The organism is Bifidobacterium italicum (assembly GCF_002286915.1).
In the GTDB taxonomy this organism is placed as follows: Bacteria; Actinomycetota; Actinomycetes; order Actinomycetales; family Bifidobacteriaceae; genus Bifidobacterium; species Bifidobacterium italicum.
In genome coordinates this window covers 1-82,858 of the sequence record NZ_MVOG01000009.1, presented here as the reverse complement: position 1 = coordinate 82,858, position 82,858 = coordinate 1, and the positions used below count along the sequence as shown (strand labels likewise).

Annotated in this window: 64 protein-coding genes, 1 tRNA gene, 2 rRNA genes and 2 pseudogenes; 43 read left to right on the top strand and 26 right to left on the bottom strand. The window is 64.2% G+C overall.

Features of this window, described 5'->3' with window-relative positions:
- From B1400_RS03650 to B1400_RS03640, 3 genes are all read left to right on the top strand, one after another.
- A 23S ribosomal RNA gene (locus B1400_RS03650) occupies window positions 1-567 on the top strand; the annotation flags it as partial.
- A gap of 192 nt (window positions 568-759) precedes the next feature.
- Window positions 760-876: ribosomal RNA gene (gene rrf, locus B1400_RS03645) — 5S ribosomal RNA — on the top strand.
- Window positions 877-1,008: 132 nt separating this feature from the next.
- Complete coding sequence (locus B1400_RS03640; RefSeq protein ID WP_095613092.1) at window positions 1,009-1,260, top strand: hypothetical protein; 252 nt, start codon at window positions 1,009-1,011, stop codon at window positions 1,258-1,260.
- A 59-nt stretch (window positions 1,261-1,319) separates the two neighbouring features.
- Here B1400_RS03640 and B1400_RS03635 read toward each other — a convergent pair whose 3' ends face one another.
- The gene (locus tag B1400_RS03635) at window positions 1,320-2,096 is read right to left on the bottom strand and encodes a nitroreductase family protein (RefSeq protein ID WP_095613091.1); all 777 of its coding nucleotides are present in this window, start codon (window positions 2,094-2,096) and stop codon (window positions 1,320-1,322) included.
- Window positions 2,097-2,184: 88 nt separating this feature from the next.
- Window positions 2,185-2,622: a DUF4235 domain-containing protein gene (locus B1400_RS03630; protein ID WP_095613090.1), complete on the bottom strand. Its 438-nt coding sequence runs from the start codon at window positions 2,620-2,622 to the stop codon at window positions 2,185-2,187.
- A 120-nt stretch (window positions 2,623-2,742) separates the two neighbouring features.
- Between B1400_RS03630 and B1400_RS03625 the strand changes: the two genes are divergently transcribed.
- A complete protein-coding gene (locus tag B1400_RS03625; RefSeq protein WP_095613104.1) occupies window positions 2,743-3,423 on the top strand; it encodes a histidine phosphatase family protein in 681 nt (226 codons plus the stop codon).
- Window positions 3,424-3,470: 47 nt separating this feature from the next.
- On the opposite strand, the gene B1400_RS03620 is transcribed toward B1400_RS03625, so the two are convergent.
- A complete protein-coding gene (locus tag B1400_RS03620) occupies window positions 3,471-5,237 on the bottom strand; it encodes a glycoside hydrolase family 13 protein (RefSeq protein WP_095613089.1) in 1,767 nt (588 codons plus the stop codon).
- A 467-nt stretch (window positions 5,238-5,704) separates the two neighbouring features.
- On the opposite strand from B1400_RS03620, the gene B1400_RS03615 reads away from it, so the two are divergent.
- Window positions 5,705-7,033, top strand: a complete 1,329-nt coding sequence (locus B1400_RS03615) for an ABC transporter substrate-binding protein (RefSeq protein ID WP_095613088.1) — start codon at window positions 5,705-5,707, stop codon at window positions 7,031-7,033.
- A gap of 452 nt (window positions 7,034-7,485) precedes the next feature.
- Here B1400_RS03615 and B1400_RS03610 read toward each other — a convergent pair whose 3' ends face one another.
- A complete protein-coding gene (locus tag B1400_RS03610; protein ID WP_095613087.1) occupies window positions 7,486-8,502 on the bottom strand; it encodes a LacI family DNA-binding transcriptional regulator in 1,017 nt (338 codons plus the stop codon).
- Between the two features lie 349 nt (window positions 8,503-8,851).
- On the opposite strand from B1400_RS03610, the gene B1400_RS03605 reads away from it, so the two are divergent.
- From B1400_RS03605 to B1400_RS03595, 3 genes are all read left to right on the top strand, one after another.
- Window positions 8,852-9,706 (top strand): carbohydrate ABC transporter permease, encoded by an 855-nt coding sequence (locus B1400_RS03605; RefSeq protein WP_095613086.1) that lies wholly within the window; start codon window positions 8,852-8,854, stop codon window positions 9,704-9,706.
- Entirely contained in the window at window positions 9,703-10,542 is an 840-nt protein-coding gene (locus tag B1400_RS03600) for a carbohydrate ABC transporter permease (RefSeq protein ID WP_095613085.1), read from the top strand. Before B1400_RS03605 ends, B1400_RS03600 begins: the two co-directional genes overlap by 4 nt.
- Window positions 10,543-10,835: 293 nt before the next feature.
- Window positions 10,836-11,489 (top strand): YesL family protein, encoded by a 654-nt coding sequence (locus B1400_RS03595; protein ID WP_095613084.1) that lies wholly within the window; start codon window positions 10,836-10,838, stop codon window positions 11,487-11,489.
- A gap of 99 nt (window positions 11,490-11,588) precedes the next feature.
- On the opposite strand, the gene malQ is transcribed toward B1400_RS03595, so the two are convergent.
- Together malQ and B1400_RS03585 are read right to left on the bottom strand one after the other, a co-directional pair.
- Window positions 11,589-13,781, bottom strand: coding sequence for a 4-alpha-glucanotransferase (malQ, locus tag B1400_RS03590; RefSeq protein WP_201260187.1), 2,193 nt, complete (start codon window positions 13,779-13,781; stop codon window positions 11,589-11,591).
- A gap of 703 nt (window positions 13,782-14,484) precedes the next feature.
- Window positions 14,485-16,092, bottom strand: coding sequence for an alpha-amylase family glycosyl hydrolase (locus B1400_RS03585; protein ID WP_095613083.1), 1,608 nt, complete (start codon window positions 16,090-16,092; stop codon window positions 14,485-14,487).
- A gap of 254 nt (window positions 16,093-16,346) precedes the next feature.
- Between B1400_RS03585 and B1400_RS03580 the strand changes: the two genes are divergently transcribed.
- From B1400_RS03580 to B1400_RS03510, 15 genes are all read left to right on the top strand, one after another.
- Window positions 16,347-17,618, top strand: coding sequence for an extracellular solute-binding protein (locus B1400_RS03580; protein WP_095613082.1), 1,272 nt, complete (start codon window positions 16,347-16,349; stop codon window positions 17,616-17,618).
- A 269-nt stretch (window positions 17,619-17,887) separates the two neighbouring features.
- On the top strand, window positions 17,888-19,294 hold the full coding sequence (locus tag B1400_RS03575; protein WP_201260186.1) for a carbohydrate ABC transporter permease: 1,407 nt from the start codon (window positions 17,888-17,890) through the stop codon (window positions 19,292-19,294).
- Window positions 19,291-20,187: a sugar ABC transporter permease gene (locus B1400_RS03570; RefSeq protein WP_095613081.1), complete on the top strand. Its 897-nt coding sequence runs from the start codon at window positions 19,291-19,293 to the stop codon at window positions 20,185-20,187. The genes B1400_RS03575 and B1400_RS03570 overlap by 4 nt, the downstream gene beginning before the upstream one ends.
- Before the next feature lie 2 nt (window positions 20,188-20,189).
- Window positions 20,190-22,238, top strand: a complete 2,049-nt coding sequence (gene pulA, locus B1400_RS03565; RefSeq protein WP_095613080.1) for a type I pullulanase — start codon at window positions 20,190-20,192, stop codon at window positions 22,236-22,238.
- Between the two features lie 21 nt (window positions 22,239-22,259).
- Window positions 22,260-23,084 (top strand): HAD family hydrolase, encoded by an 825-nt coding sequence (locus B1400_RS03560; protein WP_095613079.1) that lies wholly within the window; start codon window positions 22,260-22,262, stop codon window positions 23,082-23,084.
- Window positions 23,085-23,118: 34 nt separating this feature from the next.
- The gene (locus tag B1400_RS03555) at window positions 23,119-23,886 is read left to right on the top strand and encodes a TraX family protein (protein ID WP_095613078.1); all 768 of its coding nucleotides are present in this window, start codon (window positions 23,119-23,121) and stop codon (window positions 23,884-23,886) included.
- 85 nt (window positions 23,887-23,971) lie between these two features.
- Window positions 23,972-25,012 (top strand): LacI family DNA-binding transcriptional regulator, encoded by a 1,041-nt coding sequence (locus B1400_RS03550; RefSeq protein ID WP_095613077.1) that lies wholly within the window; start codon window positions 23,972-23,974, stop codon window positions 25,010-25,012.
- 854 nt (window positions 25,013-25,866) lie between these two features.
- Window positions 25,867-27,729 carry a molecular chaperone DnaK gene (dnaK, locus tag B1400_RS03545; RefSeq protein WP_095613076.1) on the top strand — a complete coding sequence of 621 codons (1,863 nt, stop codon included), beginning with the start codon at window positions 25,867-25,869 and terminating at the stop codon, window positions 27,727-27,729.
- Window positions 27,729-28,415 (top strand): nucleotide exchange factor GrpE, encoded by a 687-nt coding sequence (gene grpE / locus B1400_RS03540; protein WP_095613075.1) that lies wholly within the window; start codon window positions 27,729-27,731, stop codon window positions 28,413-28,415. Before dnaK ends, grpE begins: the two co-directional genes overlap by 1 nt.
- A gap of 171 nt (window positions 28,416-28,586) precedes the next feature.
- Window positions 28,587-29,618: a DnaJ C-terminal domain-containing protein gene (locus tag B1400_RS03535; RefSeq protein ID WP_095613074.1), complete on the top strand. Its 1,032-nt coding sequence runs from the start codon at window positions 28,587-28,589 to the stop codon at window positions 29,616-29,618.
- A gap of 5 nt (window positions 29,619-29,623) precedes the next feature.
- On the top strand, window positions 29,624-30,184 hold the full coding sequence (locus B1400_RS03530; protein WP_095613073.1) for a heat shock protein transcriptional repressor HspR: 561 nt from the start codon (window positions 29,624-29,626) through the stop codon (window positions 30,182-30,184).
- 166 nt (window positions 30,185-30,350) lie between these two features.
- Window positions 30,351-30,983, top strand: a complete 633-nt coding sequence (locus B1400_RS03525) for a TetR/AcrR family transcriptional regulator (RefSeq protein ID WP_235607304.1) — start codon at window positions 30,351-30,353, stop codon at window positions 30,981-30,983.
- 402 nt (window positions 30,984-31,385) lie between these two features.
- A complete protein-coding gene (locus B1400_RS03520; RefSeq protein WP_095613100.1) occupies window positions 31,386-32,030 on the top strand; it encodes an MFS transporter in 645 nt (214 codons plus the stop codon).
- Window positions 32,031-32,102: 72 nt separating this feature from the next.
- On the top strand, window positions 32,103-34,430 hold the full coding sequence (locus B1400_RS03515) for a glycoside hydrolase family 3 N-terminal domain-containing protein (RefSeq protein WP_095613072.1): 2,328 nt from the start codon (window positions 32,103-32,105) through the stop codon (window positions 34,428-34,430).
- A gap of 93 nt (window positions 34,431-34,523) precedes the next feature.
- On the top strand, window positions 34,524-35,258 hold the full coding sequence (locus B1400_RS03510) for an HAD family hydrolase (RefSeq protein WP_106408293.1): 735 nt from the start codon (window positions 34,524-34,526) through the stop codon (window positions 35,256-35,258).
- A 16-nt stretch (window positions 35,259-35,274) separates the two neighbouring features.
- Here the strand turns inward: B1400_RS03510 and B1400_RS03505 are convergent, their stop codons facing one another.
- The 7 genes from B1400_RS03505 to B1400_RS09620 form a co-directional block, all read right to left on the bottom strand.
- Window positions 35,275-36,072 carry a GntR family transcriptional regulator gene (locus B1400_RS03505; RefSeq protein ID WP_095613071.1) on the bottom strand — a complete coding sequence of 266 codons (798 nt, stop codon included), beginning with the start codon at window positions 36,070-36,072 and terminating at the stop codon, window positions 35,275-35,277.
- A 79-nt stretch (window positions 36,073-36,151) separates the two neighbouring features.
- Window positions 36,152-36,493 carry a P-II family nitrogen regulator gene (locus B1400_RS03500; protein WP_095613070.1) on the bottom strand — a complete coding sequence of 114 codons (342 nt, stop codon included), beginning with the start codon at window positions 36,491-36,493 and terminating at the stop codon, window positions 36,152-36,154.
- Window positions 36,494-36,591: 98 nt separating this feature from the next.
- Complete coding sequence (locus B1400_RS03495) at window positions 36,592-38,058, bottom strand: APC family permease (RefSeq protein ID WP_095613069.1); 1,467 nt, start codon at window positions 38,056-38,058, stop codon at window positions 36,592-36,594.
- A 114-nt stretch (window positions 38,059-38,172) separates the two neighbouring features.
- Entirely contained in the window at window positions 38,173-39,168 is a 996-nt protein-coding gene (locus B1400_RS03490; protein ID WP_095613068.1) for a phosphotransferase enzyme family protein, read from the bottom strand.
- 67 nt (window positions 39,169-39,235) lie between these two features.
- Entirely contained in the window at window positions 39,236-40,027 is a 792-nt protein-coding gene (gene ucpA / locus B1400_RS03485) for an SDR family oxidoreductase UcpA (protein ID WP_095613067.1), read from the bottom strand.
- A gap of 47 nt (window positions 40,028-40,074) precedes the next feature.
- Window positions 40,075-41,409 (bottom strand): aspartate aminotransferase family protein, encoded by a 1,335-nt coding sequence (locus B1400_RS03480; protein WP_095613066.1) that lies wholly within the window; start codon window positions 41,407-41,409, stop codon window positions 40,075-40,077.
- A 302-nt stretch (window positions 41,410-41,711) separates the two neighbouring features.
- Window positions 41,712-41,882, bottom strand: a complete 171-nt coding sequence (locus B1400_RS09620; protein ID WP_157909629.1) for a hypothetical protein — start codon at window positions 41,880-41,882, stop codon at window positions 41,712-41,714.
- 71 nt (window positions 41,883-41,953) lie between these two features.
- On the opposite strand from B1400_RS09620, the gene B1400_RS03475 reads away from it, so the two are divergent.
- Window positions 41,954-42,460, top strand: coding sequence for an FMN-binding protein (locus B1400_RS03475; RefSeq protein ID WP_095613065.1), 507 nt, complete (start codon window positions 41,954-41,956; stop codon window positions 42,458-42,460).
- Between the two features lie 296 nt (window positions 42,461-42,756).
- Window positions 42,757-43,011, top strand: a complete 255-nt coding sequence (locus B1400_RS03470) for a GlsB/YeaQ/YmgE family stress response membrane protein (RefSeq protein WP_095613064.1) — start codon at window positions 42,757-42,759, stop codon at window positions 43,009-43,011.
- A gap of 118 nt (window positions 43,012-43,129) precedes the next feature.
- Here the strand turns inward: B1400_RS03470 and nagA are convergent, their stop codons facing one another.
- From nagA to B1400_RS03445, 5 genes are all read right to left on the bottom strand, one after another.
- Window positions 43,130-44,419, bottom strand: a complete 1,290-nt coding sequence (gene nagA, locus B1400_RS03465) for an N-acetylglucosamine-6-phosphate deacetylase (protein ID WP_095613098.1) — start codon at window positions 44,417-44,419, stop codon at window positions 43,130-43,132.
- A gap of 49 nt (window positions 44,420-44,468) precedes the next feature.
- Window positions 44,469-45,257 (bottom strand): glucosamine-6-phosphate deaminase, encoded by a 789-nt coding sequence (gene nagB / locus B1400_RS03460; RefSeq protein WP_095613063.1) that lies wholly within the window; start codon window positions 45,255-45,257, stop codon window positions 44,469-44,471.
- Between the two features lie 168 nt (window positions 45,258-45,425).
- A complete protein-coding gene (locus tag B1400_RS03455; RefSeq protein ID WP_095613062.1) occupies window positions 45,426-46,406 on the bottom strand; it encodes an ROK family protein in 981 nt (326 codons plus the stop codon).
- A gap of 41 nt (window positions 46,407-46,447) precedes the next feature.
- The gene (locus tag B1400_RS03450) at window positions 46,448-47,533 is read right to left on the bottom strand and encodes an ROK family protein (RefSeq protein ID WP_095613097.1); all 1,086 of its coding nucleotides are present in this window, start codon (window positions 47,531-47,533) and stop codon (window positions 46,448-46,450) included.
- 308 nt (window positions 47,534-47,841) lie between these two features.
- The gene (locus tag B1400_RS03445; protein ID WP_095613061.1) at window positions 47,842-49,323 is read right to left on the bottom strand and encodes a right-handed parallel beta-helix repeat-containing protein; all 1,482 of its coding nucleotides are present in this window, start codon (window positions 49,321-49,323) and stop codon (window positions 47,842-47,844) included.
- A 12-nt stretch (window positions 49,324-49,335) separates the two neighbouring features.
- Here B1400_RS03445 and B1400_RS09615 point away from each other — a divergent pair, with 12 nt between their 5' ends.
- The 8 genes from B1400_RS09615 to B1400_RS10090 all read left to right on the top strand — a co-directional run bounded on the left by B1400_RS09615 (window position 49,336) and on the right by B1400_RS10090 (window position 60,942).
- Window positions 49,336-49,509 carry a hypothetical protein gene (locus B1400_RS09615; protein WP_157909628.1) on the top strand — a complete coding sequence of 58 codons (174 nt, stop codon included), beginning with the start codon at window positions 49,336-49,338 and terminating at the stop codon, window positions 49,507-49,509.
- Between the two features lie 131 nt (window positions 49,510-49,640).
- Complete coding sequence (locus B1400_RS03440) at window positions 49,641-50,966, top strand: ABC transporter substrate-binding protein (protein WP_201260188.1); 1,326 nt, start codon at window positions 49,641-49,643, stop codon at window positions 50,964-50,966.
- Between the two features lie 308 nt (window positions 50,967-51,274).
- The gene (locus B1400_RS03435) at window positions 51,275-52,144 is read left to right on the top strand and encodes a carbohydrate ABC transporter permease (RefSeq protein ID WP_235607303.1); all 870 of its coding nucleotides are present in this window, start codon (window positions 51,275-51,277) and stop codon (window positions 52,142-52,144) included.
- Between the two features lie 32 nt (window positions 52,145-52,176).
- Window positions 52,177-53,094, top strand: a complete 918-nt coding sequence (locus tag B1400_RS03430) for a carbohydrate ABC transporter permease (protein ID WP_407641063.1) — start codon at window positions 52,177-52,179, stop codon at window positions 53,092-53,094.
- A gap of 123 nt (window positions 53,095-53,217) precedes the next feature.
- Window positions 53,218-55,377, top strand: coding sequence for a 1,3-beta-galactosyl-N-acetylhexosamine phosphorylase (gene gnpA, locus B1400_RS03425; RefSeq protein ID WP_095613057.1), 2,160 nt, complete (start codon window positions 53,218-53,220; stop codon window positions 55,375-55,377).
- Between the two features lie 31 nt (window positions 55,378-55,408).
- A complete protein-coding gene (locus B1400_RS03420; RefSeq protein ID WP_095613056.1) occupies window positions 55,409-56,527 on the top strand; it encodes a phosphotransferase enzyme family protein in 1,119 nt (372 codons plus the stop codon).
- Window positions 56,520-58,037 carry a galactose-1-phosphate uridylyltransferase gene (locus tag B1400_RS03415; RefSeq protein WP_095613096.1) on the top strand — a complete coding sequence of 506 codons (1,518 nt, stop codon included), beginning with the start codon at window positions 56,520-56,522 and terminating at the stop codon, window positions 58,035-58,037. The genes B1400_RS03420 and B1400_RS03415 overlap by 8 nt, the downstream gene beginning before the upstream one ends.
- The gene (locus tag B1400_RS10090; RefSeq protein ID WP_095613055.1) at window positions 57,988-60,942 is read left to right on the top strand and encodes a GDSL-type esterase/lipase family protein; all 2,955 of its coding nucleotides are present in this window, start codon (window positions 57,988-57,990) and stop codon (window positions 60,940-60,942) included. The genes B1400_RS03415 and B1400_RS10090 overlap by 50 nt, the downstream gene beginning before the upstream one ends.
- Window positions 60,943-61,029: 87 nt before the next feature.
- On the opposite strand, the pseudogene B1400_RS03405 reads toward B1400_RS10090, so the two are convergent.
- The 3 genes and pseudogenes from B1400_RS03405 to B1400_RS03395 form a co-directional block, all read right to left on the bottom strand.
- Window positions 61,030-61,491 (bottom strand): annotated as a pseudogene (locus B1400_RS03405) (flavodoxin); the annotation flags it as partial.
- A gap of 269 nt (window positions 61,492-61,760) precedes the next feature.
- Window positions 61,761-62,858: an alpha/beta hydrolase family protein gene (locus tag B1400_RS03400; protein ID WP_095613054.1), complete on the bottom strand. Its 1,098-nt coding sequence runs from the start codon at window positions 62,856-62,858 to the stop codon at window positions 61,761-61,763.
- 267 nt (window positions 62,859-63,125) lie between these two features.
- Window positions 63,126-63,198: transfer RNA gene (locus B1400_RS03395), tRNA-Ala, on the bottom strand.
- A gap of 248 nt (window positions 63,199-63,446) precedes the next feature.
- On the opposite strand from B1400_RS03395, the gene B1400_RS03390 reads away from it, so the two are divergent.
- The gene (locus tag B1400_RS03390; RefSeq protein ID WP_095613053.1) at window positions 63,447-63,860 is read left to right on the top strand and encodes a hypothetical protein; all 414 of its coding nucleotides are present in this window, start codon (window positions 63,447-63,449) and stop codon (window positions 63,858-63,860) included.
- Window positions 63,861-63,942: 82 nt separating this feature from the next.
- On the opposite strand, the gene B1400_RS03385 is transcribed toward B1400_RS03390, so the two are convergent.
- Window positions 63,943-64,680: a DedA family protein gene (locus tag B1400_RS03385; protein ID WP_095613052.1), complete on the bottom strand. Its 738-nt coding sequence runs from the start codon at window positions 64,678-64,680 to the stop codon at window positions 63,943-63,945.
- A 365-nt stretch (window positions 64,681-65,045) separates the two neighbouring features.
- Complete coding sequence (locus tag B1400_RS03380) at window positions 65,046-65,699, bottom strand: YesL family protein (RefSeq protein ID WP_162288166.1); 654 nt, start codon at window positions 65,697-65,699, stop codon at window positions 65,046-65,048.
- A gap of 466 nt (window positions 65,700-66,165) precedes the next feature.
- Here B1400_RS03380 and B1400_RS03375 point away from each other — a divergent pair, with 466 nt between their 5' ends.
- From B1400_RS03375 to B1400_RS03340, 9 genes and pseudogenes are all read left to right on the top strand, one after another.
- Window positions 66,166-67,230, top strand: a complete 1,065-nt coding sequence (locus B1400_RS03375; RefSeq protein WP_235607302.1) for an ABC transporter permease — start codon at window positions 66,166-66,168, stop codon at window positions 67,228-67,230.
- A 42-nt stretch (window positions 67,231-67,272) separates the two neighbouring features.
- Complete coding sequence (locus tag B1400_RS03370; protein ID WP_235607301.1) at window positions 67,273-68,229, top strand: carbohydrate ABC transporter permease; 957 nt, start codon at window positions 67,273-67,275, stop codon at window positions 68,227-68,229.
- A 117-nt stretch (window positions 68,230-68,346) separates the two neighbouring features.
- Window positions 68,347-70,113, top strand: coding sequence for an extracellular solute-binding protein (locus tag B1400_RS03365; RefSeq protein ID WP_095613049.1), 1,767 nt, complete (start codon window positions 68,347-68,349; stop codon window positions 70,111-70,113).
- A gap of 254 nt (window positions 70,114-70,367) precedes the next feature.
- Window positions 70,368-71,108: pseudogene (locus B1400_RS10045) on the top strand (alpha-L-fucosidase); the annotation flags it as partial.
- A 109-nt stretch (window positions 71,109-71,217) separates the two neighbouring features.
- Window positions 71,218-71,931 carry an alpha-L-fucosidase gene (locus B1400_RS10040; RefSeq protein ID WP_268802257.1) on the top strand — a complete coding sequence of 238 codons (714 nt, stop codon included), beginning with the start codon at window positions 71,218-71,220 and terminating at the stop codon, window positions 71,929-71,931.
- A gap of 49 nt (window positions 71,932-71,980) precedes the next feature.
- On the top strand, window positions 71,981-74,110 hold the full coding sequence (locus B1400_RS03355) for a glycoside hydrolase family 3 C-terminal domain-containing protein (protein WP_095613048.1): 2,130 nt from the start codon (window positions 71,981-71,983) through the stop codon (window positions 74,108-74,110).
- A gap of 84 nt (window positions 74,111-74,194) precedes the next feature.
- The gene (yicI, locus tag B1400_RS03350) at window positions 74,195-76,225 is read left to right on the top strand and encodes an alpha-xylosidase (protein WP_095613047.1); all 2,031 of its coding nucleotides are present in this window, start codon (window positions 74,195-74,197) and stop codon (window positions 76,223-76,225) included.
- A gap of 66 nt (window positions 76,226-76,291) precedes the next feature.
- Window positions 76,292-78,325, top strand: a complete 2,034-nt coding sequence (locus B1400_RS03345; protein WP_235607300.1) for a beta-galactosidase — start codon at window positions 76,292-76,294, stop codon at window positions 78,323-78,325.
- Between the two features lie 87 nt (window positions 78,326-78,412).
- Window positions 78,413-79,351: an ROK family protein gene (locus B1400_RS03340; protein WP_095613046.1), complete on the top strand. Its 939-nt coding sequence runs from the start codon at window positions 78,413-78,415 to the stop codon at window positions 79,349-79,351.
- A gap of 13 nt (window positions 79,352-79,364) precedes the next feature.
- On the opposite strand, the gene B1400_RS03335 is transcribed toward B1400_RS03340, so the two are convergent.
- The 3 genes from B1400_RS03335 to B1400_RS03325 form a co-directional block, all read right to left on the bottom strand.
- Window positions 79,365-80,171 carry a TetR/AcrR family transcriptional regulator gene (locus B1400_RS03335; protein WP_235607299.1) on the bottom strand — a complete coding sequence of 269 codons (807 nt, stop codon included), beginning with the start codon at window positions 80,169-80,171 and terminating at the stop codon, window positions 79,365-79,367.
- 163 nt (window positions 80,172-80,334) lie between these two features.
- Window positions 80,335-81,156, bottom strand: a complete 822-nt coding sequence (locus B1400_RS03330) for an alpha/beta hydrolase (protein WP_095613045.1) — start codon at window positions 81,154-81,156, stop codon at window positions 80,335-80,337.
- A 118-nt stretch (window positions 81,157-81,274) separates the two neighbouring features.
- The gene (locus B1400_RS03325; RefSeq protein WP_095613044.1) at window positions 81,275-82,834 is read right to left on the bottom strand and encodes a dolichyl-phosphate-mannose--protein mannosyltransferase; all 1,560 of its coding nucleotides are present in this window, start codon (window positions 82,832-82,834) and stop codon (window positions 81,275-81,277) included.
- Window positions 82,835-82,858 lie beyond the last annotated feature (24 nt).

Genomic DNA, 82,858 nt, shown 5'->3' with positions numbered 1-82,858 from the left:
GGGCTTGACTGCGAGATCGACGGATCGAGCAGGGACGAAAGTCGGAGATAGTGATCCGGTGCCGGCGTACGGACGCGGCATCGCTCAACGGATAAAAGGTACCCCGGGGATAACAGGCTGATCATTCCCAAGAGTCCATATCGACGGGATGGTTTGGCACCTCGATGTCGGCTCGTCGCATCCTGGGGCTGGAGCAGGTCCCAAGGGTTCGGCTGTTCGCCGATTAAAGCGGCACGCGAGCTGGGTTCAGAACGTCGTGAGACAGTTTGGTCTCTATCCTCTGCGCTCGTTGGAATCCTGAGGAGGCCTGCCCATAGTACGAGAGGACCTGGGTGGACGAACCTCTGGTATGCCGGTTGTCGCGCCAGCGGCACGGCCGGTTGGCTACGTTCGGGAGGGATAACCGCTGAAAGCATCTAAGCGGGAAGCCCGCTCCAAGATAAGGATTCCTGACCACCCTCCGGGGTGGTGACAGACCCCACATGAGACCATGTGGTCGATAGACCGGACGTGGAAGCCCCGCAAGGGGTGGAGCCGACCGGCACTAACGGTCGAAAACGACCCCCCGCCACGACGCCCCGCGCACCACACGCGACCGGGACACGCGACTGGAGGATCCACACGAACCAAGCATCAACACGCAAACAACGAACCATCGTTCCCGCAGCACGAACACCTGCGCCCGCGTCCACCATCCGGTCCCCAAACCAACCACCAACCCCCACACGGGGGTGAACATGAATAACAGAACAACAGTCTTGCGGCGGTCACAGCCCAGGGGAGACGCCCGGTCCCATTCCGAACCCGGAAGCTAAGACCTGGCACGGCGATGGTACTGCACCCGACAGGGTGTGGGAGAGTAGCACGCCGCCGCACCCACACTTCACCCAGGAGAGCCCACCCAACAGTGGGCTCTCCTCATTTTTTCCTCCCCACCGGCATACACCCCCAATCAGCGGACCCTCATAACACCACACCGGTCGGGGAGACACATCTATGATGTGCAGTATGCATTACTTCACGCCGAAACGTTGCGAGACGACGAGCAAGATCATGTACCATGATCAGCAGATCGCGTGGCAGGCCGCCGAACAGAGCCGCATCGAGCGCGGCGTGGAGTTATGGGTGTACCGGTGCCAGTACTGCGGGCAGTGGCATCTGACGCATCGCGATCCGGCGTTGAATCAAGACGTGGGCCATTTCAAACGTTCACAGAAGCGATATTCACGAAAGAAAGGGTACAAGCCGCGCTATAGGTGATGCGGCTCGTACCCTTGGTCCATCGTCGTGCATGCAGGGGGCTGCGCGACGATGATCGATCAGCGATCCAGTTCGAAGCCCTGCTTTGCCGCGTGCTCAAGTCCACGGCCGAGCACTTCGCCGGCGACGGCCTTCTTCGCGATTTGCGCATCATAGGTCGGCAGCGGCGTATTCGGGTCGCGCAGATCGTAGTACTGATGCACCTCCTCGTTGAACTCCGCGATATTGCGCATGATGAAGGCGGGGTCGTCATTGTACCGGTCGTCGAAGAACTGCAATGCGCCGCTCATGCGCGGCTTGACCGCCGGCTCCTGCGCGGGCTTGCCGATCGCCAGACCCAGCACCGGATAGGTGTACTTCGGCAGATGGAACAGTTCGATGAGCCGCGGAACGTCGTTGAGGATCGAACCGAGGATCACGCAGCCGAGGCCAAGCGCCTCCGCAGCCGTCTCCATCGCGTGCAGCGCGAGCACGGCGTCGTTCTGCGCCTGAGAGAACCGGTAGCTGGTCTTGAGCGTGAACGCGTCGGAATCGACGGCGTCGCCCTGTTCGCGGGCGATGACCATGTTGCGGTACTCGTCGAGGACGAACACATAGAGCGCGGGCGCCTGCGCGATGTACGGTTGCTTTCCGATCGCGGCGAGATCGTCCTTGAGTCGCTGGTCGACGACGCGGATCGCCGACCAATCGTTGAGATACTGGCTGGATGCCGCATGTTGCGCGGCGGATTCGATCGTCGCCGTCATTTCGGGCGTCAGCGGTTCAGGACGGAACGCGCGGATCGAACGACGGTTGAGCAGGACATCGATGGTGTCATTATGCAAGAGTTCAGTCATAGCCGTCATTGTGGCACATCGCCTTGCATACGTCCACATCGGTCGGCCTGACAGCGCAATGGACGGCGCCGGCCGATGATCGGACTGGTCAGTCGCGTTTCGCCTGCATACGGTCGATGATCTTCTGCACGCCCTTCGTGGAAACACTGGTCAGCAATGTGCCGAAGGCCGCCGACGCTGCCGCGAACAGCATACTCATGACGAGCCCCTGCTGCCTGTCCTGCTCGTCGTCGTCAGGGCTCGGATGGACCTTCGCGACGACCAGATTCCATACGGAGCTGAACACCTTGCCGCCGACGAGACCGACAACGGCCGGGAAGGCCATGCGGAACACCTTGTCGCCGAGCGTATCCGGATCACTCGTGCGCGCCTTGCGCATGGCCGTGACTTTGTCGTCCACCCGGTTCAGCGCCGCGACCGTCTTGTCCGTCGTCGCGTCGAGAGAGGAGCGTTCGCCGGCGATGGCGCTCGTCGCGGCGGTGAGCTTGGCGTCCACGGACGCCGATTCGTACTGATGCTTGTCCATACTGCACCAGTGTATGCCATCATTGATCCATGGCGGCCGCCCCGCGCCGCCCGTCGTCGCACACGGACGCCGCGCCTTCTTCAGGCGGCACGGTACAGTGGGCGTATGCAGAATTCAACGATGAATGATCACGCGAAGCGGTACGGCACGCTCGTGCTGCTTCGCCATGGGCAGACACGATGGAGCGAATCCGGGCAATACACCGGCCGCACCGACATCCCCCTCACCGACGTCGGCATGCAGCAGGCGCGCGAGGCCGGCGCTCGCCTGCGCACGCTGTTCCCGGACGGTTTCGCCGATGGCGACGTCTACTGCTCCGATCTGCAGCGTGCGATGACGACGGCGCATGAGGCGGGATTCGCGGCGCCGATCCTCACCGCCGACCTCGAGGAGTGGGATTACGGGCGCGCCGAGGGGCGCACGCGTGCGGAGCTCCTCGCCGCGCTCGGTGAGGAATGGGACGTCTGGGCGCAGGGGCCGACGGCGCTCGCCGAGCATCTCGCCGGCGAACGCGTCGAGGTTTTCCCGGATGGACAACGGATCACGATCATCAATGGTCCGGGTGAACGCCTCGACGACGCGGCGCAACGCGCGCGGCGCGTCATCGATCAGGTGCTGCCGGCGCTCGAAGCCGGCCGCGACGTGCTCTGCGTCGCGCACGCGCACATCCTGCGCATCCTGACGACGCAATGGCTCGGCATGGAGCCGCGCTTCGGCCGCCATCTCAAACTCGACACCGCGCACATCTGCGCGCTGTCCGTCTACAAAGGCGATCACGTGATCTGGAAGTGGAACGTCTGAGCGGACGGGCGGCGCGCAAGCGCACGGCATCGTGACGGCGGCGCGAATCAGATGCGCATCCACACGGCGGCGTCGGCAGGCAGCGCATAGCCGTCGAAGGCCGTCGAACGCAGCACGATGTCGCCATGCGGCAGGTCGACCGGAGAGGGGCCGAAGTTGACGATGCAGGCGAAGCGGTCGCCGTCGCCGTCGGAGACCGGGCGCGCATAGGCGATCACATCGGCGTCGCCCGGATCGAGGATGTCATCGTCGAGCCACTCGAGCGACAGATCTCCGGTCGGCGTCAGATGGTCCTGACGCCAATGCAGCGCACGACGGTAGAGATTGAGCATCGATCCGTCATCGGCGTCCTCGGCGTCCGCCGCATAATCGGCGTACCACAGCGGCTGCGGCAGATGGGGATCGGCGGGGGCGGAGCCGTCGGCCGGCGCCGACGAGAAGCCGAAAGAGGCGCCGGTACCGAACTCGGGGTCCCAGTCGGCGGGGCGCGGACGGTCCCCTGCGATCCACGGCAGCGGCACGCGGCAGCCGTCGCGGCCCTTCTGCGCGTCGCCGTGGTCGGTGTTGAACGCGACCGGGTCCTCGAGACGGTCCCACGGGATCGTCGCGACTTCCGGCAGTCCCAGCTCCTCGCCCTCATACACGTAGACGGAACCGGGCAGTCCCAGCTCCATCAGGATCGCCGCGCGCGCCCTGCGGGCGCCGAGCGCGCGGTCCTCGGGATAAGTGGAGCCGGAACGCAGCAGCCAATCGTTCGCGAGGATGTGGTAGCTGTTCGTGCGCACCTGCGGCAGGCCGTAGCGGCTCGCGTGACGGCAGACATCATGGTTGCTCATGACCCATGTCGTCGTCGACTTCGCCTCGTCGGCGCTCGCGAGCCCTTCGACGATCGCCGTGCGGAACTCGTCGGCGAACCAGTCGGCCTTCGCGAACTCGAAATTGAAGACCTGCCCGAGTTCGTCCTTCGACGCGTACAGATGCTGATGCTCCGGCACGACCCAGGCCTCGCCGACGGCGAAGCGCGGCGGGTCGTATTCGTTGAAGACGGCGTTCCACTCACGGTAGATGTCGTGCACCTCGGGGCGATCCCACAACGGGTGGCTGCCATCAGACGACTGGTCGGCGCCGACCGTCCAGCGCTCAAGCTCCTTGAGCGGACGTGAATCGAGGTCCTTCGCCAGACCGTGCGCCACGTCGACGCGGAAGCCGTCGACGCCGCGGTCGGACCAGAAACGCAGCGTGCGCTTGAAGTCGTCGTGCACGTCCCGGTTCTTCCAGTTGAGGTCCGGCTGCTCCTTCGTGAACAGGTGGAGGTACCACTCGCCGCCGCCGACGGGCTCCCATGCGGGGCCGCCGAACAGCGACTGCCAGTTGTTCGGCGGCAGTTCGCCGTGCTCGCCTTCGCCGCGGCGGAAGATGTACCGGTCGCGCTCGGCCGAGCCTGGCGCGGCGGCGAGGGCGGCCTGGAACCACGGATGCCGATTCGACGTGTGGTTCGGGACGATGTCGACGATCACCTTGAGTCCGGCCGTGTGGGCGGCCTCGAGCATCGCGTCGAAATCGTCGAGCGTACCGAGGCGCGGATCGACGTCGCGGTAGTCGATGACGTCATAACCGCCGTCGGCGAGCTCGGAAGGGTAGAACGGGGACAGCCAGACGGCGTCCACGCCGAGTTCCTTGAGATAGCCCATCTGCGCGGTGATGCCGGCGATATCGCCGAGACCGTCGCCGTTCGCGTCGCGGAAGCTGCGGGGATAGACCTGATAGACGACGGCCTGCTTCCACCAGTCGTCGTGCGTGTTGTTGAGGGTCATGACGTTCCTTTCCCGACGGCATGCGAGTTGTATGCATGCCTCGCCATGGATGTTCGCGCGGCGTGCGCGACGAAGTTGTCCGGGCACACGTTGCCGCGCGTAATTATATTCCCCGGTAAAGAAATGCGCGCTTGGCATGACGGCGCCCGGCGTCGGCGGCCATGTGCGGTCCGCGCCGCGCCTCCGGGCCGTACACGGGGTTATCTGCGGCGCAAGTCGGGTGGGCGTGTCGTTAGCAAACGCTTTCATCAATGGTGAAACGTCGTGAAACAGTGGAAAAGCGGTATTTTTGCGGCGTGAGCGTTGACGAAATCGACGGGAACGCCGCCATTCGGCGTGCCTACGTTTGCACTTTTTGCATTTATGGTGCACAATGGTCGATGAAAGAAGTTGTCGAGGAAAGAGACTTCTTAACGTGCACCGTGAGGGTGCAGCGCCCAACAGGGCGTACAGAGAAAGGTTCGAAGATGAATCGTACGATGAAGACAACCGTGGGTCTGCTCGCTGCGGCCGCTATGGTCGTGCCGCTCGCCGCATGCGGCGGCGGAAGCTCCAGCTCGTCCGGCGACGGCAAGGGCAGCGTCTACTTCCTGAACTTCAAGCCGGAAGCCGCGGACCAGTGGACCGCGCTCGCCGCGAAGTATGAGAAGGAGAAGGGCGTCAAGGTCAAGGTCCAGACGGCCGCCTCCGGCACCTACGAGCAGCAGCTCAAGTCCGAACTCGCCAAGAGCGAGGCTCCGACGATCTTCCAGGTCAACGGCCCGGTCGGCTACCAGAGCTGGAAGGGCTACACCGCGGACCTCAAGGACACCGCGATCTACAAGGACATGAACGACCAGAGCCTCGCGCTCACCGACGGCGACAAGATCGTCGGCGTGCCGTACGTCATCGAGTCCTACGGCATCATCTACAACAAGGACATCGTCGCGAAGTACACCAAGCTCGACGGCGCCGTCATCAAATCCGCCGATGAGATCAAGGACTTCGACACGCTGAAGAAGGTCGCCGACGACATGCAGAAGCGTAAGAAGGACCTCGGCATCGAGGGCGCCTTCACGTCGGCCGGCTTCGATTCCAGCTCCGACTGGCGTTTCAAGACGCATCTGGCGAACATCCCGCTGTACTACCAGTTCAAGAAGGACGACATCACCGCTCCGCCGGCGTCCATCAAGGACATGTACATGGACAACTTCAAGAACATCTTCGACCTGTACATCACCGATTCCACGACCGAGAAGACCCAGCTGAGCTCGAAGACCGGCGATGACGCGAACTCCGAGTTCGCGCTCGGCAAGGCCGCCTTCTACCAGAACGGCACCTGGGCGTGGAGCGATCTGCAGAAGGCCGGCATGAAGGATTCCTCCGTCGGCATGCTCCCGATCTACATCGGCGTCGACGACAAGACCGAGGGCCTCGCGACCGGCTCCGAGAACTACTGGTGCATCAACTCGAAGGCTTCCGAGGCTGACCAGAAGGCCTCGCAGGAGTTCCTCGAGTGGGTCATCACCTCCGAAGACGGCAAGAAGGCGATGAGCGAGGACATGGGCTTCACCACGCCGTTCTCGACCTTCAATGACGTCAAGACCTCGAACCCGCTGATCGCCGATGCGAACGCCAGCATCCAGAACAAGGACCTGACGCAGGTCGCTTGGGACTTCTCGATGATGCCGTCCGAGGAGTACAAGAACGTCCTCGGCCAGGCGATGCTCGCCTACGCGCAGGGCACCGGCGACTGGAACGCCGTCGTGGACGCCTTCGTCAACAACTGGGCGACCGAGTACCAGGCGACGCACTGAGTCGATGGGACGGCTGCGGTTCCGCGGCCGTCCCGATCCATCGGCGGTCATCGTCATCCGATGATCGCCGACGGCCGATAACCGAACAACGTATAACCGAACAACGTCGCATGGCCGCACCTCTCTGACCTGTGGACGCCCGCATGGGCGGCGGCTTCCGCATGGCGGCCGCGCGACGCCCCCCGACCACGGTCGACGATAACTGAACATCGATAACTGAACACTGTTTTTCTTTTCTTCCTCTGGATCCTTCTGCGCAAACGTGGGATGCCGCATCGTGCGGCGTCCCACGTTTGCGTTTTCGGGCATCGCCGTCCGGCGACGCTGCGGGGCGTGCGGGGCGTGCGGGGCGTGCGGGGCGGCACCATCGGTGCAAGGGCTGCGGGTGCAACGCAAAAGGCCACGATGAACATCATCGTGGCCTTTTGCGTGGTCGCGGGACGGCCCCGTCGTCAGGGGCGCGGCGCCGCCGGACCGGTCGACGAGCGGATGACGAGCCGCGCCGGTTCGGTGACATACAACTGCTCGGGCGTCTCGCCGTCGATGAGCGCAAGCGTCATCTCGGCGGCCTTGCGCGCCATGAGCACCGGGTCCTGCGAGATCGTCGTCAGGCCGATGTCGCTGGCATAGGTGCTGTTGTCATAGCCGATGACGGAGATTTGCCCGGGCACTGAGAAGCCGCCGCGCATCAGCTGGAAGATGAGCGGGATCGCGATGCCGTCCTCCTGGCAGGCGACGGCCGTCGGCATGCGTTCGAGGCTGAGCAGCTGCGTGACGACCTCGGCGATGCGGTTCTCCGATTCCTCGGCGACGATGACATGCGGCGAGACGCCGGCGTGGCTGCAGCATTCGATGAATGAGTCGAAACGTTGCTGCACGCTGAAGTGCAGCGAGACGTCGCGGTTGGAACGCACATAGGCGATGTCGCGGTGGCCGAGGGCGATGAGATGCCGTGCGGCGAGGATCGACCCCTGCTCGTCGTCGATGTTCACCGACGCCGAGAATCCTCGTTCCTGAGGCAGCACCGAGTTGATGCCGATGATCGGCACATGGATCGAGTTGAGCTGCGCGATCTCCTGGCTGTCGATGTCGAATGAGACGACGATGACGGCGTCCGCGTTGCGGCGCACCGGCAGCATCTCGAAGAACTCCTTGCGTTCCTCGATGCTCGAGATCTGGAAGATCGACAGGTCGTAGCCTTCGGCGTGCAGCACCTGATTGAGGCCCTCGATGACGGACGCGCTGAACCACAGCCGCAGATGGTCGCTCACGAGCAGCGCGATGCGCAAAGCGCGGCCGGTCTTCAGCGCGACCGCCGAGCGGGAGGTCGAGAAGTTGAGCTCCTCGGCGATGCGCAGCACCTTCTCGCGGGTGGCCTTCGAGACCAGCTCCGGACGCGTGAAGGAACGCGACACCGTGGAGATCGATACGTTGGCGGCGCGCGCGACGTCCTGGATACTCGTGCTCATCTCGGCTCCTTCGACATTGAAGAACGATTCGGTGGCGGTGACCGATGTGCAAACGTTTGTGCAAGATGGATTTCACAAACGTTTGCAGTATATCATGCTCCAGCAAGAACGGCGAACTTCCAGCGATTCATCGTCGGGGGTCGATTGACGGGCGTCGGAGGTGGCCGCGCTTGAGACACGCAAAAATGTAAACGTTTGACAGTGCTCTGCATCGCTGTTACAGTGGGCACTGTCATCCGCATGGCCGGAGGCGAGGACGTGCCGGCGCGCAGCCGGAGCGGCCGAAGGCAAGGGATAGAGCGCATACGCAGGAGTATGCACAGGAAAGAACGAGGAAAGTAGGCATACTATGATCAGTATGGCCGGTAAGGCGATACGCCGTTGGTGGGCGTTATTTGTGCTTCCGACATTCGCCGCATTCATCATCGGCTTCGTGGTGCCGTTCATCTATGGCATCTATCTGAGCTTCTGTGAGTTCACGACGGTCACCGACGCGCAGTTCGTCGGTTTCAAGAACTACGCGAAGGCGTTGCAGGACAAGACCTTCCTGCACGCGCTGCTGTTCTCCACATTGCTCACGATCGTCACGACGATCATCATCAACGTCGTCGCCTTCGCGATCGCGTACATGCTGACGAAGTCGATCCGGGGCTCCAACCTGTTCCGTTCGGTCTTCTTCATGCCGAACCTCATCGGCGGCATCATCCTTGGCTACATCTGGATGCTGCTGCTCAACGGCGTGCTCGCCCATTGGTCGAAATCGTTGACCTTCGACCAGAAATACGGCTTCTGGGGTCTCGTCATCCTCGTGTGCTGGCAGCAGATCGGCTACATGATGATCATCTACATCGCAGGCATGCAGTCGCTGCCGACCGACGTGCTCGAGGCGGCTTCGGTGGACGGCGCGAACGGCCGCCAGACGATGTTCAAGATCATCATCCCGCTGATGATGCCGTCGATCACCGTCTGCTCGTTCCTGACCGTCACGAACGGCTTCAAGCTCTTCGACCAGAACCTCGCGCTGACGAACGGCGCTCCGAGCCGCATGTCCGAGGGTCTGGCGCTCAACATCACGAACACGTTCTACGGACGTGTCGGCTTCGAGGGCGTCGGCCAGGCCAAGGCCGTGCTCTTCTTCATCCTGGTGGCGATCGTCTCGCTGCTGCAGAACAAGCTCACCACGTCCAAGGAGGTCGAGGCATGAACGGCGAAAAGGCTAAGCACAGTGGTCTGTGGACCCTGTTCTTCTCGATGATCTCGATTGCCTGGGTCTTCCCGATCTTCCTGGTCATCATCAACTCCTTCAAGCAGAAGGCGTACATCAGCGACAACGCTTTCTCCTTCCCGGCGGGCGACACCTTCGCCGGATGGGACAACTATGTGCGTGGAATCGAGCAGACGAACTTCTTCGCGAGCTTCGGCTGGACCGTCATCGTGACCGTCGGCTCCGTGCTGCTGATCCTGCTGTGCACGTCGATGTGCGCATGGTGGATCGTGCGCGTCAACAACTGGGCCGCCAAGGCGCTGTACATCCTGTTCCTGTTCAACATGATCGTGCCGTTCCAGATGCTGATGTTCACGCTCTCGTGGCTCGCCGACCGCCTCGGCCTGAACACGCCGTGGGGCCTGTGCATCATCTACCTCGGCTTCGGCGCCGGCCTCGCCGTGTTCATCTTCACCGGCGTCGTCAAGGGCATCCCGCAGTCGCTCGAGGAATCCGCGATGATCGACGGCGCGTCCGTCCCGCGCATCTTCTTCCAGGTCGTCGTGCCGATCATGAAGCCGTCGATCATCTCTGTGGCGATCCTTGAGGCGATGTGGGTCTGGAACGACTACCTGCTGCCGTATCTGACGCTCGACCTGAACAAATACAAGACGATCTCCGTGTCGATCCAGTACCTCAAGGGCGGCTACGGTTCCGTGGACATGGGCGCGATGATGGCATGCCTCGTGCTCGCGATCATCCCGATCATCCTCTTCTACATCCTGTGCCAGAAGTACATCGTCAAGGGTGTCATGGCCGGTGCCGTCAAGGGCTGACGTTGAGTCAGCCCTTGGAAAACAGCGCGGTGCGCTGTTTTCAGGTGCCGGTCCGAGCGGCTGTGCCGCGAGGGCGGGTTTGGGTCCGGCCGTAGGCCGGTCAGTATTTGCAAGGCCGGAGGCGGTGCCGTCAAGGGCCGATCTTCCCCACCATCAATCAACACGAAGGCCGGGTGCCGCGGCTTCCCCTCCGGGGGCGCCGCGGCACCCGGCCTTCGTGTTATGGGGCGGACGATGAAATCAGCTGTCCGCACTAAGCTCGGACGGAGCATGCGAGACAGGCAGGAGCGTACATGAACTGGCTTTCCCCGGATTCGAAATTCATGCAGGCGTGGAACAACTTCACCGATGCGATCATCATCAATCTGCTGATGCTCGTCACGAGCATCCCGATCGTGACGATCGGCGCCGCGTTGTCCGCCGGCCAGACGGCGTCGCGCAAGATGCTCATCGGCCAGGGTCACGTCACGCGGAACTACTTCGCCGCGTTCAAGGAGAACTTCGCCCGTGCGACGATCCTGTGGGCCGTCTATCTGCTGTTCGGCGCCGCACTCGCCTACAGCTGGATCGTGCTGCAGATCACGCCGCTGCTCATCCCGAAGATCGCATTGACGATCCTGTGGATCATCGGCTTCGAATGGGTGTTCGCGCTGCAGGCGCGCTTCGAGAACCCGCCGGCGCGCACGATCGTGAACGCCTACGTCTTCGGCGTCACCTACTTCCCGGCGACGCTCGCGCTCGCCGTGATCGACGCCGTCTACTGCGGCCTCTTCGTCTATCTGTGGTTCAAGCTGCCGCAGATGCTGTTCCTGCTCGCCGTGCTCGGCTACGGCTCGCTGCTGTCGCTGCATGTGCCGATCCAGGAGTATGTGCTGCGCAGATACACGGGGCAATCGTTCTCGACGCATGTCCAGGAGGACACTTGGAGCGTCAAGAAGCATCAGTGAACGGCCGCCGGCACGCCATGCGCGGCTTATAAACCATGAAGGGCCTCCCGTCGTCGGGAGGCCCTTCATGGCTGAACCGTTAGAGAGAGGTCGAAAAAACTAACGGTTCATGATCTGGGACAGCGACATCACGCGCGGCGAGTCGAAGACCTCGTTCGTCGGAACGACATGGCCCCGGGCGTCGGCGAGCGGAATGCGCCAATTGGGATATTCGGTCGAAGTGCCGGGCTGGTTCTGCGTGCGCATCTCGCCGACGCCGTCGACGAGCGCGGCCTGCATCAGCAACGCGGGGGAGTCCTTGAGCATCGCATGCATCGCCTCGACGATCTGCTGCAGATGGCCCGGGACGTCGTCGGCCGCCGCCTGTGGCAGCCAGCCGCCGGTCACGAGCAGCTTGAGCATCTCATGCTGCTCGGCCTCGGCCGACCTCATGAACGCCTCGACCGGTTCGCTGAGCAGATGCAGCCGTTCGCGCAGCTTGACGTGCTCATACGTCAGATATCCGGCCGTCGGCGGCAGGTCGTGCGTCGTGACCGAGGCGAGCGAATACTCGCGGTAGGTGTCCGGCATCGCATACGGATCGCCGGCGTTCGGCGAATCGTCGACGCGCGCGAACCATTCGACCGTCGTGCCGAGGACGCCGTGTTCGGCGAGGATGCGCGATGCATAGGCCGGAACGGTGCCGAGATCCTCGCCGATGACCATGCCGTCGACCCGCGACGCCTCGATCGTGAGGATCGCGAGCATCGCCTCGTAGTTGTAGCGCACATAGGCGCCGCCGCGAGGCCCCTTGCCCTGCGGGATCCACCACAGGCGGAACATGCCGAGGACGTGGTCGATGCGGATCGCGCCGGCGTGCGCGAACATCGTGTGCACCATGTCGCGGTAGACGCCGTAACCGTCCGATTCCATGAAGTTCGGGTCGAAGGGCGGCTGGCCCCAGTCTTGGCCCTGCTGGTTGTAGAAGTCCGGCGGGCAGCCGACGGTCACGGTGCCGACGGCGAAGCGCTCCGGGCTCCACCACACGTCCGAGCCGTAGGTGTGCACGCCTACGGCCATGTCCTGCATCAGGCCAAGCGCCATGCCGGCGTCCTTCGCCGAACGCTGCGCCGCCTCGACCTGCTCCGCGGCGATCCACTGCAGCCAGCACGCGAAGTCGTAGAGGTCGCCGTAGTCGTTCTCGAGCTGCGCGATCTGCGGGCTGTGGCGGTCGTACTTCGTGAACCAGTCGTTGTCGGCGCTCCATGGCGCGCCCCACACCTGGAACGCGACTGACCACAGCGCGAAGGCGCGCAGGTCCTCGCCGGCCTGCCGGCGGAACTCGTCGAAGTCCGCCTGACGTTCGGTCGAGCGCTCCTGCCGGAAGACGATGTGCAGTGCCTCGCGCTTTGCGTCCCACGCCGCATTGATGTCCATCGGGTTCGGATCGGTGTTCGCCGCCGCGACGCGCGCGTGCAGCGCCTCGACCTTGTCGAAGTCGTCGCCCTCAAGGTGGCGGTATTCGGGGATGTCCTGAGGGCGGATGTAGGTGACGTTGAGGAATCGGCGGGACTCGGGCAGGTACGGCGACGGCTCGAGCGGCGTGACCGGCGCCGTCGCGTGGATCGGATTGATGAGCATGAAGTCGGCATGCGACTTCGTCGCCGCGTCCGTCGCGAGCTCCTTCAGGTCTCCGTAATCGCCGACGCCCCACGACTCGGCCGAACGCACCGAGTACATCTGCGCCATCCAGCCCCAGCGGTGGCGATCCTGCACGGCCTGCGGCACCGGGATACGCGCCGGCGCGCAGATCACATGGGCCGTCGCGCGGCGATCGCCGTCCTCGACGGTGAGCGTGTGGTAGCCGATCGGCAACGCATCGGTCAGTGTCAGCGCATAGACGGTCACGTCGCCGTCCGGCGCCGCCTCGGCGTCCTTGCGCTCGACGGTGAAGAAGTCGCCGTCGGCGCGCGCGCCCTCCTCGAGCATCAAGGTGACGGTCGGCGCGCCGTGCAGCGTATGCAGCTCGACCGCCTTGTCCGTACCGATGAACTTGACGACGGTCGGCGGCGCGAGGCGCGTGGCCTCCTCGTTCAGACGCAGCCTGAGCGCCTCGTCGACGCGTTCGTCGTTCGACGCGTCGACGCCGAGCGCCTTGAGCACGGTGACGAGGACGTCGTCGTCGATTTCGACATAGGTGCCGAGCTGGTCGATATACGATGTGGAAATGCCCCACATGTTCGCCAATCGGATGAGGGGGCGTGCGAGGCGCTCGGCGCTTTCCTCGCGCTGCTGCATGGTCTGTTCCGGCATCGTTGCTCCTTGTTTTCTCCGCGGGGCGACGAGGTCCTCCGCGTCATGCGCGGCGGCCTCATGCTCCCCAGTGCTTTCCTCGACTGCTGATGGTGGTCGCGGAACGTCATACTTCGTTGGTGACGAACCATCGCCTGTCACCGAGTATACCGCATGTTGAAAGCGTTTGCAAACACGGCGGTTTGGCTTTGTAGAGCCAAAATTTGATGATATGGACCTGAGGGCGCGGCGATTCTTCTTTGATATGTACGCCTACGTTTGCAGGGCGGTGTCGACGGAAGAGGGAGGCGCCCGCGCGGCGCCGGCGTCGGTTTGCGTCCCACTCCATCGCAAGGGGCGACGAACTGGGACGCAAACCGCTCCGATGCCGTCCCGGTTCGTCGAGGCGGTGGATGGATCGGGGCGGAGCGTCCCGATCCATCGACACCTCCGACGAAGCCACCCGGGAATCGGTCGGTTTGCGTCCCGCTCCGTCGAGGTGGTCGATGGGGCAGAACGGAGCGTTCCGGTTCGTCGACGGAGCCGATGGATCCTCCCGCCGACTGGTTGTTCCGCGTCCTGTTCCGTCGTGGCCGTCGATGAAGCCACCCGGAAGCCGGTCGGTTTGCGTCCCGTTTCGTCGATGGGGTCGACGAAACGAGACATGGGGGTGCGGAGGCGCGACCGTTCGGGGCGGCCAAGGGTGTCCGGGTCGTCCCGGTGGCTATTGCAGCACGGCGAAGGACTGCGCCGGCAGCGTCAGCGTCGTGTAGGCGAGCGTCGGGGAGCCGTAGGACAACGTCACGGTGCGCGCTTCGCTGCCTTCACCGGCCGGCAGCTCGATCGTCTCGGCCTCGCGGCCCGGGTTGACGGCGACGACGGCGCTGATGCCGTCCTTCGTGCGCTTGAAGACGAAGGAACGCCGTTCATCGGAGGCGAACAGCACGCTGAAATCGGCGTCGGCGTGGAAGGCCGGCGAGTCGGCGCGCAATGCGAGCGTGTCGTGGACAGCCGTCCACAGCGAATCGTCGGCGTCGATCTGGTCGGCGACTGTCGGCGCGTCCGCGGATTCGTCGATCGGCAGGTACAGCGCGTCGGCGCTCGCGCCGGAGAAGCCGTCGTTCGCCGAACGGTCCCACTGCATCGGCGTGCGGCTGCCGGTGCGCGTGTATCCGCCCTCCTTCGTAGGCAGGTCGCGGTAGCGCATGCCGATCTCGTCGCCGTAGTAGATGAACGGGGTGCCCGGCATCAGCAGCATCGTCGCATAGGCGAGGCGGATCTCCTGCGGCGACAGGCGGGGGGCTACGCGTGCCGTGTCATGGTTGCAGGTGATGAGGTCGAAGTATCCGCCGCGCTTGCGCGCCTGCGTCAGGCGCGGCTCGTATTCGTCGAGGAAGGCGCGGATGCCGACGCCGCTGTCCGCGTTGAAGTAGCTCTTGTCGCCGTCGTGCAGCAGCGGCGTGTCGGTGTTGCGCAGCAGCATGTTGTATCCGTTCGGCTTGCCGTCCCAGCGCCAGTCGAGGTAGAAGTCCATATCGAAGCCCGCGTCGATCGACTCGTCCGGACGTCCCCATTCGGAGACGAAGGCCGCATCCGGGAACTCCCCGCGGATCTGCCCGAACATATACCGCCAGGTCGCGATCGTGGCGGGCTTGCCGTCGTCGTCGCGCTTGACGAGGCTGTCGGCCATGTCGACGCGGAAGCCGTCGGCCCCGCGTGACAGCCAGAAGCGCATGACGTCGAGCATCGCCCCGCAGGTGTCGAGCGCCGCGTCGCCGAGCGCCGGCTGCTGCCACGGCTTCGTCGGGTGCGCGAAGCCGTAGTTGAGCGCGGGCTGGAATGCGAAGAAGTTCGTGATCGCGGCGCCGTCGCGCGGGTAGACGCCGCCGATGAACGGCAGGCCGTCGCCGCCGGTGATCCACGAGTCGGTCCAGATATAGCGGTCGGTGTAAAGGTTTTGCCGTTCTTCGCCGCTGGCGATAAACCACGGATGTTCGTCGCTTGTGTGCCCCGGGACGAGATCGAGCAGGACATGCATGCCGCGGACGTGCGCCGCGGCGAACAGGTCGACGAGGTCGTCGTTGGTTCCGTAGCGTTCCGCGACCTTCGTATAGTCGGTGACATCGTATCCAGCGTCGCGGAACGGGGATGTGAAGCAGGGGTTGATCCACAAGGCGTTGCAGCCCAATGACCAGATGTAGTCGAGGCGCTCGGTGATGCCCGGAATGTCGCCGATGCCGTCATTGTTGGAATCGTTGAAGCTCTGCGGATACACCTCGTAGAAGACGGCCTGTTGCAGCCATGAAACAGGTGCGTGCATGGGATTGGTCATATCGCTCCTTGCTGTGGGGTAACGCTCACGGCGTTTCCGTGAAAACGACACTCACGATGCGGACAGTTTTGACAACGTTTGCAGGTGTGGTATACAGTATAGACCACTGAAGCGTTACGCAGCGCTCCGCTGAATACCAACGGCGGAGGCGGCTACGGCGTCGAGTCCATGCGGAGCCGATCCGCGGGGCTCACGCATGCGTGATGTTGAGGAAAACAAATGCAATTGCATTGATTGATGGAAAGGAAAGGTCAATGATGATCAATTGGAAGAAGGCAATCGGTCTGACCGCGGCTGTTGCGATGCTCGTCCCGATGGCGGCTTGCGGCGGCAACGATTCGAACGCGAACGGCAACGCCAGCGCTTCGAACTCGAACGAGAAGCAGACCGCGACGCTCACCGTGTGGGCGCCGTCGGAGGACGCCGACTGGATGAAGGCCATGCAGGAGGACTTCGAGAAGGCCCACACCAACTATGACATCACCTGGAAGAACGCGACCGTCTCCGAAGGCGACGCCGCCAAGACCGTGCAGACGGATCCGTCCGCCGCGGCCGACGTCTACATGTTCGCGAACGACCAGCTCGGCACGCTCATCAAGCTCAACGCCATCGGCGAAGTGAGCGATACCGTCGCCCAGCAGGTCAAGGACCAGAACTCCGAGACGATGGTCGAGTCGGTCACCGGCGCCGACGGCAAGATCTACGGCGTGCCGTACACCTCGAACACGTACTTCATGTACTACAACAAGGACAAGTTCTCGGCCGATGACGTCAAGAACCTGAACACGATGCTCGAGAAGGGCAAGGTCTCCTACCCGCTGACGAACTCCTGGTACATCCCGGCGTTCTACCTCGGCGCCGGCATGCAGATGTTCGGCGACAAGGGCCAGGACGGCGCCGCGGGCATCGACTTCGGCTCCAACGCCGATGCCGTGACCAAGTACCTCGTCGACATGGTCGCCAACCCGAACTTCGTCCTCGATGACGGCACCAACGGCGTCTCGAACCTCGTCGACGGCGCGACCGACGCGATGTTCTCCGGCTCCTGGTCGGCCGCCGACGTCAAGAAGGGCCTCGGCGACAAGTACGGCGCCGTCGAGATGCCGTCCTTCACTGCCGATGGCAAGGACTACCAGATGAAGTCCTTCGCCGGCTCGAAGGCCATCGCCTTCAACCCGAACACGAAGGCCCCGCAGGTCGCCTCCGAATTCGCCGCCTTCCTCGGCTCCGCCGACGCCCAGAAGAAGCACTGGGAGATGCGCGAGATCGTTCCGTCCGACAAGTCGCTGACCGACCTCGAAGGCATGAAGGACGCCCCGTACGTCCAGGCCCAGATCGACACGATCGAGAAGACCTCCGTGCTGCAGCCGACGATCGCCGCGATGAACGGCTGGTGGACCCCGGCCGAGAACTTCGGCAAGGCCATCTACAACAAGGATGTGACTGCTGACAACTACAAGGAGCAGACGCAGACCTGGATGGACACCGAGAACAAGGAAGTCAAGGCTCAGGCGACTGAGGAGTGATTCCACGGGGCCGCGAGGCCCCGTCCCGCCGGCGCGCGCCGGCGGGTATCGGTAGATAATCGAAAACAGTGTGCGGAAGGCCTCGGACCCTGAGCTTTCCGCACACCTCATGTTCAGGGTCAACCAGGCGGCGTCGCCTGAGGGGCGCGCGGGGTCATTCTCGGACCATGCGCGCACCCGTTCCACGATCCATCGCGAGGTAGCACGGTCGTGGGCACGGTCGCACGCCCCACATATCAAACTTTTCAAAGAGAGGCGGTAGAGGGTTCATGAGTACGGTAACCCTTTCACAACGAGAACTGCGGCGCCGCCGGAAACTGGGCGCGGACTATGTGGCACCATCGCCATACACGCTGAAGAACGCCTTGGAGAAGGGCGACGTCTTCACCAAGCTGTCCATCCTGATTTTCGGCCTCGGCAACGTGGTGCGCAAGCAATACGTCAAGGGTCTCATCTATTTCGCCGGTGAGGTCCTGTTCATCGTCTACATGATCACGGCCGGCGGCACATGCTTCAAGAACCTGATCACGCTCGGCGGCAACAAGCCGACCAGTGGTTGGGTCAACGGCCAGTACGTGAACATCCCGGGCGACAACACGGTCCTGCGCCTGCTCTACGGCGTGGCCGCCGTCGTTTTCTGCGTCGTCTTCGTGCTGTGGTGGATCCTCGAGATCCGCTCCGCGTACAAGGCGCAGTGCCTGGCCGGCAAGAACGGCCGCGCCCCGTCCTTGATGGACGACATCCACACGCTCTTCGACGCCAAGGCGAACCAGCTGCTGCTGTTCCTGCCGATCGCGGGCATCCTGATCTTCACGGTCCTGCCGCTGATCTTCATGATCTCGATGGCGTTCACGAGCTACGACCATAACCATCTGACGCTGTTCAACTGGGTCGGCCTCGAGAACTTCAAGACGGTGTTCTCCAACTCCGGCAGCAGCGCGGTCTCCGGCAGCATGTTCCTGTCCGTCCTCGGCTGGACGCTGATCTGGGCGTTCTTCGCGACGTTCCTGAACTTCTTCTTCGGCCTGTTCCTCGCGATGATCATCAACCGCAAGACGACCTACGGCAAGAACGTGTGGCGTGCGATCTTCTCGATGTCGATCGCCGTCCCGCAGTTCGTCTCGCTGCTCGTCATGCACCAGATGCTGCAGCCGACCGGCGCCGTCAACCGCCTGCTGCAGACCTGGGGCTGGATCGACGGTCCGCTGCCGTTCTTCACCGACGCCACGTGGGCGCGTGTGACGGTCATCATCGTCAACCTGTGGATCGGCATTCCGTACACGATCATGCAGGTGACCGGTATCCTCCAGAACATTCCAGCCGACCTCTACGAGGCCGCGAAGATCGACGGCGCGAACTGGTGGCAGATCTTCACGAAGATCACGATGCCGTACATCATCTTCGTGCTCACTCCGTACCTGATCACGACGTTCACCGGCAACGTCAACAACTTCAACGTCATCTACCTGCTCACGCGCGGCGACCCGGCAGTCAACGGCGCATCCGCCGGCAAGACCGACCTGCTCATCACCTGGCTGTACAAGCTCACGGTGGATCGCAACGATTACAACCTCGGCGCGGTCATCGGCATCATGACGTTCATCGTCCTTGCCGCGGTCTCGCTGATCACCTACCGCAACAGCGGTTCCTATAAGAACGAGGAGGGCTTCCGGTGAGTAAGCATACTGAAGTCAAAGCACAGAGCCAAGGATTCCTGCACGATCAGAGGAAGCGCCGCATCGCGGCCGATGTGGGCACCTACATCCTCCTCGGCGTGCTCTCGGTCATCTGGCTGTTGCCGATCGTCTGGATCTTCCTCGAGAGCTTCAACAAGAACACCGCCCCGTACCAGAGCACGTTCTTCCCGACCGAGTATTCGTTCGACAGCTACATCGGCCTGTTCACCGACCGCAGGGTCCTGGACTTCCCGCGCATGTTCATGAACACGTTCATCATCTCGATCTTCACGTGCCTCATCTCCGTGTGGTTCGTGCTCTCGGTCGCATACTGCATGAGCCGCATGCGCTTCCGTGGCCGCCGCTCGTTCATGAACCTCGTGCTGATCCTCGGCATGTTCCCGTCCATCATGTCCGTCGTCGCGATCTACTTCATCCTCAAGGCGATGGGTCTGACGAGCGACGGCATGACGATCCTCGCGCTGATCCTCGTCTACTCGGCGGGCACCGGCGCCGGCTTCTACGTCATGAAGGGCTTCATGGACACGATCCCGACCTCGCTTGACGAGGCCGCGATGCTCGACGGCTGCACGCGCTGGCAGGTCTTCGTCAAGATCATCATCCCGATGTCGAAGCCGATGATCGTCTATCAGGCCATCGTGGGCTTCCTGATCCCGTGGCTCGACTTCGTCATGGCGAAGGTCATCGCCCGCACGCAGGAGAACTACACGGCCTCGCTGGGCTTGTGGCTCATGCTCGAGAAGGAGTACATCAACACCTGGTTCGGTCGCTTCGCGGCCGCCGCCGTGATCATCTCCGTCCCGATCGCGATCCTGTTCATCGTGATGCAGCGCTTCTATCAGGAATCCATGTCGGGTGCAGTGAAAGGCTGATCATGATCCAGGCATTCGAGCCCCTTTCCGAAGGGTTGGAGCCGGGTGTCGCAGAACCGTTCCCGCTTTGTCCGGAACGCACACTGGGTGCCGAGGTTTGCGAATCCGGCACCCAGTTCGCTCTCTGGGCACCATCGGCGCGTACTGTGACGCTGCGTTTGTTCACCTGCGGTTCCTCGGAGCAGTCCGATGACATGCTCATCGAGACCGTGACGATGGCGAAGCAGTCCGATGGCGCATGGACCGCGAACCTCCCGCGGAACCTCGACGGCGTCTACTACGACTATCTTCTCGAATTCGACGGCGGCGTCACCCACCGTTCAGCCGACCCCTGGGCGCGCGCGGCCGGAATCAACGGACGTCGCAGCATGGTCGTCGACCTTGCGCGCACCGATCCCGAAGGATGGGACGAGGACGAGCGTCCGCGCACGCCGACCTCGGAGACGATGGTCTGGGAGGCGCATGTCGGCAGCTTCAGCAACAACCCGCACAGCGGCGTCCCCAAGGAGCACCGGGGCAAGTACCTCGCGTTCACCGACATGGACACGACGCTCGACGGCGACGGTGAACACCCGACCTGCATGAACTACCTGCGCGACCTCGGCGTGACCGCCGTGCAGCTGCTGCCGTTCTACGACTACGGTTCCGTCGACGAGCGCGACCCGTCCCAGTTCAACTGGGGGTACGATCCGCTCAACTACAACGTGCCGGAAGGCTCGTTCTCGACGGACCCCTACGACGGCGCGAACCGCATCACCGAATGCAAGCGGATGATCCAGTCGCTGCACGCCAACGGCATCAAGGTCATCATGGACGTCGTCTACAACCACATGTACTCGGCCGACAACTGGTTCGAGCGCACGGTGCCGGGATACTACCTGCGCCGCAACGACGACGGCACGTTGGCGAACGGTTCCGGATGCGGCGACGACATGCAGACCGAACGTTCGATGTTCCGCAGGTTCATCGTCGAATCGGTCACGTACTGGGCCCGCGAATACCATCTCGACGGCTTCCGCTTCGACCTGATGGGCCTCATCGACGTGCAGACGATGAACGCGGTGCGCGCATCGCTCGACCGGCTGCCCGGAGGCGAATCGATCCTCATGTACGGCGAGCCGTGGGCGGCCGGTCCGACGAACACGCTGCCGGACACCGAACTCGCCGACAAGGAGGGGCTGCGCTACCTCAGCACGCGCATCGGCCACTTCTGCGACCGCACGCGCGACGCGATCAAAGGCCACGTCTTCTACATGGAACGCAAGGGCTATGTGAACGGCGACGCGCGGGCGAACAAGCCGCTCATCGAGCTCGGCGCGGACGCGTGGCGCGCGCCGGAGACGAACGAAGGCGAGGCCGGGCAGATCATCCAGTACGTGAGCGCCCATGACGACCTCACGCTGTGGGACAAGCTGACGATGAGCATGTTCGAAGGCGCCGAACGGCTCGAGGCGATCTTCGACGCCGAACCGTGCCCGCAGACGACGGCGGTGCTCGAGGCGAACAAACTCGCCGCAGGCATCATCTACACGGCCGCCGGCATCCCGTTCATGCTCGCCGGCGAGGAGTTCGGCAAGACGAAGCACGGCAACGACAATTCCTTCGACTCCGGCAAGGAGGTCAACGAGGTGGACTGGCGCCGCGCCTGGCACATGGGCGAGCTGCGCGACTACTACCGCCGGCTCATCGCGCTGCGTCGCGCGAACCCGGACTGGTTCGACGCCGAGCACATCGCCGTCGACGCGCCGGGCAACGCCGTCGCCTACCGGATGCACGACACGGCCGTGACGATCAACCCGGACGGGGACGACCACACGCTCGCCGCCGACAAGCTCACGCACGCCTACGCCGACGACGCCCATGACGATCTGCCCATGGTCGCCGGCGCCGACGGCGACGCGGCGCCGCCGCGCTGGGTCTGCGTGCTCGATTCGACGACGCAGGACGGCATGCCCGACCCACGTCGCACCGAGTCGGTCGACGGACATATGCCGATGCCGGCGCGCTCGCTGCGCGTGTGGAGGCTCGAGCCGGACGGCGTTACGCGCTGAACGGCGCTGGAAAGGAACTCGATGACAACGGCACTCAAGTATCAGGCGGTGTTCTTCGATCTGTACGGCACGCTCGTCGACATCCACACGGATGAGCAGGGCGAGGGACCGTGGACGGCGCTGCGGTGCGCACTGTACCGGGAAGGCGCCGACTTCGCGACGAACGAGCAGCTGCGTGCGCAGTTCACCCGCGAACGCGCGAAGGCGAACGCGATGCGCGACCAGCGCGAATGGTTCGAGCCGGATCTGCTGCCTGCATACCGCGGCCTGTTCGACGCATGCTGGATCGACGGCACGCCCGAACAGGCACGCGCCGCCGCGTGGACCTTCCGCCGTGCGAGCACGACGAAGCTGCGGCTGTTCCCCGGCGCGATCGAGCTGCTCGAACGGCTGCACGACGAAGGCCGCGCCGTCATCCTCGTCAGCAACGCGCAGGCGTGCTACACGAAGCCGGAACTCGCGCTGCTCGGACTCGACGAGATGTTCGACGACATCATCATCTCGAGCGACGAAGGCGTGCGCAAACCATCGTTCGAGATCTTCCGTCGCGCGCTCATTGACGCCGACGTCGAGCCGGAACGTGCGCTCATGGTCGGCAACGACGAGAACAGTGATATTTTCGGTGCTGTCGCCTGTGGCATCGACGCCGCCTACCTGCACACCGACGACAACACCGGCGGCGCCACGGCGCCCCGGGCCGCCGTCTCGCTCGAGGGGGCCGACTATGAAGGGCTGCTCGCCTTCATCCACGACGCCGATGCGACGTGGGACGCGTCGCATGCGCCGGAGGCGGCCGCGCGGGCGACCGACGGCGGCGCATGCGGCGGCAACGAGACGAAGGACTGAGCGGTCGCTCGGGTGACGGAACGGACGAAACAACATGGTGGACGAATACACACGGTACTTGGAGGAAAAAGGACGGCGCAAGCACCGGGGGCTGTCGAGATTCAAGCTCAAGGTCATCGGCGACGTGCTGCTGTTCCTTTCGGCGGCGAGCGTCACATTGATGCCGATGCTGCTCGGCGCGCCGACGGCGGAGAACATGGGTTCGCTCACCGTGTCGGTGCTCTGCGAGGCCGTCTCCTGGGTCGCGATCCCGATCTACGCATGGCTGCTGTACACCGGCTTCGACCATACGAGCAGCTGGCTGCGCTACGGCGTGCAGCTGTTGGTGCTCGCGCTCGTCAGCGAAGTACCCTACGACATGGTCACCTTCGGCAGCTTCTTCGACATGCGTTCACAGAACCCGGTGTTCGGCCTCGTCATCGCGCTGATCGTGCTCGTCCTGCTCGAGGTGCTGCAGGACTACGGCAAAGGGCTGCGCATCACGCTCAGCATCGTCGTCGTCCTCGTCGGGCTGCTGTGGGATTGGCTGTTCCGCATCGGACAGTCGCAGGCGATGCTCAACATCGGCATGGTCACGCTCGGCATGGCGCTCATCTTCTACTATCTGCACGCGCGCGAGAACACGATGATGCTCACGGCGGCGCTGCTCGGCGCCGTGTGCTTCATCACGCCGGGCATCGGCGTCGCCTTCCTCCACTACCGCAACGACGAGGTCGGCTATCGGCATCCATGGACGAAGTGGGCGTTCTATGCGGTCTATCCGTTCATGATGCTCGTGTGCGGACTCGTCGCCGTGCGCTGACGCGCATGAGGGCGGCCGCCGGCGACCACAATCAACAGAGAACAAGAACAACAAGGGAAGCACAGTTCAAGTAAAGGGGCACATCGTGCAGAAGCAAGGAATCCGCGAAGTCGCGCAGCTTGCGGGAGTGTCTATCTCCACAGTCTCACGTGCGTTCACCCGGCCGGAGCTCGTGTCCGAACGGACACGGGAGAAGGTCATGAGCGCCGCGGCGAAACTCGATTTCAACATCTCCCGTTCGGCGACGGCGCTCAAGTCGGGGCAGACCTTCCGCGTCGCGCTGCTGATGAACCAGGAGATCACCAGCTGGTTCAACGTCGAGGTCTTCGCCGGCGTCAACTCGGTGCTGCACAAGGAGGGATACGACATCTCCCTGTTCCAGCACATCGACGACGCGCGCACGCGCACGCAGTTCTTCCGCGACATGCCGGTGCTGCGCAACGTCGACGCCGTGTTCGTCGCGTCCTTCGCGATCGAGCCGGAGGAGGTCGAGCAGCTGCGGCGTACGCGTGTGCCGATCATCGGCATCAACACGCCGAACATCGAGGCCTTCGACGCGACGATCAGCATCGACGACGAAAAGGGCATGTACCGCGCGACGCAGCACATGATCAACCTCGGGCATAAGCGCATCGTCTACACATGCTCGGCGGCGGAGGAATCGCTCGAATCGTCGATCGACGCGCGCGGACGCGGTTTCATCCGCGCCTGCGAGGCCGCGCAGCAGACACGAGACATCGACTGGAAGGTGCTGTCGGTGCCGCGGGGGCACGATTTCGCCGACGCGGCGCTCGCGGCCGTATTGTCCGAGGAGACGTTCCCGGACGCGATCTGCTGCCAGATGGACATGATGGCGATCCCGCTCGTGCTCAAGCTGCAGCGCCACGGTTACCGCACGCCGCGCGACTATTCGATCATCGGATTCGACGACTCGTCCTACGCGGATACGATCGATCTGACGACGATGCGTCAGGATCCGTTCGCGATGGGCGCGGCGGCGGCGCGCAAATGCCTGCAGCTGCTCGCCGGCGAGGAACTGCAGGAACCGCATTCGAAGATCGAGCCGAAGCTGATCCTGCGCGGCACCGACGCCCGCCTCGACCCGGACGCGCCGCTCGAGCGCTGACGGCGCGAAGGCGGATGCGGGGAGGATATGCGAACGGCGATGGGGCCGGCGTACCTGTGGTCGGTATGCCTGTGGAATGGATGAGTGGGAATGAGCAACGGCGTGAGCCGGAGCGCGGGTAGCGGAGGACTGCATATCGCCCGATGGTGAGGACCAAGGGGCACAGGGAAGACGGGGCGGCCATGCCGACGGGGGCATGGCCGCCCCGTCGTATGTGCGGGGTCTGCGCGGGTCGGTTTGTCGATGTGCCCGACGGATTGGGTCGCTAATCGGGCTTGTTGCGGGTCGGTTCGTCGGGCTGGCCGATGGTTTGGGACGGAGCGTCCCGTTTCGTCGGCGAGTTCGACGGCTCGTCCCGCGAACTGGCCTGTTTTCGGGAGGGTTCGTCGACAGGCTCGATGGTTTGGGACGGAGCGTCCCGTTTCGTCGGCGAGCTCGACGGCTCGTCCCGCAATCGGGCCTTGTCGCGGGCGGGTTCGTCGTCAGAACCGATGGATCGGACCGCGGGTAGGGCCGTTTGCGTCCCGGTTCGTCGAAGGCGTTGACGGTCCGTTTCGTTGGTGAGCGGTGCTTGACCTTGCGGGTCGCCGCATATCACCCACCGCAACCTGAACGTTTACTGGGATATCGCTTCCCGCAGTCTGGAAATCGTTGCGCAACGGCGGTTTTGCAAGGCTCGGAAAACTTTTTCGGAAAAATCTTCCGCAGTGGGAATAACGGTTGACAGGAAATAGTTGAGTGATGTAGGCTCAAGTTTTGGATGGTTCAAGAAGGCGGGTCGCGCATGCGGTCGCCGCCGGACGGAACTCGAGCAAGAACGTAACAAGTAGCGAACCTAACAAAGGAGAACAAGTATGGGACGCGCAGTCGGCATTGATCTGGGTACCACCAATTCCTGCATCGCGACGCTGGAAGGTGGCGAGCCCACGGTGATCGTGAACGCCGAAGGTTCGCGTACGACCCCGTCGGTCGTCGCCTTCAGCAAGTCCGGCGAGATCCTCGTCGGCGAAGTCGCCAAGCGTCAGGCGGTCACCAACGTTGACCGCACGATCAGCTCGGTCAAGCGCCACATGGGCACCGATTGGACGGTGGACATCGATGGCAAGAAGTGGACGCCGCAGGAGATCTCGGCGCAGATCCTGATGAAGCTCAAGCGCGACGCCGAAGCGTATCTGGGCGAGCCGGTGACCGACGCGGTCATCACCTGCCCTGCGTACTTCAACGACGCGCAGCGCCAGGCGACGAAGGACGCCGGCACGATCGCCGGCCTCAACGTCCTGCGCATCATCAACGAGCCGACCGCGGCCGCGCTCGCGTACGGTCTGGAGAAGGGCAAGGAGGACGAACGCATCCTCGTCTTCGACCTCGGCGGCGGCACCTTCGACGTCTCGCTGCTGGAGATCGGCAAGGATGAGGACGGCTTCTCGACGATCCAGGTGCAGGCGACCTCGGGCGACAACCACCTCGGTGGCGACGACTGGGATCAGCGCATCATCGATTGGCTCGTCAAGGGCGTCAAGGACAAGTACGGCGTCGACCTGAGCAAGGACAAGATCGCGCTGCAGCGCCTCAAGGAAGCCGCCGAGCAGGCGAAGAAGGAACTGTCCTCGTCGATGTCCACGACGATCAACATGCAGTACCTCGCGATGACCCCCGACGGCACCCCGGTGCACCTCGACGAGACGCTCACCCGCGCCCACTTCGAGGAGATGACGAAGGACCTGCTCGACCGTTGCCGCACGCCGTTCAACAACGTGCTCGCCGACGCGGGCATCTCGGTGTCGCAGATCGACCACGTCGTGCTCGTCGGCGGTTCGACCCGTATGCCGGCCGTCAAGGAGCTCGTCAAGGAGCTCGACGGCGGCAAGGAGCCGAACCAGTCGGTCAACCCGGATGAGGTCGTCGCCATCGGCGCCGCCGTGCAGTCCGGCGTCATCAAGGGCGACCGCAAGGACGTCCTGCTCATCGACGTGACCCCGCTGTCGCTCGGCATCGAGACGAAGGGCGGCATCATGACGAAGCTCATCGAGCGCAACACCGCCATCCCGGCGAAGCGTTCCGAGATCTTCTCGACCGCCGAGGACAACCAGCCGTCCGTGCTCATCCAGGTCTATCAGGGCGAGCGTGAGTTCGCCCGCGACAACAAGCCGCTGGGCACCTTCGAGCTGACCGGCATCGCTCCGGCTCCGCGTGGCGTCCCGCAGATCGAGGTCACCTTCGACATCGACGCGAACGGCATCGTCCACGTCTCCGCGAAGGACAAGGGCACCGGCAAGGAACAGTCGATGACGATCACCGGCGGCTCCGCGCTGCCGAAGGACGAGATCGACCGCATGGTACGCGACGCCGAGGCCCATGAAGCCGACGACAAGAAGCGCAAGGAGGAGGCCGAGACCCGCAACCAGGCTGAAGCCTTCGCCTACCAGACCGAGAAGCTCGTCAACGACAACAAGGACAAGCTCTCCGACGACGTGGCCAAGGAGGTCACCGACGCGGTCAACGAACTCAAGGACGCGCTCAAGGGCGACGACATCGAGAAGATCAAGTCGGATCAGGAGAAGCTGATGACGGCCGCGCAGAAGATCGGTCAGGCGCTCTACGCGCAGCAGGGCGACGAAGGCGCCCCGGCCGGCGAGAGCGGTGCATCGAACTCCGGTGACGACGACGTCGTGGACGCCGAAGTCGTGGACGACGAAGACGACAAGGACAACAAGTAATGTCCGACTTCAACAAGGACGATTACCTCGACGACCTGCCCGACGCCGACGCGTTGGCGAACGGGCAGGCCGACCCCGGCTCCAGGCTCATGGACGACATCGAGCGTGACGCTGCCGCCGAGCAGCAGCCCGAGGCCGACATGAACGCCGGAGCCCAGGAGGACGCGCAGTCCGCGCCCTCCCCGGCCGAGGAGGCGGCTGAAGCGGCCCAACAGGAACCGCCGCAGGCCGACTCCGAGGACGGCAAGCTCACTCCGCTTGGCCAGGCCAAGAAGGAGGCGGCTGAGTACCTTGAAGCGCTGCAGCGTGAGCGCGCGGAGTTCATCAACTACCGCAACCGCACGCGCAAGGACATGGATCGGGCGCGTCAGCAGGGCATCATCGATGTGCTGACGGCCGAGCTGCCCGCGCTCGACGACATCGATCGCATCCGCGAACACGGCGAGATGGATGAATCGTTCAAGGCGGTCGCGGCGAAGATCGACAAGACCTTCGAGAAGTTCGGCGTGGAGAAGTTCGGCGTCAAAGGCGAGGACTTCGACCCGACGAAGCATGAGGCCGTGCTGCACAAGCCGGATCCGGACGCCGAGAAGGCGACCGTGGACACGGTTGTGGAGGCAGGCTACCGCATCGGCGATCGCGTGATTCGCGCGGCCCGCGTGGTCGTGGCGTCGCCGCAGAACTGACACGGACGACGCATGAGGAGGCCGTGGACCAAATCGGCGGTCCACGGCCTCCTGTGCGATGTGCCCTCAACGAAACGTATGACCATCAAATAAGTGCCGCCCGTCGCCGCGAGGCGTGGGAAGCCCCACGGCGACGGGCGGATTCAGCAGCACCTCGAAAGGAGGCACAACATGGCTGAGAACGAATGGCTGAACAAAGACTTCTACAAGACCCTCGGTGTCTCCAAAGACGCCACGGAAAGCGAAATCACGAAGGCGTACCGCAAGCTGGCGCGCAAATACCATCCGGACATCAACAAGACCAAGGAAGGCGAGGAGAAGTTCAAGGACATCTCCGAGGCCTACGATGTGCTCAAGGACAAGGAATCGCGTGAACGCTACGACGCGATCCGCCAGTTCGGCGCGGGCGGCGCACGCTTCGCCGGCGGCGCGGGCGGATTCGACGCGTCCAACCTCAACGACATCTTCTCGATGTTCGGCGGCGGCGCGGGCGCGGGCGGCAACGGCTCGCACATCCGCTTCTCGACGAACGGCGGCGGCGCGGGGTTCGACGACATCTTCTCGATGTTCGGCGGCGGCAACGCCGGCGGCTACGGCGGCCACGGCTACGAGGACTACGGCGACGGCGCATACGCCGGTTACCGCCCGACCCCGGCCCCGGAGGACGGCGCCGACCTCAACTCGAAGATCACGCTGACCTTCCGCCAGGCCGTCAAGGGCGCGACCGTCTCGCTGAGCGCGGGCGGCAAGAAGTTCAAGACGCGCATCCCGGCCGGTGTGAAGAACGGCCAGAAGATCAAGCTCGCCGGCAAGGGCAAGCCGGGCGTGCACGGCGGCAGGAACGGCGACATGTACCTGACCGTCACCGTGACGCCGGATCCGAAGTTCACGATGGACGGCGTGGATCTCGTCATGGATCTGCCGATCACCGTCGGGCAGGCCGTCGACGGTGGCAAGATCGACGTCAAGGACTTCTACGGCGATACGGTGACGTTCAAGGTCCACGCCGGCACGTCGAGCGGCGCAGAAGTGCGCGTCAAGGGCAAGGGCGTGAAGACGAAGCGCGAGACCGGCGACCTCGTCGGCCGCGTGCAGATCCACGTCCCCGAGCATCCGGGCATCGGCGAGAAGCACGCCGCGAAGGAGTTCGACAAGGCCTGCGGCGACTTCGCCGACAAGCTCGCCGAACAGCGGGAGGCCTGAGCGGCATGGCGCGGGCGTCCCAGCAGAAACGCCGGTTGTATGAGATGTGCGCGATGGCGATCGTCGCGCAGCGGGCGAATCTTGAGGGTGCGGCGCGTGTCGGATTCGACGTCGATCTGCCGATCTTCAGCGTCGGACGCGCCGCCGAACTCGCGGGCATCCACCCGCAGACGCTGCGTCAGTACGACCGCGCCGGCCTCATCGTGCCGCAACGCACCGAAGGCGGCGCCCGTCGCTACTCATTGCGCGACGTCGACCGTCTCGTGCAGGCGCAGTCGATGAGCCAGAGGGACGGCATCAACCTCACCGGCATCGCGCGGATCCTCGAACTCGAGGAGGAGAACCGGCAGCTGCGCCGGCAGCTCGCGCGGCTGAACGACGGCTCGGTGAGCGTCTTCACCGCCGACATGGACGGCGGCATCACCGAGGTGCGCCGCCCCTCGCGCGCGCGGCACTGGCGGCGGCAGCTGCATCCGCAGACGCGGCAGCTGTCGGCCGGCGCGAGCCATCGGCCGGCCCAGACCGAGTCGAAATCGGTCGTCCTGTGGCACACGATCTATCGGTGAGCCTTGGAGGACCGGCAAGCGTCCGGAACCCGAGTCTGGGTTCCGGACGCTTTTTGCGTCGTGGGACGTTATGCGTGTGCGTCCGGTGCTGCGTATGTGTGCGCGGTGCGTGACGCGGCAGGTGACGGGGAGGCGGCCGGGGTGGGGTTGCGGACCGGTGATACACTTGGCGGTCGTGTCGGCGAAACGTGTGCGCAAAACCCCTGAAGAGCGTATCGGGGAGATCGAGCGTGCCGCGATTAAACTGATCGCCGAGCGGGGGTACAACGGCATCTCGCTCAAGGACGTCGCCGATGAGGTGGGGATGAGCCAGCCCGGATTGCTGCACTATGTCGGCACCAAGGAGGGGCTGTTGTCGCTGCTCATCACCGATGTCTACGACAGCAGCGGCACCCCCGCGGATTTCATGGGTTCGGGGCTGCCTGGAAGCGATCCCGATGCGTTGTCGTTCCCCGCCTACCTGCGGTTCCTCGTCCGGCACAACGCCGCGCAGCCGCAGATGGTGCAGCTGTTCCTGATGCTGTACATCGAATCGGTGAACCCCTCGCATCCGCTGCATGAGTACTACCGCAACCGCCCGGAGAACATCTGGGAGCACTATTCGCGCTACCCATGGCGAATCCCGACCGAGGTCGGGCCGTGGGACCCCAACATGCGGCCGTATCTGCGCCGGGTCATCGAGGCGATGGACGGCGTGCAGATGCGGTGGCTGTGCGTGCCGCCGGTGGATCTGTACGATGAATGGCTGGCGTTCGAACGCATGATCTTCCCGTCGCCGTTGTGGGACGGGTATCGCTGATTTCCCCAAAGCCCTTGGTGGTCCCTCCGTCGCGCCGGGACTGACTTGCGTGCGCGTCGCGGCGGCCGCTGCATCCTAATCATAAATAACAATTGTTAGATATAGACAATCGCGCTATAAGACAACCGTGACACGCCGGCGTTCCGCAACTTGACTTTGACTGTGTTGCAAACGACAATCTTTATATCTAACAGATATTAGATATAAAGATTGTGCCGATGCGATGATGCACAGGTGTCGATGAGGACGAAAGGAGCGATCATGAGCGGTAGTGGTCGTGGGCAAGCGGAAGCGGTTGTCGGGGACGGGTCGGACGTCGCCGTGCGGACGTTTGCGAAAAGCGAACTTGACGAAGCCCTTGCGGGGGAGGGAGAGGCCTTGGGCGTCGCGGAAGACGGCGCGATGCCTACCGATCTGGGGCTGCGTCTGGCCATATATGACAGCAACCTCGAGGCGGCGCGTTCGAATCCCAAACTCTCCCCGGAGACGGGCAAGCCGATCTCGATGCTGACGAAGAGCCGGTATGCCGTAGGCTTCCTCGTCTTCGGCCTGCTGTGGATGAGCGGTCTGGGCATCGTCTCCGCGGTGCTGCTGCCCGAGCATCTCAAGTCGGTGCCCGGCATGGCGCCGGAGGCGCTCGTCGGCATCATCAATTCCTGCACGGCGGTGGCCTCCCTGGTGTCCAATCTCATGTTCGGCCTCAACTGCATGCTCGCGCCGATGGAGGCCATCATTTCCGACCGCATCCCGGCGGGCGTGCGCGGCACGATGTCCGCGTTCTACGGTGCGGGATCCACATGCGGCGCGCCGATCGTCATCGCCTCCGTGCTGTTCGCCATCGGCATCGCGATGCCCTGGCTCATGCCGTCGGCGACGGGCAAGGACCTGGGTATCCTCAACCTCGCCACGACGCTCGGGCAGATGCTCGGTCCGGTGCTCATGTCCGCCATCACGCTTTCTCTGGGGTACGCCTTCGCCTTCCCGATCGCGATCGCCTTCGCCCTGCTCGGATGCGTGTTCATCATGCTCATCCGCGGCGTCCGCTGACGCCGCTGTCCCGCCATGGAACATCCGGACGGCGCATGGCGCCGTCCGGCGCGACAACAAAGGAGTCAGACGATGACTGAAACCACCCACCCCTATCTCGACGCGACGTTGACGATCCCGGAGCGCGTCCAGGACCTGCTTTCGCGTATGACGCTTGAGGAGAAAGTCGGCCAGATGATGCAGCTGGATGCGCGGTCCGGCGACCTCGAACATCTGATCGTGGACCGCCATGTCGGCTCGATCCTGCATACATCCCCCGATGATCTGGTGCGCGCCGACGGCATCGTGCGCGGGAAGACGCGTCTGGGTATCCCGCTGCTCGTCGGCGACGACTGCATCCACGGCTACTCGTTCTGGCCCGGCGCGACGATCTTTCCCTCCCAGCTCGGCATGGCATGCAGCTGGGACGCCGAGAAGGTCGAGCGGGCCGCCCGGGTGACGGCCGAGGAGGTCTCCTGCACCGGTGTGCATTGGACCTTCTCGCCGGTGCTGTGCATCGGACGCGACACGCGCTGGGGCCGCATCGACGAGACCTTCGGCGAGGATCCGACGCTCATCGGCGAACTCGCATCGGCGATGGTGCAGGGGTACCAGAAGCACGCCCGGACGGGCGAGGCCTTCGACGGGGACGCCATCCTCGCCTGCGCCAAGCATTTCGCCGGCTATTCGTACACGCAGGGCGGCCGTGACGCCTCGGAGGCCGATCTGACGCGCCGAGCGCTCGCCAGCTGGTTCCTGCCTCCCTTCGAACGTGTGGCGAAGGAGGGCTGCGCCACCTTCATGCTCGGCTATGAGGCGATCGACGGAACGCCTGTCACCTTCAACGATTGGCTGCTGCAGACGAAACTGCGCGGCGACTGGGGCTATGGCGGCACGCTCGTGACCGATTGGGACAACGTCGGACGTGCGGTGTGGGAGCAGCGCATCAAGCCGGATTACCGTACCGCGGCCGCCGACGCCGTCAAGGCGGGCAACGATCTGATCATGACGACTCCGGGGTTCTATGAGGGCGCCATCGAGGCGGTCCGTGACGGTCTGCTCGACGAACGCGCGTTGGATGCTGCCGTCGGACGTCTGCTGACGCTGAAGTTCCAGCTCGGCTTGTTCGAGGACCCGCGCCTGCCCGATCCGGAACGCATCGAGGCCGTGGTGGGCAACGACGATCATATGGACGCGAACCTCGAATTGGCCCGCGAATCAATCGTCCTGCTGCGTAACAACGCGGCGCTGCCGCTGGCCGCCGAGAATGGCTCCCTGCGCACGATAGCCGTCGTGGGGCCGCTTGCGGACGACGCGCAGAACCAGCTCGGCGACTGGGCCGGCAATTCCGGACAGGTGCCGTGGATGCCGCAGGGGCAGCCGCGCGACATGATCATGACCGTGCTGGACGGCGTGCGCGAGCTCGCTCCTGAAGGCTGCGAGGTGATCTATGCGCGCGGCGCCGACGTCGTCGAACTCATCGACGATCCGGCGGGCGCGCTGTATCCGGATGGGCAGCCCCGGCCGAAGCTCGCCGTGTCCGCGGGCGTCGACGACGTCCTGCTCGACGAAGCCGTCGAACAGGCGCGGCGCGCGGATGCGGTCATCGCCGTCGTCGGCGACGTCGTGCAGCTCACCGGCGAGACCTGCTCGACGGCGACGCTTGAACTGCTCGGCGGCCAGAACCTGCTGCTCGAACGGCTGAGCGAGGTTGCACGTGAAACACATAAGCCGCTCATCGTCGTGCTCATGAGCTCGAAGCCGCAGGTGCTGCCGGCGTGCGTGATCGGGGAAAACGGCGTGATCGTCGACGAGTCCGCCGCCGACGGGCTCGGCGCCTTCATCTGGGCGCCGAACCCCGGCATGCAGGGAGGCCGCGCGCTAGCCGAGATCATCTTCGGTGTGACCGAGCCAAGCGGACGTCTGCCGATCACGTTCCCGCGCCATGCGGGGCAGCTGCCGGTCTTCTACAACCAGATCCGCGGGCAGCACGGCGATCGGTACGCCGATCTGACGCAGGACCCGGCGTTCGCGTTCGGCGAGGGGCTGGCGTATACGACCTTCGAATACGGCGAGCCCGCGATCGTGAACGGCTCCGAATTCAGGAAGGGCGATACCGTGCGCGTGGAGATCGACCTGACGAACGCGGGGTCCCGCCGTGGCACCGAGATCGTGCAGTTGTACGTCAGCGACGTCGTCACGTCCTTCACCTGGGCGGCCAAGGAGCTCAAGCAGTTCCAGCGTGTGACGCTCGAGGCGGGCGAGACGCGCCGCGTCGTGTTCGAGCTGCCGGTCGACATGTGCACGATCGTGGACGGCGACGCCAGGCGCATCGTCGAACCCGGGGAGTTCAAGGTGCTCGTCGGCCATTCGAGCCGTGATGCGGACCTGCGTTCCACGACTTTCACCGTCGTGGAGTGAACGCGCCGCGATGGCCGCCCCGGTGATGCCGGGGCGGCGGGTATGGTAGGAGGGACGATCGGCAACGGATGATGACGACGGAAAGAGGCGTGCATGGGCGTTCAGGAAAGCAGGGCCGCGAAGATCGGCGCGCTGCAGGGCGTGTTCTGGGACATGGACGGCACACTCATCGACTCCGAACCTCTGTGGCACGAAAGCGAGCTGCGGCTCGTGCGTGAATACGGCGGCCACTGGACGAAGCAGATGGCGATGGACGGCTCCGGGCGGCCGGTGCCGCAGATCGCGCGGGAGATGGCCGAACTCGGCTGTCCTCTGCCGCCCGAGGAGATCGGCCGTCGCATGATCCAATACGTGACCGACGAGGAGAAAAAGCAGCTGCCGTGGATCCCCGGTGTGCGCCGGCTGCTCGAACAGCTGCGCGACGCCGGCGTGCCGTCGATGCTCGTGACGACGTCGCCGCGGGAACTGGCCGAGAACCTCATCGCGCAGGCGCCGCCGGACACCTTCGCCGGCTACGTCTGCGGTGACGACGACGTGCCGAAGAAGCCCGATCCGGCGCCGTACGAGCTTGCCGCGCAACGGCTCGGCATCCCGGATGTGCTGCTGCCGTGCTGCGTCGCCTTCGAGGATTCGATGAGCGGCCGCACGTCGGCGGCCGCATCCGGCATGACGACCGTCGTCGTGACAGGGTATCTCGCCGGCGGATACGTGCCGGGGCCGGGATATACGACGACCGAGAACTACGACGACATCACGCCGCAGTCACTCAATCGCATGGTGCAGCGCATGTACGACCGCCTCGCGCCGCTCGCCGGGCTGCGCGGCTGAGCGGCGCCGCGCCGCGTCAGCGCAATGTGCGCGCCGTCGTGAGCCGCACATGCGCGGCCGGATAGATGTCGTCGGAGGCGACGACGGTGTTGCCGAGCGCGTCGGCCGCGCGCGAGCACACATAGAGCAGCGGAGTGCCGCTTGGCAGCCGCAGAGCACGCGCCGGCCGGCCGAAGCCGGGGATCATCTCGATCGTCTCCTCGACGGCGTGGATGACGGTGCCGTGGTTGAACTGCAGCAGCTGGTAGATCGACCGCGTCAGATCGAAATCGAGGAAATCCGGGTAGCCGCGCGGATCCAGATACGTCTGCTCATAGGAGATCGGCGCGCCATCGACCGAACGGACGCGTTCGACGCGGATGAGCGGCTGCGATGCGGGGACGTGGAACATCTGGCATATGCGCTCGTCGCAATGCTGCACATGCGCGTCGAGCACGGTCGTGACGCACGCCATGCCCTGCGAGGCGAGCATATGCGGCAGTCCCGAGGTGCTCGCCGACGTGCGGTCGATGATGCGCGCGGACTTCGCGTTGACGGTGACGCGCGAGGGGAGCGCGTGGCGGGCGATGTCGGTCGTGATGACGGTGCCGGCGCGGCCGCGCCGCGTGCTGATCTCGCCGCGTGCGCGCATGACGCCCAGCGCCGCGCGGACCGTTGAAAGCGACACCTGCAGCCGTTCGGCGAGTGCGCGCTCCGCCGGCAGATGGTCTCCGACGCCCAGTTCGTCGACGTTCGCGAGCAGATGGATGTCATGGATCGCGCGGCTGACGGCGGCGGTGGGTTCCGCCGTCGCCGTCGTGCGCTCGGTTGCCATGCCGTCCTCGTTTCCGTGCGGATATGCGTCGCTGTCGCGACTTACGATAACCGACTGATGTAACGGCGGCGGACGCGGCTCAGAGCGCGTCGTCGCCGCGTTCGTCGGTGCGGATGCGCACCGCCTGCTCGATGGCGCGCACGAAGATCTTGCCGTCGCCGAAGCTCGATGTGGAGAGCCGGTTGACGACCGCGTCGATGATGCCGTCGACCTCATCGTCCGGAACGACGGTGCGTACGCTGATCTTCGGCAGCAGCGCGACGCCCTGCCGGTCATCGCGCGTATACACCTGCTTGAGGCCGTGCTGGTGGCCGTATCCCATCGCCGACGTCATCGTGATGCCGCGGTTGCTGAACTGGTCGAGCACATGCTTGAGCGTCTCGAGTTTCTCGCCGTTGATGATGAATTCGATTTCCTTCATGGTTCCTCCGTGTTCATCGTGTTCGTCATGTGCGGATAGCGGAAGGCGGACGTCGCACGAGAGGGATGTGCGGCGCCCGGGCTTGGGAGGGGGCGGTGTCAGTATTCGATGACGCCGGCCGGCGTGCGCATCCAGACGGTCGAATCCTTGCCCTTGACGCGCCACTTGGCGAGCATCGTGCACCAGAGCACGAAGCCGACGCCCATGTATCCGGCGAAGCCGACCCACGTCTGCACGCCGATGCCGATGCAGCAGAACACGGCGACGGTCAGCGAGATGATCAGCGAGGCGATCTTCATCGCCATGCCGCCCGGCGCACGGTACGGGCGTTCCCATTCGGGATGGCGCACGTCGAGGAGGATCGCCGAGATGCTGCTCATCGCGTAGCAGATCGCGCAGGCGAATGCCATCAGATCGAAGAACGCGGTGATCGACTGCATCGCGAGGAAGCCGATGCTGATCGCGAGGATGAGCACGTTCGGGATGATCGGCTGGCCGTAGCGGTTGCACTTGGCGAAGGCCTTCGGAAGGAAGTTCTGGCGTCCCATCGCGAAGAGCATGCGTACCGCCGAATACCAGAAGCCGAGCACCGACGTGCCGATCGGGAAGACGACGCCGAAGACGCCGAGGGCGACGACGAACCAGCTCATCCAGCCGGCGCCCGGGAACATGAGCTTGAGCGTCTCGAACGTGACGAAGGGCGCGCTGTCGAAGGCGTAGGCGTTCCAGTCGATGCAGCCGGCCTCGGCGAGGTAGAAGATCGCGTAGATGATGCCGCAGGTGAGCACCGAGCCGAGGATCGCCTTCTTCTGGTCCTTGATCGGGAACGTGCCTTCCTCGACCATCGCCGGCACCGTCTCGAAGCCGAAATACGGCGTGATCAGGAACGCGCAGCCGATGATCCAGCCCAAGCCGATGCCGTAGTCGCCGGCGTTCGCGTTGGCGAAGAACGACGAGAAGTTGGACAGGCTCCAATGGCCGGAGAAGAAGAACAGGCCGGCGGTGATGAGAAGGCCGCCGATCGCGATGAACAGCATAGCCGTCTGCAGGCCGCCCGCGACGACGTTCTTGCACAGGCTCACAAGGCACCACAGACACAGGAGCACGGCGCCGACGATGACGGCATAGGATCCGTTCAATCCGTAATCGAGGAACTGGTAGTTGAGCCATTCGAGGATGCCGAGCACGCCCGCGGCGGGCACGGCGAGCCATGCGCACATGATGAGCCACGCGGACCAGAACCCCGCATGCTTGTTCATGCCGACCGTGTTGAACACGAGGCATGAGCCGGTGCTCGGCAGCATCGTCGACAGCTCCGCGTAGACGAAGCCGATCGGCAGCACCATCGCCGTCATCAGCAGGAAGCCGAGCCAGGTGCCGGGTCCGCAGTAGGACAGGAAGATGCCGTCCCAGTAACAGACGAACGTGAAGATCGCGCCGGTGGCCAGCGTGTAGACGAACAACAGGCGAAGGCTCTTCTTCAGCCCTCCGCCGGCCCGTTCGTCGACGCCGGTGGCTCCTGATTGTTTCGCCTCGATCGAGGTGGATTTCGTGGTGGCAGACATGGCCTGCTCCTCTCTGCTCTTATCTCATGGATGGTTCCTGGAGGTGGTCGATGGTGGATATGGATGGAAATGGATGGGCCGGTCGGAACGATCGGATGGGTGGACGGCGGCGCCTCAGCCGAAGAGCCGCAGATAGCGGTCGGCGAGCTCCGTGGTGCCGTCGATGTAGCCGTCGGCGAGCTCCTTGACCGGGTCGGAGTCGAGATGGGATCCGATCCAGGCCATGAGCTGCAGCCTGCGCATCATGATGAACGTGTCGATCTCCATGAAGTCGGTGTCGGTGAACGGCATGACGGTGCGGTAGCCGTCGAGCCACGCGTTGACGAGGTCGGGGACGATAGGCTTCGTCTCGATGAACGACAGCGCGCTCGCGAGATCGTGCAGATACCAGCCGAAGCCGCAGTCGTCGAAATCGATGGCCTTGATCTGCTCGCCCTCGACGAGCAGGTTGGCGACGCGCAGGTCCGCATGGATCAGGCCGTAGTTGTGCTCGCTGCGTCCGTAGCGTTCGAGTCGGCGCCGGATCACCTCGCAGCAGCGGGCGAACTGGTCGACGTCCGCCGCCGTCAGTCCCGGCATCGCACGCCAGTCGCCCCAGATCGCCTTGTCGCCGAGGATCGTCTCGTAGGTCCAGTGCCAGCGCGTCAGCTGGCGTGCGCCGTTCCAGATCCCGGTCTGCCGGTGCAGGTACGCGGTCGTCTCGCCGAGCGCGCGGAACTGGCGGACCGCCGTCGCCTCGTTGTTCTCGTCCGGGGCCTGCCCGGTCAGGAACTCGTACATGACGCAGCAGTAGTCGTCGCCGTCGCCGGCGCGAACGATCTGGATGTCCGAACCGTCGGCGGCGCGCAGCGGATTGGCCACGACAAGCGGCGTGTAGTCGTTGATCTGACGCAGCCATGCCATCTCGCTGCGGTACTCCTCGAGCGTGTGGTAGCCGGGACGCCCCACGCGCAGGATTCCTTCGGGCGCGCCGTGCGCGTCCTCGACGAGGTAGGTGGCGTTCTCCGATAGCTGCAGCAGACGCGCGTGCGCGTGCGCGCTCAACGGATAGGCGCGGATGGCCTGGTCGGCGACGTCATCGAAGATCGCGGTGTTCTCGAATACGGACATGGATCCTCCTTCCCGAGGGTGGTTGTGGTGGCGGCGGTGCATGCCGCGGTGCGGATCTCGCGGGTCGTCACTGTCCCATCGACGTGGTCTCGGGAAGCGTGGAGCCGCCGTCGATGACCACCTGCGTGCCGGTGATGTAGCTCGCCTCGTCGCTCGCGAGGAACGCGCACAGCTCGCCGCATTCCTGCGGTGTGCCGAGACGCCCGAGCGGCACGGCGCCCGCGATCGCGTCGATCGCGCGCCCGGGGTCGTCCGGATCGGACTGCGCGGCCATGCCCTCGACGAGCGGTGTGCGGATGTAGCCGGGGCATATGCAGTTGACGCGGATCCGCTGCTCGGCGAATTCGCGCGCGAGCGCCTTCGTCAGTCCCACGAGCGCGGCTTTCGTCATCGCGTAGGCCGCTTCGCCGGGGTCGGCGACGAGGTCGCCGGTGACGGACGACGTGATGACGACGGCGCCCCCGCCGGCGTCGATGATCGCCGGGATGGCGGCCTTGCACATGTTCCATACGCCGTTGATGTTGACGTCGATGTGCGCGTCGCGCCATGCGTCGTCGGCGTCGAGGAACGCGCCGAGCAGGCAGATGCCGGCGTTGCAGTCGAGGACGTCGACGCGGCCGTAGGCGTCGATTGCGGTCTGCACAAGGCGTGCGCAATCCTGCGGATCGGTCACGTCGCATCGCACGCCGGTCGCCTCGTATCCGGCCTTCCGCAGCGTGTCGGCGAGCGCGAGCACGTCGTCGCCGCGGGCGGCGAGGACGACCTTCGCGCCCTGTTGCGCGAAGACCTGCGCGATGCCCGATCCGATGCCTTTCGATGCGCCGGTGACGATGGCGGTTTTGCCGTCCAGTTTTCCCATGATGACCTCCCGTGTCTTGTGTCTCGTGTGATGTGCGTGTCGGCGTATCAGATGCCGATTGCGGCGAGCGAATCCTGCAATGCCGTCATGTAGCGGTCGACGTCGGCGGCGCTGAAGACGAGCGGCGTGCGGATCTTGAGGATGTTGCCATACGATCCGCAGTTCGACGTGAGCACATGGCGGCGGCGCATCTGCTCGATGAGTTCGAGCGTCTCGACGCTCAGCGGATCGCCGGTGGCGGGGTCGTCGAACTCGACGCCGATGTACAGGCCCGCGCCGCGTACGTCGGCGATCGCCGGATGGTCGACGGCGAGGCCTTCGAGCTGGGAGACGAACATCGAGCCGATGCGGTTCGCGTTGCCCATCAGGTCCTCGTCGTCCATCACCTCGAGCGTCGCCTTCGCCGCGGCCATCGCGACCGGGTTGCCTGCGAAGGTGTTGAAGTACGGGATCTTCGCGGTGAAGGCGTCGAGGATCTCGTGGCGCACCGCCGTGGCCGAACAGGCGATGCCGTTGGCCATCGGCTTGCCCATCGTCACGATGTCGGGGACGAAGCCGTGGCGGGCGAATCCCCAGAAGGCCTCGCCGGTGCGGCAGAAGCCTGGTTGCACCTCATCGGCGATATAGAGGCCGCCTTCCTCGTGCACCGCGTCGGCGACCTTCCTGAGCCAGCCGGCTTTGCCGGGGAAGATGCCGTCGGAGGAGAAGATCGAGTCGACGAGCAGGCCGGCGAACTTGATGCCGTCGGCACGCATCGCGACGATGCGCTCCTTGAGTTTCGCGACGATGTAGTCGCCGATCGCCTCGTCTCCATGGATGTGCGTGTCCGGCGTCGGCAGCAGGCCGCAGGACGGGGAGAGCTCCTGCCCCATGCCGATCGACGGGGAGAAGCCGGAGATGAGGTCGGTGTTGCCGTGGTACGCTTCGCGCGTCACGATGATGCCCTGGCCTCCGGTGTAGTTGCGGGCGATGCGGATCGCCAGGTCGTTGGCCTCGGAGCCGGTGCATTGGTAGGTGATGCGGTCGATTTGCGCAGGCAGCTTCGCGAGCAGCGCCTCCGAATAGTCGAGGATCGTCTCATGCAGATAGCGGGTATGGGTATTGAGCAGCGACGCCTGCCGGCTGACCGCCTCGACGACATGCGGATGGCAGTGGCCCACCGAGACGACGTTGTTGTAGGCGTCCAGATAATCGGTGCCATGTTCGTCGAAGACGTGGGAACCGACGCCGCGCACGATCTCGATCGGATCGCGGTAGAAGAGGCGGTAGCCGTTGCCGAGGGCCGTGCGGCGCTCGATCAGCGAGCGTTTATGGGCGTCGAGCGTATCCAGATTCGCGCCGTCGAATCGGTTCATGTCGAGAATCGTGGTTTTCGCGGCCATCGTGCCCTCCGTTCGGTTCGGAAACGTTGCCGGAAGGCCGCGGTCTCGGACGGTGCTTTGGTCCGTGGTGCGGCATCCGGCGGGTATGGAGGGCAAGCTAGGTTCGCTGTGTTACCTGCGCATGACGGTCTAATTTCCGGCACCGTTTTCAGACCAAAAAACGGACCAAACATGTCTCCGTCGCATCCATGGACGCCGCAGATGGCGGGAAACACGGATGGGGCCGAGTCGGACGCGGGCATGCATGGCGCGGTCCGGATTTGGGTTTATGCGACTGCGCCGTGGAGCGGATGCTCCCGCGCTCACACTGTACGGTCGGGCTTCGTGGTGTAGAGCTCGGCGGGGAAGTGCGCCGACGTCTTCAGATGTCCGGCCTCGTCGAGCACGAGGCAATCGAAGATAGGGAAGGACGCGGCGAGCCGATCGGGGTCGACGACGAACAGCGCGGTCGCCGATCCGACGAAAGCAGCCAAGACGGGCGGCGCCGAGGTCTGAACGCGTCCATGCGCCCGGCGTCCACAACCATCCAAGGAAAGGGAACGGCATGAAAACCTCGAAGCAACTGATGGCGTTGACGGCACTGTCGGCGCCCGGTCTGATGATGTTGTCCGGATGTGGCGAACCCAGCGCGCGGCCGATGGATGACGAGTTCGCAGGCGATTCCGGAGAGACGATGTCCGATTCCGTCGGCAAGTCGTGTTGCGACGACAAGGAGTCGGATGCGGATGACATCGCCGCGGATCCGGCCGCCGCGTACGCGGACGGCGATTACGCGGCGATCGGGCAGTGCGGCCCCGTCGGCGAGGACACGATAGACGTGTACGTCGGCGTGCGCGACGGCCTCGTACACGATGTGCGCGTCGTCGGACATCCGTTCACGTCCATCTCGCGCGGGCATCAGGAGGCCTTCGCCAAGGAGGTGCCGGGAGTCGTCACCGGCAAACCGATCAAGGATCTGAAGGCCGACAAGATCGCCGGCGCCAGTTGGACGAGCGACGCCTTCAACGCCGCTTTGGACGAGGTGGGGCGGCAGGCGCCGCAGCAGCACTGACACGTCCGTATCCGGCGCCGCTGCGATCGGTGGGAGGCAGGGCGCAATGAAGGTTCGTTGCATCCGGTTTTTGCCGCGGTTGATGGGAAATGCGAACGAAATGGGGCCTGTTGCATCCGTGTCCTTGCGGCCACCACGAACGCAACAATATGTGTAGCAGCCCGACCTGAGCGTTACGTGATTTTGCCGCGGTAGCGGAAAACCGCATGATTGCGGGCGAAGCGCGCCCCGGCCCCGTACTGTGGAAGATAGTTCAAGGTTTTCGGGACTTTGGCAAGATGTAAAGGAAGCACATTATGTATTGGATTTGGACGCTCATCGTAGGCGCGATCATCGGCGCGATCGCCGGCGCGATCACCAACCGCAGCGGATCGATGGGTTGGATCGCCAACATCATCGCCGGTCTTGTGGGTTCATCGCTCGGTCAGGCGATCTTCGGCAGCTGGGGGCCGCAGCTCGGCGGCATGGCGATCTTCCCCTCGCTTATTGGCGCGGTCATCGTGGTGCTGGTCACCTCGTTCATCGTGATGCGGGTCACCGCCAAGGACTGACGGTTCGCGCCTCGGCGCCGACCTCGCATAACGAAGGCCTTGCAGGCAGCGTGGCGGCTGCATGCAAGGCCTTCGCATTATGCCCGTTATGGAACCGGGTGCGGCCCGACCCGCGGGCCTACCGTTGCCGGCGTCCGGCGCACCAGACGTGCCGGACCGCCCAGTCGGCGGGGTCGAGCAGCAGCACGTCGGCCGCATAGCCACGGCATATCAGGCCGAGCGGCGCATCGGTGACGGCGTTCGGACGGTCGAAGCCGAAGACCTGCGCCGGGACGAGCGTCGCCGCCGCGACGGCGTCGGCCGGCGCCATGCCCAGCTCGAGCACCGCACGTTGCACGGCGCCCTCGAGCAGCAGCGTCGACCCGGCGATCGCGCCGTTCGAGACGAGACGGGCGTGGCCGCCGACGACCCGCACATCCAGTCCGCCGAGTTTGTAGGCGCCGTCCGGGCAATCGGTCGCCGCCATCGCGTCGGTGACGAAGACGGTGCGGCGCGGTGCGAAGCCGAGCGCCATGCGCAGCACCGGGTCCTGCACATGGAAGCCGTCGTTGATCAGTTCGATCGCGACGCGCGGATCCTCGACGGCCGCCGGGATCGGTCCTGGCTTGCGATGGTGCAGCGACGGCATCGCATTGAACAGATGCGTCATCAGTCGTGCGCCGGCGTCGAAGGCGCGCACGGCCGTCATGTAGTCGGCGTCGGTGTGTCCGACGGCCGCGACGACGCCGGCGTTCGCGAACATGCCGATCGCCCGCATCGCGTGCGGCAGCTCCGGCGCGCTCGTGATCTGCCGCAGGCAGCCGTCGGCGGCGTCGAGCAATGTCTCGACATGCTCCGGCGTCGGGTCGCACAGGCACGCGGGATCATGCGCGCCCTTGTGCAGCGGCGAGAGGAACGGACCCTCCAGATGCGCGCCGAGGATGTCAGGTCGCTCGCGCATCGCGTCGCGCACATTGCGCAGGTTCGCGGCCATGACGTCGAAGGGATTCGTGATGAGGCTGCAGACCTGCCGCGTCGTGCCGTGCATCATATGGCCGGCGCGCGCGATGCGGATGCCGTCGGCGCCGTCGTCGAAGGACATGCCCCATGCGCCGTGCGCATGGATGTCCACGTATCCCGGCGTCAGCAGCATGCCGTGCGCGTCGATGCGGGACGCACCCCCGACGTGATACCGTGCGGCGGCCGTCGTGAAATCCGACGTCGTCGTGCCTTCATCGACGATGACGCCGTCCGAGCAGATGACCCAGCTGTCGGGGACGATGCCGCGTGCGTCGATGCGCGTGGCGTTGACGATGCCGAAGGTTTCAGGCGGACGGGTGAAGGAACGTGCGATTTGTTCGGCGACCGCGGCGCGTTCGCGTGTTGCCGTCGGGATACTGGGAAGTGCTGATGCGCTGTCCTGATGCATGATCGTCATCTCCGTGTTCCGCATGGTCGGCTGGCAGGCGCGGGCGCCCTCAGATGCCCTGCCATGACGGCTTGTGCATGTACGCGTAACGGTAGTAGTCCTTGTTGCGCAGTCGCGCCGCCGCCTGCTCGTCGACGATGACGGTCGCGTGCGGGTGCAGCTGCAGCGCGCTCGCCGGGCAGAACGACGAGACGCCGCCCTCGACCGTCTCGGCGATCGCCTCGGCCTTGCCGTCGCCGAACGCGAGCAGCACGAGATGGCGCACCTTCATGATCGTGCCGATGCCCTGTGTGATGCAGTGCGTCGGCACCTGATCGACGTCGCCGTCGAAGAAGCGCGCGTTGTCGATGCGCGTCTGTTCGGTGAGCGTCTTGATGCGCGTGCCCGAGGCGAGCGACGATCCCGGCTCGTTGAAGCCGATATGACCGTCGGTGCCGATGCCGAGGATCTGCACGTCGATGCCGCCGGCCGCTTCGATGGCCGCGTCGTAGGCCGCGCCGGCATGCTCGATCGTCGCGAGATCGCCGTTCGGCACATGCACGAGCTCCGGGTCGAGGCCGAGCGGCTCGACGACGGTGCGCTCGATGACGCTGTGATACGACTCCGGATGCCTCGGGTCGAGGCCCGCGTACTCGTCGAGCGAAAAGCCACGCACCCGCGAGACGTCGAGGCCGCGTTCGTGGATTGTCTTCGCGAGTTCGCGGTAGGCGGCGAGCGGACTTGATCCGGTTGCAAGGCCGAGCACGCAGTCCGGCTTGCGTTCGATGAGGTCGGCCACGCACTTCGCGTAGATCGCGCCCGCCTGCTGCTGGGACTCCGTGATGATGATCTCCGTCATGATGACGCTCCTTTGTTTGATTGGTGCTGTTTATTGTGTTCGTTGGATGGATGGTCGTGTCAACGCCGAGGGCCGCAGAGCGATGGCAACGGATGTGTATGGCTGCGGCCATGATGCCGGGCGTCCGGGGGTATCATGACGGACGGCACAGCCGGAGGAGGGTGTGTGTTATGCGCCAGTCGGCAGAGATTGGGCGGTGAGGGCCGCCCCTATCGCACCCACCGGCAGTTCGGTCGGCGCAAGGCGCAGACGCGCCGGCAGATTGAGAGCGTGGATGAATCCGCTGTTCTGGCCCCGGCGGCGCAGCTCCGTCCGGATTGCATCGAGCAGTGGCGCGCCGGTTCGGGCCATGCCGCCGCCAATAATGATGACATCCGGGTCGACGGTCAGGGCAAGCACATCGATCGTGTCTGCAACCGCGGTGATGATCGTGTCGCGGGTCTCGATGGCCTGCCGGTGACGGGGGTGTGCGTTGTTGGCAGCCACGGCAAGGATATTCGGCATCGGAGGATCCGCATACGGCCATAGGCGTTTCGCCGCGCCTCCGCTGCCGGCGGTCTCGAGGCAGCCGCGCTGTCCGCAGGCGCAGAGCCAATGGTGGGGCTCGACCGGTATGTGGCCGATTTCGCCGACCGTGTTGCTTGAACCATGGTCAAGCCCACCGTTGCGGATGATGCCGGCTGCAAGACCCGTGCCGAGGTTGAGGAACGCGATGGTCTGTCTGTCCGCGGCGCCGGCCTCGACGAGACGTGCCGCGCCGACCGCGGCCGCGTTGACGTCGTTCTCAACGACCGTCGGCAGCTGGAAGTGTTCGCGCACGGCACTCGCAAGAGGCACGTAGTCGATAGACAGATTCGCGATATCGCGCACATCGCCGGTCGAGCCGTCCACGGTGCCCGGCGTGCCGATGCCTATCGCGCAAACATCGCCGGCATTGGAGGGAAGCTGCGCTATAAGTTCATCGATGATGACGATAGTGTCGGCGACGAGCGCGTCGGCTCCGCGGCGCGCCGGGCGGTTGGACTGTGCAAGGACGTGTACATCGCCGAATCCCGAGGGGTCCGGCACCGCGATCGCGATGCCCGCGATCTTCGTGCCTCCCACGTCGATGCCGATGAGCGACGGCGGGGTGTTCGGGGAACCTGTCATGACAACTCCTTTGTTGTGGATGAGGGGAGTGAGGCGCTTCCTCACTCGTCGTGTGCGGTATGCATACGGGTGGATAGTTGGCGGATATGTGGAACGAGGCGCCGCAATACGCTGATGGCTTGACCCCGCAGGGATGCGTTTGGTCCCACCTGGCAGCGATGCAGCAACGGGATCGTCATATACTGGGTGTTCAACGCGGCGCTCAATTCGCCGCCCATCGCATGAATGAAAGTCTCGCCAGCGATGTCCGCGGGGGCGTCGACCGTCACGTCGTGCAGGTTGAGCAGTCCGAGCGGCATCGCCATGACGCGGCCGAGCAGCTGTCCGGCGCCGGTGAGGATTTCGGTGCGGTGCGCGGGATCGCTGGCGATCTGAGCGTATAGATTGTTCGTCGAAAGATATGCCTCAAGGCAGCCGCGTTTGCCGCACGCGCAGCCTGGACCCTCCGGGTCGACGACGACATGGCCGATTTCGCCGGCCATACAGGTCGCCCCGTCCACGATCTCACCATTGATGCATAAGCTTGCACCTACGCCGGCGCCAATGCGGATGAGCATGGAATCGGCGCCGCCTTCACCAAAGAACCGTTCCGCGACAAGGGCCGCGTTCGTTGCGTTGCCGACGAGTACCGGCAGGTCAAGCATGTCGCGCAGCTCGTCATGCAGCGGCACGTCCTTCCATCCGAGCTGCACGGCATCGACGACGGTGCCCTCATGGTTGACGACTCCGGGGACGGCGACCCCCAATCCGAGGATCGGCTGCGAGGATACGGCCATCAGCTTCCGTGCAAGTTCGGCGATCAGTGCGATCGAGATGTTGGCGCAGTCCTCTATTGGTGTCTCCATGCGCTCAATGATGCGGCCGCCGAGATCGACGAGTGCGCCTTGGAGCAGATACTGCTGCGACAGGTCGATCGTGATGATGCGCCAGAAAGCGGTATCGATTGCAAGCATGACTGAACGCTTGCCGCGGCCGGTACGCGTGTCTTCGCCGACTTCGCGGATGATGTGATTGTCGAGCATCTCGCCGGTCACATCGGTGGCGGCCATGCGGGACAGCCCGAGTGTGCGTCCAAGTTCGCTGCGTGAGACGGTTGCGGCGGGGAACAGCAGGTTGAAGACGGCCATGATATTACGTGCCCGGATATCGGAAGGTACGGTTTTGGTGTTCATGTTCGTCGGAATACGTTCGAATGATGGGCCGATCATCGCTACTCCTTACCCTCAAATAGTGCGATACGATACATCAAGGTTCTACCAGCGCCAATGGGCGACGATACCTAGATTAACGATGCGTAGACATTATGTCAATCAAGTATACATAATTACGCTCTGGTGAAAACTGCCTCGTGGATTGGTCTTTGAACACGATGTCCTTTGATCTCTCTGCGATGAATGGAGTTATTGTCAGGGTGCCTTCGATGGGTTGTCGTCGCTTAGCGCCGTTTGGGCGCTTGGGGGTCGTCGCCCTGCTCCTCCTCGGGAATGGTGGAAAAGCCGATGTAGACGTTGCCGGCGTATTCGACTTGCGAGCCATGGGGGTGCCAGTCGGTGCATCGTGGCGCGGACCCGGTGTGGATGAAGGTGTTGCCCTCGATGATGGCGGCGCCGTCCGCGCGGTCGAGGCGCAGCGGATCGGCGCCGTCGGCGATGATGAAGACGTTGCCGGTGACCGCCGCGTCCGGGTTGCGCGGGATGTCGATCGCGCCCATCAGGTCGCGTTCGGAGACGTTGCAGTAGAACAGCGAGTTGACGGCCTTCTCGTTACAGAACATGATGCATCCGCCCGAATTGTTGCGTGAGTAGTTGTATCGGTACTCGGTGCCGTCGCCGAAGTCGGCGTCCCACGCCTGGCCGTCGCCGTTGCCGTGATCCGCATTGAGCGTGTCATACGCCTCGTTGTACTCGAAGAGGGCGTTCTTGCATCGCCATGGCCAGATCGCGGCGGCGACTCGATCGTTCGTCGTCGCTGTGTAGACGTCGTCACGGATGTCGACGGCTGCCTCACGCGAGACGTTGCGCTGTACGAGCGGACGGTCGCAGTACATGACGGTGATCGCGTCGCCGCCGGCGCGTTCCACGAGGTTGCCTTCGACGACGACATTCGTCGCGCCGTATCGGCGTATCGTCGCGTCGTCGATCGTGCCGTCGCCGTAGTCGAAGGTATTGTCCCAGTTGCCGTCGGTGTCGCGTCCGCCGTGGTCGATGAGATTGAGATAGGCGGTGTAGCCGACGGCGATGCCCCAGCGGCTCGTGTCGCGCACGACGTTGTCGGCGATGCGCAGGTCGTCGAAGCGTGCGATGTTCGTCTCGATCGTCGAGGCGTCCTCAGGGAAGTGCGCGATGATCTGTATGCCGCCGTTGGCCATGTGCTTGTCGTAGATGTTGCCGTTCACGTCGTGGATGTACAGCCGCTCCAGCCTGATACCGCGCGACGTGCCGCCGTTCTCGGCGATGACGGCGACGCCGGTGCGATCCATCACTTCGAGGTCGTTGAAGGCATGGTCGTCGGAGTCGTCGATGCGTCGGTTGGTGATCTCGAGGTCGCGCATGTGGACGTATGAGCAGTCGCGCAGCAGCACGGCCGTGGAGACTTCGCCGCGATTGCGGTGCGGCAGACCGCCGATCGGCGCGCGATAATCCTCGAACCATCGTCCGTTGCCGTCGCACGCGATGAGCGGCAACGACGCGTCTTCGGCTCCGTAGCAGCCGATCGTCACCGGAGCATCGGGGGCGCCGATGACGCCGTGCAGGTGCAGTGACTCGCCCGCGAAATGCGCGCCGCGTTCGAGCAACAGTGCGTCGCCGGGCTGGAAGGCTATCGTTCCGGCTTTTGAGAGCGTGCGCCAGGCGGTCGTGGGCGTCCGTCCGTCGCACATGTCGTCGCCGTGGGTGGAGGAGATGAAGTAGTGGGTCATAACGGGCCTTTCGTGGGATGGGAATCGCCGCCTGCCGTCATTGGCGAGCTGCGACTCGTAGAAAACGCTATTGCTTACTTTACACCATTTGAACAGTGGGTTGACAATATAGTTTTAGGCTTGAAAGCGCTGAAATATCAACGTTTTCAAGCCTATTATGCTCTTGGAGAACTAAAAAGTAAGTGAAGTTGACAAAAAAGACGATGCTCGGTATCGTGAAGGTCATCACCACTGGTGGAAGTGGCGGTGCAACTTCAGGAAACCAATCGGGTGGGTGAACCAAACGCCCATCCGCCTGATCACGAAGGAGTGCAGGGATTATGAAGCGGAATCGGTTGTTGATGGCGGGAGGCGCAGCGGTCGCTGCGCTATGCATGGCGCTTTCCGGTTGCGGTGGCGGAGCCTCAGGTGCAAAAACCGGGGACACCGAGCAGGCGGACCCGAATCAGAAGGTGACAATCACCTATCTTCACCGCCTGCCGAACAAGCCGGGCATGACACCGGTCGATGAGATTGTCGCGCGCTGGAACAAGGACCACCCGAACATTCAGGTCAAGGCCACGCAGTTTAACGGAAACGCGTCGGACATGATCACGAAGCTGGAGACCGATGTCAAGGCGGGCAACGCCCCGGATCTCGCGCAGCTTGGCTACTCCGAGCTGCCGGAGGCCTACATGAAGGGCATCATGGAGGATGTCACCTCCGAGGCCGAGCAATACAGCAAGGATTTCGCGCAGGGTCCGTTCGAGCAGATGCAGATCGGCGGCAAGACCTTCGGTCTGCCGCAGGACACCGGCCCGCTCGTCTACTACTACAACAAGACCGCTTTTGACGAGCTCGGCATCACGCTGCCGAAGACGCAGGATGAGCTCATCGCGGCGGCCAAGACGGCTGCCGCGAAGGGGAAGTACATCATGTCCTTCCAGGCCGATGAATCCGGCAACATGCTTACCGGTCTCGCCGGTGCGTCGAGCCCGTGGTATGAGGTCGAAGGCGATGCGTGGAAGGTGGACACGCAGACCGACGGATCCAAGGCCGTCGCAAACGTCTTCCAGCAGCTCATCGATGCAAAGGCCACCTCAACGAATCCGCGCTGGGACCCGTCATTCGATGCCTCGCTGCAGAAGGGCGAGCTCATCGGCACGATTGGTGCCGCATGGGAGGCGCCTCTGCTGATGGATTCGATGGCGGACAAAGGCAAGGGTGATTGGCGCATCGCGCAGATCGGTGACTGGTTCGACAACGCCGGCAAGACCGGCCCCGACGGCGGTTCCGGTGTTGCGGTCATGAAGGGTTGCAAGTACAAGGCGCAGGCGATGGAGTTCCTTGACTGGTTCAACACGCAGATTGACGACCTCACCTCGCAGGGTCTGATCGTCGCCGCTTCCACCGGCACTGCGAAGACCCCGGCCGCATGGTCCGAATTCTACGGTGGGCAAGACGTGATGAAGGAGTTCGCCGACGCGAACGCGAACATGAACAACTTCGCTTACATCCCGGGCTTCGCCTCGGTCGGGGCGTCCATGCAGGAAGCGGCTTCGAAGGCCGCCAGCGGCACCGGCAAGGTCTCCGCCGTCTTCGATGCGGCCCAGTCTGCATCCGTCTCGACACTGAAGGATTCCGGCCTCTCCGTGGTCGAATAATCGAGCGGTTTCTCGCCCTGTGACGGCTGCTGACGCCCGGGGCGAATCCATATAAGAGCCTTGGGTGGGTGCCTATGGCATCCCATAGGCACCCACCCAAGGCTCTTCGCTCTCCTCGGATATTTACTATGCAAAGGAGCATTGAGATGACTACCGCAACGACGACACCGGCCGATGTCAGAACGCTGCATGACGCCAATGAGTTGGAGTCGCGCGGATCTGAGTCGGGGGCGGTGCCCAAGGCCGGCAAACTCGGGCGCCGGCCACGCAGGTCGCCTGCAGCGCGCAGGGAGGAACGAACGGGCTGGATGTTCATGCTGCCATTCGTGCTCCTGTTCCTGCTCGTATTCGTCTTCCCGATCGTTTATGCGATCTACTCGAGTTTCTTCCAGCAGGTCGCCACCGGTGGAGCCTATGGAGGCGGCGAGGTCGTCAACAAGTTCGTTGGTTTTGAGAACTTCAAGTATGTGATCACTTCGGACAAGTTCTGGGGCGGCATGGGGCGTGTACTGATCTACACCGTGATCCAGGTGCCGCTGATGATCATCAGCGCGCTTGTGCTTGCGATGCTGATCGACTCGTTCATCATCAAGCATGTCGGTGGTTTCCGTCTCGGTTACTTCCTGCCGTATGCGATCCCGGGCGTCATCGCTTCGATCATCTGGGTCTACCTGTACAACGGACAGATCTCGCCTATCGTCAAAGGCCTTGCCGCCATCGGCATCCATGTGGACTTCTTCGCAAGCAACGTCGTGCTCGCTTCGATGGTCAACATCACGACGTGGACCTTCACCGGCTACAATATGCTGATCTTCCTCTCGGCGCTTCAGGCTATTCCACATGATCTGTACGAGGCGGCTCGCATCGACGGCGCCAACGGCTGGCAGATCGCGATGAAGGTCAAGCTGCCGAACGTGCGCGGCGCCGCGCTGCTCGCAATGTTGCTGTCGATCGTCGGCACGATCCAGCTGTTCAATGAGCCGCAGGTCATGCACACAGCCGATCCGGGCATCAACAACTACTACACGCCGATGATGATGGCGTTCAACAGCTCTCGTGGCTTCCTGACCCCGAAGGGCGCAGGCCCGTCCAATGCAATCGCGATCGTCATGGCGATCATCGCGGGTCTGCTCGCAATGGCGTATGCATTCATCGAAAGGAAGGTCAACGAATCATGACCGATACCATGAAACCCCGCTCGCGCAGCTCGATGCGCGCAGCGCGCAAGGCAGACCGCATTCGTGAGAAGACCGCCAATGACCTTCCCCGTTCGATGCGTCCGAACTTCGCGGTGAAGACGCTGACCGCGGTCATCCTCGTCTTCGCGTTGCTGTATTTCCTGTTCCCGATCTACTGGGCCATCCTCGCATCGACCAAGACGCCGTCTCAGATGACCAGCAGCAACGGCTTGTGGTTCGCGGTGCCGCTTGACGAGCTGCCTGATGCAATCGCCGACAACTACGGTATCCTGCTCGGCTGGACACGCGGCAACTTCTGGCGTTGGGTCGGCAACTCGCTGATCTACTCGTGCGTCTCCGGCGCCATCGGCACCGTCGTCGCAGTGATGGCCGGCTATGCGACCGCTAAATTCCGCTTCCGTGGCAAGGCCACGACGATCGGCATCATCATGGCCGCGATGCTGATGCCGGCTGCGCTGCTGACGATTCCGCAGTATGCGATCTTCAATTCGCTGCATCTCGACAACACGATGCTCGCCGTGATCATCCCGGGATGCGTCTCGCCGTTCGGTTTCTTCCTCGGACGCGTTTATGCGCAGAGCTCGGTACCCGACGAACTGCTTGAGGCCGCCCGCATCGATGGCGCAAGCGAGACACGCATCTTCTTCACGATTGTGCTGCGATTGCTCGCCCCGGCGATGGTGACGATCTTCCTGTTCATGTTCGTCGCTGCATGGAACAATTTCCTGTTGCCGTTGATGATGCTTTCCAGCGATAATCTCTATCCGGTCACGCTTGGCCTATACGGTATGGTCTCGCTCGCCACCTTCAATGATCGTGGTGCGCTGATGATGGGCTCGTTGCTTGGCGTTCTTCCGGTGATTCTGCTGTTCCTGACGCTGCAGCGCTTCTGGCGCGCGGGTCTCGCCGCCGGTTCCGTCAAGGGCTGACGGGGATAGCAGCTATTGCACGTACGTGGCCGCGTATGGGAAACCATGCAATGGAAATCAAGCGGCCACGTATTTCCTTTATTTTAATTCATCTTTTATGATTCGATAGTTCAAGGAGATAGCATGAATACGACTGGCCGTTTCACGATACCGAGCGAGGAACACTTCGCCGCGGAGACGAAGCGTCTCGCGGAACTGTGGGGAGCCGATGCGATTCGCAATTCCGATGGCACCCATCTTGACGCCGCCGTCCAGAAGCTTGGCAAGAAGATCTACAGCGCCTACTTCCCGACGCGCGCCCACAACGAATGGATCAGCCTGCATATGGACGAGACCCCGCAGGTCTATCTGCTCACACAGCGCGTCCTCGCCGAGGCGGACACGGTCGTCGTCGACCTGATGGAGCGCTTCTACGCCGAACAGCTGCAGCCGAACCGTGATGCCGATCCGCGCCGCTACTGGGAGGTCGTCGACCGCACGACCGGCGAGGTCGTCGATCCGGAACGCTGGGATTTCGACGCCGCTCATGACGCGGTGACGATCCGCGAAACGGAACCGATGCACGAATACACGGTCTCGTTCCTCGCATACATCATCTGGGATCCGGTCGAGATGTACAACCATCTGACGAACGACTGGGGCGACAAGGAACACGAAATCCCCTTCGACATCTACCATCCGGCGACGCGCGACTTCGTGTTCCGCACATTCGAGCAATGGCTCAAGGACAACCCGCGCGCCGACGTTGTGCGGTTCACGACCTTCTTCTACCAGTTCACGCTGATCTTCGACCAGAAGCATCGTGAGAAGATCGTCGACTGGTTCGGCTGCGCATGCACGGTCTCGCCGCGCGCGCTCGACGACTTCGAGGCGCTGCATGGCTACCGTCTGCGCCCCGAGGACTTCGTGGATGAAGGCTGCTACAACTCGACGTGGCGCATCCCGCGCAAGGCGCAGCGCGACTGGATCGCGTTCCTGTCGACCTTCGTTCGCGCGAACGTCAAGAAGCTCGTCGACGAGACGCACGCCGCCGGCAAGGAGGCGATGATGTTCCTCGGCGACCAGTGGATCGGCACCGAACCGTACATGGAGGGCTTCGACGAGCTCGGCCTCGATGCGGTCGTCGGCTCGGTCGGCGACGGCACGACGCTGCGCATGATCGCCGACATCCCAGGCGTGCGCTACACCGAAGGCCGCTTCCTGCCGTACTTCTTCCCCGACACCTTCCATGAGGGCAACGATCCGAGCATTGAAGGCCTCGACAACTGGCGCAAGGCGCGTCGTGCGATCCTTCGTTCGCCGATCTCGCGCATGGGCTACGGCGGCTACCTCTCGCTCGCCGCGAAGTTCCCGAAGTTCGTCGACACGGTGACGGCGATCGCCGATGAATTCCGCGACATCCACGAACGTACCGGCGGCAGGCCGGCCGAAGGCGAGCTCAACGTCGCGATCCTCAACTGCTGGGGCCGCATGCGCAGCTGGATGGCGTTCACCGTCGCGCATGCGCTGCCGAACCAGCAGACCTACTCGTACTACGGCATCCTCGAGGCGCTTTCCGGCATGCGCGTCAACGTGCGCTTCATCAGCTTCGACGACGTGCTCGAGCGGGGCATCCCCGACGACGTCGACGTCATCATCAACGCCGGCCCCGAGCACACCTCCTTCAGCGGCGGAGACGTGTGGCGCGACCCGCGCCTCGTCTCGACGATCCGCCGCTGGGTGCGCGATGGCGGCGCCTTCGTCGGTGTCGGCCAGCCGGCATCGACTGATTGGCAGGGCCGCTTCTTCCAGCTCGCCGATGTGCTCGGCGTCGACCAGGAACGCTTCCAGACGCTGTCGGTCGACAAATACTGGCCCGAGGTCGCGGACGCCAACTTCATCACCGAGGAGGCGGCCGACGTCGATTTCGGTGAGCCGATCCTCAACGTCTACCCGATTGATGAGGGCGTGACGCTGCTTGACGTCAAGGACGGCCGCGTACGCCTCGCCGCCAACGACTACGGCCGCGGACGTGGCGTCTACATCTCCGGATTGCCGTATTCGGCGGCGAACGCTCGGCTGCTCGAGCGCGCGTTGTTCTATGCGAGCCGCAACGAGGACCGTTACGCCGCATGGAGTTCGACGAACCCGGAATGCGAGGTCGCCCACTTCCCGGACCGGCACCTGTATTGCGTCGTCAACAATACCGATCAGATGCAGACGACGAAGGTGCAGCGCGCGGACGGCGCAATCGACGACTTCATGCTCGCGCCAAGCGCCATCGCCTGGAAGGGACTCGAGTAGTCGATATATCTCACGGACAAGGAGGCTGAAGATGGATAGGCACATGGAGCCGGCGGCGCTGGCACACATCGCGGACAGATTCGCCATCGACGGGACGACCGCGTCGGTCACGCCGTACGGTGACGGGCACATCAACGTCACGTATCTCGTGGTCACCGACAAGGCCCGTTACGTTCTGCAGCGGATGAACACCGATGTGTTCCCGGACACGGCGGCCCTGATGCGCAACATCGAGCTCGTCACCGGATTCCTGCACGCGCATGGTCAGGAGACGCTTGAGATCGTCCCGACGAAAGACGGCCGCAGCTGGCTCGCGGCCGATGGCGGCGCGTTCCGCGTCTACCGTTTCATCGAAGGCACGATGTCCTACAACCTCGTCGACGATCCGCGCATCTTCGAACGGGCAGGGGCGGCCTTTGGTGCTTTCCAGAGCCGCCTCGCCGGCTTCAACGCCGCGCAGCTCACCGAAACGATCGCGCATTTCCATGACACTCCGCACCGCTATGCCGACTTCCGTGCAGCCGTCGCAGCCGATCCACTCGGCAGGGCGAAGGACGTGCGCGACGAGATCGGATTCTTTGACGAACGCGCGCAGGGGTATGGGCGGATCGTCGACGCGCTTGCCAACGGGACGGTGCCGCTGCGTGTCACGCACAATGACACGAAGCTCAACAACATCCTGATGGACGCGGCCAGTGGTGAGCCGCGTGCGATCATCGATCTCGACACGGTGATGCCCGGTTCGATGCTCTTCGACTTCGGCGATTCGATTCGCTTCGGCGCGTCGACCGGTCTTGAGGACGAGCCGGACCTGGGCAAAGTGCATTTCAGCCTGCCGCTGTTCCGTGCCTATGCGCGTGGATTCCTAGGTGAGGTCCGCGACTCCGCGACGTCGTATGAACTCGAGCTGCTGCCCGAGGCGGCACGGCTGATGACGCTCGAATGCGGCATGCGGTTCCTTGGCGACTATCTGCTCGGCGACGTCTACTTCGCGACGAAGTACCCGGAGCACAACCTCGTGCGTGCGCGCACGCAGGTAAGGCTCGCATATGAGATGGAGGAGCGAATGCCGCAGATGCACGCGGTCATCGACGAGATCATGGACGACGGTGCCGTGAACGCCACCGGTGGGGAGCGCGGCGATGACTGAGGCGACGACCATGACGATCGCTGCCGAGACGCCGTCGATCCCCGGCGCCATCGACATGCTTGCCGACTATGCTCGCGTCCGGCTGCTGCTCGATCCGCGCGACGTGGACTGGATGCGTAACCGACTGCTGGAGATTTTTGACTCCGACGCGGCGCGCCGCGTGGAAGCGGCCGCGCTCGGTTTGGCTGAATCGGATATCGCGACGCCGGACGACGCTGCAACGTCAGCTGCCGCAGTCTTCCTCGACGACGACGTGATCATGGGCACGCTGTCCGCGGCGCCGTCGCGCATCCAGGACGTCTATGACGACGTGCGCGCCGGCGCCGGCAACATGGCGGCGATGCGGTGGCTGTACGACTACGGCGTCGCGAACGGCTACATCAAGCTCGCGCAGCTGCGGCGCAACGTGCGCTTCGACGGAGCCGGCCTCGTCGTGACGATCAATACGGCGAAACCGGAATTCAAGGACATGCGCAAGGCGGCTCGCGGCAACAGCGTCGAAGGCAGCTTCGCGCAATGCACGATCTGCCATGCGAACGAAGGGCTCGCGGCGCGCGGCAAACGCACATTGCGCACCGTCGAGGTCGAACTCGACGGCCGGCCGTGGTTCTGGCAGTTCTCGCCCTACGGCTACTTCCATCAGCACGGCATCTGCGTGAACCGCGAGCATACGCCGATGCACGTCGACAGGTCAACCTTCGCCAACTTACTTGACTTCGTCAACCAGTTCCCTGACTACTTCCTCGGCTGCAATGCCGCGTTGCCGCGCATCGGCGGATCGGTGCTCGCTCATGATCATTATCAGGGCGGCGGCGAGACGATGCCGATGCAGCGTGCGGCGACGTGGCGGCGCTACCGCTGCCCGGACGCCGACGACGCCATCCTCGAGATCATCGACTGGCCTGCGAGCGCGGTTCGCGTGCGATCCCATGACCGTGCGAGCATCGTGCGGGTGTGCGAACGCATCCGCGCGGCGTGGGCCGACTACGACGATAGTGGTTTCGACATCGCGTCGCATGACGCGTCGGGCGCCGCGCAGTCGTCTCTGTCGCCGATCGCGCGTCTTGTCAGCGATGCTGGGAACGCGCCCGAATACGAGATGAGCCTGATCCTACGCAACAACGCAGTGAGCGAGCGATATCCGCTAGGCGTCTTCCATGCGCATCCTGAGTACTTCTTCGTCAAGCAGGAGCCAATCGGTCTCATCGAGGCGATGGGACTGTTCGTGCTGCCGGGACGCCTCGTCGGGCAGCTCGGCGCACTCGAGGACGCATTGGCCGCCGGTGATGCGCTGCCCGATGACCTCGCTGAATTCCGTTTGCTGTGGGATGAGGCCCGCTCGGCGCTCGGAGACGCTGGCTCGTCTGCCGGCGGTCGCGCACCGGTGCGCGTGGCCGTGCGTGACGCGCTCGCTTCGATATGCCGAAACATTCTGGGTGACATCGCCGTGTTCCCCGACCATGAGGCGCTTGGGCGCTTCCTTGAAACCCTCGGATTCGAGGCGAGATAAGGCGGGCGACCTCATCGTCGACCGCGAAGCGATGCCATACCGCGGTATGGCGATTCAATACAATGTACGGAGAGATTGTACAATGCGTATTCCAAGATCTGCGGGTCCCTCCCGTGGCCGATCACGATTCGGACTGTGGCTGCTTATGCTTCTATGCATGATGGGACTGGGGAGCGGCACGCTTGTCGCCGCGACGGCGTCCACTGCATACGGTGAGAACGCCGCCCCGACGATGACCGGCGGCGTGGGTATGGAGGACGGCCTGTCCTACGGGACCGACGACGTACACGCGGCGAGCTTCGCCGGTACCGCATTCATGGTGCCTGCGGATCAGATGGGGAACTTCCGAGGACTCATGCAGTCCTCGGAAGGCATCCGGATCTCGATGCGCTTCAAGGCGGATGCCATGACCGCCAACTACGTCAGCCTGCTCGAGATCGCCGACAGTGCCGACGTCACCGCCGGCACGGGCAAGCTGACGCCGCCGCGCAGCGCTCTAGGACTTGTTCTCCAGCGCAACGGCACCGTGTGGCTGCAGACCGGCAGCTATGCCGGTGGTACGGACTGGTACAAGGAAATCCCCGGAGTCACAGTCACGGACGGACGATTCCATGATCTCGTCATGCAGCTTTCGGGCCAGGGCATGACGGTCTCCGTGGACAATGGCAAGCCGATAGCCTATGCACCGTCCGGAACGCGCGGAACGACCCAGTTCATGCAGGCATTCTTCGGTCGCGCCGTGGACGGCTACAAGGATTGGCGTGGGAACATCGATTCCATCGCAATCGGAGGCATGTCGGATGGCAGCGTGCTGGCGAATGCAGCATGGCCCGGTCTGCACGGTTCCATCGCTTCGGTCAGGATCCAGCGCCTCGATTCGGCTGATCCCATACGCAGCGGCGTGTTCCAGCAGGAGATGTTCGACAATTCGGTCGGCGACGCCACCTGGCTGTTCGGCGGCGGCCGTGAGACCGAGGGGCGGTTCGCGGACATCGGCACCGCACAGAACTACATCGGACGTTTCGAGGAGTATGAACGTTGGACGAAGGCGGCGAACAGCTTCGGCATGCAGCGCTTCGTCATCAATGCGGGCCGTTCGGGACAGGACGCCGCAGGCTTCGCCGCCGCGTTGCCATCGCTGATCGACAAAGTGCATCCAAAGGCCGTCGCCTATGCGGTGGGTGCCGAGGACTACGTCAAGGGACATGAAGGACTCGACGCATACAGCCGTTCGCTCGTGACGATGGCGCGCGCCGCGCTCGCGATGCGCGACGGACACGGCTGCTTCGCTCTGCAGCTGCCGCATGTGCTCGGCGCCGATCAGGACAAGGATGTCAAGGAATACGCGCAGGCGGCGCGTGACGCCATGAAGCAGCTTGATGCGCAGTCGTTGCAGCGCGTCGTCATCGTCGATCACACGGCGCTCACCCAGAACGACGCCGACTTCCTTGAGCATGGCATGTCCAACGGCGTGCTCAACGCCGAAGGCCATGAGATGATCGCGAAGCAGTTCACGAATGCCGTCATGGGTACGATCGACGGATACGCGCCCCGCGAAGGCGAGTGGACGATCGGCGCGCGCGCCAACACCTATCATGTGCAGGATGCGTATGCCGCGCAGGCGCAGCTGATCCGAGACAAGGTCGCCGACGCCGGCAGGCCGCTCGTCTGGCTGTTCATGGGTGATTCGATCACGCACGGCGCCATGCATCTGCACGGCTACGAATCCATCGCGCAATTGTTCGAACAGTACGTCAAGGAGGATCTGGGACGTCAGAACGACCTCGTCGTCAATACCGGTGTGTCCGGTGCGGCGGCGGACTCTGGTGCTGAGGCATGGCGTTCCACGGTGAGGAACATCCACGAGCGCATGGAGGTGTACCATCCGGACATCATCTCGATTCAGCTCGGCACGAACGACACCGATGCGACCCAGGACTCCTATGAGCGGCATCTCGAAGAGATCGTGAACGCCATACGCGCCACAAATCCTGACGCCGTCATCGTGATGCGCAGCCCCACGCCGGCCAAGAACGACCCGTACCGCTCGCGTCTGCGTACCGACTCTGGTTCGGTGGCCCGCATGAAGCGCGTCGCTGACCGCATGGACTGCATGTTCATCGATCAGTACACACAGTGGAATGAGGAACTCGAAACTGATCCGACCGGTTGGCGTGCCGACCGCGACTTCGGTGATGGGCAGCTGCATCCGAGCGCGCAGGGACATTTGCGCATGTTCCGCCAATTCGTCGGCGAGACGGGTCTCGACACCACGACGCCGATGGCCACGCTCGCGTACAACGTGCCAGTCGCCGAGATGACGACCCCCGCATATGCCGTGACGGATGCGGTGTCCAGCGCCGAGGCGTCATCCAAGTCGCCGATCTTCACCGACGCCGTCACGGGCAATCTCGCGGCCGTGGACCATATGCGCTATGCGCTTGGCGCCGATGCGCCGGCAAGTGCGGCAGTGGATGCGGCGACCGGCGTCGTCTCCTATACGCCGACCGCCGTTGACGCGGGCATGACGATCACCGTCCCGGTGACCGTGACCTATGTGGACGGTTCGACCGACGATACGACTGCGACCTTTGTGGTTCGCGCGCCAAAGGACCCCGATCAGGGCGACGGCGAACATGGCGGCACCGAACATCCGGACGGTTCGGGCGGCAAACAGAACGGTACTGATGGTAAGCAGCCAGCCGGCGCTGCCACCGGCATACCCAAACGTGATGCCGCCGCCTCTGTCACTGATCACGGCAAGCCGGCCGCCAAGTATGTCGCGGGCCGGACGACCGAGTCCCCGTTGGGTGCTACCGGTTCCAGCGTTGCCTTCGTGATGGTCTGCGCCATGCTGCTCGCCGGTGCGGCGGCAGGGCTGATGACCGTTCGCCACAGGGTCTGAGCCAAGGAAACATATAAGGCGATGATGCGCATCGGACTGCATGCGCATCATCGCCTTATACTTGTTCATGCGGTTCGCCACAAGCCCTCAGGACTGCTGACGGACCCAGGCCTCGACGTTCTGCGCGCTTTCCGACGAGCTGAAGCGCTGTCCATCCTTCCAGTCGCCGCCGTTGGCGAGCTTCGCCAGTTCGCTCGCGCTCGAGCCTAGCGGCGAACTTGCGGAGGTGTAGAACGGGATGACCGTCTTGCCGGAGAAGTCATTGGCACGCACGAAGGTGTTCACCGGCCATGCGGCGACGCCCCACCAGATCGGGTAGCCGATGTAGACGGTCGTGTAGCGGTCCCAGTCGGGCACTTCGGTCGTCTTGAGCTTGACGTCGCGCAGGCTTTCGTCGTCGTGCTCCCTGCTGACCCGGCTGTCGGCGTTGTTGTAGTTGAGGTCGTCGCTCGTGTACGCTTCGGCGGGTTCGATCGCGAACAACGTGCCGCCGGTGGTCGTCGCGATGTCCTCGGCGACACGCTTCGTGCTGCCGGTCGCCGAGAAATACGCGACGAGCGTCGTCTAAAATCGTCGTTCCGCTGTATTGGTTCTCCTCGCGATCCGGTGCCATACTGTGCTGCGAACGCACAAGCTAAATGGTTTGGCAAGGAAGTGCCATGAATCTGACAAAGCGCATCATGACAAGGCCTCCTCGGGCTTGCGGCGGTGGTGACGTTAGCGGCGTGCGGCTCGACCGGCTCGGCGTCGAACAGCCCGGACGAGGACGCTGAGCCGAACGACGTCGCCGACTGGGTGACAAGCCGGCGACGTCGTGATCACGCTGTATGACTGTCGTAGAAATCAACGAAATGCTTGAACAGATCGTCGTTCAATGAGTTGGACCATTGCTTCCGATCAAGGTTCGTATCGATGTATGCGGCCTTGTCCTTCGCGAAACGCTCCTTGTTCGCCGGGTCATTGGGGTCATAGTCGAGAGAGGCGCGCCACTGGTCGAACTCGCTGTTGAACGCATCGGCATAGGCGCCTTGGAAGTAGTCGTCATGCCCTTGATCCTCAAAGGAGACGAAGGTGAAACGAGGATCGTCCCTGTAGTGTTTGAGATAGGTTTCGTAACCGTATTCGGCAGGGACGATCTCATCGTCAAAGCTGTGTACGATCATGACGGCGGCGTTGCTCTTCGAGAAACCGTCCAACGCGGTGTTCGAGGCGTATTTGCCGAACCGATGCCACTCATGCAGCCTCACGAAGGGCATCATTGCATAGATGGCGTTTCCCGCCTGCTTCTTTCCTTCCGATGCGAATAAATCGGATGAGGCGTTGAAGCCTGAGCATGCGATCACTGCCTTCACTTCGGGATGGTAGGTAAGAACATTGCTCACGCTGTACGCACCCCAGCTATGCCCGAACAGGACCATCGGCAGATTCGGGAAATGACCGCTGTCGCGCACGAAAGAGATGGCGTAATCGAGATCCGCCACCCCTTGCGGCAGACCGCCGACGCCGTCACCCTCGCTTTCGTCGTTGCCGGTGGCGTCGTAGGCGAACACATGGTAGCCATGGTGGGCGAAGTAGTTCGCGAAGTCCATATACGAATTGTGGCCGCCTCCGCCAAAACCGTGCGCCATCACAATGATTCCATGCTGATCTTCTCCCGAGCTGTACAGGTATCCCGTCAGCTTCTGCCCTTTGTCAGAGCTGAACTGATAGCGGGTGCGCCGCAGGCCGTCGAAATCGTCGACAGATCGTTTGAGCGGCTCGTAACTCTCGAAGCGCTGATTGAAATTCTCGTCATACACCATCGCAGACGCCATCCAATCTCCGGCAATGAGCAGTACGGCGATGATGGACGCCACGATGGCAGCGATTTTCTTCTTGCTTGACTTCGCCTTCGTGTTCACCTGTGCCTGTTCCATCGGCGTTGTCTTTCGGATTCGTGATGCTGCAAAGCGCGCTGCTGCATCGGCCTATACTTGCGGAACCACAGTGTATATCAGCGAGGAACGGCATGGGGGATACTGCCCGTTTTCATCGATTTCGACTACCGGCTTTCGGTGCAGGACCTGCCCGATGCCGGCGAGCCGGGTCTGGAAGCATAGGGTGCGATTGAAACGTCGCATGTTGAAAGCGGCGTCTGAAAAACGAAAAGAGCCGCTGCGGTGGAATGAATGCAGCGGCTCTAGTGGAGCTGATGGTAATCGAAACCACGACCTCTTCGATGCGAACGAAGCGCTCTACCAACTGAGCTACAGCCCCGTGGATGTTGTCGTGCTCCGCATGACAACTCGCCTAACGATACCCGCGGCCGCGAACAAATGCAAATCGCGTGTGTCGCGCCGGCGCGTCGGCGACCGGCATATGGTGGACCGCATCTTCCGCGCAACGCGTCACCCGGTGGCGCGGTGCCGCGTAGGGAACCGGCTTCCCGAGCGCGCAGGACGGTGCCGGCGACCGCGACTATATGAGCGTCGTCACGCATGGCGACGGCGAGTTCGGCGTGATGTGTGACGGGACTCGCGAAGGACCGATCGCACGGGTTCAAGTCGGTCCGGCTGTTGCGCGGCGTCGGCGAGACCGTCTATGGACTGGATGCGCGATTCGCCGCGTTTGTGAAGAACGGCCAGAGCGTTGGCATCTGGAACGCGGACGTCGGCACCGCCTCCGAGCGGCGGTGCAAGGACATCCCGTTCTCTATGACGGGCGGTGGTCGCCGTGTCTTCGTTAACGACCGCGGCCGCGTCTCCTTCGAAGTGGACGCCGTCGACGCCGAGGACGTGCGGTGCTCGGCCCCGGACGAGACGATCGACTTCTGTGCGATCTACGGATCGACGCCGAAGCGGATCCTCGAGTGCTACACGCGGCTGACCGGCCGTCCCGGGCAAGTGTCGATGGCTGACCTGACCCCTCACGCCGCGTAGGGCGGCGGGAACATGGACGCGCCGGCGACGGACGGTGGACACCGTTCGTCGCCGGCGCGTTTTGCGTTATCAGCTGGCGGGATCAGTCGTTATCGGCGTCGTCGAGGGGTTCGACGAGCGGCGTCGTCTCGTCCTTGGCGAGTTCGGTCGCCGACGCGACCTTCTTCCTGCCGAACTTCGCCTTGAACAGGCCGACGAAGGTCGGGATCAGCGAGATGACGAGGATCGCGACGATGACGAGCTCGAAGTTCTCCTGGACGACCGGGATGCCGCCGAAGAAGTAGCCGAGCAACGTGAACAGCGACGACCAGACGAGGCCGCCGAGGATCGAGAACGGCGTGAAACGGCGCCACTGCATGCCGGTGATGCCGGAGATGAACGGCATGAACGTGCGGATGAACGGGAAGAAGCGCCCGAGGAAGACGGCGAGCGGGCCCCAACGGTCGATCATCGTCTCCGTCTTCGCGAGACGCTCCGGCGTCATCGCCTTGACCTTGCCGGATTCGATGATGCGGCGGCCGAAGAAATGGCCGATGAAGTAGTTGCACTGGTCGCCGAGGATCGGCGCGATCCAGACGACCGGCAGCAGCGCGGCGAGCGGCAGCGCGGATTCGCCGGTCGCCGCGTCCGGCGCGGCGAAGAACCCTGCGGCGAACAGCAGCGAGTCGCCGGGCAGGAACGGGAAGAAGACGACACCGGTCTCGATGAAGACGATCAGGAAGATGAAGCCGAGCGTGGGGGCGACGCCCATCGCGATCCAGCCGGCGATCGCGCCACGCGGATCCTTGAGCAGGTTGGCGATGAAATGAATGAATCCCATGGAAATCCTTGACGAGTGAGGACGCGGATGCGCCGTGACCATTCGTTACCTATTACCGACATATATCAATAGCACGGCAGCCATACGGGCGGAGCGGATACGTCTCGGCCGTCCCAGTCGGCGGGGCGGACGGGGAAGTCGGTCGCGAAGAGGGTCGGTTGTAAACGGAGTCGGACGGGTGTGCGATGGTCCGGTCGCGAAGTGGTCACGAAGGAGGTCGGGAGGGGGTACCTGGGTCCGGAAAGGAAAGCGGCCGCAGCGGAGGAAACGCTGCGGCCGGTTGTTGAGGAAAGGGGAAGGGTAAGTCTTGGGGGATTGTTCACCGGGTGTCCGTCTCGGCATATGGCGCGGTGCCTGACGGGGAATCACAGCCCGGAGTTGGCGTTCACGAAGGTGGGGCGCTCGACCTCGCCGTAGCCGCCGTACTTGCGGAAGCCCCACAGCAGGACGAGCGACTTCGCGTAGGCGACCCAGCTCATGCCGAAGATGAGCATGAGCACGCGGATGAACGGGATGAAATAGGCCAGCCCGAGCGCGACGACGTCGATGCCGACGAGTGCGAAGGAGCAGGCGAAGGCGCGCCACGGGAACATCGCGGCGAGCTTCCAGGTGCGGCCGATCGAGTTGTCGAAGCGCGCCTGCAGCGGGAAGAGGTATTCGGCGAGGAACAGCACGGCGACCGTGGCGGCGACGAGGACGATCAGCGGAACGTAGGCGGCGTCGGTGTCCCAGGCCACCCAGAACGCGAGGCCGAAGACGAGCGCGGCGACGAGCGCGAGCAGCAGCAGCCCGGAGATGAGCCCCTGTCTGAATTCGCGCTTGAAGCGCTTGAGGTATTCATGTACGAGCCTGATGTCGTCATGCTCGTCGTATTGGAACAGCGTGCTGTAGAGCGCCGCCTGCGCCGGTCCGATCGTGACGATCGGCAGCAGCGTGACGAGGAAGACGAGATTGAGCGCGGTGAATCTCGCGAGCGTTCCCATGAACTGCCAGAACGGCGCTTCCGTGTTGAACCTCATGGCTGCTTCCTTTTCCTTCCTGTGCCGCGTCGCCGCGGCCATGCTGCGACGCGGACCGTGCGATCGCGCCGTCCATCCGCCGTATCCGTATCGCGTCTGGTGACATATATGTATGTCTGCATGCCGATGCATGTCGTCTGGTCGAACGGCGTGGGGACGGCTGGTTGGCTATGTGTCCACATCGACTTTTGTTGATAAGTATATAAATAAGAAATGATGTTGTCTACTGCGACAGTGTCTGCGTGTCGCGGAAACGCTGTCGTTCCAGCGCAAAATGATTTCAGCCCACAGGGAAGCGTATGTGGCCTCCGTTGCTTCCGGAGGCGGGAAATCGCCGCGCGGCGGCACTTCGTTATCTGATTTGACAAACGAATCCGTTGTTTATAATCTATTCAACAAGAAGTGAGAAAGCCTCGCGAGGTTGCGGGACTTGGAATCGCTGACATCAGTTTCCAAAGGAGGAGAGATGCAGACGTCGTCTAGCACCGAAACCGATGAGACCATCGGCTTAACAGGTGGCGCCGCGGCCGTCGTCGGTAGGGAAGTCGAGGCCGCCGAGGGATCCAAACTGAGCCGTCGCGACCGTCGCGCCGCGAAGAAGGCGGCGAAGATGGCCGCCGAAGCCCATGTGGACAAGCGCCATGCGTTCAAGCTGTGGCTGTACGTGGCCCCGCTGCTGATTCTCGTGTTCCTGTTCAGCTACGTCCCGCTGTTCGGCTGGATCTACGCGTTCTACGACTACCAGCCGCCGATCCCGCTGTCCGAAAGCAAGTTCGTCGGCCTGCAGTGGTTCGAGATGATGGTGCAGAACCCGGCGCAGCTGCGCACGATCGGCCAGGTGCTGCTCAACACCTTCGCGATGTCGGGCCTCAACATCCTCACGTCGTTCCTGCCGGTCATCTTCGCGATCGCGCTCAACGAGATCCGCGCGAAATGGTTCAAGAACCTCATCCAGACGCTGACGACGCTGCCGAACTTCATCTCCTGGGTGCTCGTCTACTCGATCGCCTTCGCGATGTTCTCGTCGACCGGCATGGTCAACGACCTGCTGCAGAACCTGCATATCATCAGCGAACCGATCAAGTTCCTCGACTCGCCCGACCAGGTCTGGCTCAAGATGCTGCTGTGGAACCTGTGGAAGGGTCTCGGCTGGGGCTCGATCATGTACCTCGCGGGCATCGCCGGCATCGACCCCGAACTCTACGAGGCCGCGCAGGTGGACGGCGCGAACCGCTTCCAGCAGATCATCCACGTGACGATCCCGCAGCTGATGCCGACCTATTTCGTGCTGCTCATGCTGTCTATCTCGAACTTCCTCAACAACGGCATGGACCAGTACTACGTCTTCCAGAACGCCTTCAACCAGAAGTGGATCCAGGTGCTCGACCTCTACGTCTACAACGTCGGCATGGGCCAGAACAGCCTGTCGCTCGGCACCGCGATCTCGATGCTCAAGTCCCTCGTCTCGGTCGGCCTGCTGCTGCTCGTCAACTGGCTGTCCAAGCGCACGCGCGGCGTGGGCATCGTCTGATCCCCGGCAATCGACAAGGTTCAAGGTTTTTAAGGAGTTACCATGACAACCGCAACAGCACCTGCGACCGCCAAGAAGCCGAGGAGGGCCAAGGCGAGCGTCTCCCCGGCCATGCGCCGCACCAAGGGCGAGAAGATCTACAACGTCGTGAACATCATCATCCTCACGTTGTTCGCGCTGATCTGCACGTACCCGTTCTACTACCTGATCATCAACTCGCTGTCGAACAACCAGGCGGCCGCCGCGGGCGATGTCACCTGGAGGATCGAGGGCCTGCACTGGGACAACTACAAGACCGTGCTCGGCCTCGACGGCCTGGCGCAGTCCGCGTGGATCTCGGTGGCCCGCACCGTCATCGGCACCGTGCTCACCGTGCTCGCCTCCGCCTACCTCGGCTTCATGTTCACGCAGCAGAAGATGTGGAAGCGCTCGTTCTGGTACCGCTTCGTCGTCATCACGATGTACTTCAACGCCGGCCTGATCCCGATGTTCATCACGATGAAGAACTACGGCCTGACGAACAACTTCTGGGTCTACATCCTGCCGGCGATCGTGCAGCCGTTCAACATCATCCTCGTCAAGACCTACATCGAGTCGATCCCGTCGTCGCTGCAGGAGGCGGCCGAGGTGGACGGCGCCGGCACGATGACGGTGTTCTGGAAGATCGTGCTGCCGATGTGCACGCCGATCCTCGCGACGGTGGCGATCTTCTCCGCCGTCAACCAGTGGAACTCGTTCCAGGACACGCTGATCTACATGACCGATTCGAAGCTGTGGAGCCTGCAGTACCTGCTCTACACCTACATCAACCAAGCGAGCTCGATCGCGAACTCGGTCAAGGCGAACGCCGCGAACGCCGCGCTGCTGGCCACGGCGGCCACGCCGACGGCGATCCGCATGACCGTTTCCGTCATCGTCGTCCTGCCGATCATGTTCATCTACCCGTTCTTCCAGCGCTTCTTCGTCAAGGGCATGATGCTCGGCGCTGTCAAGGGCTGACCGTACGCGGGGAGCCGTGCGGCTCCCCGCCCCGATCCACGTTTCCGTACCAACCACCAACCAACCAGATGTGCTCAGCGATGAGCCGAAGTTAGAAGGATACAAGGAGGTTTCCTCATGGAAATCAGGAAGAAGATCGTCTCGGGAATCGCCGCGACGCTTTCGGCGGCGATGCTCGTCTCCGTCGCGGCCTGCGGCGGCAACGACTCCGCGAGCGACGGCCCCGACGACGGCAGCTTCATGAAGGTGGACGTGTTCTCGTCGACCGCGAACTACCAGGGCGTCCAGAAGGGCTGGTTCGCCAAGATCGTCAAGGACAAGTTCAACATGGAGCTCAACATCATCGCCCCGAACGTGGCCGGCGGCGGCGACACCTTGTTCGACACGCGTTCCACGGCGGGCAACCTCGGCGACCTCGTCATCGTCGGCATGCAGAACGGCCGTCTGCAGAAGCTCGTCAAGTCGAAGCTCATCACCGACATGACGCCGTACTACGGCAAGATGACGAACGTCAAGCGCTACCAGGCCGGCGTGGACTACGTGACGAAGCAGGCCGGCCAGGACGGCGTCTGGGGCGTGCCGGGCAACGTGTCCGACGAATCGCCGACGAAGTCCGCCGACGGCATCGAGCCGGCCGCCGCCCCGTACATCCGCTGGGACTACTACGCGAAGATCGGGTACCCCGAGATCAAGGATCTCGACGGTTTCGCGGACGTGCTCAAGCAGATGCAGGACAAGGCGCGCGAGGAGACCGGCGACGACGACATCTACGCCGTGTCGCTGTTCAAGGACTGGGACGGCGAGATGATGCAGAACGCGATGGCCGCCTCGCAGTGGTACGGCTACTTCGCGCAGAATTCGGTGCTCGTGCCGTCCGACGACAAGGATTCGCAGATCGTCCCGGCCTCCCAGGTCGGCAGCGCCTACGACAAGATGATCGAGTTCTTCAACAAGTGCGACCGCATGGGGCTCGTCGACCCGGAATCGACGACGCAGAACTGGGACAACCTGTCGACGAAGGTGACGAACGGCAAGGTGCTCATGTCGATCTGGTCGTGGCTCGGCAAGCCGCGCATGAACGGCAACGAGAACCAGGAGAAGGGCGTCGGCTTCATGCTCGCCCCGCTGCAGGACATGGACGTCTACACGCCGGGCTTCCAGCCGGAGGGCGACGGCAACACCTTCATCGCGATCGGCTCGAAGGCGAAGAACAAGGAACGCCTCGCGAAGTTCATCGACTGGCTCTACTCGCCCGAGGGCATCTACGCCTCGGCGGCCAACTCGGGCGGCGCCGCATGCCCGAAGGAGATGTGCTGGACGCTCAACGACAAGGGCGAGCCGCAGCTCAACGAGTTCGGCGAGAAGGCGATGTTCAACTCCGACGGTCTGCAGGTGCCGGCCGAATACGGCGGAGGCTCCTACAACGACGGCATCTCCACGCTCAACTTCAAGACGGTGAACGCGAACAGCACCGATCCGGACACGAAGTCCGCGTTCAACCCGCAGCTGTGGGCGACCCAGCTCGCGAAGCAGACGAAGCTGAGCGAGGACTGGTCGAAGCACATGGGCGGCGCGAAGACCGACATCGAATACCTCGAGAAGGCCGGCAAGCTCGCCGTCGCGCCGGGCGCGACCTACACGCCTCCGGAGGAGGACTCGCAGATCTCGACGCTGCGCTCGTCGGTCAAGACCGAAGTGATCAACGCGTCGTGGCAGGCCGTCGTCGCCAAGACCGAGGCCGAATGCCAGTCGACCTTCAAGAACATGGGCACGCAGCTCAACGACCTCGGCTACGCGCAGGTGCTCAAGGTCGACGAGGACAACGCGAAGGCGCTGATCAAGGCCCGTCAGGAGATCGTCAAGGAGTACGCGGACAAGGAGTGACACTCCGGGGCGCCGTCTCCTTGCGGCACAACTGAGCAACTGAAGGTCGCCGCCGTCGGCGGGCGTCGGCGGCCATCGGCGCGGGAACGTCGCATCCGTCGGGATGCGGCGCTCCCTGCGAATCACCGTTTGGTTCGATCATCGAACCAAATTGGATGTGACAGTCGCGGCCGACGGCGCACGTCCGGCGGCCGCTGGGCGCCCGCAGCGCCAGCAGACGGCGAAGAACAAAGAACAGGGAAGGGGAGAGTGCGATGATGGACGACACGACGAAGCCGAATGCCACAGGCCGGCCCGAAGGCGGGGCGAAACTCGACGCGGCCGCGACGCCCGACGCCTGCGCCGTCGACGCGACGATCGCCGCCGGCCCCTATGACGCGACATGGGCGTCGCTCGCCGCGCACCGCGATCCGTCATGGTTCGCCGACGCGAAGTTCGGCGTCTTCACGCATTGGGGGCCGTACACGGTGCCCGGATACCGCAACGAATGGTATTCGCGCAACATGTACATCGAAGGCTACCCGGAATTCGACCACCACCGCGCCGTTTACGGCGCGCAGCGCGACTTCGGCTACAAGGACTTCATCCCGATGTTCACGGCGCCGGCCTTCGACGCCGACGCATGGTGCGCGCTGTTCGCCCGCGCCGGCGCGCGCTACGTCATGCCGGTGAGCGAGCACCACGACGGATTTCAGATGTACCGCAGCCGGCTGTCGCGCTGGAACGCCGCCGAGATGGGCCCACGCCGCGACGTGCTCGGCGAACTGCGCGCCGCCGCGATCGCGCACGGTCTGCGGTTCACGACGTCGAACCACCGCGCCGAACACTGGTGGTTCATGGGGCACGGCCGCGCCTTCGACTCCGATGTGCGCGAGCCGATGGGACGCGGCGACTTCTACTGGCCGGCCATGACGCCCGAGCCGAACGAATTCGACATCGACTCCCGTCCCGCGCCGAGCAGGGAATTCCTCGACGACTGGTTCGCGCGCAACGTCGAGATCATCGACATGTATCTGCCGGAACTGCTCTACTTCGACTGGTGGGTGCAGCACCGCGCGTTCAAGCCGTATCTGCGCCGGCTCGCCGCCTTACTACTACGACCATATGGCCGCGCGTGGCCTCGACGCCGCGATCTGCTACAAATACGACGCGCTCGCATGGGGCGCCGGCATCGTCGACGTCGAACGCGGCGGATTCGCCGATGCGACGCCCTTCGTCTGGCAGACCGATACGGCGATCGCGCGCAACTCGTGGTGCCACACCGACTCGCTCGACTACAAGACGCTGCCCGAGCTGCTCGTGAGCCTGATCGACGCGGTGAGCAAGGACGGCAACCTGCTGCTCAACGTCGGCCCATGCGCCGACGGCTCGATCGACGACCGCGACCGCACGTTGCTCGAAGGCATCGGCGACTGGCTCGCGGCGAACGGCGACGGCATCTACGGCAGCCGTCCGTGGCGTATCAGCGGCGAAGGCCCGACGAAGCCGCAGACCGGCATGTTCGCCGACCAGGAGCCGACGCCGTGGACCGCCGACGACTGGCGCTTCACGACCCGTGACGGCGACCTCTACTGCTTCTGCCTGAACCCGGCCGGCGCCGACGAGCTCGTCTGCCGTACCTTCGCGGCCTTCGACGGCGAACACCGGCCGGCCTTCAACGGCGTCATCACCGGCGTCGAGCTGCTTGGCGAAGGCCCGGCGCATTTCGAACGGCGTGAAGACGGCCTGCATCTGCCGCTGCCGCCGCGATTGCGCCGTACCGGCCAAAACGGCGGTGAGCCCGCGCCTCCGATCGGCTTCCGATTGCATATCGGCTAGCCGCACCAAGACCCGCAGACCATGACGAAGTGAATGAAGGAGATCGGCAATGACGATGATCAGCGAGGCGAACAAGCGTAAGGCCCGCGAGCTGACGCAGCAGATGACGCTCGAGGAGAAGATCGGCATGATCCACGGCGCCGCGTTGTTCCACACGGCCGCCGTGCCCCGGCTCGGCATCCCCGAGATGGTGTTCGACGACGGCCCGATGGGCGTGCGCGCCGACACCTACGACGACAACTGGGCGCCCCGGCACAACACGCGCGACGAGGTGTGCTACCTGCCGTCCGGATCGGCCGTGGCGTCGACCTGGAACCCGGCGCTCGCGTTCGAGACCGGGCGCGTGCTCGGCGAGGAGGCGCGCGGGCGCGGCAAGGACGTGATCCTGGGGCCGTCGCTCAACATCAAGCGCTCGCCGCTGTGCGGACGCAACTTCGAGTACATGAGCGAGGACCCGGTGCTCACGGCGGTGCAGGGCGACGCCTACATCGAAGGCGTGCAGCTGTCCGACGTGGCCGCCTGCCCGAAGCACTACGCGGCCAACAGCCAGGAGACCGACCGCCTCGAGGTCGATGAGACGATCTCCGAACGCGCGCTGCGCGAGATCTACCTGCCCGCGTTCAGATCGGCGGTGCAGGACGCCGGCGCGTTGACGATCATGGGCGCCTACAACAAGGTCAACGGGCGGCAGTGCTGCGAATCCCCGATGCTGCTGGACGGGATCCTGCGCCGCGAATGGGGCTTCGACGGGCTCGTCGTGTCGGACTGGGGCGGCATCAAGGACACCGCCAAAAGCGCCGTCGTCGGCATCGACGTCGACATGAACGTCACCTACGATTTCGACGACTACCGCTTCGGGCGTCCGCTGCTCGAAGCCGTGAAGGCCGGCGAGATCGCCGAGTCGCTCGTCGATGAGAAGGTGGAGCATGTGCTCGCCGTCATGGACGCGCTCAAGATGCTCGACGACGCGCGCAAGGGCCGCAAGGCCGGCTCCTACGCGACGATCGGGCACACGGCCAAGACGCTCGACATCGCCCGCGAATCGATCGTGCTGCTGCGCAACGACCACGACGTGCTGCCGCTCGACCGCTCCGCCATCTCGCGCCTGCTGATCGTGGGCGCCAACGCCGACCGCATCCATTCGCTCGGCGGCGGCTCCGCCGTCATCAAGGCGATCCACGAGATCTCGCCGCTCAACGGCATCAACGGCTTCGTCGGCGGCAACATCGACATCACCTACGCCGAAGGCTACTACGCCCCGCAGGTCAACCAGAACGACACCTGGCAGGAGGACAGCCTCGAGAACGCCGCCGACAAGTCGGCCGACGAGGCTGAACGCGCCCGGCGGCTGCGCGACGAGGCCCTCGCGCTGGCCCGCGACTTCGCGGCGAGCGGCGACCCGATCATCTTCGTCGGCGGCCTCAACCACGACCACGACCTGGAGGCCTACGACCGCAAGGGCATGGGGCTTCCGTACGACCAGGACGCGCTGATCGACGGCCTGCTCGACATCGACCCGGACACCGTGCTCGTGTTCGTCGCCGGATCGCCGGTCGAGATGCCCTGGCAGCCCAAGGCCTCGACGATCGTGTGGAATTGGTACAACGGCATGGAAAGCGGCTTCGCGCTCGCCGAGACGCTGTTCGGCGCGGTCAACCCGAGCGGGCACCTGCCCGAGACGTTCCCGGTGCGCCTGGCCGACTGCCCGGCGAACTCGATCGGCACCTTCGGCCTCGAAGGCCACGTCGACTACGCCGAGGACATCTACGTCGGCTACCGCTACTACCAGACGAAGGACGTGCCGGTGCTCTTCCCGTTCGGGCACGGCCTGGGCTACACGACCTTCGACTACGGCGACCTGCAGGTGCGTGCGATCGACGACATGATCCGCCTCGACTTCCATCTGACGAACACCGGCGAGCGCGCCGGCAAGGCGGTGCCGCAGCTCTACGTCACGCTCGAAGGCACCGGCGAGGACCGTCCGGCGCTCGAACTGCGCGGCTTTACGAAGGTCGCGCTCGAGCCGGGCGAACGCCGTCAGGTGACGATCGAGCTGCCGCGAGACGAGGCGCTGCGCTACTGGAGCACCAAGGCGGGGGCGTTCGCGCTCGCGCCGGCGGCGCGGCTGCACGTCGGCGAATCGGTCGGCGACCTGCGCCTCGAAGGGCGTATCGGCTAGGCGGCGCCGGACGGCCGGCGGCCAATCCATCGGGCGACCACATCAACCACATCAACCAATCCACAGACAACCAAGGGAGAAATCATGAAGTTCCTCAACGGCGGATGGCTCATCAAAGACGGTTTCGACGTCAAGTACGCGGCCAACATCTACACGGCGGACATCGAGGCGGACAAACTCACGCTGTTCTGCCCGTTCGGCTCGCCCATCTACAACCCGGGCATGACGCTCGACGGCGGCATTCTGACGATCGAGGTGACGAGCCCGCGCGAGAACATCATCACGACGCGTCTGATCAATTTCCGCGAGGACCGTTCGCACAAGCCCACGTTCGCGCTGAACGAGACGTCGCCGCAGGTGAGCGTCGAGGAGAGCGACGAGGCATGGCTGTTCACCTCGGGCAAGCTCACACTGCGCATCGCCAAGGGTGAGACGATCGATTTCACCTACCTGTACGACGGCAAGCGGATTGCGCACTCCGGATGGCGCGCCAAGGCGCTCGTGACCGATCCGAGCGGCGTGCTGCACGTCTCCGAACAGCTCGATCTCGGCGTCGGGGAGAAGATCTACGGCCTCGGCGAACGCTTCACGAACTTCGTCAAGAACGGCCAGTCGGTCGAGATCTGGAACGAGGACGGCGGCACCGGCACCGAGCAGGCATACAAGAACGTGCCGTTCTACATGAGCAACAGGAACTACGGCCTGTTTGTAGACAACCCGGGCAAAGTCGAGTTCGAGATCGGCTCCGAGAAGGTCTCGCGCGTGCAGTTCAGCGTGCCCGGGCAGGAGATGAGCTACTCGGTGATCGGTGGCGCCGACATGAAGGAGATTCTCGCCAACTACACGGCGCTGACCGGCCGCGCGCCACTTGTGCCGGACTGGAGCTACGGCCTGTGGCTGAGCACGAGCTTCACGACCGATTACGATGAGCAGACTGTGCTCGACTTCGTCGACGGCATGGCCGAGCGCGACATCCCGCTGTCCGTCTTCCACTTCGACTGCCGCTGGATGAAGGAACTCGAATGGTGCAACTTCGCCTGGGACGAGTCGAAGTTCCCGGATCCGGAAGGCCTGCTCGCCAAGCTGCATGAGCGCGGCCTCAAGGTCTGCGTCTGGATCAACCCGTACATCGGCCAGAAGTCGCCGCTGTTCGCGGAGGGCGCGAAGAACGGCTACTTCATCAAGCGCAACGACGGCTCGGTGTGGCAGTGGGACAAGTGGCAGGCCGGCATGGCGATCGTCGACTTCACGAACCCGGACGCCGTCGCGTGGTATCAGGGCTATCTGAAGAAGCTCGTCGCGATGGGCGTCGACTGCTTCAAGACCGACTTCGGCGAGCGCATCCCGACCGAGGACGTGCGGTATTATGACGGCTCCGATCCCGAGCTCATGCACAACTACTACACGCTGCTGTACAGCAAGGCCGTCTACGACGTGCTCGTCGAGACGAAGGGCGCCGACGAGGCGATCCTGTTCGCCCGTTCGGCGACGGTGGGCGGCCAGTGCTACCCGGTGCATTGGGGCGGCGACTGCTCGTCGAACTATCCGTCGATGGCCGAATCGCTGCGCGCCGGCCTGTCCTTCGGCATGTCCGGCTTCGGCTACTGGAGCCACGACATCGCCGGCTTCGAGGACCAGGCGACGCCCGACCTGTACAAGCGCTGGACGCAGTTCGGCCTGCTCAGCTCGCATTCGCGCTACCACGGCTCGACCGCCTACAAGGTGCCGTGGCTGTATGGCGACGAGGCCGTCGACGTCTGCCGCGAGTTCGTCGAGCTCAAGGACTCGCTGCGCCCGTATCTGGAGAGGATGGCCGTGCAGACGCACGAGACCGGCGTGCCGATGATGCGCGCGATGGTGCTCGAGTTCCAGGACGACCCGACGTGCGAGGACATCGACACGCAGTACATGCTCGGCTCGGACATCCTCGTCGCTCCGATCTTCAACGAGGAGGGCGTCGCCCGCTTCTACGTGCCCGACGCCGGCGACGACGCCCCGTGGCGCAACCTGATCACCGGCACCGAATACGAGCCGGGACGCTGGTACGTCGAACGGTACGACTACCACGCGCTGCCGGTGCTCGTGCGCCCGGGAGCCGACCCTCGCAACATGTGATCAGACGATAGACCGACAAGATGATCCGGGCGGCCGACGGCGGCCGCCCTTATGCAAAGGAGCTGCATGATGACGGCCATGTTCGGCGATTTCCTGTTCGGCGGCGACTACAACCCCGAACAGTGGCCGCAGGAGAGCTGGGAGCACGACCTCGAACTGCTCGGGCGCGCGCACATCAACGAGGCGACGATCAACGTGTTCTCGTGGGCGCTGCTCGAACCAAGCGAGGGCGACTACGACTTCTCGATGCTCGACGCGATCGTCGCGTCGCTCGACCGGCACGGCGTGCGCATCGTCATGGCGACCGGCACGGCCGCCGTGCCGGCGTGGATGGCGCGCCGCTACCCGCATGTGATGCGCAAGGGCGTCGACGGCACGCAGCAGGTCTTCGGCGGCCGGCACAACTTCTGTCCGAGCTCGCCGAAGTACCGGGAACGCGCGCGGGCGCTCGCCTCGGCCGTCGCGCGCCGCTACGCGGGGCATCCGGGACTCGTCGCATGGCACGTCAACAACGAGTACGGCAACGGCGGCGGCTACTGCTACTGCGAAACCTGCGCGGCCGCCTTCCGCAACTGGCTGCGTGCGCGCTACGGCACCGTCGACGCGCTCAACCGCGCCTGGTGCATGAACTTCTGGAGCCACACGATCCATGATTTCGACGAGGTCGTGCCGCCGGTCACCTACGGCGACGGCATCGGCACCGACAAATGCGTGATCTCGGGGCTGCAGATCGACTACCGCCGCTTCCAGAACGAGCAGATGCTCGACTGCTTCCGCCTCGAGCGCGACGCGATCCGCGAGTCCGACGCCTCGACGCCGATCACGACGAACCTGATGGGCACGTTCAAGGACCTCGATTACTTCGCATGGGGCCGCGAGATGGACGTCGTCAGCTGGGACAACTATCCGGGCATGGACACGCAGCCGAGCTTCACGGCGATGTGCCACGACCTGATGCGCGGCGTCGGCGGCGGCAGGCCGTTCATGCTGATGGAGCAGACGCCGAACCAGCAGAACTGGTTCCCGTACTGCAAGGTCAAGCGTCCCGGCGAGGTCGGCAAGCTCAGCTGGCAGGCGGTCGCGCACGGCGCCGACACCGTGCAGTTCTTCCAGCTCAAGCAGTCGGTCGGCGGCTGCGAACGCTTCCACGGCGCCGTCATCGGCCACGACGACTCCGACCGTTCGCGCACGTACCGCGAGGTCGCGGCTCTCGGCGCCGACGTCGCCGCACGCGCGAAGCGCATCATGGGATCGCATGTCGACGCGAAGGTCGCCGTCGTCTTCGACTGGGAGAACTACTGGTCGCTCGAAGGCTGCGTCGGACCGACGCAGGGGCTGCGCTACCCGGACGAGGTGCACCGCTTCTACCGGGCGCTGTGGAAGCGCAACGTCGCCGTCGACGTCATCGAAAGCACGGCCGACCTCGAGACGTTGCGGCGATACGACCTCGTCGTCGCGCCGACATTGATCATGGTCAAGCCGGGCGTCGCCGACAACCTCGAACGCTACGTCGAAGGCGGCGGCGTCCTCGTGACCGGATACATGTCCGGCATCCACGACGAGCACGACCTCGTCGTCGAAGGCGGCTACCCGGGGCCACTGCGCGGCCTGTGCGGCGTCTGGGTCGAGGAGATCGACGCGGTCGCGCCCGGCGCGAACGTGCCGGTGCGGCTCGACGTCGGCGACGGCGCGGCGGTCGACTGCGCGGGCGAGATCGTCGCGAGCATCATCGAACCGGAGGGCGCGCGCACGCTCGCGACCTACGGCGGCGACGACTTCTACGCGGGCACGCCGGCCGTCACCGCGCACGACGTCGGCGACGGCCGCGCGATCTTCGTCGGCACCGCGCTCGACGAGGACGGCATCGACGCGCTCTTCGACGACGTATTGCACGCCGCCGGCGTCGCGACGATCGACGCGCCCAACGACGTCGAGGTCGCCAGCCGTGTCGGCGACGACGGCACCGTGTACACGATCGTGACGAACACCGGCGATGAAACGCGCGTATGGGAGCGTGAGGACGGCGGACGGATCGTGCTCGACCCCTTCGCCGTGCTGCTGTTCGAGGACGGCGTGCCCGTCGCCGCGCCGGCCCGATGAACGGCATCGGCCGGGACACGGACCACCCCGGCCGATATCGGCACGTCGTCGGTACAATTGGCGATGACGGACGAAAGGCAGCGATCGATGACGAAACGGAGTGGCGCACATCAGGTGCTCGCGTTCGAGATCAACACGAACTTCACGCGGTACGCACTGTTCACCGACGGACGGATGGGCATACCCGGCACCTTCGCGACGCCGAACACCGATCCCGACGAATTCTACGACGTGCTCGCGCAGGTCGTGCGCAAACTCGACGTGCGGCTCGACGGCATCGCGATCAGCATGCCCGGATTCATCAATCCGCGCACGCAGACGGCGGAGACGGCCGGCGCGCTGCGCATCCTGTACAAGCAGCGCATCGGCGCCGAACTGACGGCGCGGCTCGGCGTCGACATCCCCACATGGATGGAGAACGACGCGAACTGCGCGGCGATGGCCGAGAAGATGACCGGCAACGCGAGGAAATGCGACGACTTCGTGCTCTTCACGCTCGACATGGGCATGGGCGGCGCGCTGTTCCTCGACGGCAGGCTGCGCCGCGGCAAGGACTGGCGGGCCGGCGAACTCGGCGCGATGATCATCAACTACGACTCCTCCGGCGCGCTGCCGCTGCACGACTTCGTCTCGACGATGAAGCTCTCGCAATGGTACGCCGACGAATTCGGCGTCAACGCGGGCGACATCCTGCCGAGCACGTTGTTCCACAAGCTCGACGACCCGCGCGTGCGCGCGATCGTCGAACGGTGGCTGCGCTACGTGGCGGTCGGCGTCTTCAACACCGTCGTCGCCGTCGACCCGCAGATCGTGCTCATCGGCGGCAGCATCAGCCGCGAGCCGGCGCTTGTGCCGATGCTCGAGGACGCATTGGACTCGATCCGCGACTGGAAGCCGTTCAAGACGCGGATCAGACGCTGCCGCCACAGCGGCAACGCCGGTCTCATCGGCGCCTACTACATGTTCGTCGAGGAGGTCGTCGAAGGCGGCGGCGTCGGAGACACGCTCGCCGTCGGCGCGCGCTGAACGCGGCGGCCGCTCAGCCGAGCTCCTGCAGCGTGTACGGCAGCAGGCAGCGCGTGTCGCCGGCGTCAAGCTCCGACGGGTCGTAACAGCCCTCCCATGTCGTGCGCGGGAAGATGACGTCGCTGAAGCGCACCCATTCCTCGAGCAGGTCGATCGATTCGTCGGCGAGCCAGCGCTGCTGCAGGCCGTCCATCGCCGACTGCGCGAGCGTGAACAGGTCGAAGAAGCGCTCCTCGGTCATGCCGCGCGGCAGCAGCCAGTTCATAGAACCGACCATCTCCCACAGCCGCATATGGCGGCCGGTGAAGAAACGGTGGGCCGGATGGTCGGGGTTGAGCGCCTCGCCGCTGAGGACGCAGAACAGCTGGATCATCTCCGGACGCTGCATGTTGTACAGCACCGTGTTTAGGCAGTAGCGCGGATAGCAGTAGATGCGGTGGCCGTCGCCGTCGACCGCGGAAGCGCTCAGCGCGGCGAACTCGTTCGATTCGGTCGTGTCGTAGCCCTCCGCGAGCACCATGTGCAGCAGGTCCTCCTTGGAGTCGATGTAATGATAGAGCGCGGCCTCGCTGATGCCGATCTCGTCCGAGATGTCCTGCAGCGACATGCCCCAGTAGCCTTTGACGGCGATCGTCTTCGACGCGGCGCGCAGGATCTGCAGATGCCGCTCCTCCTGGCTCATGCGCTTGCGCTTGACGAAGCGCTTGCCGGAGGTCGTGTCGCGCACCGTGACCTCATGGGAGGCGAGCAGTGGTTTGCGCGGCTCGTTGGAGATGCCATGCTGGTCGAGGATCTGCTGCCATGCGGCGACTGTCATCATAGGTCCTTTGCTCGGCGTCGCGTCGACGACGATCGACGATGAAGACGGGGGATCGGGCGTGCGCGGGAGGGTGCGGCCCGACGCGCGCATGCGGTGCACGCCGTGCACATAGTGTAGCGCGCGTGGTGTAGCGGTGTGCGCCGTCGGTGCGCGTCGTGCGGGCTCAGCGCGCGAAGACGCGGTCGAGCCACCGGAAGGCGAGGGACGGCCAGACGTCGACGCCGGGTTCGATGCCGTCGGTGCCGCCCCATGCGGTCTCGGCCGTCGCGAGCGACAGGCCATGTCCGCCGGTCGGGAACAGATGCGCCTCGATCGGCACATCCGCGGCCTTGCAGGCGGCGATGAGCAGCAGCGTGTTCTCGACCGGCACGCAGTCGTCCGGCACCGTGTGCCAGACGAAGACCGGCGGCGTCTTCGCGTCGATATGCTCCTCGATCGAGACCTCGCGCATCATGTCGGGGTCGGCGTAGCGCTCGCCGAGCAGTGCGCGGAAGCTGCCGTCGTGGCGGTGTCCGCCGGCGCTGATGACCGGGTAGGACAGCATCAGCGCGGCCGGTCGCAGCATGTCCGGATCGTAGCCGTGGGCGCGCATCACGTCGTCGGAGGCGCTCGTCGCGAAGTCGGCGGCGAGATGGCCGCCGGCGGAGAAACCGATGACGGCGATGCGCGACGTGTCGACGTGCCATTCGTCGGCGTGCTTGTGCATCAGCCGCACCGCCTCGGCCACCTCGAGCACGGCGGTCGGGTAGACGGACGGCTTGCATGAGTAGTGCAGCACGAAGGCGTCGCAGCCGTGCGCGAGGAATCGGAACGCGATCGGCTCGCCCTCGCGGCCGGTCGTCATCTCGTAGCCGCCGCCGGGCAGCACGAGGACGGCCGGGCGGCGCCGATCGGGGTCGATGTCCGGATAGTTGTCGGGGATGTAGCCGGCGAAGCGCGCGTCGGTGCCGTCGATGCCGGCGATCGTGGTCTCGAAATACTGCATGGCACTCCTTTGTTCGGGTCGTCGGCGACGTCGACGTCGCCGCCGTGGGGGACGGACGGTCCGTCGACCATATTAGTTCATTCGTCGAAATATTCTGGTGGGGATATCCGGACGCCCGTCAGATCCACGAATCGAGCCACATATGGCTCAGCCAGAATTCATAGGGCACCGGCATCGCCGTCCAGATCGGGTAGAAGAAGATCGAGACGAGCGTCGTCACGACGAGCACGCAGCACAATGTCGCATGCCACGGCGCCGGCGTGCAGGTCTCGCGGATCCAATCGAGCACATAGCAGATCGCGAGGATGATCCACGGCAGCAGCACGATCGAATAGAACGTGAAGGTCGTGCGGTGCAGATACTGCGCCCACGGCAGCCAGCCGGCGAGGAAGCCGGCGAGCACGGCCCAGATGCGCCAGTCGCCGCGCCTCCAGATCGCGATGCCGATCGCAACGAGCGTGCACAGCGAGCCGAGCCACCAGATGATCGGGTTGCCGAGCGACGTCACGGCGGCGACGCATTCGCTCTTCGGCGCGAGCGAGCACAGGCCGGGATGGCCGGAGGGCTTCTCCCAGTAGAAGCTCGTCGGGCGGATCTGCAACGGCCAGGTCAGCGGGTTCGCCTTGTAGTCGTGCGGCGCGTCGAGCGTCGTATGGAACTGCCACATCTGCCGGTGGTATTCGACGAAGGAGCGCAACGTCGGCGGCAGCCATGCGACGCCCCGGCCGGGATGGGAGAGCGCCCAGTCGTGCATATAGGAGTCGGGGTGGATGAACCAGCCGATCCACGTCGCCAGATAGCTCAGCGCGTACAGCGGGACCATGTACAGCGCTGCGAGCAGGCCGGAGCCGAGGCCGGCGTTGAGGAACCAGCGCCGGTAGCCGGCCTGGTGGTACAGCCATGCGTCCCACAGCACGCTGATGACGCAGAAGACGGCGAAGAAATAGGTGCCGGACCATTTGACGCCGGTCGTCAGGCCGAGCAGCACGGCGGCGCCGACGCGGTACCAGGAGCATGCGGTCTGCGGCGGCCTGGCGTCCGGGTCGGCCTCATGCGCGGCGAACAGGCGCCGGCGTGACCAGTCGCGGTGCATGACGAGCAGCATGAACGCGCCGAGCGCGAACACCATGATGAAATTGTCGAGCAGGCCGGTGCGGCTCAGCACGATGCCGACGCCGTCGATCGCCATCAGATAGCCGGCGACGAGCGCGATCGGCATGTTATGCCACAGGCGCAGCGCCAGACGGATCAGGATGACGATCGCCGCGACGCCGGCGAGCGCCGTCGCGATGCGCCACGCCCAGACGTGCTGCGCGCCGCCGCATAGCCTGAGCCCCAACGCGATGAGCCATTTGCCCATCGGCGGATGCACGACGTATTCGGCCGAGTCGAGCCATCCGTCGACGTCACCGGCGGCGAAGGGGATGTTCGGGCTCACGCTCGCGCCGTCGTAGACGACGCTGTCGGGCCAGTCGCGCGGTTCGCCGGTGGTGAGCATCGTCCACGCGTCCTTGACGTAGTAGGTCTCGTCGAAGACGACGGCGCGCGGCTCGCCGAGACGCACGATGCGCAGCAGCGCGCCGAAGAGCGCGACGATGAGCGTCAGGCCCCACGAGACGGGCGCCGACGGCGGGGGCGTGCGCAGGCCTCGGGCGCCCCCGCCGGCAGCCCCGGCCATGCGCCGGCCGTGCCTCGGCCGCGT

What these genes read in the sequence shown, in the direction of transcription:
- grpE (WP_095613075.1), top strand. Translation starts at nt 27,729, where the DNA reads ATGTCCGACTTCAACAAGGACGATTACCTCGACGACCTGCCCGACGCC.
- B1400_RS03325 (WP_095613044.1), bottom strand. Translation starts at nt 82,834, where the DNA reads ATGGCCGGGGCTGCCGGCGGGGGCGCCCGAGGCCTGCGCACGCCCCCG.
- B1400_RS03475 (WP_095613065.1), top strand. Translation starts at nt 41,954, where the DNA reads ATGAAAACCTCGAAGCAACTGATGGCGTTGACGGCACTGTCGGCGCCC.
- B1400_RS03365 (WP_095613049.1), top strand. Translation starts at nt 68,347, where the DNA reads ATGGAAATCAGGAAGAAGATCGTCTCGGGAATCGCCGCGACGCTTTCG.
- B1400_RS03435 (WP_235607303.1), top strand. Translation starts at nt 51,275, where the DNA reads ATGTTCATGCTGCCATTCGTGCTCCTGTTCCTGCTCGTATTCGTCTTC.
- B1400_RS03515 (WP_095613072.1), top strand. Translation starts at nt 32,103, where the DNA reads ATGACTGAAACCACCCACCCCTATCTCGACGCGACGTTGACGATCCCG.
- ucpA (WP_095613067.1), bottom strand. Translation starts at nt 40,027, where the DNA reads ATGGGAAAACTGGACGGCAAAACCGCCATCGTCACCGGCGCATCGAAA.
- B1400_RS03620 (WP_095613089.1), bottom strand. Translation starts at nt 5,237, where the DNA reads ATGACCCTCAACAACACGCACGACGACTGGTGGAAGCAGGCCGTCGTC.
- B1400_RS10040 (WP_268802257.1), top strand. Translation starts at nt 71,218, where the DNA reads ATGGCCGCGCGTGGCCTCGACGCCGCGATCTGCTACAAATACGACGCG.
- B1400_RS03370 (WP_235607301.1), top strand. Translation starts at nt 67,273, where the DNA reads ATGACAACCGCAACAGCACCTGCGACCGCCAAGAAGCCGAGGAGGGCC.
- B1400_RS03400 (WP_095613054.1), bottom strand. Translation starts at nt 62,858, where the DNA reads ATGGAACAGGCACAGGTGAACACGAAGGCGAAGTCAAGCAAGAAGAAA.
- B1400_RS03415 (WP_095613096.1), top strand. Translation starts at nt 56,520, where the DNA reads ATGACTGAGGCGACGACCATGACGATCGCTGCCGAGACGCCGTCGATC.
- B1400_RS03560 (WP_095613079.1), top strand. Translation starts at nt 22,260, where the DNA reads ATGACAACGGCACTCAAGTATCAGGCGGTGTTCTTCGATCTGTACGGC.
- B1400_RS03625 (WP_095613104.1), top strand. Translation starts at nt 2,743, where the DNA reads ATGAATGATCACGCGAAGCGGTACGGCACGCTCGTGCTGCTTCGCCAT.
- B1400_RS03455 (WP_095613062.1), bottom strand. Translation starts at nt 46,406, where the DNA reads ATGACAGGTTCCCCGAACACCCCGCCGTCGCTCATCGGCATCGACGTG.
- B1400_RS03530 (WP_095613073.1), top strand. Translation starts at nt 29,624, where the DNA reads ATGGCGCGGGCGTCCCAGCAGAAACGCCGGTTGTATGAGATGTGCGCG.
- B1400_RS03615 (WP_095613088.1), top strand. Translation starts at nt 5,705, where the DNA reads ATGAATCGTACGATGAAGACAACCGTGGGTCTGCTCGCTGCGGCCGCT.
- B1400_RS03585 (WP_095613083.1), bottom strand. Translation starts at nt 16,092, where the DNA reads ATGACCAATCCCATGCACGCACCTGTTTCATGGCTGCAACAGGCCGTC.
- nagB (WP_095613063.1), bottom strand. Translation starts at nt 45,257, where the DNA reads ATGACGGAGATCATCATCACGGAGTCCCAGCAGCAGGCGGGCGCGATC.
- B1400_RS03470 (WP_095613064.1), top strand. Translation starts at nt 42,757, where the DNA reads ATGTATTGGATTTGGACGCTCATCGTAGGCGCGATCATCGGCGCGATC.
- B1400_RS03450 (WP_095613097.1), bottom strand. Translation starts at nt 47,533, where the DNA reads ATGGCCGTCTTCAACCTGCTGTTCCCCGCCGCAACCGTCTCACGCAGC.
- B1400_RS03555 (WP_095613078.1), top strand. Translation starts at nt 23,119, where the DNA reads ATGGTGGACGAATACACACGGTACTTGGAGGAAAAAGGACGGCGCAAG.
- B1400_RS03445 (WP_095613061.1), bottom strand. Translation starts at nt 49,323, where the DNA reads ATGACCCACTACTTCATCTCCTCCACCCACGGCGACGACATGTGCGAC.
- B1400_RS03500 (WP_095613070.1), bottom strand. Translation starts at nt 36,493, where the DNA reads ATGAAGGAAATCGAATTCATCATCAACGGCGAGAAACTCGAGACGCTC.
- B1400_RS03640 (WP_095613092.1), top strand. Translation starts at nt 1,009, where the DNA reads ATGCATTACTTCACGCCGAAACGTTGCGAGACGACGAGCAAGATCATG.
- B1400_RS03520 (WP_095613100.1), top strand. Translation starts at nt 31,386, where the DNA reads ATGCCTACCGATCTGGGGCTGCGTCTGGCCATATATGACAGCAACCTC.
- B1400_RS03420 (WP_095613056.1), top strand. Translation starts at nt 55,409, where the DNA reads ATGGATAGGCACATGGAGCCGGCGGCGCTGGCACACATCGCGGACAGA.
- B1400_RS03430 (WP_407641063.1), top strand. Translation starts at nt 52,177, where the DNA reads ATGCGCGCAGCGCGCAAGGCAGACCGCATTCGTGAGAAGACCGCCAAT.
- B1400_RS03340 (WP_095613046.1), top strand. Translation starts at nt 78,413, where the DNA reads ATGACGAAACGGAGTGGCGCACATCAGGTGCTCGCGTTCGAGATCAAC.
- pulA (WP_095613080.1), top strand. Translation starts at nt 20,190, where the DNA reads ATGATCCAGGCATTCGAGCCCCTTTCCGAAGGGTTGGAGCCGGGTGTC.
- B1400_RS03355 (WP_095613048.1), top strand. Translation starts at nt 71,981, where the DNA reads ATGACGATGATCAGCGAGGCGAACAAGCGTAAGGCCCGCGAGCTGACG.
- B1400_RS03480 (WP_095613066.1), bottom strand. Translation starts at nt 41,409, where the DNA reads ATGGCCGCGAAAACCACGATTCTCGACATGAACCGATTCGACGGCGCG.
- yicI (WP_095613047.1), top strand. Translation starts at nt 74,195, where the DNA reads ATGAAGTTCCTCAACGGCGGATGGCTCATCAAAGACGGTTTCGACGTC.
- B1400_RS03385 (WP_095613052.1), bottom strand. Translation starts at nt 64,680, where the DNA reads ATGGGATTCATTCATTTCATCGCCAACCTGCTCAAGGATCCGCGTGGC.
- B1400_RS03345 (WP_235607300.1), top strand. Translation starts at nt 76,292, where the DNA reads ATGATGACGGCCATGTTCGGCGATTTCCTGTTCGGCGGCGACTACAAC.
- B1400_RS03375 (WP_235607302.1), top strand. Translation starts at nt 66,166, where the DNA reads ATGCAGACGTCGTCTAGCACCGAAACCGATGAGACCATCGGCTTAACA.
- B1400_RS03630 (WP_095613090.1), bottom strand. Translation starts at nt 2,622, where the DNA reads ATGGACAAGCATCAGTACGAATCGGCGTCCGTGGACGCCAAGCTCACC.
- dnaK (WP_095613076.1), top strand. Translation starts at nt 25,867, where the DNA reads ATGGGACGCGCAGTCGGCATTGATCTGGGTACCACCAATTCCTGCATC.
- B1400_RS03330 (WP_095613045.1), bottom strand. Translation starts at nt 81,156, where the DNA reads ATGCAGTATTTCGAGACCACGATCGCCGGCATCGACGGCACCGACGCG.
- B1400_RS03610 (WP_095613087.1), bottom strand. Translation starts at nt 8,502, where the DNA reads ATGAGCACGAGTATCCAGGACGTCGCGCGCGCCGCCAACGTATCGATC.
- B1400_RS03605 (WP_095613086.1), top strand. Translation starts at nt 8,852, where the DNA reads ATGATCAGTATGGCCGGTAAGGCGATACGCCGTTGGTGGGCGTTATTT.
- B1400_RS03535 (WP_095613074.1), top strand. Translation starts at nt 28,587, where the DNA reads ATGGCTGAGAACGAATGGCTGAACAAAGACTTCTACAAGACCCTCGGT.
- B1400_RS03580 (WP_095613082.1), top strand. Translation starts at nt 16,347, where the DNA reads ATGATGATCAATTGGAAGAAGGCAATCGGTCTGACCGCGGCTGTTGCG.
- B1400_RS03600 (WP_095613085.1), top strand. Translation starts at nt 9,703, where the DNA reads ATGAACGGCGAAAAGGCTAAGCACAGTGGTCTGTGGACCCTGTTCTTC.
- B1400_RS10090 (WP_095613055.1), top strand. Translation starts at nt 57,988, where the DNA reads ATGAGGCGCTTGGGCGCTTCCTTGAAACCCTCGGATTCGAGGCGAGAT.
- B1400_RS03335 (WP_235607299.1), bottom strand. Translation starts at nt 80,171, where the DNA reads ATGATGACAGTCGCCGCATGGCAGCAGATCCTCGACCAGCATGGCATC.
- B1400_RS03380 (WP_162288166.1), bottom strand. Translation starts at nt 65,699, where the DNA reads ATGAGGTTCAACACGGAAGCGCCGTTCTGGCAGTTCATGGGAACGCTC.
- nagA (WP_095613098.1), bottom strand. Translation starts at nt 44,419, where the DNA reads ATGCATCAGGACAGCGCATCAGCACTTCCCAGTATCCCGACGGCAACA.
- B1400_RS03595 (WP_095613084.1), top strand. Translation starts at nt 10,836, where the DNA reads ATGAACTGGCTTTCCCCGGATTCGAAATTCATGCAGGCGTGGAACAAC.
- B1400_RS03510 (WP_106408293.1), top strand. Translation starts at nt 34,524, where the DNA reads ATGGGCGTTCAGGAAAGCAGGGCCGCGAAGATCGGCGCGCTGCAGGGC.
- gnpA (WP_095613057.1), top strand. Translation starts at nt 53,218, where the DNA reads ATGAATACGACTGGCCGTTTCACGATACCGAGCGAGGAACACTTCGCC.
- B1400_RS03495 (WP_095613069.1), bottom strand. Translation starts at nt 38,058, where the DNA reads ATGTCTGCCACCACGAAATCCACCTCGATCGAGGCGAAACAATCAGGA.
- B1400_RS03505 (WP_095613071.1), bottom strand. Translation starts at nt 36,072, where the DNA reads ATGGCAACCGAGCGCACGACGGCGACGGCGGAACCCACCGCCGCCGTC.
- B1400_RS03575 (WP_201260186.1), top strand. Translation starts at nt 17,888, where the DNA reads ATGAGTACGGTAACCCTTTCACAACGAGAACTGCGGCGCCGCCGGAAA.
- B1400_RS03635 (WP_095613091.1), bottom strand. Translation starts at nt 2,096, where the DNA reads ATGACTGAACTCTTGCATAATGACACCATCGATGTCCTGCTCAACCGT.
- malQ (WP_201260187.1), bottom strand. Translation starts at nt 13,781, where the DNA reads ATGCCGGAACAGACCATGCAGCAGCGCGAGGAAAGCGCCGAGCGCCTC.
- B1400_RS03490 (WP_095613068.1), bottom strand. Translation starts at nt 39,168, where the DNA reads ATGTCCGTATTCGAGAACACCGCGATCTTCGATGACGTCGCCGACCAG.